Here is a 115,343-nt window from a genome sequence, read left to right as displayed (position 1 = left end):
ATAGACTTTTATAGTTCCTTTGGTAACTAATATGGTGTTTTTGATATATTGACCCGTACGCATAATTACCTCTCCTGCGGAGAATTGTTTGATCACTTCGTTTGTTTTTATATCTTGAATCAATTCATTTGAAAAGGAAGGAAAATTTATTTTTAATGGATCAAGCATTTTGATTTCTTTTTTTAATTTTTAGTTTGTTGGCAATACTGTAAAAGTAGTAAAAAAGTAAAAGTAATTTTTAAATGAATGTGTTGTAAAATTTAACAAATTGTGAAAAAAATAAAAGAAAGGGACAATTAACTCTTTATTTTAAACAATAAATAAAAGATATTGATATTCATTGAATATTGATTTTCACGAAAACGTTTTCTTTATTTTATTGATTAATTCACAAAAAAGAGGTGATTTGTTTGAGGAAAAACTCGTATTTTTACATAAAAATATATATTATGAAATCGCCATGGGCTTTAAACTAAAAGTATAGAGATTATCATAGCGAAACCCTATTTCCAAAAATTAAATACTAATTAGATATGAATTTAACACAAGAAGATTGGATTTCACAATTTGAAGCCGATGATAGAGCAGTAATGCTAGATGTGAGAACAGAAGACGAATGTGATCAAGGTATAATAGAAGGTTCTGTAAATATTGATTTTCATAAAGGTCAAGAGTTTGTTGATGCGATAGCTGCATTGGATAAAAACAAAAATTATTATGTTTACTGTCGTTCAGGCGTTCGAAGTGCAAAAGCATGTGAAATGATGAACGAGTTAGGGGTTGAAAACACCTATAATTTACTCGGTGGTATAATAGAATGGAATGGTGATATAGTTTAACATTTCAAAAAAAGAGGCTAAAACCACTTTTTAAATTTAAAGAAAATCTAAAAAAAATAACCTAAGAATGAATACAATACCTCAAGAATTTCAGATTACTACACCACTTATTCAAGATACTTACTTGGTAAATGGTGAATTAAAAAAATGGACAGGAAAAACAACACCAGTATATTCAACAATTTCTTCTACCGAAAAGTATGAACCTACATTATTGGGATCCATACCATTTATGGGAGAAGCCGAAGCACTTGAAGTAGCCGAGTCTGCAAAAGCTGCTTTTAATAACGGGCAAGGATTATGGCCAACCATGAAAGTGGTAGATCGTATTCATTGTATGGAGAAGTTCGTTGCCCAAATGAAAGAGACTCGTACCGAAGTTGTAAAACTTTTGATGTGGGAGATAGGAAAAACGCTTGGTGATTCCGAAAAAGAATTTGATAGAACAGTAGAGTATATTAATGATACTATCGAAAGTTATAAAGAATTAAACAGTCGTTCGGCACATTTTTCTAAAGTGCAAGGAATTAATGCTATGGTTCGTAGAGGGCCTATTGGAGTTGTTTTGTGCCTTGGGCCATACAATTACCCATTGAACGAAACTTTTACTTTGCTAATTCCCGCTTTGATTATGGGAAATCCAGTAATTTTTAAACCAGCGAAACATGGTGTTTTATTAATTTCTCCTTTATTGGAAGCTTTTAGAAGTAGTTTTCCAAAAGGAGTAATTAGTATTGTTTATGGAAGAGGGCGTGAAATCGCTTCGCCAATAATGAAATCTGGAAAAGTTGATATTTTGGCTTTGATTGGTAATAGTAAATCGGCTATTGCTTTGCAAGACCAACACCCAAACAAAAACAGATTGCGTTTGGTGCTAGGATTGGAAGCTAAAAACCCAGCGATTATTTTACCAGATGCCGATTTGGATTTAACAATTCAAGAATGTATTGCAGGAACTTTATCTTTTAATGGTCAAAGATGTACTGCGTTAAAAATTATATATGTACACGAAAATATAGCTGCTGAATTCAACAAGCGTTTTGCAGAAAAAGTGGATGCACTTGCGTTTGGGAATCCTTGGGAAAAAGGAGTTGCTTTGACACCGCTTCCAGAGGCTGAAAAACCTGCTTATATTCAAGAATTAATTGATGATGCTACAAGTAAAGGTGCTAAAGTTATAAATGCTAAAGGAGGAGAACATTCTGATAATTTTATATTTCCAGCTATTTTGTTTCCTATAAATAAAGAGATGAGAGTATATCATGAAGAGCAATTTGGTCCAGTAGTTCCAGTTTTGACTTTTAAAGATATTCAAGAGCCATTGAATGATATGGCCGAATCAAATTACGGACAACAGGTAAGTTTATTTGGTAAAAATATCAAAACTATTGCCCCACTTATTGATACTTTGGTGAATTTAGTATGTAGAGTAAATTTGAATAGCTCTTGTCAAAGAGGACCGGATGTTTTTCCATTTACAGGAAGAAAAGATTCTGCTTTCGGGACATTGAGTATACATGATGCTTTGCGTTCGTTTTCTATTAGAACTTTTGTTGCTTCAAAAGACAATGCCTACAACAATGAAATATTACAGGAATTGTTAAACAGTAAAGAATCTAATTTTATAAATACCGATTATATTTTATAATCATTTTTTAAAACTATTTTAAAAGCCGTCTCATTTTTCTGGAATGAGACGGCTTTTGTTTTAACTCATAAATAATAGATATGTAATTTGTATAATTGACTGTTTTTGAGTTTAATGGTGATAAGTTCTTTCAAAATGTTTATATTTGTAAGTAGTCATTTTCTTGTTTGCCGATACAGGTTATTAAGAACAAGTTATTCTAAAATGATATAATTGATTTGAAAATTTATTAAGCGAATAAACATCAAAAAGAAAATTAAAATAGTTGCTAAGAGTTTTCATGAGCGTTTGCATCGTGAGCCCTATTATGTACATCCAAAATTAAAATTTATTCCCAACATAGTTATTAATCTCATCACCTTGTGTGTTGCATTAGCTTTGATCACTACCCTTTTATATTTATTGATTCGCTTTCTTATAAAAGCATTTTATCATTTGTAATTAAGAACTAATTTTTTTTGCAAAGAGAATTAATACTAAACATAAAAATCATCTTTTTTATTGGATACAGACAAAATTTGTAATTAAATTTCTAAGTAAGTTATTCTTTTAAGAGTATAAGGATTTTAGTTCGGAGTGGTTTATTTCTTTTTATTACTTTCAGGAGTTTCTTTGTGCATTTTGAAGATAATTTAAATTTTCTAATTGCCAGATTTATTTGATGATAGGTATTGAAAAGAGATTTAAATTGAATAACCAATATTGCTGTTAAAAATGTAGGAGGTTTTGAGATTCCTTCCAATGTAGTTATGATTTACTATGATGATTCTAAAGTGACTTTTTTTTTAAATTCAAGTGTTTTTGAAGCTATTCGGAAAAATAACGTAATTTCTTTAAAAATAATTAAAAAAATAAAATGGATAAAGTTTAAAAATGATATCTATATGGAAGTGTATTTATTAAATAATTTACATAAAAATCAATATATTGGCAAATAATTTAATATTTATTAAAATATTGTCAATTTACTGATTTTTATCTAAAAGTATATAAAATTATGATAAATATCAGCTTTAATACTATAACGTTTTCTTAAATTTGTGATATAATTTAATAACTAAGCCATGAAAGTAAAATTTAGATTTTTAATAGTACTAACATTATTAATTGTTGCAGGAAGTAAAAGCGTAGCTCAGGAAATAAGTTGGATTGCGCCAGAATATTCTAATTCTTTAAAAAATCCTTTTGTAGGAAATCAGAAAGCGACTAATGAAGGGAAAGAGATTTATAATCAAATGTGTGTGTTGTGTCATGGTTTAAAAGGTCAAGGAAATGGAGAAGCTGGTTTAACACTTCAGCCCAATCCAGCAAATTTTTTAGCTTTAAATGTAAAATCTCAAATGGATGGTGCGATTTTTTGGAAAATAACCAACGGTAAAGCACCAATGGCAACTTATTTTGAACTTTTAACTGATGACCAGCGTTGGAAATTAGTAAACTATATTCGAGAACTTGAGAAAAAATAGGATTTAAAATATAAATTTTAAAAATTTAAAAACCGTTACTGCTCTTAAATGGGTAGTAACGGTTTTTGGTTATAAATTTGAGTGATTATAGAATGTTATTGTATTTTTATTAAAAATAATGAAAAAAACATTTTTTTGATTTCAATATATTAAAAGCAATGTGTATCAGTATCCCCTTTTTTGAAAAGTACAACTATGGTTGCTTCAAAAATATGTTCTATTTTTGTAACTATATGCTAAGTTTATGAGAAATTTTATTTCTATTGCGATTGCTTTTGTTTTGTTAGCGTGTCAGAATGGTTCTGAAACACTTACTAAACTGTATAGTTTGCCCAAAAAATTAAAAGAGGTTTCTGGAATTGTCTATACACAAAAGGACAATTTATTCTGGACTTTGGAAGACAGTGGCAATGCCAATAAAATCTATGGATTGAATGTTGAGAATGGAGTAATTGAGAAAACGATAACCATAGAAAATACCCCAAATGTTGATTGGGAAGAAATCACAAAAGATTTAGAAGGGAATTTATATATTGGTGATTTTGGTAACAACAAAAATGTTCGAAAAGATTTATGTATTTATAAAATTGATAAAAAATCATTAAATCTGGAAAATGCCATTCCGGCTTATAAAATTTCATTTTCGTATCCCGAACAAAAAATGTTTCCGCCCAAAAAGACTGCCTTGTTCTTTGATGTCGAAGGTTTTTTTGAATATAAAAATAATTTTTATCTCTTCACCAAGAATCGAAGTAAAGGATTTGACGGCACCGTTTTGGTATATAAAATTCCAAATAAAGCAGGTTTCCATCAAGCTGTTTTAATGGGGACATTAAAAACCTGTGATAACTATAATCATTGTGCAGTTACGAGTGCTGCAATCAGCCCAGATGCTTCAAAAGTGGTTCTTTTGACCCATGATAAAATTGTACTCCTGGCAAATTTTAAAGAAGATAATTTTCTAAAAGGAAAACAGTCACTATTGAAATTAAATCATTTTTCGCAAAAAGAAGCGATCTGTTTTAAGAACAATGAAACATTGATTATTGCTGATGAAAAGACGAAAAAAGTAGGAGGAAATGTATATGAGGTGAGTCTTTCAACACTAAAATCCATACCCTAAACCAAAAGTGACTCTAGCACGATCATCAGTACTTTTGAAGTAGGTAATTCTTCCTGTTATTACATTGAGTCCATTAATCCATATTCCGCCTCCAACAGATTGATGCCATTTATTAGACTCTTCGCCATCGAGCCAAACTCTTCCATAATCAAAACCACCTAGAATTCCATAGGACATTGGTATGATACTTTTTTTGATTTTACCAATATTCCAGCGTAAATCTGTGCTTTGGTAGAAAGAGGCTTTTCCTAAGAATCGTTCATTTCTAAAACCTCTTAAATCATAGTCACCTCCTAATGTTGCACCTTGATAAAACTCGAAATTATTGTTGAATAGTACTTTTGATTTTAGAATAGTAGCCAAAACAAACTGACCACTAGCATCAATTTTATGATTGAAATTGATCTTTGCGTCTAAAGTTGGAAAATTTGTTTTTGCCTCTTTGATATTCATTTTCCAACTTCCTATCACTGAAAACCCAAATCCCATAGTGGGAAGAGAAGGAAGATCGTAATTTTCAAAACTATATTTGATTGCAGCTCCGACATACTGTTGATTATTAAATACATTTGGGTTTACAGCACCCGGAATATTGATGTACCGATCGGTAGTTTCTTCGACTTTTATTTTTTCGAAATGAGCTGCAATATTTATTTCACTTCCATAGCGTCCTACTTTTTTAATGGACGGAGATGCTTTTAACGTTCTCAAACGGACCCGATTGTAATCCATTCCATTAAGCTCATCATTATTTATGGTTTCATTTCCATAACCAAAATAATTAATGGTAAAGTTAGGACTCGTAAATTTTGATTCTAAATCGAAATCCCATTTGCCTAAAGTTTTTGGAAAATAGCCATTGTATATAAACTCATAACCACTGGTTGCAAATAAATAATTAGCTTTTAAAATGTGTTTTTGTGTGTATGGATATTGATTGAACTTGTTAACGGTGTAATTTGCAATAATTCCTAATTTTATACCATCATCTGGATTATACCCTCCAAAAGGGAATCCTGAAAAAGCATTGTATTTTACCTTTTCATAGTTGTAAAAATTAGGCTCGTAATCATCCGTCAAATAGGTTTTGGTTTTAGTGTCTAAAGTATAAGTGTTCGGCTTTGATTTAAAATCATAGATCTTTATTCTTTCTCCATTTTCAACAAAATAGGAATCCTTATTTTGTCCACCAATTAATCTAATTTTTATACCAGATTTTGAATCTCCTTTTACTTCAAATACGTCATCATCGTCTAAACCATAAACCCATATGTTTTTAGTTTTATCCGAAGTGAATTTTTTGGTATAAAGCAATTCATCACTTTCTTTTTTGAGTCTGTAAATTGCTATTTCGGTATTGTTTTTTGAGGTATGGGTAATTACAAATTTATCTTTTTTATCTGTTCCGACAATCAAAACCGTTTTTTGTAAAACTCGGTAATATTCTTTGGCATAATTTTGAAGTTTGGTTTTTCGTATTTTTAATTTACGTTTAATATCTTCAATGGTTTCATCTTGAACTTCTTTAGGTAAAGTTATAAAAGCGCCATCAATGTCAGCATCCGAAAGATGTTCTTGAATGTATTTGGCCTGTGTAATCCATTCTTTTTCATCAGCAGTTTTTAAAAAAGCAATATCCTGCGGATAGGGTTCACGGTTTAGCCATTTTACATTGCGGATATCTTTCTTAAAGCTTTGCATATGACGCAATGCTGGCATGTTCATTAAAAGCGATAACAATGCCCCATCATATTTGGTAAAGGCTTGATCTCTGTCTCTTGGAATAGGTTTGTAGACTATTTTCCCATCCTCTTTGTATTCACCCCAGCGCCATTGATCACTATGTCTGTCCCAATCGCCAATAAGCATATCAAATAATCGGGCTTTGATATAGGCAGGTTCATCGATGGTATATTTCTCATCTTTGCGTATGTTTTTCATTAGGTCATCCGTGCTGATAATGTCTAGTGGTTTACCCAAACTTTTGGCGTTTTTTTGATTGTCAGTCAGGTGTTCTTCCACTAGGTAGAGTTCGTCTCCAAAATTATAATTAAAGCCTTTTAAAACAGGTTGTTTTGGAATATAATACAAAAGCGGATTTGTATGTGCTACGCCAATTTTGTCGGCCAGATTTCCTACAGCCAGTGGGGTATAAGGATGCGAGGTTGTATAAAAATCAAATAAAAAGCCTTCGGCATAAGTGTCATCAAACTGATTTAAAACAAACTGATCTTTAAATACAACAGATTGTAGAAAACGAGAGGTACTTTTTTTGAGGGCACGCATTACGTATTCTTTCCCATTGGCATCTATCAACCGTAATGAGGTTGATTGGTGTCCACCACCTTGTCTTGTGGGTTTGACTCCTCCAAAAAGAGTGTCTAAAGTAGCTGTTTTTGCTTCAATTGGTAGGCTATAATATTTTCGATAATGCTGTCCAAAAAGGAATTTATGAAAAATACTTTTTTGGGTCATTTCAGTAGAATAAATGGATGTTCTAGTGGTTGCCGAAAACTTGGTTTGCAAATTGGTTGGAGCTACAGTATCTCGAACTTTTATAATGGTTTGTTCCAAAAGTAGTTTTTCTTGTTGGTCTTCATTGCCATAAAAGGCTACTTTAGTTTCACCATTTTTATAAAGCGTTAAGCTAACATATCCATTTCCTCCGTATGAAAAATCATTTGGGTTTATTGCTTTAGCGGCTTCTGATTTTGAACCAGCTCCACTAATAATTTGTCTAATATTGTTTTTGTACAGGTATTGTAAATTATGATCGTGACCGGAAACCACAATAACATTTCTTTGATTTTGCAAAAGTGTTTTCACCCGTTTTGTAAAATTGTTATATACTTTATTTTGTATATCCTGCGGATTGATACCAGATGTTTTTCGCACTAAATTGATAGCAGAACCAATAAAGGGAAGCGGAATCTTTTGTTCTAATGGGAAAAGTTCTTTTTCAAGTGCATATTGACCACCATGGGAGCCATTGGTCATTAAAGGGTGGTGCAAAGCAAGGATTACTGTTTTGTCTTGATTTTTATTTAATACACTTGCTAGTTCATCAAAAAAATGCTCTCGGGTTTTAATGTCGCAATTGTCATTTATAGTGGGATATTTGTCCCAATCCTCTAAAAACCATTGGCTGTCAATTGTAATTAATGTAATGTTTTTGTCTATTTTTAATTCTTCCAAGCCACAATTATTTTGAGGTAAAAAAGCTTTTTTATCATTGAGATAATTGGTTATAAATTTTGCCTGACGTTCTAAGCCCGAAATCCCGCTGTACCAATCATGATTTCCGGGGATAAAAATGGTTTTTCCTTTGAAATTTTTGGATAATTCAAGTTGATTTGTAAGTTTGGTTTCTGCCAAAGCTTGTTCAATTGGAAATTCATTTTGAGGAAATCCTTTGGGATAAATGTTATCACCTAGAAATAAAAGGGTACTTTTTTTATTAGAATTCTCTACTCTTTTTTGGAGTAAAGAAAATGTTTGCATTACTTTTTCTTTGTCAGCATTTCCAGCATCGCCAATTAAGAAAAAGGTATGGGCTATTTTTGATGAATCTGTCTCGTTTTGGATGTCATGATTTTCTATTTTTTTGCCATACTGTACATGATGCGTAGCACATGAATGAAGAGCCAATCCCAAAAGAATGGAGGTAAAATTGATTACTAAATATTTTTTTGGAAACAATTTCATGTTTGTACTTTAAATTAGTTGGTTTTGAGATTGCTTATTGGTCAAAGAAAAGCCTTCTCAGGCTAGTTCTATTTTATGTAAATCCAATAGTCATGCCTTTGTTTGATTGTACCCATTAACAACAGTTCGAAGGTTTAATTGTTCTAAATTTAGCGAAATATAGAGTTTCGTAATAATTCTTCAACGATATTAAGTAAAAGTAATTAAAGGTAATTGATTAATCAATCTTGCTTTTAAATAAAAAACCTTTAAAAGGGAAAAAAACAAAAATTATGCAAAGTTTTATTTATTCTAAAGTATAAAATGAATTTCAAAAAACAATTTCATAATTTAGACGTATAAAAATTAATGTATGACTCTTGTAAATCAGGTTCAGGATTTTGTTACCGATTTAATCAAAGGCAAACTATCCAGTGTATATACTTATCATAATTTGAATCACACAATTGGGGTAGTGAATGCCGTTACTGTTTTGTGTGATGAAGAAAAAGTGTCTCCTAAAGAAAAAGATATTTTACTCAATGCTGCTTGGTTTCACGATACAGGATATACAAAGAGTTGCGAAAATCATGAAGAATTTAGTGCCGAAATTGCAACCGATTTTTTAAAGGTAAATAATAAATCAGACGAGTACATCTCAAATGTTTCCAGTTTAATTAAAGCTACTAGTAAGGAATATATACCCCAAACACTTTTAGAAAAAATAATAAAGGATGCTGACTTTTATCATATCTTGAATGCGGATTATATTTTTGAATGTGAATGCTTGAGGCAAGAATGGGAGAAAGTTGGTAATAAAGTATTTAGTGATATGGAATGGGCCTTAGAAAATGAGTTTTTTTTATCAAAGGTTCATCAATTTTATACACCTTATGCGATAGAACATTGGCAACCATTAAAAGAAAAAAATATAAAACGACTTCGTAAAAAAATAAAAAAAATGAATGAAGAACTAGGTAAAGGCAATAAAAGAAAAGAGAAGGAAGATAAACCAGATCGCGGTATCGACACATTGTTTCGGGTTACTTTAGGGAATCATACCCGTTTAAGTGGCATTGCCGACAGTAAGGCAAATATTTTACTCTCCGTAAACGCTATTATTATTTCGATAGCGCTCTCTACCTTGATTCCTAAATTAGACAGTCCCAAAAATGTGCATTTGGTTGTTCCTACATTTATTATGTTGATGTCCAGTGTAATCACTATTATTTTTGCCATTCTTTCAACAAGACCAAAAGTAACCAAAGGGGTTTTTACAAAAAAAGATATTGAAGATAAAAAAGTGAATCTTCTTTTCTTTGGAAATTTTTACAAAATGCCTTTGACAGACTATCAATGGGCTATGAACGAGATGATGAAAGACAGGGAATATTTGTATAATTCTATGATAAAGGATTTGTATTATTTGGGAATAGTTTTGGAGAAAAAATACCGATTATTACGAATTGCCTATACTATTTTTATGATTGGAATCGTATTATCTGTAATTGCTTTTGTATTCGCTTTTAAAACAGTTGGTGCTTAATTTTGTTCATTTAATAAATCTTGATAGGTGTTGTTATGAGCAATACTTTCCAGATTGTTATTAATTACTTTTACCCTAAAGGCCCTTAAACCAGATACGCCTTGTAAATCTTCAATTTCAAATTGTTCAATGTTTGGTTCTAATAAGTTTTTGTATTGTAGGTATTTGATGTATTTCAAATATTCATTTTCTTCAGCATTGTGAGAATAAACAATCGTGATTTTTTCTTTTTGAGTAATTCGCTCTTTGGTGCCTTTTATATTGGCTTTGTCAATACGTTTTTTAACCACTTCATATCGGGCATTGTAGGTTCCATCAACATCAAATCGTTTTTCATCCATTCTAAATCGGATAGAAATAGGGGAACTAAACACCAGAATTAAAGAAGTCACATCCAATTGATATGGCAAAGTAGCTTTGAGTTGGTGATGTTCTATCTCCATTTCGCATAAAGTTTGTAGTTGCCACAATCTTAAATTATGCAAATAAAGGTTGTCAAATGGTTTTGTTGGGGCAATTGACGCTCCAATATATAAATTGTGTTCTACACCATCAGTTTTAAAGCGTTCGTAATAATGCGGATAGATAAGTTGAGCTTCAATTTGTTTTTTATCCAATATTGCAGCCAGCTTTTTGTTGATTATCGACATTGTATGATCAAATTTTTTCCTTGCATGATAGAACATTCCCGTTTTTTCGTCCAAACTTTCAAAATAGTTTTGTCTAACTATTTCACTCTCTATATCCATTTTAGTATTTCTTAGGATAGGATGAATTTCAGATTCAATATAATTCTGAATTTGTTGTTCTGTATCTGCTTTTAATGGTGATTCTAGTTCTTTATCAAAAGTTTGTAATTCGAATATACGTTGTTCTAGCAAAACGAAACTATCATTTGTTTTTTGACCTTCAAAAAGTTTTATTAAGGTAGTTAATTGGTTTTTTAAATCTTCTTTTACAGTTTGATTTCGATGTTCCGAGGAACCTTTAATGTCAATTTGTCCATAAAGAGGGTAGACATCTTTGAATATGATTTCTTTAAAAATATAATCTTTATTTGGGTTACTGGTTTGATAATATTTGAGTGCTTCTCGCCTAAATTTCCAGTATACACTTGAGTGTATGGCGGTATATTCTCTTTGAATAATGGCTTCGATATGATGTTGCATATCAGTTTTATAACGTTCAAGGGTGTCGATTAAATAAGGTAAAATCAAATCTAGATTTGTGGCATTTATAGTATTGAGCTCCTTTGGTTTTGCAGAAACCAATTCAATAATTCCGAGAATAGTATTGTTTTTTATTACAGGTGCAAAAATACAACTCTGAATATTTTGTAGTGCTAAATGCTGCGTAAGTCTTTCATTTCCGGGTATTTTAGAAAATTGTTGAACATCAGAGATTATTATTGGTTTTTTCTCTTCTAAAATAGTTTCTAATGAACAGCCATAAATAGTATTTTTACAATCCATTTCTTCGAGATTATTTAAGATAAAACTTTTCATCTCTTTCTCTTCATGTGGTGGATTTGTAAATTTTTCTTCTTCTTCGTTGTAAATGATAAATCCAATTCTTAAATCGGGAATTTTAAAAATAGATCTAAATATAGATTCAAAGCTGATACTCAATTTATTATGTGATTTCTCAGATTTTAAAAGATTACTTTTTAAGTTGGATATAGCATTTTCTCTTGTTACATCTATAAGGCTTACTATACCAAAACCTTTTAAAATCCAACTTTCATTCGGGAATAGCTCTTTCCATAAAGCGATATTATCATGGTTATTCATCAATAGATCAATATCGTCTTGGGAAAGTTCAGGTGCATTTTGGGTAGGTATAACTTCTATAAAATCAGCATTATACAAAATTTTATAATGCTCTATAATACCATGTGCGTTTGGAATATCATAAAATAAAGGAGTATAAAAGTCAAAATGCTGGCCATAATAAGCATTCAGAATTAATATGCAATTAAAGATATAAAATTGATCCTTGTCAAAATCACGTATCTCCATGTTGAATGTAATTCCTGCATGCTGAAGAATTTTTTTAAATCTTTCCGTAAAATTAAATGTTACATTCTGAAATGGAATGCTAATTGCTTTAATCTCATTGTGTGTTAATGCAGTCGGGAATAAGTCGGCAAGTAAATTGTGAATTAACTTTTCCTGTTGCTTAATCAAGTTTAAATCTTCAATTCCATCTCTAAACTCGGAGAAAGGTTCTATTTCTTTTAATAATGCTTTGGCATAATTAGAGCGGTAATCTACATCGGTTTGCGCAATTTCCTCTAAACTATCAATCAATTTATGAAATGAAATTAGGGTTTTGAACGGGCTCTCTGTAAATGTTTTATTACTCATAATCAATCATTAAATAGGATAGTAAAATTACAAATAAAGTGATTGTATTTTTCTTTTTTTTATTGTAATGATCTAGGGGTGATTTTTATTTCAAAATAAAGAGATCAAGAAAAGTGTTCTCAGTTTAAACAAGTAGTTTAAAAATAAAATTGGAAAAGAAACTTTTGTTTTTAGATTTCTAATTCAAATTATTTTAATCTAAATATTTTTCTCGCTTTATTGAAATCTAGTTCGATGGAATCCTTGTAAACTTTTTTTACCGTAATGCCTTCTGACTGCTCATTAAGTTTTAGTTTATACAGTTTTTTATCTATGTTTACTAATATTAATAATTCATCTTTCCGATCTTTAGAATTGATATAGCCATGGTAAGAAATAAGTGGCCAATTTAAAATTTCTACATGTTTAATTATTTCTGGTTTTAATTTCTTTTTTATAATAATGCTTTTAAAATGTGTATTTTGAACTAACGAAGCATTAATTATTCTACTTTCTTTGTTTAAAAAAGGATCCCTATTAATATGATTGATAGTAAAGGTGTCTTTATTTATCTGATTTATTTTTAAATTTGAATTGTAATTTTTTGTATGTTTTATTTTTTTATCTAAAAAAAAATATTGTTTTAGAGTTTTTGATGCCACTAAACCCCATACTGTCAAAACAATTAATATTAAAGCGACATTAATTTTCTTTTTCATTAGGATTATTGAGAATTATTTATTTTACTATAAATTTAAAAGGGGTACTATAGATGCTTATGTTTCCAGCCAAATCGGTTGCTTTAATTCTCCAATAATAACTTCCTAATGCTGTGAAAGCTTTATCAAAAGATGCTGTTGAAACGTCATTTTTTTGAACTATAGTTGTAAAATTAATATCGTTTGCGAATTCTATAGTGTACGTAATAGGTGATTGAATAGCACCTACATCGGCTAGGATTGACCAACTAAAATTAATTGTTTGGTTTGTTGTAAATGTTGCATTTTGTATGGGAAGAGTATTGCTAGGTTGATTGGGATTAGTTCTGTCAACCGAAAATGTACTTGTACTAAAAGGTGTTTCAGATGTTCCATTTACTCCTTTTATTTTCCATTTATATTTAGCTTCTGCACTTAAATTGGTGCTATTTATTATAAATGTTGGGTTCGTAATATTTGTTTCTTGAAAAACAATAGTTTCTCCATTGGTCACATTTAATAATTCAAAATCGTAATAATCTGCAATTGTAAGTGCTGCCCAATTACAGGTTAGAGTGCTACTTTTCGTACAATAATTATCTACTGGGTTTTTTAAAATTATTTGTTGCTTACTTAAATCGGTTGATTCGATGACAGAAAAATCACCTTGATGGGAATAGGAAGATTGATATGCGAAATTTTCTCCCCTTACTCTCCATTGGTATTCCCCAAGTGGGAGAGGATATGTTAAATTCGTTTTGGTTATTAATGAATCTAATACTTTTGTTTTATCAGTTTTAAAAATTTGTATTCGATATTTATCTGAGTCGGAAAGGTTATTCCATTTAAAAGTAACAACATTACTTTCAATCTCTTCATAATCTTTAGGGGATATAAGTTCTATCATATCATTTGTTATGTCTTTTTCCAATACATCATCACAAGAAAACAAAATTAATGCAATTGCTATTATTGAAACTCTATTTATTTTTTTCATAATTTTGAAATATAATTTTAAAATGTAAAAGATCTGTTTTGTTATTTTTTTTTGAGACATAGAAATGCATATTTACAATTCTTGAATCACTAAAATTTTTCTCAAAATCGTATCCTAATTGTAATAATTGATTTGTATTACCGGTAACATCCAGTTGATTTGTGATAATGGTATGGTTTTCATCTCGAAAAAGGTGTATCGGCTCTAATATATTAATTGACACTTTAGGATGTCTTTTTGCTGTAAAATTTACAATTTCTTGTTGTATTACCTCTTTTGACACTCCCTCTTTACCTATTAGCCTGTCTAAATAAGCCACCTCTTTAGCTAAATTGCTTGAATTATTCGCTTTTTTATTTACATCTTCAATTTTTTCTGATAAAGCATTATGCTCTTTTATTACTTGAATTAGTGTACTAAATGACCTTTTGTATGCCGTTATCGCAATTATAAAAGTCAAAAGGAGTAACGCTAGAAATTTTTTCTTAAAGGAATATTTTTCAAACATTTTTTATTGTGATTTTTATTTCAAATTGAGATTTATTTTTTTTATCTTTTTTCAAACTGATAATTTCAAAATTTGCTAACCAATTCATTTTTTTTAAACTTTCCATCCAAGTGTTTAATGAAGATTCACTAAAAGTTTCTCCTTTTACATTTATTGTGTTTGACTCAAAAATTAATTTTTGGTTTGATTTTGATTCCTTGGTTAGAGGAGTTATTTCTAAAACGGTTAATGAGACATCTTGCGGAACTATTTTAATGATTTCATAAGAATAGAAGGAAAGGAATTTTGAAGATGAGAACCCTGATTCTAACAGTATTTTCTCTTTATTTTCTTTTTGTTTTTCTAAATTTAATGTTTGCTGATAGTTTTTATCGGTATATATATTTTGAATATTCAGAGCTGTGTTTTTGGATGTATAATACTGAATTAAAAAGAAACTTATCAAAAGCGAAATTAAGAAACCAACTAGAATTGAGATTCCAAAATATTTAAAAGCTTTCTTGTATGTAATTTCGTCTGTATTTAAAGTCTCAATTTTTGTTTTTGAAATTTCTTTAGATTTTATAAAAAAATCGATTACTGTAGCATATAGAGGCAAGTATGTATTGGTGATTGTCTCGGTTCCAATGATGTAATTTTCTTTTTTTGTAGAATCAACTTGTTTTGCAAAGTTATATAGTTTTTCATTTTTGAATTCTAATAATAAATCATTAGAAACGATAGCTTCTTTTTTTATAGAATTAATCAATATTGCTGATATAAATGAACCCAAATAAATATCAATTATTTGAAAATTGTTCTTTTCAAATTTTGATATAGTGTCATTTATAATATTTTTTCTGCTAAAGCTGATAAAATCAATATTTAAACCTTTTAAGCTAGTGTGGTATATTGAGTTTAAATCAATGTTTTTATACCAACTTACATCTGCTTCATTATTGAAATCAATGGCTTTATTCAATACTCCCTTCCCATCAACCAACAAAAGCAACGGCAAATTTTGATCTACGTTTTTTTTAAGGTCCTCAAATTCTGTAAATGAAGCCATAGAAACAATCGTTACTTTATTTCCCTTTTTTTTAACTGTTAAGACATGATAAAACTCTTCATTTTCGTTTTTAATGAGTCCTATAACATGCAGTTCGTTAATTTTTATTATTTTGGATAAAATCGTAATCATTAATATACTACAGTTGGTTTGATAAATAAATGTAATTTTGATGTGCTTTTCCCCTTTTGTCGACTACTGAAAAACCATTTAATGATTGGTATTCTTGAAATTACAGGTGTTCCAGTTCCAGAATTTTCTTTTTTTAATTCATCTAGTCCTCCTAATAAAATCATTTCGTTATTTTTCACCCTAACAAGAGATTCAAATTTTTGCGTTGCTTTTCCTGGAGGAGCATCTTCACCAGCTCGAGCTAAAAAAGAACTTTTTTCGACAACAATAGTTAGAGTTACATTTTCATCTGTTGAGACAAAAGGCTTTATTGATAAACTTAGATTGGCGTCGGTCGATTTCCAAACACCAGAATTTAATACATCATTACCAATACTATTGTTTATAAGTCGATTAGTTTGTTCGAAATAATAACTGGTTTCGCCAATTGATAGTTTTGCCTCATGACCGCTTATAGTCGCAATTTTTGGTGTTGATTCTACATTAATAATAGAATTATTTTCGAGTAATTTCAAATTGGCATAAAATGACTCTGCAACTTTACCTAATTTAAAAATACCAAAACCATTAAAGGCGTCAATTAGACTATTTATGGATGATGAATTTACGACTACATCAGTGGTAGGGAATATTGTTCCGCTAGTAACTACTTTATTCAATTTGTCTATTCCAGCCTTCATACCAGTTTGAATAGAATACGATTTATTGTACTGGACAATAATAACCTCAATTTGAACCATAGGCACAACTTTATCTATCTGTTTTATGTATAATTTTAATTCATCAACGGTATTTTTTGATCCAGAAACTATTAATCCGTTCAATTCTGTAAATTCTTTTATTTCTAATTTATCGGAAAATACTTTTGGTAATGAACCGAGAACTAGTTCTATGGATCTATTTTCCATTTGTATTAGTTCCGTTACTCTTAAACCTTCAGTAATTTGTTCTCCAATTAAATAAAACGCTCCTTGTTTTTTGAATGTGTATTTTTTTCCTTCAAGAATTTGTTCTAAAAGATCATCAAATGTTATATTTTCTACAGAAAGCGTAATTTTTTCATTTTCTGGTTTGTTATAAAAAAAATAATTAATTTTTAGTTTCTCTGCAGATTCAGTTATTAAATCTGCTACGTCTGCTGCATATGCTTTAACAGTCAATAATCCATTTTTATTTATTAAAACATCATAATACCCTGGAAGTCCTACAGCAGCTTTTGGTTGCTTGGCTTTTAAATTTGAATTGTTACTAGTTGAATTTATGGATGATTCTACATTGTTTTTTTCGATATAATAAATTCCATCATCATCTTTTGTTACTATTAAATCATTTGATTTTGCAATCATTTGTATTACTTGGTCAAAAGGGCGATTTAGTATATAAGAGGAAACGGTTATGTTTCTGATCGTTGGAGCCAAAATCAAATTTTTACTTGTTTTGTCTATAATTGTTTTAATAACGGACGATAAAGTGTCATTTTCTAATTTAACAGATAAGAAATCATTTAGTGGATTGTAAGTAACATCAATTATTTTTGCTGATTTTTTTTGGACAATAACTTTTTCAATTCTTTTGTTGAAAATAATAATGTTATTTCTAAAAGTTACTTCGAGATCGTATTTTTGAACTAAATGTATAAAAACATCTTTAACTTTTACATCAAAAAAATTATTAGATACCATTTGAGTTAGACTCTGATCCACATCAACATTTAATTGATGATCTTCTGCGATAGTAGAAATAAAGTCATGGAGTGTAAGGCCATTTATATCTATTTTTATTGATTCGTCAAGCCCTTTATTCTGCGCTGACATTGCATCAAAATTTTTAACTAATTCATTTATATCTTGTTGCGCAATAATAGTATTTGTAAAAAATAAACCAATTAGAACGTAAATTATTTGTTTGAACATTTATATGTTTATTAAAATAGAATAAATTTCTTCTAGTGCTGTTTCTCCTTTTGATAAGATATCAAATGCCTTTTCAGACAATGATTTGTAATTATCGCTAGTGTTATATTGTTTTGATATTGTATTGTTTTTTATGGCTTCAACGATAGTATTTTCAATTGGTAAAACTTCATAAATAGCTGTTCGGCCTTTATAACCTGTATGATAGCATTTATTGCAACCTACAGCTTTATAGTAACTAGTAACTTCATAAGGAAATTGGAAATTACTTGGGAAATCACTTTTGTTGCACTTAACTTCTTTCTTGCAATCATTGCATAGCTTTCTTATCAATCGTTGTGCTACCGACAGGTTTAAAGTCTCTGCTATCAAATAAGATGGAACTCCCATGTCTATTAGTCTTGATATAGTTCCAATTGCTGAATTCGTATGAATGGTCGATAATACTAAATGTCCCGTTAAAGATGCTCTAATTGCCATCAATGCTGTTTCTGAATCTCGAATTTCTCCAAGCATAATGACATCTGGATCTTGTCGCAAAAACGATTTTAAAGCAGTTGAAAAAGTAAGTCCGATATCTTCTTTTAATTGAACCTGATTGATTCCTTTTAATGTATATTCAATTGGATCTTCTACTGTAACAATGTTTCTCTTGCTTTCATTGAGCAATCTAAGAGTAGCGTACAGGGTAGTTGTTTTTCCAGATCCAGTTGGGCCACTTATTAAAATAATTCCGTTCGGTTTTTTTACGGCTTCTAAATAGTTTTGTAATTCTTCTTGTTGAAGTCCAAGAGTATTCAAATCAATATTCGAAGCATCTTGTCCTAACAAACGCATAACTATTTTTTCGCCAAATAAAGTGGGTAAAATGGAGACCCTAATGTCAAATGAGTCATTAGTGATTCTTCCATCTTGTGGCAAACGTTTTTCGGTAATGTTAAGCTTAGCTTTTATCTTTACTTTGTTGACTAATTCCAGATAATTGTCTTTTTCAACTTTATATCGCTCGATTAACTGGCCATCAATTCTAAACCGAATTCTGGATGAATCTTCATAAATTTCAAAATGAATATCACTGCATTTTAGAGATTTTGCTTCTCCCAATAAATTTTCAAGGAAATCACCTTTGTCTACATTAATGGATTTACTTGAACTAGTAAGCCGTTCTTTGCGATAATAAATGGATAATGCTTTTTCAATTTCTGATGAATCAAATGAGATTAAGGATATGTTTTTTCCAATAAAAAGTTCTAATTCTTCTTTGGTATCCAGATTGTTATTCGATTCATCTATATAAAGTTCTAAACAAGAATCAGATACAGTTTTTGGCAATACTCTATACTGATTTGCTATGTCATTGGACAAAATATGCTGATTTTCCGGATGAACTATTATAGTCTGCATTATATTAAAGAGATTTTCGGGATGCTTAATAAACCATCCATTGCAAGAATTATGAATAAAAATAATGCCGAAAATCCTGCTAAAGGTACCGTATTGTGTTTCATTTTTTTTCTCAATGTAAATTGTAAACAAATGGCAAAAATCATTGAAAGTATAAAAAAGAGAACGTAGTTTTTAAGATTGAATAAAGGAGCAATGCTGATGTAAAATAACAAATCACCTAAACCAAAATAGTTCTCAAAAGGATTTAAAAAGCATTTGTTTTTTAAACTCATATAAAGGGTTAATATGCTTAGAGTTATTAGAAAAAAGCATAAGTTTAGAATCATGATTTTATTTGAAAGTTTATTTTCTTGTTTTATTATAAAATAGGATGACAAGAAAATCAGTATAGGCAAAACCACATGAATTGCTCTGTATTTCCAATCTTGAAAAAACAGAACAAGTAGACAAAGTAATAAACCTATAAAAATTATATCCAATTTATTCTTTTGTTACTTCTGTTAACATTTTTTTACTATCAATTTCCCAAGTGTTTAAAGCTCCATCTCCATCCAAATCTGAGGTTGCTGTTGCTCGAGCCAAAAAGGAATCATTTGAAGCTTCTACTATTTCAATTTTATATACCGCTTGACCGCCTTCGTCAACGGTAAGTTCTGGTTCGAAACCAAGCTCTTCTAGGTTACTTGAATATTTTGAATGTCTATAAAAATGGCTTTTTTCTAGGCCATAAACTTGATTTAACATCGCTTGAGCCTCAATCGCTTTTGCTTGACCAATAACTGAGGTTTGATTGGGTAATACCATTAAGAGTAGTATACCAATGATACATAAAACAATCAAAATTTCAGTTAAAGAGTAGGCTTTAACCATTGTTGTTTTGGTGTTTTGAAAGTATTTTTTAATATTATTCAACATCTTTATGTTATTTTATTCGTTAAAAATTGTTAATTCCAAAAGTGGCAAAAATACAAATAGTAATGAAATTATTGTTATTTATTTATTATTTTACTTAAATCAAACATTGGGGCATACATAGAGACCATTATTACTCCAACAATCACTCCAATTACTATAATGATCATAGGTTCCAAAATAACACCTATCATCTTTGTTTGATGGCTAATTTCCTCATTATATTGTTCTGTTAACCTTTCAAACATAGTTTCAAGTTGATTCACTTGTTCAGCTACTTCAACCATAGAAACCATTTTATTCTCGAATACATTGTGTTTTTTTAAACTTTCATGTAAGGAAGCTCCTCTTGTTATATCTTCTTTTATTTCTACAATAGCAACTTCAATAGGATAGAAGCCTATCATTTTTGCGGTTAATGTCAAAGAATTTATTAATGTTGTTTTAGATGTAATTAATAAATTCATAGCTTGGCAAAAGCGGGATATATAAATTTTTCGAATTAAATTTCCAAAATAGGGTGTTCTCAAAATTATTTTTGTTGTAAATGCTCGGTAATTTTGATCTTTTTTAAGTAAAGTATGTGTAGCGATTAGCCCAATTATAATGGCTAATACGACCGTAAAAATTGCTCCTGAATGATTTGATAATTTTATAATGATTTGAGTGCTTTTTGGTAATTCACTTCCAAATTGTCTGAAAACAGAACTGAACATTGGCACTACTTTATTGAGCATAAAATAAAGCACCAAAAAGGTAACCAGCATTACAATCGCAGGATAGGTCAACACAGAGATAATTTGCCTTTTCATTTGGATTTTTCTGTTGAAATATTTTTGTAATTCGGCTAAAACTTCTTCTAGTTTACGGGTTTCTTCTCCTATTTGAATGCTGTAATATTCGTAAGGTGAAAATTGATTTGTTTCTTTTATTGATTCATAAATGCTTCTTCCTTCTACAACCTTGTTCTTTAATTCAATGATTATTTCTTTTTCAAATTTATTGGAAGACTGGTTGCCTAATATTTCTAATGCTTTTTTAAAATCGACTCCCGATTTTAAAAGCATACTCAACTCTCTGTAAAATACTTCTTTTTGTTTATCTGAAAGTGATTTTGAAAACTGAAGATTAATACTTTCAATTTTAATTGGTTTTTTTTCAGATTTTGCAGTTTTATATGTGCTTAAATCAAGACTCATTTTTCGTTGTTTTCTTTTAATAATAATTCATTTGCATAAATGCGCTTATAGAATTTCAAGTCCATTTTGTTTTCATTTATTTCTATATTGAATTTCAATTTTTGAAAAACAAATTGTTCCGATTTACTTTTTACAGTATCAATATGTATTTGATTAAGCTTAATTTTAAATGTATCTATGAATATTTCATTATTTCTCAAAGTATAGTCTTCAAGAAAACTATATTTTATGTTTTCTCCAGAATAACCTTTAAATGTAATTTCATTGTCAATGACAGTCATTTTTTCGTTTTCAAAAATATCTTTGTTGACACTATAAGTCAATCTATTTAAATCACAGATTGATTCATTTTGATTTTTGTAATCCATCATTCTTTCCGTTACAATAGAAAAAACCACAAATATTATGCTCATAATGATAGCGGTTATAGCCATGCCGACAATAGCCTCTACTATAGAAAAAGCAGACATCATTTTTCTGTTACTCATGATTATTTTGAATATAAAAACTTTTTTCAAACTCAAACTGTGTGCTGTCTTTAAAGCGGATGGTTGTTTTTTTTAGGTTTTCGTTAATGTATTCCTCTTCAACTGATAAATTTTCATTTTCGTTTTCATTTAGTAAGGAGTCATTTTTTATTTGTGATAAAAAGAATAATTCATTTACTTTATTTTGGGTATTATAGAATTTTGCAGATGTTCTTGGTGTAAAAACTGTTGCAAAAATCAGTATTGTGAAATAAAAACATATTGAAATAATAGTCAAAGCAATGACTGATTCCAATATAGAATTTGCTCTTAAACTATAATACTTTTTTAATGATGCCATGAGATACATTTTTTGAATCAAATATTGGAATTGAAATAAAATAGTTTGGTCTTTTTTTAGCATTAATTTCTATATCCGAAATAGTATTGTCATAGGATGCAGATTCCGTTTTGTAAAATAAACGATTGGTATAAACAGAACCGTAAACTTTACTTTTTAAAAATAATTTTCCCGTGCAATAAATGTCGCCAAATAGCAATCCTTCTTCATCTATCTCTATACTATTTTTGTCTATCATTTCATTTGTGTTGCCAAATAGAACAACAGCACCAGTTATTTTGCAATCTTTTTTTATTTTTATTTTGCTGTCATCCCCAGTTTCGTTGTAAATGCATAGTACAGAAGGGTAGTTTAAAATAACATTTTGTTCCAATTCTATTCTTTCAGATGCAAAAGCTTGAACGGTTCCCTTAAATCCAGCTTCAAATGTTATTTTTGGTGCAATCAATATTACATCTTCTAAAACGGTATTTTTTTTAATATGTAAAGAATCTTTGGAGCGTATAATAAAATTGCCTTTAAAAATTACATTCGAAACAATGGAGTTTAGATAAATTTCTTTAGTTGTATTAAAAAAAGAGTTGAAGTATAAAGAATCTTTTGGTTTTTCAACATCAGATAAATTTGTTTTTATAGCTCGTATTCCATAGAATATTTTCTTAAAATCAGGATTGATCTCTGGAAGTTGATTTTCAGAAATAGTATTTTTTCCATCGATTATAAGTTGATTGGGTCTATTGTTAATATAAGCAGTTTCGATATAGGTTGATGGGAGTGAATTGTCTCCAATCAATCTTACGGTACCGGTATATGTAAGTGATTTAGAGAAATTGGTTAAAAACAATGCTGATTTGTCTTTGGTGTAAAGTCCGATAAAATGTGCAGACTGAACGGTGTCTTTATTTGTTTCTGATTTCACCAACAAAAGATTTAACAGACCATAAGGTTTTGTTGCGTAGCTTCCTATAATACCTGATTTTTCATCTTGAATGGGTTCTTGTAATGTCTCTTTATTCTCTAAGGCAAGATTTACAATAGATTGATTATTGATGTATAATTCTTCCTGAAGATTATAGTATAGATTGAGTTGTCCGTATAAATTTGTAAAAAACAATAAGGCACCGCATATTATTGAGACAATAAGGCAAATATAAATAGCATATAGTAAACTGTGAGCCTTGACCATTTCTTTTTATTTGCTAGTTTTCTTTTTAAATAATTTATTATAATAGCGGTTAAATAAATTTTCTTTTTTAGGTGTAGCACCAGAGTTTATATTGGCTTCATTGTTTGCTTTATCTAATGCTTTTTTGTTTTTTTTACCTTCTTTTAAGGCTTTTTTAGTAGCTTTTGCTGTTAATTTTGTTGCTTTTTCGGCCTCATCAGCTTCTTTTTTACGCATCTTAGCACTTGCTTTTTCTTTTTCTAATTCTAATTCTTTTGCTTTTATATATTCTTTCTCAGCAGTTTTTGCTTGCTTTATTTTTGTTTTTTCAGATTCGATAGCTGTTTTTTTATTTTGCTCGTCTTTTAACTCTTGAAGTTTTAGTGTTAACTTGTCTAATTTTGATATTTTTTGTTTTTTCAACGCTGGCACACCATTGTTATAATTAACAGTGTCCTTTTTTACAAAATCATACCATTTCCCTTGTTTTTTGTCGTTTTTATAACAACCGGTTTCTGCAACAAGTCCATTTTTATCATATTTATAGTACATGCCTGTTCGTAGTCCCTTAGTCCATTTTTGAGTGCTTTCTATTGAGCCATTGGGATGCCATGTTTTCCAAATTCCTACTTTTAGACCATTTTTAAAGTTTCCTTTTTCGGCGATTTGATTACTATGGTACGTTTTTAAAAAAACCTCATTTAGTAAGTCACCTCCAAAATCACCTTGCGCGCTATGAATTGAACCGCCTTTAAACCAATAATATACTTTATTGACTTTTGGTGTTATAGTTTTGTTAGTAACATAGAATTCATATCTAAAATCTTGATCACTGATTCGTTTTATTGAATAAGGGTCTGAAAACGATACTAATAAAAAAGTAATAAAAAAGTAAAGTAGAGATAAAGACAGTTTTGTTTTCAAAGCAGATTAAGTTTAATAATGGGCACAAGATAGTATTTTATAAATTGTTTTTCAAAAATTATTGTAGTCTAAATATTATTTTAGTTTCAATTATTTTTGTGTTTTTTCAGCATTTTTAGGTTAATAGCATTGGAGTCCCAATTAGTATTCAATTATCAATTTTTTTACGGTTTTTTTATCTCCATCAGTTAATTCCAATATATAAATACCACTTTGAATTTTACTCAAGTCAATGTTTTTGTTAAAATTCGATTCGTTTTTATAATTTTTATAGAAAATTTGTCTTCCCAATAAATCGTAAATGGAAAGTTTTATATCATTTGTACTAGTGCTCGTAAACTGGATATTAAAATTTCCTTTATTTGGATTTGGGTATAAATTAAAATTGTCGATTTCAAAATTTGTAGCCACTAAAGAATTTGATTTTGTGCAGATTTTTAATGATGCAGATTCTAATACTCCATAATCTCCTGCAAATGCATCTCTTACTCTTAATGTCCATTTACCCTCTGGATTGATGTTATTAAAAGCACTTAACGGTTGAGTGGGAGTAACTGTTTGTAAAGTTGAATTAGTGCAAGAAAGAGGAATTCCAGAATCATCAAAATTTAGAAATAGCTTATTATTTGAAGCGCCACAAAAACTATCAAACAATTTAACAACTACTCCCTGAGGATTAACCAATTCTATTTGAACATCTGGTAAATAAGGGTGGTTAAGTTTTATTTCTACATTTATATCAGCCACATTCTCTGTAGATGTGGGTACGTCAACTGATAATGAACTATAAGCTTCAGACTCTGGTATTGCAAAAGGAGTCGTAAATAAGTATGAATTACAAGAAGATACAATTGAATTTTTAATTAAAAAAGTTTGACTATTAACAGCATAATAGATATTTGCTGTAGGTTCTATTAAAATTCTACAATCTGTTGCATTAACTTCGGGTACTATGATTTGTTCAGAACCATCATTTGGTGTATTGGAAACTAAAATTATTGGAAAAGTCAAACCACCATCGGTTGAAAGTTTGATATTTACATTGGTAGAACCAGATAAAGTATTAGTATTGTTTACAGTCCAGTTTATAGTTTCTATAGTGCCTGATGTCCAATTGGTGCCTGGATTGTTTTGTGAGGTAATTGTAAAAGGACCTGTATTAGCGATTACTGTTACTACCATTGCATCGGTATTGGTTTGTGCTAAACCCAAAGGCGCATTATCTCTTCCTGTTAAAGTGAAGTTTAATGTTCTGTCTATTGAAGAAACTGACTCCCAGGTTGTAGTCAATTGGCCAAGCAGGACTTTGTCTAAAGCTGGCATATGTCGATTAGCCGAACTACTTGGTGCGGTAGATCTAAAAAGTGGGCCATTGGTTTTTGCAGCATAGGCAATGCTATTTGAACCTGTTTGATTGGTGGCAGAATCATATTGTTCCCAACAATAAGACAAGGTATTTCCATTTGGATCTGATCCTGTTCCTTTTAAAACGAAAGGTGTATTTGCTGGAATGGTGTAATCCATGCCTGCATTAATGATTGGTGTTTGATTGACTAATATAGTAGTTGCTGGACAGGACTTAGTCGCTAAATTCTCTTGGATTTGCAATATGCTAGCATATCCAAAATAATCATCAGAATGATTTTGAACATCATAATCAGTGATTCCTGCATACCCCATAATAGTAGACCCACTACCAGGTTCGACACTTACACCAGTGCCTTCCACATCATATGAAAAGGTATGGTTTGCGCCTAGTTGATGTCCCATTTCGTGAGCAACATAGTCTATGTCAAATGTACTTCCTTCAGGTTTGGAATTGGCAGGTGAGGTATAGGCACTTCCTTTTCCTTTGGTATAAGCAGGTGTTGAAATTGTCTTGGTAGTTGGACTGCAAACACAACCAATACAACCGGCATCTCCTCCTCCTCCAGAGGCAGCAAATAAATGACCGATGTCATAGTTTCCTTCTCCAATTATGCTTGTAATTGTACTTTGCACTTCATTGTTCCAAGTTCCTGGACAGTCTCCTGTACAACCAGAAATCGTATTTAATCCTTCCGCTTCATTAGAATAGGGATCTGTATTGGCATTGGTGTATATAATCAAATTTGTATTAGCAATTAGTTCTAATTTTAATGCTAAATCTTTATTGAAAACTGCATTTACTCTTGTCATAGTAGCATTCATTCCAGCTAAAGCTCCCGTTACTGTTCCTCCAAAATAGTTTGCATACTCTCCAGTACAGGACAATGCCAAACGCATGGTTTTAAAAACACCATTATTTGATTTTAATTTATAGGCTTTTTTTATAAAACCTTTATTCAACCCAAGATCCGAAGTTCTACACCATAAAGATAAATTCCCTTTGCTTGTATTTTTTGAAGTCGAAAGGACATAAATTGATTTGTCTTTGGTCAAAGGTTCAATAAATTCTGAACCACTTTCTCCCCTCATAACAATAGTTTGTATTCCTAATGGAGAAATGCTAAAACTTATAGAAGCATTTGGATCTGTAATTCCATTTCCAGAGTAAGCTCGAATGTCAGGGTATAGCGCTTGTAATTCGGGAGCAAAATTGGACGACTCTTTTACAGCAAACTCTTCTATTGTTCCATTACTGTTTGGTATTGATATTTTTATTATTTCGTTTATATTCGATTTGCTTTGAGGACGAAACATTCTTTGCTTAAAGTCTGTTTCATTTAGGGTATAAAGTGAATTTTTGTCTACTTCAGCTTTTTTTAATATTTTTTGATTGGAAGAATTGGTTGTATTATTTACTATTTCCCAAAGAGGCTTCTCTTGTGAATAACCAATATTGTATGTTGTAAGGATTACAAAAAAAAGTAGAAATTTATTCATTTATTTAAAAATTGAACGGCTAAATTAATTTATTTTATTTGGAAAGCAAGAATAGTTTTTGACATTAAAAATTTAAAAGAGTTTTTCAATAGTATTCTTTTAAATTTTGCAACTGTTATTTTTATAAAATACTGATTGTTTAAAAATGAAAATAAAATAGTGTTATTTTTTTAAAATTACGTTGAAGTTGTTTTCTATAACATGAATATTACTTGTTAATTTAATTTGTCGTTAAATATTTTTTTTAACATACCTTTTTTTGCTAAAAATGTGTTTATTGGTTTGTTTTATGTTTATTTTCGTATTTATTCTAAAATTTTATTTTTTTTTGGTTGTAAATTCTTAAATAATTCTATTTTTGCAATTCAAAAATTAACAAGTTATTTGTGCTTAAATATAAACCTACCCCTCAGTTTGTGGTTAACACCCTATTAATAAGTGTGTTAGCTATTTTCTTGCTTTTTTATTTTTTCAAATCGAATAAAGAAATCGTCTATGTTGATACTGTGAAATTGTTTGACGGTTTTGTAATGACAAAAGAGATGAAAAGAGTAGGAGAAAAAGAATTTAATTCAAGAAAATTAGTTTTGGATAATTTGTATTCCAATTTACAGTCTCCTACAATTTCTGCTTCCGAAAAAAAAGAACTGATGCAACAATTCATTCAAGGAAAAGAAGAATTGGAACAGTTCAATCAAACTTTTGCTGCTGAGCAAACGACTAAAATTTGGTCAAGAATTAAAAGCTACACTGCTGAATTTTCCAAAGATAAAAACTATCAATTAGTAGTTGGATCTGATAACAAACAAGCGGTATTGTTTGCAGATGAAAAAATTGATATTACCAATGATCTTCTTATCTATTTAAACAAAAAGTATGAGGGTCTTTAATACGTTAGTTTTTATTTTTTTTATTTTTCTTCTTATTTCTTGTAAAAAAGAACCAAAAAACAATCAACAAGATTCTGAAATTAGGGATCGTTATTTCAACCTTGAAAAAATCGGTTGGAAATCCCGATCCTATACGCAAGTGGTGGATGATATCGGTTTTACTGCAACTGAAGTTCCTATTCAATATTATTTATTAAAAGATTTAGGGAGTGAAAATCTCAAGCAGGTCGATTCTCTTTATGAAGAAAATAAAAGAGAGCGTGTAATAGAGTTTGTTTTTCAACAAGATGAGGAGAAAGATTTATTAGGCAAAGATTTTACAGGGATGGATTATACTGCATCTGTAAAGTATATGTCCTTTGGTCTTGATAAAGATTTCTATGTGGTAACTTCCAAAAAAGATACAATCCGCTGTTCCGGTGTAAATTTTGAACGCAATTATAAAATTGCACCCTTTCAAAAAGTACTATTATTCTTTTCTGGAATAGATCCCAATGACAAAATACAATTGATTTACAATGATTACCTTTTTAGAAAGGGAACATTAAAATTTAAATTCAAAGATCCTTTTACCCCTATAGCCTTATGATCCAAAAAGTAAAAAAAAGTAAGTTTAGAAAAATAGTCGCTATTTATTTAGCCATGATGATTCTTTTAGAAACATTCCAGCCTATGCAAATCTATGCATTGACTGGTGGACCTTCACAGCCAGAGTTCCAGTCCTTCACACCTATAGGAACTTCGGATATGGTTGATTTGGCAAGTGGTGATTTGAATTACAATATTCCCATTATGGATGTAGGCGGATATCCATTGAACCTTGCTTATAGTTCTGGAGTATCTATGGATCAAGAAGCTTCTTGGGTTGGATTGGGCTGGGATCTTAATGTAGGACAAATATCAAGACAGCTTAGAGGTCTCCCTGATGATTTTAACGGGGATGAAATGATTTATGAGAATAACATGAAACCCAATGTTACTATTGGTTCTAGTGCTAATGTGTTCCTTACTGCTTTTGGTGTTAAGGAGGCTAAAGCTAGTGTTGGTATAGGTATTAAGTATAACAATTATGATGGACTTGGCGTAGCGGTAAATGGTGGGTTGACTTATCAGATAAATGATAATCTTAAGGTTGGAATGGATCTTGAATCATCTGCTTCAGAGGGTGTTTCTGTTTCTCCAAGTGTTTCGTTTTCTTCAAAATTAGCTGGTATTAATGGTGCTGGGATGACTGCTAGTGCGGGAGTGAGTTATAATAGTAGAAAGGGATTAGAAAGTTCAACTATGTCTTTCGCATTATCTAAAAATATAGAACATGAAAAGAGGGTAAAAAGCGGTGTTCAAATAGATAACGTTAGTCCTGGTATATCCGGTTCTATATCTTATATAGATGCATCTTTTACGCCAACCAAACGTGTGGGTATGGTGTCTTCTAATTTTATGTTTAGCGCAAATATTGAAGGCGAAATTTGGGGTGTTGAACCAGGTTTTAAATTTTCAGGGTATAGAACGTCTCAAGGTATCAAAGACTCTGAGAAATATAAAGTCGAAAAAGCCTATGGTTTTGAAAATACGTATTACGCAGGGAAGTCTGCTGTTTTGGATTTTAACAGGGAAAAAGACAGAACATTCAATAAAAATTCCACATCGTTACCAATTACAAACAATACCTATGATATTTATAGCATTCAAGGGCAAGGAGTTTCAGGGATGTATCGTCCTTACAAGTCACAAGTAGGCTATGTATATGACAATGAAACTAATGATGATAGTGTAGGTGGTGCTTTGGGATTAGAGTTTGGTGGAGGTGGAGGTGTTCACTTAGGGATTGATGCAACTGCTACATTAGGAAATAGTTACAGTAAGTTATGGGAAAATTCTAACCCTGCTTTAGGGAGATTTAAAGAAAAGAGAAAGGGGAATAGGCCGGATTATGAAAAAGTTTTTTTTAAAAATATTGGAGGTTTTCATACCGATAAAGAATTAAGTTTATTCAATACGGAACTAGGAAATTACAATCCAATCAAGCTTGGCATAGTTGGAAGTGGATTTGATACCAAAACAAATTCAAATTATTCCACTAATAAAGGAGTTATTGCAAATAATAAACAGGTTGTTAGGAAGGAAAGATTGTCCAGAAACCAATCTATTGAAAAATTAACTAAAGCAGAGGCTAAAAAATTTGGGTTCAAAACACAGTTTAGTGATTTTGCCAAAGACAATCATACTGCCGAAATAAAAATCACAAAAGAAGGTGGTGAACGCTATATTTATGGCAGAGCCGCTTATAATTCGATTAAAAAAGAAACAACATTTGATGTGGGAAGCACTCCAGAAGTTGATTCTAAAAAAGGATTGGTAAAATATCTTCCAGGGAAAGATAATTCAGCTAAAAACAATAAAGAGGGGGATCAATATTTTAACAGAGTAACTACTCCCGCTTATGCGCATACTTATTTATTGACATCTGTTTTATCCTCAGATTATCAGGATTTAAATGGGGATGGGCCATCAGATGATGATTTGGGGACCTATACCAAATTCGAATATGATAATAAAACAAAAGATCATATTTATAAATGGAGAGTTCCTTTCGTTAAAGATTCTGCTAATTATGACGAAGGATTGCGGTCTAGTAAAAAAGACAATAAAGGAAATTATTTGTATGGTGAAAAAGAGCTGTTATACATTAAAAAAATAGTGACCAAAACCCATATTGCTATTTTTCATCTTTCAGAAAGAAATGACGGGTATGGTGTGTACGATGAGAATGGTGGCAGAGGTGATGATTCTAAAATGTATAAACTGGACAGCATCTCATTGTATTCAAAACCAGAGTATTTGTCTAAAGGAGATAAAGCTACTCCAATAAAAGTAGCTCATTTTGAATATAATTATAGTCTTTGCCAAGGGATTGATAATAATAGTAAAAGCTTAAGTAAAGATGTTAATGATCTTGGACAGAAAGGAAAGTTAACCCTTAGCAAAATTTATTTTACCTATAAAAATTCGAATATGGGGAAATTCACGCCTTATGTTTTTAATTACGGATTCAATCCTGATTATGATATGAAGGCTTACGATGTATGGGGAAATTACAAACCAGTTGATAAAAATGTTAGTCTTGCCACTACTGCTCCACTATCCAATGCCGAATATCCTTTTGTTGACCAAAAAAATAAACAGACTGCAGATCAATATACTTCAGCTTGGTTGTTAAAATCGATTCATTTACCATCTGGCGGGCAAATGGAATTGAATTATGAATCGGATGATTATGGTAAGGTACAGAATAAGGATGCCATGCAAATGTTTAAAGTTGTAGGTAGTGGGGATAAAGAGGGACTTACCGCAGCAAATATTAGTGGTACTGAAAAAATATTGAAAAATTTAGGTGAATATATTTATGTCGAGTTAGACCATAAAATTGTAGATAAAGTATCCAATAGTAATCGTTCTATCTCAGAAATTTTTTACGATCAATATTTAAAATCAATTGGAGACGAAGGTAATCCTCTATATTTTCGATTTATGCTTAATATGGTGAATCCTAATCCTTTGCCTGGGATTAATGGGACGGATAAATACGATTATGTGACAGGTTACATGAAGATTAATAAAAAAAGGGACGATTATGTTTTTAGTGTAATTAATGGAAAACAATATGTGGGCATACCTCTTGAAAAAGTAGGACAAAGTGATGGTTTTAAAAAGGGAAATGACACAAATCCAATCCAAAAAGCCGGTTGGAATTTTGGAAGGCATAATTTGAATAGGCTGGTGTATAGTATGCATAATGAAGAGGATACTAAAAACCTAAAAGGGGTGGTTATGGAACTTGTTGGTTGGTTTCCTACATTACTTGATATTTTTAAAAGTCCTAATGGCAAACTAAGGCAAACAGGAATTGCCAGTAAATTTGTTACGGGTAAATCGTGGATACGTTTAATGCAACCTGATGCCAGGAAACTGGGTGGTGGCAGTAGAGTAAAAGAGATCAGTATTCATGACCAATGGGATGTAATGACTGGACATAAAGATAATGAGGTTTATAAACAACATTATGGACAAAAATATGCTTATAATACAGTCGATAAAAATGGGAATCCTACAGAAAATTCTTCAGGAGTAGCTACCTATGAGCCACTTGGATGTAAGGAAAATCCATTTGTAAAGCCTTTTTATGATGTTAATAAACCAGATTTATTACTAGGACCTGATTCTGATAATTATGTGGAAGAACCGTTTGGGGAATCTTTTTTTCCTGCTCCAAAAATCACATACAGTAGAGTAACCGTTAGTAATTTGACCAGAGTTCCCAACGACGAAGGGGGAGTAGGTATGACTGTAAAAAAACACGCAACGGGTACAGTTGTTACGGAGTTTTATACGGCTAATGAATTTCCTACTATAGTGGATAGAACTGTTTTGTCTGGAGGGCATAAATCATCAACTGCTCTTGCCAGTATTCTTAGTTTAAATGTAAGGGACTATTTAACATTGTCTCAAGGATACTCCATTCACACCAATGATATGGATGGTAAAATGAAAAACCAGCGAGTGTATGGTGAAGGACAAAAAGAAGCAATATCAGGAGTAGACTATAATTATAATACCGTTGTAAAAAACGGAAATATAAATCAGGGGTTGTTAAACAATACCATACAAACAGTAGATTCCAAAGGTGTTATTTCTGAGAGGTTAGTTGGTGTAGACTATGATGTAATTAATGATTTTAGAGAAAGTAATACCAAAAGCACTACTGCTGGTATACATGTAAATGTTGCAATTTTACCCTTTACATTTATTGTAGTAGTAGTTCCAACACCAATTCCTACTTATTCAAAACACGAGAGCCAGATACGTACAGCAGTAACCACCAAGGTTATTCACACTTCAGCAATCCTTGCAGAGAAAGTGGCTTATGATTTAGGATCAAAAGTCTCAACAAAAAATCTGGCTTGGGATGCCGAAACTGGAGATGTATTGCTTACCGAAACGGTGAATGAATACAATGATAAATACTTTAATTTTAATTTCCCGGCGTATTGGAGTTACGACGGAATGAGTCAGGCAGCCAAGAATATTGGTTTGGAATGGAACGTTGCCAAAACGGGAAACAATCAGTATCAGTTTACTGGAGCCAACGCCTCCGATTATTTAATTGATGGTGACGAATTGTATTTAAGCGGTATTGGAACTGATGGTAGAACCAAAAACGCACTTAAAGCTTGGGTAGTAAAAGTAAATGCATCTACTTTCCAGTTGTTGGATAAAGATGGATTATTGGTTAAAGGTAATATTGTAAATACTGGAACCATAAAAGTAATTCGTTCCGGTCATCGCAACCTGCAAATGGCTTCGATGGCAAGTGTTACTTCTATGCGTAATCCGTTGTATGATTATGATGCCAATAATAAAATTACTACTGTCAAAGAAAATATCGGAGGGAATCCTTTCTTCTCTACCTCTGCGAGTGATCGAATTGTAAATGCTTCTGCGATTGAGTACAATGACATGTGGCCTTCGCAATGCGAGTGTAATTTGCCTAGAATGTTTTTTTCAAACGGTAAACTGCAATTTGAATACGAAAAAGACAATAGTCTGGATGAACAAGAGGATATTATTGCTCGTTCCTATAACCCGTATCTCTATAACATACTAGGAAACTGGAGAGCCAATAGATCCTATGCCTACCTAACAGGAAGAAACTACACTGTTGATCCAACACCTCGTAAAACAGGATATTTTGCAGATTTCGCACCATTTTATATACTTACAGGTGGCAAATGGGGGATTACGGTCGATAATTATAAACGATGGACGTTTGCCTCTCAGGTTACCCAATACAATCCTTTTGGACAAGAGGTAGAGAATAAAGATGCTTTAAATCGTTATTCTGCCGCTTTGTATGGGTACAACAATCGTTTTCCGGTTGCTGTTGCTTCGAACACTAAATACAGTGAGCTGGCCTCGGATGGTTTTGAGGATTATGATACTATTGCCTGCGCCAAACAATCTCATTTTGACTTCAAAGCACAACTAAAAGTTAATGAAGTAAGTGTATCTAGCAAACAATCCCACACCGGAAGAAAAAGTTTGAAAGTAGAACCGAGTAAAAAAGCTGTATTAAAAAAACAAGTTGTTAGCTGCAGCACAGCAGGAGTAACTACCACAAAAAAGTAAGACCAAGATGAAATTAAAATATACATTAGTTTTTAGCATTATAAGTTTTTTTATTACCACTGCTGGATTTACTCAGGAACTTAGCGATAAGGAGATTGGATTTGATGTGGCTAGAACTACTATTATGCTTAAGGAGCATGGGGTGAAAGATGAAAATTTTGCCCTTGAGATGGCTTCTATTCGTGGTGGGCTTAGTCGTCAGTTGGAGCAAACTATGATAGTCAAGGATGAAACTGCAAAAAAAAGCTCAAAGAATATTGTTGCAAAAATTAACGGAGATATCCCTTCTTCAGAAAAAGCAGCTTTAAAAGAATTGTATGATTTAACGAATGGCTTAAATTGGTATAATAAAACTGGTTGGGATTTTGATACTCCAGTAACTTCATATTCTTATGATTTATCTACAAACACTGCTACAGGTTGGAATGGAATTGTGGTTAATGACGGACATATAGTGTCTATTGATTTGCATCAAAATAATTTAAATAATTTTGCTTTGCCATTTGTAAATCTTGTTGCTTTAACATTTTTAGAATCACTTAATCTTAATAGCAATAATTTACAAGGAAATCTTGATAACTTTCAATATTTAACCTCGCTTAAAAAGCTTGATTTAGGTTTTAATCGATTCAATGGAACACTTTTACCAATAACTAATTTAATTAATTTAGAGGATTTTGTTATAAATTATAATAGTATAACAGGAGAGATTCCTCAAAATATAAGTAATCTTAATAAATTAAAGCGTTTAGTTGTATCAGGTAATAATTTAATTGGTGGGATTAAATGGCTTACTACTCTGACTAACTTAGAGTATTTATATATCTACGAAAATAGACAACTTGGAGCATATGAATATTACATACCGGATAATATTGGTGATTTAGTCAAACTAAAACATCTTTATATTAGTAGTTGTCGTTTAACAGGGAAAATACCGCCATCTTTTGCTAAATTAATTGATTTAAGGGTTTTAAGTTTTGCTGATAATAGTTTAGAAGGTTCCTTATCTGTTTTAGCCAATTTAAATAATTTGACAGAATTATCTATAGATTCAAATGTTTTTCGTTTCGTAGATATTGAACCAATGTATAATAATTATTTAAACACTAAATTTTATTTCAGATATTCTCCACAAGCACAGATATATAGTGGAGGAGGGACAGTTGATGGTATAATTGGAGGTACTGCAACTATTAACCTTTTTGACAATACTGATAACCCAAAACGATACTCTGATAATGATACTTATCAATGGTATAAAAAAGGAACTCCCACAAACATCTTAATCCCTGGGGCTACAAACAGAATTTTAACTCTTACAGATTTAAAGAGTAGTGATGATGGAAGTTATTATTGTTTATCTAAGCATCCACTGATTACAAATACAGATGCAGTTTATCATAATCTTATCTTAGAGGGGTTCTCCAAAAAATTAAATATATGTAAGCTTGTATCTGGTGATGTTTTAGTTAATTCTGATAGTTTTAAAATAAAAAGTAAAGTTTCTTTTGAATTTAAGGCAACTGATGGTATACCATTAGATAATAATATAAATTACCGTTATCAATGGGATATCATCGACAATACTGGTAATACTATTGTAAGTACAATAGATCGTTCTATTTTAGAATATTATTTTAATAAACCAGGTTCTTATACCGCTAAATTATTTATCAGTGAAATTAGAAATAATACAATAGCTTGTTCAACTATTTTTACAAAAGCATTTGAGATAATAAATGATTGTACAGCCCTTAATCGATCAGGAGTTATATACAATGCAACTAATTACCAAAAAAATGTTATTTTGGTTAATTCAGAAACAAGTTTTGAGTTCTATCCTTATTCTTTTTATGCTACGATAGACAATTTTAATTTTAATTGGGATTTAATTGATAGTAATAATATAGTAATTTTTTCTGGCAATAGCATTAATTTCCCTATTACTCCTACTATTATTGGAGATTATAAAGTAAGATTAAGATTAAATGATAAAGAAAATAATTGTGAATTTGAGTATTTACTTGATATAAAAGTTGGTGATGTATGTGCTGTAGCTGGACAAGATCGTAGGGTAGATATTCAATCATCAGATCATTACATTTATGAAGAATTCGCTGATTTTATTAATATTAATGAGCCTGGTGAAATGTATTGCAATGGTTTTGATGAGCAGGATTCAAGATTTTCTTATGAGTGGAAGTTATATGATCCCAATCTTGCGTTAATTCGCACGAGCAATGAAAAAAGATTTCCATTTACACTTACAACTGGAGGATTTCATAAACTTGTTTTAGCAATTACAGATAATGATAATGGATGTGTAACAGAACGTACAAGAATGATAGGCTGTAAAATTGGTAACAGTTGTACAGAGCTAAATCCAAAATCATTAGTTATCAAAGATTTATATTTTAATTTATTGCAAAACCTGTTGACAAGATCTGATGCAGGTGAGACTGATGTCCAAATTAATGCTAGTGATGCTACTCCCGAGTTTGTAGCCTTAAAGCCTTATATTACTAATGGAATAAAGGATAAAATATACAATTACACATCCACTAGAAATGAAGATGGAGAACTTACCAAAATTGAATTTTCTTTTGCTCCAAATAGAGAATATGATGTTCATCTTTCTTTTCCGTTTGGAAGTCGTTATGATCGTTACAATTTTGACTTTTATTTTAATTTAGATCAATACGTTACTTCAGAGGATTATTTAGTTTCCTGTGCTTTTGTGAATGAAAGTAAAAATGCAAATAACCCTAGGGTTATATTGAAGCCTGAAAATTGTACATTAGAATCCGAAGTTCGCTATATTGATTTCTGCCCGAAGGACTGCGAACCTATAGCTGGAGTTCTTAAAGCATCATCGGTAAGTCCAATCGTAAATACAAGTACAAAATTCTCTTTTGAAACTGTTGCAACCAATTTAAGTTATAATTGGACGGTTACAAATTCAGCTAATGTTATTGTAGATGCTATTACAAATACAACAGGATTTTATAGTTTTATTCCAAATATTCAAGGAGACTATACCATTAGTTTAAAAGTAATCAATGAAGGAAAATGCGAAACAGAGTTTTTAAAAACAATTACCGCTATAGCTCCATTGCCTATTGTGGATTGCGAGACTCATTTTAATTTTAATTTTAAGGTTCCAGCAGCTGTCAAAGGAGGAATATTAAATAATACAGAAAGAGAGCATATTGCAGATGGTATAATAAGTTTTGTTAATAAAAATATTAATGAAAAGTTATATTTAACAACCTATGACGATCACAGTTCAGGAGTCCGAGCCGTTGCGTTGCAAAACAAATACACAGCAGTTTTTCCAGATGCTACAACAAATACATCAAATGAAACTCAAGGTGGTTTTTTTAGAATTCAAGATGACTTTTATAATGACACTTTCAAAAATATTATATCTTTAGGTGTTATAGCCAATACAGCAATTACTAAAAAAATTGATGTTTCATTTTTTGTAATCAGTGAAGATAATTATGCTGATATAGCAGCATCAAAAGCCGCTTATGCTGATTTATTAAATTCAACAAAAAGCAATAAAATATTTTTTATATTTCTGGATGAAGGAAGATTTAGAAACAGAACATTAAACACCTATATTTCACCAATTGATTTTGCCAGTCAGGTAAAAGGCAGTACAGCCATTAATTATTCGGCAACCGGAAATATTACAACGTCTGATTTTATATCCTTTTCAAAGGCTCAAATTGCTGATTTAGGTTTTAAAAATGTTTTAAGTGCATTTTTAGACAAATCATATACTCAAGTTAAATCAAAGAAATGTTTAACAGCCAGTTGTGTAACGACCAATCCAAATGCACAGGTTGTGAAAGGGTTGTTTGTGAATTTAGTTAATAAATTACAAAGCCTTCCTGCAGGGACGGTAACGAATGGTTATAGTTGTGCGGAATTAATTGCTTTAACTCCTTTTATTACATTTCCAAATCCAGCAATTTACAATTACAATCAGGGATCATTTTCTTTCAGTAATCTTGTAAATAACAATGATGTGTTTATAGGAGCGAATGCTCAAATTACTGAAGCTAATTTGGAAAGTTATGTTGATTCCGAAACAGAGACAAATTTTATTGCAAAATTTGGATCTATAGAAAAAGGTTGCAGTGTAAAACATATTAATTTTTGCCCAGAGAAATTATGTACTCCAATTGAAGGAACCTTAAAATTTGCTCCACAAGTTCTAAACGCAAATGTAAATGCTAGTTTCTCTCTAGAAACAGTTGCTGCAAATTTAACTTACGACTGGACTTTTTATAATTTAGACAATACTACTGAATTAGCTAAAGCTACAACTGCTCTTGCAACACAATCTTTCAATGGTGCAGGAACATATCGCGTGGTCTTAAATGTTAAGGATGATAAGGGTTGTGAGACTCCTTTTGAAACTTTTGCAACAGTGCTTCCAGCTTGTAGGCCTATAACAGGAGTTATTAAAATAGGGTCAGGATCTGCGCCAACCCCAACCCCAACGCCTACTCCAGCACCAACACAATCGTATTGGTATCAAGCAGTACACCCGCTTAATCATTCGGGCACTGATTATGTAGTTTATATTGATGGTAATGGGGTAAAACAAACCTATACATTAACTAGAACAGAATCTGGAGATAATGCTCCGTGTGCCGAAATTATTGCTTCGAGCATAGTCAATCATACAGGCGCAATACCTTGTGTTTTGAGTTGCAATGAGTATGAAATTGTTGGCGGTACCAATGGCAGAACAGTATCTTTTACAAACTGCGATGGTATGAGCCAAACGGTTATTGTACCAGCAGGAGATTCATTACCTGTGTGCTCAAGAATGATTATTGGCGGAGCAACTTTAATAGGTCCTTGTGATGCGGGTTCTGTAACAACACCAACGCCAACGCCAACACCAACGCCAACTCCAGCACCAACTGCGCTAATTGGCTTCTCAAATGTAGGTGTGTCAGAAAGTTTTCCGGGTAATTTATACCCTAATGGTGGAAATTTCTTGTATGCTATAGGACACGCAGATATCCAATTGGATGGTTTAGGAATTGTAAAAGGGGATTCAGTTACAATAGAATTTCAATATTATTCCAGTTTTACACCAACTCATTATTATAATATAAGTTATCCAGGGATAAATAGCTCTTTTATTCCATTACCGCTTTATACACCTTCAAGGATTACTATTGTTTATGATGGTATTGATAAAACTATTGGAATTAATCTTTTATCTCCATTTTCGCAATTCTTACTATCCAATACATCAGGAACGGCGTCGCTTAGTATTGTTTCTGTAAATGGTGCATCTATGAAAATTGATACAAATAATAATTCTTTACAATTAATATCTCCTGCAACAGCGGGTATTGGTGTTACTTTTAAAAAATAAACTGGACAAAATACGATTCTATTAAAATAATACACCCATAAAAATGGTAAACGATATTAAAATAAAGAAATACTGGATCCTTACTTTTTGTATGGTACTGTGCTCATTGGCAACTTTTGCACAGGATTTAAGCGATCAGCAAATAGGTTTTGATGTAGCAAAAATAACAAGCGCACTCAAAGAACACGGTGTTTCTGATAAAGAAATTTCTCGTGAGATAATATTGATGCGCGGTTTATATAAAGCACAGTATTTTAAAATGAAAAAAAGTGAAGATGATTTTTTGCAACAATTCAAATCTAAAAAAAATTCAAAAAGCTCATCAAAACTGATAGATATTCCATCATCTGAAAGGAATGCACTTATAGCTTTATATAAAAGTACAGGTGGAGATAACTGGAAAAATAAAACAGGATGGGATATTAATGATCCACAGTCAGATGTTTCTAAATGGTTTGGGATAACTGTAAGCAATGGTAATGTGGTTTCAATATCACTATACAGTAATGGGTTAATTGGAAGTATTTCTGATTTATCAGCTTTAACTGCTCTAAAGTCTTTACATCTAGGCGATAATAATTTTGCCAATACAGCAATTCCGTCTTTTTTGAGTAATATGACTAGTTTAGAATATTTGTATCTTTATAGCTGTCATTTTACAGGAAATATTCCAGATTTGTCACAATTAGCAAATCTTAAAATTTTGTACTTAGGCAACAATGATTCACTTTATAGTGCTAGTATTCCTTCTTGGTTAGGTAATTTAGTTAATTTAGAGGGTATTGTACTTTTTAATTGTAATATCATTGGTGAATTACCTGATTTATCTAGATTAAATAAATTATCTTCTATATTATTGCCTTCAAATAAAATTTCCGGTAAATTGCCTTTGTGGTTGTTTAATTTACCCAATTTGAATACGTTATGGTTACACGGAAATAATATAACCGGATCTATTCCTGAAGAAATAGGAAATTCGTTAAATCTTTCGCAATTATTGTTAAATGGTAATCAATTAGAAGGTAATATCCCAGTGACAATAAGTAATTTAAAAAAACTCCAGAATATATGGTTAAGTGGAAATAAATTAGAAGGGGATATTCCAGATTTGACTAAAGCAACTTTATTAAGTCAATTACTTTTAGATAATAATAAATTTCGTTTTGTAGATTTCGCAGAAGAATATTCTTTATATAAAACACAAATTACTAATTCTCTTGTTTATTCTCCTCAAGGAAAAACGGATACAGAACAAACTGTGTCAGGAGGTTCAGGAGGTTCTGTAACATTATCAATGTGTGAGGATAATAGATATATTCCTAATGTTGATACTTTTCAATGGTATAAGAACGGACAAATAATTGATGGTGCAACAGCCAGACAATACACTATTTCTAATTTATCTGCTGCAAATGCTGGAGATTATTATTGTGTTTCTAATAATCCGCAAATTACAGATCTTGTTTTGCAAAGAAACCCAATCCATTTGACAGTAGTCAATTGCACCCCAAAAACAGGAGAACTAAAAGTTTTGTCCGAAAAACTGATTGTAAATGAGACTGTAAATTTTTCGTTTCTGGAAACCGTGCCAGCAGTTGCTAATAAAACAAAAAGTAAAATAGCCGGTAAAGACAGTTTACCTGCCATAAATTATACTTGGACCATAACAGATGAAACAGGTAATGAGGTAAACAAACAGGTAAGTACAACAGCTGCTTATTCCTATGTTTTCAGTACATCGGGCAAATATCTTGTAAAATTGGATATTATGGATGAGAATGACTGTCCAGCCAGTTTTACTAAGGAAGTAATTATAAAACCTGAGGTACAATGTCTAAATGAAAATATCTCTTTTTCATTCGAGACTGCATCACCAAACTTAAGTTATGTGTGGACAAGTACTAATGCTACGGGTGAAGTTGTAAATTCCTCAACGGCAAGTCCTTCCAGTCTTTATAATGTTTCGTTCTCTGTTCCAGGTGATTATACCATTACCATGTTGGCTACAGACACAGTAACGCAATGTTTTGAAACGTTTTCTAAAAAAGTGACTATTGAATCATGCGCACCTACCAACTGTATTGTTCATTTCAATTTCAATTTTAAAATTCCGGATTTGGCTTTTGGAGGTAAATATTTAAATTTAGATTCCAGAATGAATATTGCCAATGGCGTAGTAGATTTCTTAAAAGCAAATAGGAATAAAAAGTTGTTTGCGACCACATTTGACATGACCAATAAAGGTGTAAATGCAGTTGTAGTCAATAAAGAAATTACTGTTAATCCGGGTGATGTTTACAAAGTGGGAACAGCCAATGAAATTTCTAATAGTACTCCAACGGTAATACGAATTCAAGACAATAGTTACAGTAATACTTTTTCGACTTTGATTAATAGTGGTATTTTGAAGAACACATCATTAAAAAAAGACGATCTTGATGTTTCGTTCTTCATTATTTCCGAGGATAACAATACTTCTACACTCGATGGAGCCAAAAAAGCTTACCAAGATTTATTGGCTTCTGGTAAAGCCAAAAAAATATTTTTTGTTTTGGTGAACGAAGGGAAGTTTAGCTATGTAAAACGAGTAGGGTTAGTCAATAGAAAAGTGATAATTTCACCAGTACAATTTTTGACTGAAATTATGGGTTCAATGCCTATTGATTATTCAGCTTCAAATTCGATTTTAAATTCTGATTTTGTTCAATTTTCGAAAGCAGATATTGCCAATGTTGGGTTTAAAAAAGTGCTTAGCGATTTTTTACAAAAAGGATATGATGAAGTCACTTCTTTGTGTTCAGATGTCGAATCGTGTACTAAGAAAAATGTAAATACACCAGTGCTTAAAAGTTTGTTTTTAAACTTAGCGAATAAGTTAAAAGATATTCCTGCCGGTGCGGATCCTAATACTTATGCAAGCAAAGAATTGGTTGCCTTATCACCATATACGGTTGAATTAAAACCAATAATTTATAATTTCATTAATACAAGCAGTACCATAAGTTTCTCTTTTTCGAGCGCAAGCTCAGAAAATGATGTTCAGTTGCCAAAACCTCTTTCGGGTAACATTTTGGATATCGATTTGAAACAATATACAGATGCGGCTACTATTACACCTGTTAAAACTATTTTTAGTGATGGGAAAGTTGATGAGTTAAATGGATTTGTGAGAAATATTGATTTTTGTGTTGAGAAATTATCTTGTGTGTCTCACGTGGCACTTGTTCTTGACGAATCCGGATCTTTGGATTCAACAGAGATTAACAAAATCAAAAAACAATTAAAAGGATTTGTTTACCAACAAGCTTTGACTAATGAAAAAATAGGGTCTAATATTTATATTTCATTAACAGGAATGTCAGATAGCGATGCTGATACCAGAACGGATTTTATTGAGCCAATTAAAGCTAGTACTGACCCATCTGTTTTAAATAAATTTTACACTTGGATCGATGATCTTGGCAAGCGAGCTGGACAAACAGGAATTAGCGCAGGTTCGGATTATTGGAACAGCGGACTGAATAGAGCCTTAAGTTATGAATTGAAACCAAATGCAGTCATTATGATTACTGATGGTTGTCAAACGGCAAATGCTACCCTTCTTCAGACAACTATGAAGAATTTTAATAATGCAAAAGGGAGTAGCCCGGACTTACCGCATTTATATGTTATTGGTATCGAAAATGGTTTTTATGTAGATAAGCCATCAACTGGAAAAATTCTGGATCGTAACGAAGATCCAAATTATAATACGGCATTGCAAAAAAGAAGTTTGACTGCAAAAGTGGCAGCCAGATTGACTAAATCGTTGCAATATTTATTAGGATTTGCTGACACTGAGTTTCCGGTATCGAGTATAAGTGACTTTAAAAATGGAACTTATTTCGGTCATGATAATTTTAGTTTATTGGCTTCGGATGAAACCTATATTTCAGATAAAATAGCGGATAGTGATTTGGTCTGCGGTGATTCGGCAATCAAAGATTTTTGCGATGACTGTTTCTCTTTTAAACCAGAACCGGATCATGAATATTTGTTGAGTGCATGGGTTAAAGAGGAATCTTTTGTTCAGGTTAAGTCTTATACGAATGCAGCAATAAATATTGTTTTTTATAGACAAAAAGAGGCATTAGACATTCCAGGGCAAATAATAGCCACAGAAATTGCAGCTCCTTCAGGGGAGATTATTGATGGCTGGCAAAGAATTGTGAAGAAAATTAAAGTTCCATCAAATGCAATAACAATTGGTTTTGTTTTAGAAAACAAAAGTTCTAGTATTCCAGTGTATTTTGATGATATTAGAATTCATCCGCTAAAAGGAAGTGTTAAGTCATTTGTTTATGACTCTGAAACTTTAAAACTAATGTCAGAATTGGATGAGAACAATTATAGTACTTTTTATGAGTATGATAACGAAGGCGGGTTAGTTCGTGTGAAAAAGGAAACTGCCAAAGGGGTTAAAACAATTCAGGAAACACGTTCAGGAAGCGTAATTAATACAAAAGAGTAAAGGTATGTTCTGCAAAAAAATATTCTGTGTTTGGTTGGTGTTTTATTGTTGTTTTGGCCATGCACAAACGGTGAGTGCTGTTTTTAAAAAATTAGGACAGCAATACAGTGTTGCCAAGCCACTTCAGTATCAATCTAAATATGTTCTGTATAAGGATTTTGATTCTAAGAAAATAGAAGAAAGCTACAAAGGAAGTTTTTATAAAAACAGCCAAAATGAAATCTATATGAAAATTGGGGAAACTGAGATACTGAATTCAAAATCAGTAAATCTTAAGATTAGCCATCCGGAAAAAGCTATAGAGATTTCAAATCCGATCCCCACTTATTTTGGTGATTTTGATATGAAACCTTTATTGGAATTGTGTAAAATAGAGAAATTTATTGATTATAAGTCATATTGGGAAATAACAATGACTGCAAAGCCTTTTTCGAGTCTGCCCTATTCGAAAATCATAGTTAGAGTGTCTAAAACTTATCTTTTACAAAAACAAGTTTTTTATTACAATACAGCTACTAATTTTTCGCAGGATTTTAAAAAACCAGATGTGCATTATCCGAGATTAGAGGTGATTTATGCAAATTATAACAGAAATGCAATCAATGCTTCTTTTTTTAAAAACAGCACTTATTTTACAGTTTCAGAAAATGGCGGTATTGTTTTGTCCCCGAGGTTAAAGAAGTACGAGATTGTAGATCAAAGAAATAATTCCAATAATTAAAATAAAAAATAGATATATGTATATCAATAAAAGTATAATAGTATTTGTATTTACATTTTTTTCATTGTTTGTTTTTGGGCAACAAGAAGAATTTTTGGGAGATCGAAAAGAAGGAACTCAACTTAGCAGTTTACCAATTTTACAAATAAGAGATCCTAAATTTTCGGATTTAAACAATCAAAAGATATTCACCTCTGTTAACCCGGCAGTAACGATTCATTTTGGTTTCAATGATGATGATAAAAAAACAGCAGATTATAGTGATGTTTATTCTTGTAAAATAGAATTAAGCATTACTTCTTTTGACAGTAGCGGCAATAGTTTAGGCGCAAAATCAGTATCGCTAACAATCGTTCATAACAATAGTACAAAAAGTCTTGAGTTTAATGACTATGCTGTTTATAAACTTCCAGGAATTCATAAAGCCGATGTTAAAGTAGTATCAATAACATATTCAAAATCTGCACCAGCTTCAACGGCCTATTTAGCATTGAAATTCAATACAGAGCGTTACTATAATTTGCAGTTAAGTGGTTCAAATTCATCAGTATTACCGATTAGTTATAAATTGATTAGATATGATGGGCTTAAAGAGGAGGTTGTTTCAAAAGTTAGCGACAGAGCCGAAGAGTTAGTTATTAATTGGACAAAAGATTCCAAAGCTCCAGCAGTGGAGTATGAGTTGGAATGGACTTGGATTGATAATTATAAAAAAGATGGCGGTAAATTATTGCCCAATGAGATTGCTCTTACGGATCAGGATTTTAGACAAAACAGTACAAGAATTCAGACAAAAGGACTTACATATAGTATTCCTTTAGTTTATTCTAATGGTTATTTGGTTTATAGAATTAGGCCTGTTGGACGTTTCCTTGACGATACATCCAAAAATTATTATGGAGTTTGGTCTTCTGGAATTTCAGATAAATTTTCTTTAGTTAGCCATTGGCCTCATAGTGTCGAGATTGATAAGGCTCATGAGTCAGGAGCAAAAAACTGGCAGTATCAAGCTTCTTTTGCTGAAGACGGTAAGAAAAAAGAAGTGGTGAGTTATTTTGACGGGTCTTTACGCAATCGTCAAACGGTGACCAAAGTAAATTCAAACAATAAAGCAATTGTTGGAGAGGTAATTTATGATAATCAGGGTAGAGCAGCTATAGAAGTGTTGCCAACACCGATTGAGTCTTCCGGAATACGTTTTTATAATGATTTAAATACAAATGAAGCGGGTTCTATATATTCTCACGAAGATTTTGATTGGGATAATGCTAGTGTAAAGGATTGTAACCCAATTCCAGTTCCTAAAATGTCCAATAAAGCTGGAGCGGGCAAATATTATTCTCCAAATAATAATCCACTGAATAATTATCAGGATTTTGTTCCAGATGCTATTGGTTATCCTTTTTCTCAAGTAGTCTACACTCCTGATAATACTGGAAGAATTAAAAGCAAAGGGGGAGTAGGACCTGACCATCAAATAGGATCAGGACATGAAATGCAATATTTTTATGGTCATCCCAAACAGGAAGAATTAAACCGTCTTTTTGGTTATAAAGTTGGGGATTATTCTCATTACAAAAAGAATACGGTTATTGATCCAAATGGACAAGTAAGTGTGAGTTATTTGGATCCGCAGGGAAGAACTGTTGCAACTGCTCTTGCTGGCGATAATAAAGGTAATTTGGTATCACTTGATGATGAGAAGAACCAAACCTTGCATGTTATGACCACAACTGACCTTTTGTCGAATAACAATAAATATGTGTCCGGTGAGAATGGTGTTGTTGAAGATGGAATTAAATTGAGTACTCCAATTACTGTTGTTAAAGAAGGAGATATTAAATTTGAATATTCTTTTGTTAAAACTAAAGGTTCCTATGCGGATTCTTGTTTAAATACTAAGTTTTATCCTTTTGTATATGACTGGTCTATTAGTTTAAAAAATGATTGCGCTTTGGAATTGCTTACCGGTAATAATCCATTAAGTTCAAAAATTGGTTCTTCTAGTTTAAATGGCACTGGTACAGCTGAATTAAGTTTTAAGAATAAAGTCTTTAATGCTAAAGACGGAGCGAATTTTTTAAAGGTTGGTTCCTATCCTTTGAGTAAAGATCTTCGTATAGACCATGATGTTTTAGATGAATATGCTGAGGATTATATCTCAGAATTAAGAAAGAGTACAAAGTGTTTGCCAGATCTCACTTCATTAGAGGCTGAAATTACTGTGACCGATTGTAACATAACTTGCAAAAGTTGTGAAGAGTCGTTAGTGCGTGAAAATTTAACTCCCGAAGATTATACCGCTTTTCAATTGTTACTTTCTAATGAGGAAAATAAACTTGGTAATGTTGCAGCAAGAGAATCTTACATTGTTAAAGCAGAAGCGAAGTATGTTGAAAAAAATATGCTGACAGTTCTTGAACTTGAAAATTCAGAGAAACCAGATTATGAAAAACGTTTCAAAGCGCAATTCAGAAGTTTGCTTACAGGCTGTAGAGATTTATGTGAACAACCCATAAATGTGTGTGACCTTAATTTGGACATGCTGCTAGGAGATGTTAGCCCGCATGGTCAGTATGGATCTGTTGATGGAATTGAAACAGAAGATGAAAATGAAGATACCCCTGAAGCAAAAATTATTGATCCCTTAAGTTTTTTTAATGAGAATAATCAATTATTGTACGGTGGTTATACAACTACTACCTATTTTGATGAGGACACAAAACAAAATGTAACAGAGACTATTTCTAATTATAATTGGAAAAAACCATTTGACGGTAGCTATAAAGAAGAAGATGGTTCTGTCTCAAAAATTAAAGTCAAACTAATAAGCGAAAATGCAGATCATCCTGAATTGAATGTTTACGAACCTGCTTTGGACGGTGTTATTTTAACGGCATCGGATCGTGACCCAGAAAGTGATGATGTTAATGATTACCTGGCTCAGCCAAAATATTTGCGTGATGTGGCTCAATTTATTGCTATTTGGAAAACCAGTTGGGCCAACTCATTGGTGCAGTATCATCCAGAATATCAATATTATGTTTATAATTTAAATTTGTGTAATAAAACGAATGGAGATGGGTTAAATTCCGATGGTTTTGATGAAAAATTACGCAATAAAGAATTTTATGACGATTATACAAAAGTTATTGATAATAGTATATTTGATAAAAATGGAGGGACTATAGCTCAATTGCTAAATATTGACAGCAATACTAACAATAGTGACCCATTTTATAATTCTAAAAACGATAAAGAAACCGTAGATGATTATAATGTTCGAAAAGCTTTAATGAAAGAAGCATTAGAAGTGAATTTTGACGGTATGGCTTTACCATCCGGTAAAAAACTAAATATGTTGCAAGCGGCTTATTATTTTGCTGTTTTCTCTAATGGAATTGCACCACAATCCTCTTATGTTACTTTTTCTAATGCAACCAATGCTCAATTGTTAGATATTATTAACCAACTTGGACAGAATGGAAACAGTGCCGATTTAAATACAAAACAAAGAATATGGTCTAATTTTAGATCCTATTATACCGCTTTAAAGGAAAAAACCCGCACAGTTTTTGCACATATTGACGCTAGTAAGAATAATAACTATAATGATTGTATAGGGAACGCAGAGAGTAAAGATACTTTTGTTACTTTATTCAACAAATATAGTGCAGTAAATTATGGAGAACTATTAAAACTTATTGATTCAATTCCAGAAAATCCAATTGTACCAGCTACAAACCCTGTGAGTACAGGTGTTGAATTAGCTTGTTCTAATGTGACATCAGCGTTGTATATTGATAAGGTAAAACGATTTGTGCCAGCAGATTATGGATATGATTCATCTATTGGAGACATGGAAGCTTTGGCAGCTACAAAAGCCAGTATAGAGTCCAAAATGTATGTTGAAACGGGAAGATGTCCAATCTCTTTCGATTTGGAAAATTTCCTAAAAGGACTGGTAGATACTACTATTCAAGATAAAGGGTTGTTAATTAATGGATTTAATACTTCAAGTATGCCATATTTAACGCAAAGTATATTCAATGCTCAATTAAACCCTGGATTTAATTTGGAGGCATCCGCTAGTATTCCGAAAATTGCAACACGTGAAGTAGGGGGTAAACTGAATATTGTTTTTACTCAGAATGGGAATGATATTTCTAGCCCAATTGAATTAAGTTTTGCCAAGAATTTATCAAATTATCAAAATCCTTGCGGCGTAAATGTTACAGCTCCAAAATGGGAAGATGTTACAGGATTTAAAAACTTCTATGCAGTTCCGGGGTCTTATAACAGTACTTCAAAAACATACAGATTTCGTATTGTAGCTATTATAAATAGAAAAGGAACCGTGTCAAGTTGCACTACTCCTGAAGAAATTCTTATTGATGGAATTACAAAAGCAAATGTTTCAGACTGTTCTTCACTCATAATTGCTCCTTGTGATAAAAAACAAAAATTCAGTAATGCATTCAATCAATTAGTGCTTCACTTACAGGCAAATGCTACTTTGAAAAGTGCAGATTTGAATATTTCAAGTGATGAAACTTTTGTAAATGGATATTTGTATGAATATTTTGGAATCAAACAAGGCGATATCGTAAAATGGCATAACACTGCTGAAGGAGTTGACATTAGCGTAAATGATGTAAAACGTGTTTCAGTCAATCTTGGATCATACAGTTTAGGAAGAGATATAATAAAAAGTGTATTTATTAATGGTTTAGATTCTGGGAATAAAAGTACTTTACTAAGTGTAAGAATTAAAACTAAATTTTTTAGAAATAGCCAAATCACGGGTATAATCAAATCGGGTAGTGGGAACATGCCATTGTATTTTACCTGTTGTTCACCTTGTGGCGAAACTGATTATAATGGAGATGGATATGGAGATTTATGTGGTGAAAGTTGCGGAACTGTTGATACTGACGGTGATGGTATTTTTGATTTGTGTGATACCTGCCCTACAATTCCAAATCCTAATAATGAACCTTGTGAAGCAAATCCATCATACACGCGTATCACTTCCTGTGATGTAGTGGCTAATGAAGAGATTGCTTATGAGGATAGAGTTAAAGATATTTTAAATGATATGTTGGGTAATTTTAATTACAGCATAAATGACGATGGGGATTTTTATAAAGCAGGAAACATCTCAGACTATTCACCAGTTAAAAATTTGGTTGATCAATCTAGATTAGTCTCTCATTTTCAAGCTGAAAGAACTCGTTATAGAGTAAATAATCTGAAGAGTGTTGTAATGGACCGTTATTCTGTTGTTATAGAGAATGGTTTGTTGAGTATTACTTTTGATGAGAATTCAGGAAGTGTAAACAATAAAAACTTCATCAATTTTTATGATGTAAATTTAAAGAACGCTAAAAACATTAATTATATTGATGTAGTAAGCCCGTTGAGTTTTGTTGTTAATTTTACTGATAATCAAGGTAAAATTGTTAATCAGACCGGAAGCGCAATATCTCATTATACCTTTGTAGAAATAACCAAATACGAAGCAAGAGCTATAGCAGTACCTTACTGTCAATTTGCCACGGAAGTTTATCCTCCAAAAGTAACAAGCAAGAATCCTTTGGCAGGATCTGGGGATATTTATGTGGCTATTTCTCAAGATGGTAAAATTGATTATAACAATAATACTTCCCCATCTTCTTTCATGAGCAAAAAATCTGCTTCTGGGAAGTTGCTTACCATGCGTGACGCTATTCCAACTTCAACTCCAACTTCCAGTTGTTCTGATATTTGTATTCCGCCAACAGTAGCTCCTATAGTGTGCGGTGACAAATGGGGGGCTTTCAAGTCAAATATGAAAGCACAGGTTCCTGATTATGAAATTCCGGATAATTTAGCAAAAGACGGAATCTTTTTCTGTGAAGCTAATTATGGATATATCAGCCAGGAGTATAATTATTATTTGAATAAACTCGGGGTATCAAGTGTTAAAAACCCATTGTTTTTAACGATAAGCGAATTCGGTTCTACTAAGTTGCACTATGGAAACAGTAAGACTCAATTAGTAGTTAATTATTATTTTAATTATCTGGAGGCTCAGACCAAAACACCTACTGAAGAATCTTTGACTTGGCCACAATTTGCTGATAAATATGTTTTAGACAATAAAGAATGTGTGCCCGGTACAATGGTTTCAGGTTTTAGCCTGGAAGTTGAAAATCCTAGTGCTTTAACTCCTTGTGAGTTATATGCAGCTTCGGTAAAAGCATCCAATAAACAACAATTGGAAGATTCATTTTATGCAAACAAAAAAGAAGAATTCATTCAAAATTATTTGAAAGAAGCTCTTGAAGGGATAACAGAAACGTTAACAGAAACGGCTTTGGACAAAGAGTATCAATATACGTTGTATTATTATGATCAAGCGGGTAATTTGATACAAACTGTACCGCCGGAAGGAGTTCACAGATTAGCTCCCAACTCCGATGCAGCTATAAATACGGTTCGGGCAAATAATACTGAGAAAGAGGATTTAACTCTAGTTGACGGGGTAGCCGTTGTTCCTGCAAATACTTTGCAAACACAATACCGTTATAATTCGTTGAATCAATTGGTATGGCAAAAAACACCGGATGGCGGAGAAACGCAATTTGCTTATGATGCTTTAGGAAGAATTGTAATCTCTCAAAATGCAAAACAAAAAGGAGGCACTCTATTCAGTTATACCCGTTATGATGAATTAGGCCGAATTACCGAAGCAGGTCAAATAAAAGCGACTACAGCCGTAAGCATTAATGATAACGGAAGATTAGTATATGGCAATGTTGTGCCAATTCCAGTTGATGCCAAAGAAGTTCCTGTTGATGCTATTGCAGATAAATTTCCATACAATATTGGAGCAAATACACAACAAATAACCAAAACGCAATATGATACGCCATTGGCCAATACCACGAGCTGGTTCACCTCTTATGGATCTGATAACAACCAGAAAAGAGTTACGGCAGTGATGTATTTTTCAGCAATGACTAGCAAGACTCTTTTGTCTGCTTATGATAATGCGATTTTATACGATTATGATGTGCATGGGAACGTAAAAGAATTATTGCATCATACCAATAACAGCAAGGACTTAAACACAATAAACCAACAACTGAAAAAAGTGGTTTATGATTATGATTTAATAAGCGGAAACGTAAATAAAGTCGCCTATCAGCCAGCAAAAGCAGATCAATTTATTCACCGTTATGAGTATGATGCCGATAATAGAATTAATCAGGTTTATACCAGTAAAGACAATATAATCTGGGAAAAAGAAGCCAATTATTTGTATTATGACCATGGGCCATTAGCGCGTGTGGAAATTGGAGACAAGAAAGTACAAGGACTCGATTATATTTATACTTTACAAGGTTGGCTCAAAGGGGTCAATTCAGAGCAATTGAATACCAATTATGATGCGGGTAAAGATGGATTGAATGTGGGTAAAGATGCCTTTGGTTTTGCTCTAAACTATTATACAGGAGATTACAAATCCAGAATTACAGCTTTGAATACTGCAAATGTATTCAGTCTGAGCAAAGAAGGAAAAAACGAAGGTAATGCTAACTTATACAATGGAAACATCAAAGAGATGGTTACGTCATTGTTAGATGTTACTCAAATGCCAGTTCCTACACAGTTTAATCGTTATTCTTACGATCAGTTGAACCGTATTAAAGGAATGTCAAGTTTAAGTTTTAATTCTGCAAGCGGAATTTCTGCTGGTAAGGATTCGTATGGGTCGAGTTATTCTTATGACAGAAACGGAAACTTGGTAAATCTGACTCGATCCGGTTTAAATGACAAGCTTGCTATTTCAGCAATGGATGATTTGAAATACACTTATACTAAAGATGCAAAAGGACAAATAACTAATAATAAACTGGTTAGCGTTAATGATGTGTTGACTAATTCTGGGGATTTTGCAAATGATCTTGAAGGACTCAATAAATATACTTATGATGCGATAGGACAGCTAACACAAGACAGTAAAGAAGGTTTAGTTATTGATTGGAGAGTGGACGGTAAAGTAAATAAAGTTACCAAAAAGGATGTGACTATCAGCTTTGAATATGATGGTTTAGGAAACAGAACAGCTAAAAAAGCAGTAACTCCTACCAATACCAAAATCACCTATTATGAGCGTGATGCTCAAGGTAATGTTTTAAGTACCTACGAGATGGAAACGCCATTGGGACAACCTTCTGTCTATTATCTTGTTGAACAAGAGATATACGGCAGCAGTCGTTTGGGTATCGAACAAGGCCGTAAAGTAATCACGAAAGACACCTTTGCCGCATTTGCTAAAAATGCAGAGGAATTAAATGCTTCAACTGCACGCAGTATTTCAAGTAAAGAAACTGTTGCATCAACTGAAATTTCAGGTTTGAAGTTTGCTTCGGATACTGATAATGCTTCATGGAATCCAGATTCAAAGAACATTTTAAATTTGTTTGATAATAAAACAGCAAAAACGGAGTCTATTACATTAAACGCTCATTTTAAGATAGATCCTAGTGCTACTGATAATTTGGTAGCTGCATTGCATGGCGCTTCAGTTGAAGGCTCGTTTCCAGGCGACCGTTCTGTTTCGTATAGAAGTTCCGTTTTGTTAACAGTAAAAAAAGTTGGTAATGCTTATGTACCAATAATATCTTTAGTAAAATACCTTCGTAATCATAATAGTTATAAAAATAATTCTGGAAATAGACGCTATTCTTTTAGAAGTAATCAAGTTGAGACAAAGTATATAATTGCCCCTCAAACTATTGTAATACCAGAAAATGAATGGGATTTTAAGGCTGAAATTAAATTAAATTCGAACCGATCAAACTATGTCGTTGCGGTTACTTTAAATGGTAACGTTTATTCTACAAAATCTGAATTTAAAGTTGTTTTAAATGGTGAGGAAAATAAAGGAATGAGAAGTGGTTCAGAAGATTTAAAAATTAAAACACCTCCTAACACATTAGGTTCTGCCGAAATTGAGTATAGACCAGGCGTAAAAATTAAACATGCAGCATTAAAGAATGAAATGTGTGATTTCTCATATACTGTTGATAATGGAGAAGACCCAGAAGATATCAAAGTGAATAGTTTCTTGTTTGACGAAGGATCAGGTACAAAAGCTAAAGCCACTACGGGCCTCGAGATGGCATTGGGTACAGTGCAGTTTGCACAAACCTTTTGTGGTTCTGCTGCAGGTGATAAAGATTTGGATGGATTTAAAGATTCAGTCGATAATTGTCCAACTACGTATAATCCTGATCAAAAGGATACAGATGGAGATGGTGTTGGCGATGTATGTGACAACTGTAAATATCCTAATCCATTACAGGTTGATGCAGATCATGATGGTATGGGTGATGGTGATAAAGCTGGTGATTTAAGTTGTGATAATTGCAAACTAAATGCTAACTTTGATCAAAGTGATGTTGATAATGATGGGATAGGAGATGTATGTGACAATTGCAGTACAATTTCAAATGCAGATCAGACCGATGCTAACAAAAATGGTATTGGTGATGTTTGTGAAGGCTTGGATCAGGGTGCAGGAACAGTAGCGCTAGTTGGGACATTCAAAGAGTATTATCGTTATGTGGGAGACAAACGTTATGAGTTGTCGAACCATTTAGGAAACGTACTTTCTGTAATTTCAGATCGTTCTCTTGCTGATGGAAATGGAGGTCTTAATCCTGATGTTTTCAGTTACTCAGATTACTATCCTTTTGGAATGCTAGTGCCGAACCCTGACAGAACCGCTAGCAAGTATCGTTATGGGTTTAATGGGAAGGAAAATGATAACGAAGTAATGGGAGAAGGTAACTTTGAAGATTATGGAATGAGAATGTATAATACCCGTTTAGGAAGATTTTTCAATGTCGACCCTTTAGCAAAATCATATCCAGAACTAACTCCTTATCAATTTGCTAGCGATAGTCCAATTCAAAATATTGATTTAGATGGTCTAGAGGGTAGCTGGGCAGGTTATCTAAATGGTGTTCCCCGTGAACAGCATGATAATGTTATAAAAGGGATACGTGAAGGACATAAAAAAGGTGCAATATTTTTTGTTACAACTGGGGCTATAATATTGGATGCCGTTTATACTAGAGGCTTTTTTATGAAAACCTTAGCTGGAGCAGGATTACTTGAATCTATAAATGAAACTGAACGAGGGCATGAAGCACAAGCTGCGGGTAATTATGGAGAAGCTCATAGGAGGTATGTAAATGCTGGAGAGGCTAGTAAATTAGCTATTTTTGAGGGCGTTGGCTTTGTAGCAGCGACCGGAGTGGGAAAACTTGTTGAAATTGCTACTAAATTAAAAAGAGGTGGTTCTAAATTAGTGTCGTCTGCAATGTTGGAAAAATATCCATCTTCACCTACATTTGGTAATCCAAATGAAACATTTATGTCCTCTGCTAAGGATATTGATGCCCTTTTAGCCAAAGGATTATCGAGAGAAAAAATAGCAGTTGAGTTAGGAATTGAAGACCCTTTATTTCTTAAAGGTGACTTAATTAGGATAGATATAGATATTAAGCTTTCTAAACAATTAAACATTAGAAATCCAACAGGTAATGAAGTTGGAGCTAATTCAAAATTCATACCTGGAGCGGGAAAAACCCCAGGAGGCCAATCAGAACAAGTGGTTGACGGAATACCAAAAAATAATACTAGGGTGTCCGTAAAAAAAATTAAAGAACCAAAACCTTAAATAATGAGTGAAATTGGGAGTAAATATTTATTTCAGTGTAAGAAAAATTATCTTGACAACATCAGACCGTCAAGTAAAGATAGATTTGATAAATTAGGTTATCAAATCTTAGTAGAGATTGCAAAAGATTATTTTCAAAAAGGAGAAATAGAAAAATTTTCAAGTTTTTTTCAAGAATCTCAATATACAGTTAATTTATGGACAGCTCATTTGATTCTGGAATATGGCAATTCAAGCGAGATAATAAAACAAGAAGCTATTGAAATTATAGAACGATATTCCACAACTCCATTAAATGTTAGTTTGGCCAATGAAGAAAAAGAATGGCTAATAAAAGAAGGCTATTAGTTGTGTCCCCTCTCTTAACACAATTATTGTAAAAAAAGAGTTCCATTTAAGAAATTGCTTTGAAAATGAGAGTTATTTTATTGAAATAAAAAAGTAGTGATACAAATAAAACCTAATACTGAATTTCTGGTATTAGGTTTTTTGTTTTTATGCACTCTTTATAAAGCTTTCGGAAACATAACAGGCATCTGGATTCTGCTTATCATAGATTTTTAGTACCTTATCCAGCATCGTATCGTTTTTGCCAAATTCAATGACTGCATGAACATAAACACAGATGGAGAGGATATAGAGTCACAATGATATGTAACATCGTGTATCTTCAAAATAAAAACCCGAAACTTAAAAAAAGTTGTAGTTTTTCTATTATGAAAACTTCCATTTCACAACTAAAATTGTATTTTTGAGAAAAACCATTTCATGAAAAAGACGAGTCTTATAATTCCTTTGTTCAAGCAGTTTATAAAAGAAACCGAAACGGGGAAACGGCTCAAAAAAAACGGTGAAAAGATAAAACCAGGCTCCATACAGAACTACTATTATGTAATGAATAATCTGATTCAGTTTTCTAGCGATGCTAAATTTGAATTGCGCATTTGTGATGCTTCCAAACTTGACAAACGCGAACTGCAGTCTGAAAAAAGTTATTGGAAAAAATTCTACCAAAAATTTACGGAATTCCTATATAAAAAAGGATGCCATGACAATTATGTAGGAGCAAATATCAAAGTGATACGAGTTTTTTTTAACTATTTAAAAAATGACAAAGATCTCTTTACAGGTGATTTTCAGCGATTGTTTTATGTTCGCAAAGAAGAAATTGAGATTTTCGTGCTTTCCCCTGAACAGCTCAAGTTCTTAATTCATGATAAAGAGTTTGAAGCTTCACTAATACCCAGCCATAGACGCATAAAGGATATTTTTGTTTTTGGCTGTACCACTGGTTTACGTTATTCCGATATTTTTTTGCTGACCAATAAAAATTTTGAGCAAATGGAAGGCGAATGGTACTTAAAACTTAAATCCAAGAAAACAAAGACATTTAGTTTTATCAAGCTCTCCGCTTATGCAGTTGCCATTTTCCTTCGGTATCAATCTCAGAGTAATAAGGCGACTCTCTTTGGAAATACCAGTTTATTTAATTTTAATAAAAGTTTAAAACAAATAGGTGAACAGGCGGGTTACACGACTCCAATTGAGGTTTCTCGAGAGAAACAGGGAAAAACGCAACGCATTACCAAAAAAACGGATACCTCCAAAAACCGATTTTGTGATAAAATGAGTTCACACATGATGCGTAGAACTGCCATAACGACTTTGTTAATTTTAGGAATGCCAGAACACCTAGTTCGTAAAATAAGCGGACACAGCAGTGCCAGCACATCATTTAACAGGTATATACATTATGCTCAAGCTTACATGGATAAGGAGATTGAAAAAGTACACAGCAAATTGGAGAGTTACTAAATTGAAAACTACAACCAGAAAATAAATACCAGTTGCAGTTTTTTATAATTGCAAATACCCGGCTTCTTTTCACGAGCGGGGCTAAAAATCCATGATAAGCAGAATCCAAAAGCCTGTTATGTGGCTGAAAGCTTTATAAAGAGTGCATAAAAAAAGAAAAAACCTAATACCAGAATCAAATCCAGTATTAGGTTTTATTTATATTACTGCTTTATTTCAATAGAATAATTCTCTCCTCTTTAAAACAATTCTATAAATGGAACGCTTTTTATAAAAAAATTGTGTTAAGAGCAAGACATTTACACAACAGCTATGCTTTCCGTAGTCGTGGAGTCACTGCTGTTTTTTTAGCTCTTTTCTTAATGAAAATAATAAAATCATAAGGGACACCCCAGATATCACTAAAAAATTACTTGGAATATGTTTAGGTTTACCCATTACCCCTAAAAAATAGATAATACCATTTAAAAATGATAAAAAGGCATAAAATTTTTCATTTATTTTTACCAAATAAAAGCACAAAACTATACAAATCAATGAAAAAGGCCAAACAAACACTATCAAACGTAAACCATCAGCATTAAATGTATAATTGAGCTGACTCAAATATTCTACAAGAAATTTTATGCCAATAATAATATTTAAAATAACAAGGGCTTTCAAAACAATTATTTTCTTCATAGCATTACTTAATTGTTGGTATCTTTCCATTATCTATATCTTTCTTTAAAATCTCAGGAAATATGTCGTCAAAAGAATGTGCCCCCATACCATCAGTAGTAGTTATTACATCGCCTGAGTTAGGCTCAGTTCTTTTTACTTGAAAATATTTATTTACATCTAATTTTATATTCTTTGTTTTGGGATTTTTAAATGTTCTTTCAAAATTAGCATCACCATCAACATTTCCAAATATATTTGCTCCTGTTTCTTGCACAAAATCTAAACTATTATATAAATGTATATGACTATTAATCATACTACTCCATTTTTCTGGGTTCTCATAAGAATTCTTCGCATTATCAGCGGGCGTTGAAACAGTTATGAGGTTTATCTTTACATTTTGCCATCCCTTTGCATCCAAAGCAGCTCTTAAGATAGGAATTGCTTGAATAGCAACATTTCCACCATGACTATGTCCTATCATAGTAATAGCTTCTTCTCCATTTGCGGAAATCATAATATGGTCTACTAAATCCTGTGCCGCCTTATGTCGGTCTGTACTATTATTAAATAATCCATTACCTATACCCAACTTTCCTCCCCATTCAAAAGAGGCATCAAATGACTTGTTAGGTGTTAATCTCAACAATTGATTTGTATTTTCCCTACTTTGATGATTGTCATTATTATTTATCCATCTACTGTTATCACTCGCTGTACCATGAATAAAGTATGCTTCTTTACCTTCCAATTCTACGGCATCAATAACACGATTTTCACTAAATGCATACGGACTATTCCATGTATAAGACTTCTCAAGCGGGTCAGTTGCAAAAAACCTTCCCACCCTCGGGTCGTGCATTCTAAAGGTATAATTCAACGAATTTCCTTCACCTTTCAGCTCATCATCTTCTTCCTGCCCTTGGAATCCGTAACGGTAATCATTAGGAGTAACCACTTTTCCAGGGTTCGGCACTAGCATTCCAAAAGGATAGTAATCCAGTCGTTAGTTGGGTCAATGAATACAGGGGGTGATCTATGTAAGAACGTATGTCAAAAATGCGGTTTAAGGCAATTTTCGTCTTTCAAAATTACAAAAAAAGAGCGGGGTATTTGTGTATAAGAATCAATTTTGTCACATTAACCTGCAATTTACGAGACGCTTTTATTACAAAGCTTTGCTTACAAGAAATAGATTTTGTAAATGAAGCAGTTACATAGCATCTATCCTTGCTGTTTACAAAATAAGTGAAACGTTTTAAATCGATAAACCTGCAAATAGTTAAGTAGTATTCACATTTTCTATTCCGCCAACAGTTGCAAAATAAATCGTTTTTTTTTGTTGGTACTTTTCAAATGTATTTTGCATCCTTATGATTTAACGATGGTTTAGGAGAGTGGTAAAAACAAAAAAGCCTGTAATCCTAAGATTTACAGGCTTTTAGTTCTAATTGAATTTAGATTTGTGGAATCGCCGGTTCTTGAACTTTCTATGTTTTATTTTGTTGTTAATTAATATTTAGCCCTACAAAGCCCTTGTAAACAAAGGAATGTTTATATTTGTTATCACAAAGCAATTATAACGAATTATAACAAAAACGGCAACGAAAACGGCAACTGGCTATTTTTTGCACCAAAAACGGCAACGAAAACGGCAACGATTTTTTACCTAAAAAAACACCTCAAAATGAAATACACTTTTAAACTCAAAGAACCCAATTCAGAGAAAGAATCGTTAATCCTGTTTACTTGTAGTTTTAAGGAGGAGAATAAAAAATTCGTTTACTCAACTGGAGAAACTATACTTCCAAAGCATTGGGATAAGGGAAGTAAGTTTCCGTTTGTTTCTGGCACTAAAAAAGCAAAAACAGCCGAAACAATCAAACAGCAATTAAACCGATATTCTGATTTGCTTATTGAAACTGACAGTCTTTACAAAAGAATTGACGAAGTGCTAACCTCAACAACTTTGAAAAAAGTATTCGATGAGGAATTTAAAAAAACCGTTTCCGGCAAGAATGTTTTTTTTGATGCTTTTGACGAATTTATGACAGAAAGGAAAAAAGGACAAGTATGGGCAAAGGCTACTATTATGAGGTATGACAATATAAAGAACATACTAGAAAACTTTGAGAAAGCTAAAAAGTACAAACTTACATACAGCAGGATTAATAAAACGTTTCATAATGAGTTTACGTCTTATTGTATGGGGGATTTAAAGCACATTAATAACACCTATGCAAGAAACTTGACTTTATTCAAATCCTTTATGTATTGGTCGGTTGAAAAGAAATATACGTTCAATACTGCTTTTATCGGATTCAAGAAAGTACCTAAAGTAATTACTAATCAAATAGCATTAACAATTGAAGATCTTAACAAGTTGATGCAACACAAATTCAAAACAGAAAGTTTGGAGCGGGTGAGAGATGTTTTCGTGTTCGCTTGTGTTACTGGTATGCGTTTTGGGGAATTGTCTTTGATAACAAGAAGCAACGTTTCAGATAAATACATTACACTAAAAGAAGACAAAGACGAAACCAAAGAAGCAAGGGAAATTCCATTGACAAGCTTATCGAGATATATTCTTTTGAAATACGATTATAAATTACCTCTTATAGCAAACCAAAAGCAAAACAAGTATATCAAAGATTGTTTTCAAGAAATGGAATACACACATAAGGTGCAAAAAGTTACTACTAAAGGTAAAGAAAACATCAAAGAAGACATCTTTTTTTATGACAGGATTTCGACCCATACAGCCCGCAGGACATTTATTACAATGATGAAAAGGCAGGGTAAAAGCGATAAGCTTATTGCTTCTATTACTGGACATAACGATATGAAAACCTTGAATCAATATTATCAGGTTAATGATGATGAGAAAAAAGAAGCAATGGACGAAGTATTTGATATTGAAATTCCATTAAAGAAAATAGTTTAATACGACAACTAAGACGAAGCCTTCGAAATCACAACGATTTTAAAGTAAAACAATTCCAAAAACAGTCGATTTTAGCAACGATAACAAAAGTTTTGAGTATGAATAAGCAAGAGGAAAAACTAAGAGCCTTACAAATGACTTTAGAAAAACTAGACAATATTAAAAAAGAAACTAAATATAAAGAAGAAACAAAAATCAAGTTAGAAAACGGGCTTTTTTTAGACATTAAAAAAATTAATGATAGAAGATGGATAGAGGAATTTAATTCAAAATATGTAACAGGTTTAGCAGAATTCAAAGCACTAAACCCAAACAAAACAACTCAAGAATATATTAACAATGAAATAGAGAAAATCAACAATATAGAAGCCGAAAATAAAAAAATATTCAACTTATCGGATGATAAATTTTGCTATTGGTTAAGAAATAAATACCCAGTTAAATTTGAGAATTCCGATATAAAAAATAATGATCTAAAAGAACACCCTTTTTTTATTGATCAAAAAAAATATTTTGAACCAAGTGAATTTGAAGATTATAGAATAACACTTTATAAACAAAAGCTGAATGAATTGCCAAAAACCGAAAAGCTAAAAGAAAAAAGGCTTGGCGACAAATGGTATGCATTATTATATTGGATGGAATTAAATTCTAATGGAAAACGTCCGCCAATAGATGCAGAAGGATCTTTTAATAAGGATAAATTAATGATTGAAGGAAACAAAAGAACTGGTAAATCAGGGCAAGTGTTTTATACTTCTTTTAAGGAAATTGATATAAATAATTCAAAAGCAATCGAAAGAAGTTTTGGTAAAGAATGGAAAGAAGCGATAATAAAGCTTTCTAACAATGATAATAAAATTATTGATTATTTAAAGGAAAAATACAAATCATAAATTACAAGGTACCTTAAGATATATATCTTAAAACTATCCCTTAAACAATCTTGCTAGGTTTGTTGAAATTTAAAACAACAGCCATGCAAAACATTCACAACTTAGTACTTACCCCTATTTCAGTTGAACAATTCACTGAAAAAATCGCTTTGAGAACAATAGAATTATTGGATCAAAGAAATGAAAAACAATCTGAAAAAATATATTCTGTAAAAGAACTTGCTGAATATGCGGGAGTTTCAGAACTATCTATTCGAAACTGGATCCTAGAAGGCAAAATAAAAGCCGACAAAATAGGACGTAAAATCTTAATCAAACAATCACAGTTTGAAAAAGGACTTGAAGAAGTAAAATCCCTTAAATACAAGCGTTAAGTAAAACTTTTAATCAATTATTTATGATTAGAAGTGTATTTGTTATGCAGTCACTTTTTATGCTCTTAAATCAATTGAAAACCGACCCGAAAAATTTTATAAAAAATAACCAAAGGCAAAAAACAACAATGATCGACTTTGTAAAAATAATCATTAAGGATTTGCCAAAGTCTATTTTGGAAGCAAATACGCTTTTGGACTTTTACGACAACATAAATATTGCAACCGGAGAAATTAAGACCAAAAACAAAGCAGGAAACAAAATTTCACCATTCAAGAAAGCAGAATATAAAAGCCTTGAATTTAAAATTTATGATAGTGGATTAATAACCATTTCGGGAAGTTTACACAAGTACTGGAATGAAGGAAAACACAACTTCAATGATTTTAATTTAGAAGCTGTTTTACTCGTTTTACAGGACTTAAATACAAAGTTTGATATTCATCCAAGCAAATGTGTTTTGAAGTGTTTAGAGGTCGGAATCAACATTGAACCGCCTATACCGACAAATGAAATTTTGGATAATTGCTTTATGCATAAAACAAAACCATTTGAATATAAATACAATAATGACGAGGGCAAATTTAAGCAAGTACAACACTCTAGGTACATTATTAAATTATACAATAAAGGACTTCAATACAAGCCTAAAGGATTTGAAATAAGTAACGAAATAATGAGGTTTGAAATAAAGTATATAAAAATGCAACACCTTAACGAAAAGGGCATTTTTACTATTCAAGATTTAATCAATTACGGCCTTAAAAATTTCAAGATTGAATTAATAAATGAATGGGAAAATGTATTGTTTTTTGAAAATCCTATCCGTTTGTACCCTTTAGTAAAAAAAACAGATATCAAAGCGGTTTTAAACTATAAAAATCCTTGCTTTTGGACAATGTTAATATCAAACAATCAAATTAAAAACTACACGTACCACAAGCGAAGATTAAAAGATATGACAACTAAATATTCAGAAATGAATCAATCTAAAGTAAGTGAAAAAATTAGTGAAAAAATTGAAATACTAAATCCTATCCGTTTGTACCCTTTACTTAATATGTCCAAACGGATAGTATTTCCAATTAAAACCCAAGAAGAAAACACCCCCAAAAAAGACAAGGTTAATAGTTCGATTTGTAGGGTTACAGGATTGAGCCTAAAAGGGCAAAAAACAGGCTCTCACTTTCTATCACACACTGGACTGAAATTGCTTTATGAAAATGACAAAATGAAGTTTGATTTTGTTTTACAGAAGCACCTTCCAAAGCAGTATAAAAATTCAGATTTAGAAACAAAAATCATACAGACAGCAAAGAGCATCCGAACAAAGGATTGCATAGCGCATATTAAACAAAACAAGATATTACAAAGCAACCAAAGCCAAATGATGTTTGGTTAAACATAAACTCAAGAAAAGTTCTTGAGAAGCAACCCGCAGAGATGCACAATACACAAACAATGACAAAAGAAGAATTAAGAGTTCAGTACCCTAAAATCTATCAGGAAATTTTAGCCGAAGGAATGGCCAAAGAAAGACAAAATCCATCCACATCAAAACAACAATCTGAACTAGATCACACTATTGAAGTAAAAAAAGCTTTTGACTTCAACATTCAATTAAACTAACTCTCAACACTAAACAAAAGGAATTATGAAAACAGAAAAATTTTTAATAGCAAATGATGTTCCAGGAGCTGAACGACTACTTAAAGAATTAGAATTGATTATCCCAACCCTAAACGAATTAATACCACTTTATGGAGACTTGGACTTAGGAGAACTTGACGAAAAAACAGCCTTATCAATGCTTATAGATAGGGGAGAAACAGCAACGGAACAATTTTTATCGGTTATTGCTTCAAACTGTTTGGCGATTGGAGCCAATAAACATTTTGTTTCACAACAAGTAGCATTGCAAGCCGACTTTGTGGCCGAGTTCAAAGCAAACATAAATGAGATTGTTTCCAAAAAGCCAATTGAATTGAGTTCGTCATATTTCAGTTACAGCCCCGCAGACCATTCTTACTTCGTTTCAGAAAATACAAAAATTGAAATTGCTGAAAATTTCAAAACATACTTAACAGACCCGAAGCAAATTGCAATGTATAATGCATTTGATAAAACAAAAAATGCATTATTAGAGCTGAAGAAATCATTTAAAGAATTTGCTGGTTATGAATATCAGGGCGATTTAATTAGTTTAATTCAAAGAAAAAATTTTAATAATGAAATTGTGATTGAAATTAATAATCAACAGATAGTGCAATTCTTAAATAACAGATCACCAAAAAATTAGAATTTGTTTTGTCCAACCCCTTGTGATTTTTGTTTGGTTGCAAGGGGTTTTTATTAATCCTAAATAATTCCCAATGACACGCAAAGAATCCGCAAGAAACGCAAATATAGCAAGCTGGAGCGACCCAATCGCCAAAAAGAAAAGTTTGACCGATGGCAGAAAAAGAGCCTATAAGGAAAATAGAGATAATTTTGGCGCAAGTTTCAAGCCCGAAACAATTAAAGCAATTGCAGAAGCAAAGTATAAAAAGGCAGGAAATCACCTTGCAATATATCTAATTGACCTAGGCATTAACCCCACACCCTACAAAGGATTTATGAAACGCTTACAAACCCCTTTTCAATACGGATCACATGGAAGGCTATACAATGCAATAGATAGATTTATCACATTGATTGACCGAGCAGAAAACAAAACACTAAACAGTCAAACAGTAAGGCAGTTAGTAGAGAGAGCAACGGCCGAGAAGCCCGCCCCCGCATATCTTAAAGAATTGAGAGAAACAGCAAGACTAAACAAAGAGTTCAATGCATTAACTAATCAGGAGAAGCAAGAAGCATTGAACAGAATTGAGAGTAAAGCAGAGAGCAAAAGAGGTTGTTAATAACAAATAACATTGAAGCATTTTAAGACGTTTTGAGGCTTAGTTTGTTTGAATGGTATCACTTTATTAAAAACTAATTATCACTCAATACAATGCAGACAGCAATACCACAAGGCAAACAAAAAAGGTACTGTGAAAGAACGTGTACAATGCTCGCAATACGGTTGCACACCGTTTTGTAATCTGATAAACCATATTTTCAGAATGTAACAAAATACCCCTTTTTAGAATTATCTAGAAAGGGGTATTTACTTTGTTAAAACCAATAAACAAAAGGATTTAGATCAAATATATAAAATAAATTGATTTGAAATAAATTGATTTACGACTTCATTTTTTAATTATAGAGTAAATTTGTTACATTGCTTAGACTTCATAAAATAATCTATTATTAAGCCTTGTTATTTATTTTCACAATCCTAGTAATTTAAAGGGTTTAGTTAACTATCTACACAGGCACAAGACAAAAAAAAGAAGATTAAAGTAAAACAGGCTTTATTGCAAAAAAGGAATAAAGTATTTTTTGTTGGAGCAAGAACCCGCTGGAGAATTTTAAGATTTGAAAAACTACAAATAGGAACAATGTTTAAATGCGGGAAATCCTGTTTTTAAGATATTCAAAGAATTGATTTAGGCAAAATATTAATTACTTCAAATTATTTCAGGAAGAAAAAACAAAAACCAATACTGTAAAAATCGCATTGGGTTTGAAGTATTGAAAAGTTATTAACAGTCTTATTAAAAGTTAAAACGGCAACGAAAACGGCAACCGTAAATAAAAAACCCTGTATATCAAGTGATTACAGGGTTTTTTGTGGAATCGCCGGGAATCGAACCCGGGTCCAAACAAGCAACTAAAGAGCTTTCTACACGCTTATTCTCTGAATGAATTTTCGTCTCGGAGTTAGGTCAGAAACAACCACTCTTTGCTTATCTTCTTTAGTTTCGAAATCCACCCGAAGCTCATGGAAATCTAGGTTTAAATTTACGATTCATCTTTATCGACCGCTATAAACCAAAGCTTTCGAGATGAATCCTGCTTTCCTACCTGGTAGGACGAGGCTAATCTTACTATGATTCAGATTATGCAGCAAGAGCGTAGTTTCCTTCGCCGTGTAAAATGTTTGAGACCTTTTATTTACGAGAATTGTCCCAGTTCTCGACGTGCTTACTTTTCAATTCGACTTGCTGTCAAAACCAGTCGACCCCATTTTTTAAAGTATTCTTTATGGTTCAGAAATGTAAAAATCTGTAAAAAAACTTTTTGCAAAGGTACTGGTTATATTACTGAAATAAAAACAAAATGTAAAATCCTTTTGTGAATTTAATACTAAAATAAAAATGTCGTTTCCTTGAGTAGACTTTGTCATTCCGACGAAGGAGGAATCACACTTTGGGCTCACTTAATGTGATTTCTCCCGTTGGTAAAAATGACAAACTGGGCGGATTTGGAAGTTTGAAATTCTTATGGAAACGACATGGACTAAAGTAAAATAAATAAAGTATCCTGTTTTCTATAAATTAACTCATGTCTTTTTGGTTTTGATTTTTTTAGGTGGCTTATTGGTTTATATTGTTTTAAAATTACCTAAAAATTAGTTAAATAATTGATTAAATAGGCTATAAATAAAAAATGATATAAAAAATCAATTGTTATTTTATTATTAAAAAAATGTTAATTCTAGTTATAATGTATTTAGAAATGTATTTCATCGGTATTTTTTATATTTATAATAAAAATATTTAATTTGACTGTAAAATTAATATAAAAAAATCATATTCGTTTTTTATTTATTAATATTGTAAAAATAATTTAACTAAAACCACAATACTATGAAAAAAAAATATTTTGCTCAAAAAGATTTTTGTCGGGCTTTTTTTGTTTTTTGTTTAGGATTAAGTGTTCAAGCACAAACATACACCAGCTGGAAAGTAGGTAGCACTACCGATAAAGTGACAACAACAACTGGAGGAGTTCTTCTGGATGGAGGAAAAGAATCAAATGATAATGCTTTTCGTTGGTTCTTAGGTAAAGCTGGGGGTGGAGATGTAGTTGTTCTTCGGGCTTCAGGTACAAATGGTCATAATGATTATTTTTATACACAATTGGGGGTTACACTTAACTCAGTAGAAACCATATTAATTGATACAAGAGCAAAAGCAAGTATTGCTGAAATTGCTACAAAAATTAGAAATGCAGAAGCGTTATTTATTGCTGGAGGAAATCAATTTGATTACATTTCATATTGGAAAGATACTCCTGTAGAAGATGCAATTAATTATTTAATCAACACCAAGAAAGTTCCAGTAGGTGGATCAAGCGCTGGATGTGCAGTCCAAGGAAAATATTACTATACCGCTGCTACAACCAGTGTTCTTTCTGCAGATGCTCTTGCGAATCCTTATAATTCTGGTGTTACAATTGGGGTTAATGATTTTATAAGTCATCCTATTTTGACAAATGTTATTACTGATACCCATTATGACAATCCAGATCGAAGAGGGCGGCAAACTTCTTTTTTGGCTAGAATGTGGAAAGATCTAGGAGCTGGATTAAACGCGAAAGGGATTGGAATATATGAAAATGCAGCAGTTTGTATTGATCAAAATGGTATTGCCAAAGTATTCGCTATTGCAACTACTCACTTTGCTTATTTTTATCAAATGGAATCCAGTTCAACTCCTGAAACGGTAACTTCTGGTTCGCCTTTGACTTGGAATAATAGCGGAAAAGGAGTTAAGATTGTTAAGATTGCAGGTGATCCAACTGGTACAACTTCATTCGATTTAAATAATTGGATAACAACTTCAGGCTCCAATGCTAGCTGGGGAAATATCAAAGTAGTTAATGGAACTTTGACAGAAACTCTGGGAGGAACTCCGCCTAGTGGGTCTTCTTGTGCAACTCCTTCTGGAATAACTAAAAGCGCAATTACAAATACAGGTGCAACAATTTCTTGGACAGCAACAACTGCCACAAACTATACTGTTCGTTACAAAACGGCTGCTGCAACAACTTGGACAACATTGGCCAATACAACTGCAACTTCGGTAGCGCTTTCAGGACTTACATTAGGAACTATTTATAATGTTGAAATTGTTGGAAATTGTACTTCTGGCGCTTCTGCTGCTGGGACTACTACATTTAGTACAACTGGAGGTACTGCGGTAAGTTATTGCGCATCCAAAGGAAATAGTTCATCTAGTGAATGGATTTCGAAAGTAGTCTTTGGTACTATAAATAATTTTAGCAGTGCAAATGGTGGATATGCCGATTTTACTTCTCAATCAACTGCAATTAACAAAGGTGTTGCCAAGACTTTGACTTTAACTCCTGGTTATAGTGCTACTAGAAGTCTGTACTGGAAAGTATATATTGATTATAATAACAATGGACTGTTTACAGATTCTGGTGAGGAAGTGTATTCTATATTCAGCAGCGCGACTTTAAATCCAAGTATTACAGTACCATCTACTGCAGCTACAGGATCTGTTAGAATGCGAGTTATTGTGAGTTATAATTCTATTACTTCTCCTTGTGGAACCTATAATTATGGAGAAACAGAAGATTACACTTTGAATATTTCAGCAACTGCAAAAATGGCCTCACAATCGAGTAAAATTATTGCCGATTCAAATGATGAAGTTAAAACACTTCCAGCTAAAATCGGAATTTATCCAAATCCAGCTAGAGAAGATTTTAATATCTCGTTTAGTAGTGATATAAATGAAAAAGTAACTGTAAAAGTATACGACCTTCAAGGTAGAGAAGAGAAATCTTTTGTAATTTATGCTACTGCCGGTGAAAATCGAATCAGAAACAATACTGCTGGATTAAGAAGTGGACAATACATTGTAAAAGTGATAAAAGCCAATGAAGTTTCAACGACTAAATTAATAATTGCCAATTAATTGATCTTTGACTTAGTAAGATTCTACAAAAGAAACCCTCCAAAATATATTTTTTGGAGGGTTTTGTATTTTATGTGAATTTTAAATCTCAAGCCGTTGGGTGAAATTCAAATAAAGTAAAAATTTAACCACATAGAATCATAGATTATTGCCAAATAGGCAAAGAATAAATAGAAATAGGACTATTTCACACATAGAATTGTTACGTGAATAGTAAAACGTCTATTTCAATCTTTTAAAAACTAAAAATTCTATGTTTCTAAGTTAATGTCGTTTCCTTAAGAGTGGGTTTTGTCATTCCGACGAAGGAGGAATCACATTATGTGTTCATGTAATGTGATTTCTCCCGCTGGTCGAAATGACAAACTAAACGAGTTTGCTCTGAGAGTTCCTTAAAGAAACCACATTGGTTTCTATGTGGTAAAAATAATTTTACCCAACGGGTTAAATCTCATTATTGAATAAAAAGGTTCTACCACGAATTGTGTGGGTTTTTAAATTTAAAACTCTAAACCATTAAGGAAGTAAGATTTATTAAGCAATTGTAACCTTAAATAATCTTAATTCCTTAATGGTTTATTATTTATCAAAATTTTATTTTGATAAAAGTCTCTATTTGATAAAATCCACACAGTTGAGGGCAGAACCAATAAAAAAACAATCTTAAATTAATAATTTCATTCTATTCATCTTCAATTTTAAAAGGATAATCCCCAAATAAAACGGATAGTTTTCGAACCGCATAAGTACTTCTTGTAAATTTATTGGACAAAGCAATTATAGTTACATTCTCATCTTTCAACGGAATATACGAAGAAGTAAATCCATGCCACCAACCATTGTGAAAATAGAAGTTTTTTCCATTATCCCAATTGATCATGCGTATTCCCAAACCATAATTTTTGGTTCCTTTTCGTTCGTTGCTATATCCTGTGTACACTTGGGCTAACAATTCGGGTTCTAAAAAAGAAGGCGAGTTTCTTGCTCTATCAAATTTTAATAAATCTCTAGGTGTCGAGTAGATGTTTTTGTCACCATAAATTTTATCGAGATAATCGATACCTATTTCTACTCGGTTTGCTTTGTATGATGGCGCTACATTATGTTTGTCTTTATCAAAATCCAACACAAAAGTATTAGACATTCCCAATGGTTTGAAAATGATTTGACTCATGGCTTCACGGTAAGAAAGTTTGGTTACTTTTTCGATAATCAAAGCCAACATGGCATAATTGGTATTGCAATAGGCAAAACGAGTACCTGTTTTTTGCTCCAAACCAATATTTTTTGTCCCCATTATGGTTAAAATATCTTGATTGGTCAATGTATTGTGCCTGTCCCAAACATTTTTATCACGATCGGTAAAATAAGCATAACTGCGCATTCCACTTCTATGACTCAATAGCATTCTGATTGTTACTTCAGGATACGGAAATTCGGGTAAAAAATCGGTTACTTTTTGATCCAAATCGATTCTTTTGGCATTTACCAATTTCAAAACTGCAGTTGCAGTAAGTACTTTGCTAACAGAGGCAATATGGATAGGGGTAGTGCTAGTAATAGGAGTTTTATCTCTTAGGTTGGCATAACCTTCATATTTTTCATAGATAATTTGACCGTTTTTAGCAACCAAAAAGCCACCATTCATACTGTTATTAGGCCAGTTTTTATTATAAAAAGAATCTATTTCCCTTTTCTTTTCTGCAACATAAGAGGCAGTAAGTTTTGGAGTTTCGTTTACCAAAGGCTTCATTTTGGGTAATATGCCCTTTGGAAGATCAGCATCTTTTATTTCTGGTTTTGTCGTTTCTTTTGATTCATTTTTACACGAACCAACCATTACCATTACTAGAAGTAAATGTAGTATATTTGCCTTTTTTATAAAAATCATTTTCGAGGTACTTAAAAAGCAAATATATAGATTCCCGCGGTTTTGTTTTTGTTTTTTTTTAATATTAACAACTGTTTTGTTCTGTAGCTAAAAAAGTATTTTTTTATACTTCTTTAATCATCACTATTTTAAGATTTTCGACGTTTCAATTTTTATATAAAATGGAAGGTATTTGGTTTATTATGTTATATTTGTAACAAATATGTCGAATATAGTTATAATAATATATTTAAATTCAAAATATGAAGTTCGGAATTATAAAAGAAAGAAAGAACCCGCCAGATAGAAGAGTTGTTTTCTCACCAGGTGAATTGGCCAAAGTGAAGCAGTTGTATCATGGTGCAACAGTTAAGGTTGAAAGCTCTGATATTAGGGTGTTTACTGATAGCCAATATCACAATATGGGTATTGAGGTAACCAATGACGTGAGTGATTGCGATGTTCTTTTTGGAGTAAAAGAAGTTCCAGTCGAAAATTTGATTCCCAATAAAGCCTATTTCTTTTTTTCGCATACCATAAAGAAACAACCTTATAATAGAAAGTTGTTACAAGCCATTCTCGAAAAAAATATTGAATTGTACGATCATGAAACCATTGTTGACTCCCATAACCGAAGATTAATTGGTTTTGGTCGCTATGCTGGAATTGTAGGTGCTTACAATGCTTTTAGAGCCTTTGGAATAAAATTCGAGTTGTTTAAAATGCTCAAAGCCGAAACCCTTTCTGGAAAAGATGCCTTGATTATGCATTTGAAACGATTGATTTTACCTCCTTTAAAAATTGTAGTAACGGGGACTGGAAAAGTAGGTAATGGGGCCAAAGAAATTTTGGATGCTATGAAAATCAAAGAAGTTTCAGTAGAAAACTATTTGACCAAAAACTATACACAGCCTGTTTATACACAGATCGACGTATTAGATTATAATAAAAGAAAGGACGGTCAAGTTTTAGATTTTACTGATTTTCATCAGAATCCAACAGAATATATTTCCGATTTTGAACGTTTTACAAAAGTGTCTGATATCTATATTGCAGGACATTTTTATGCAAATGATGCGCCTACAATTTTGACGCGCGAAATGCTTCAAGCCCATGATTGTAATATAAAAGTAGTCGCAGATGTTTCTTGCGATGTAAATGGTCCAATAGCATGTACTTTAAGAGCTTCTACAATTGCCGAGCCTTTGTATGGCTATTTACCAAGTGAAAATAAAGAAGTAGATGTTTTTCATCCTGCAGCAATTGTGGTTATGGCGGTAGACAATTTGCCCTGTGAATTGCCAAAAGATGCGAGTGAAGGTTTTGGCGAAATGTTTTCAGAATATGTGCTTCCTGCTTTTTTCAATGGGGACAAAGATGGAATCCTCCATAGAGCAAAAATGACCGAAAATGGAAAACTTACCGAGCGTTTCAGCTATTTACAAGATTATGTTGACGGTAAATAAAAAAAGTAAATTTTAAAAAATTGAATTATAAAACAGAAACCTGTAAACGTATAGATTTACAGGTTTTTTAGTATATAGCTGTTTTCAAAATCATTTAGTTCTTTGGTTCACTAAAGCTCGTTTGGGCGTGCCACCATTAAGGAAAAGAGCCAACTTATAGGATCGCTTATTCGGCTCTTTCCCTTAATGCTGTCGTGTTATCCGCGCTACTTCGGTAGCTAGCTGCTACCACTCACGCGTACGCAAGAGCTTCCAGGAAAACGAGTGAACTGTAATTACGCAATAGCTTTGTGATCTTCCAAAAGTTCTATTTCCTCTTCTCTATTTTCTATTTTCTGTATTCTACATTCTAAAATCTACAATCTAAAATCTAAACCATACCCTCTGGTTTAACCCATGCATCAAATTCTTCGGGCGTTACATAACCCAATCGAACGGCTTCTTCTTTAAGTGTTGTTCCATTTTTATGTGCGGTTTGAGCTATTTCGGCCGACTTATAATATCCGATTTTGGTATTTAATGCAGTAACAAGCATTAAAGAATTAGTGACCAATTCCTTAATTCGTTTGTAGTTGGGTTCAATTCCTTGTGCGCAATGCAAATCAAAAGACAGACAGGCATCTCCTAATAATTGAGCCGATTGCAGGAAGTTGGCCGCCATCATGGGTTTAAAGACATTCAATTCATAATGCCCTTGCATGCCTCCAATGGTTATGGCAACATCATTTCCCATTACTTGAGCACAAACCATAGTAAGCGCTTCGCATTGAGTTGGATTAACTTTTCCTGGCATAATAGAGGAGCCAGGTTCATTTTCTGGAATTAAAAGTTCTCCGATTCCAGATCTTGGACCAGAGGCGAGCATTCGGATATCATTGGCTATTTTGTTCAAAGAAATTGCCAATTGTTTCAATGCGCCATGTGTTTCTACTATAGCATCATGAGCTGCCAAAGCTTCAAATTTATTGGGTGCTGTTACAAAAGGGTGTCCAGTAAACGCAGCTATATATTCGGCAACTTTTGTGTCATATCCTTTTGGCGCATTCAATCCGGTTCCTACAGCGGTTCCGCCCAAAGCAATTTGGGATAAATGTTCCAATGTGTTTTTTATTGCTTTCAGGCCATAATTTAATTGTGCAACATAACCCGAAATCTCTTGACCCAAAGTAAGCGGAGTCGCGTCCATTAAATGAGTACGGCCTATTTTGACTACAGATTGAAATGCTATTGCTTTTTCTTGAAGTGTGTCTCTTAATTTTTCAACATTTGGAAGGGTATTTTCAACCACAATTTTATAAGCCGCAATATGCATGGCTGTTGGAAAAGTATCATTGGACGATTGCGATTTATTGACATCATCGTTGGCTTTGATAAAAGGCTCATCTTCAGTAATGTTTAATCTTTTCAGTACTTGAGCACGATTAGCAATGACTTCATTGACATTCATGTTGCTTTGTGTACCTGAACCAGTTTGCCAAATTACAAGTGGAAATTCGTCAGGAAGTTGTCCCGAAAGAATTTCATCGCATACCAAGGCAATGTAATCTCGTTTTTCAACAGACAAAAAACCCAATTCACAATTGGTATAGGCAGCCGCTTTTTTGAGATAGGCAAAACCTTCAATAATTGCTTTTGGCATGGATGCAGGTGTACCAATTTTAAAATTATTTCTGGAGCGTTCCGTTTGTGCACCCCAATATTTATCAATTGGAACTTGGACTTCTCCCATAGTGTCTTTTTCGATTCTATATTTCATTTCAATGTTTTATCATATTGGAATTGAATATCCTTACTATCCCTTGTGTTCAACAAAGCTAATCCTTTTTCAATGATAGAATTTTTTTACTTTTGCTACAATCTGATTCGTGGTTAAGTTACTTTCTGCATTTTCAACCAATTTTAGTTTGCTTGAATCGAATGATTTATCGGTGTTTATTTTTTGTTCTAATTTTATTTTGGTTTCAGCAGGCCCAAAAATATATAGCTCATCAACTAATTTTATATTCGAAAGAATATTTTTAAGAAATTGATTTGTTTCATTTTTTCGTTTTTTATCAAATTTATTTTCGTCACTGCCATGATGACTTCCATTGAAGGTTCCTTTACTTCCCTCTTTTTCATGGTATATTTTGTTTTCTAAATTAGATTCGATTTCAGATATTTTTTGTTTTTCACCATCAAGAGTAACGATTATAGCTTTTGATGAGTCAATCCATATTCCAGTTTGTTTTTTCATGACTTTATTTTTTTAAAATTAAAATGTACTCAAGATTCTGCTTATTTAGTTTTTTAAAGCTCTTGTAATCATTGTATTGCTATGACAATAATTTTTGGCAATAAAAATTAGTATTATAAATTTACAAAATAAGAATGAATTTTAATCTCATAAGGATGTTTGTTTTGGTGTTAATAAATTAATTATCAGATTATTAAGAAAAGTAATAGTAAATAGCAATTGTTCTTTTTTCATATCATGTAATAACTTAGACAAATGTTTTTTTAGTCTGTTTTTTTATAAAACAAAACAAAAAAAGGTACTGATTTCTCAATACCTTTTAACAATTTTGAACTTTATTTAATTATTCAAAACTGTGATTTATAGTAGTAACTTAGAATGTTAGTTTCTTAGCAACTTAAAAAAAACTATTTTTTTACAAAATCACCTGCATTTACAATTACTAATTTTTTAGGATCAAAATATTTAACCAAAGCTGCATTTACTTTTTGAACATCTAAGCTTTTTACTTTGTTTTCAAAATCTTCGTAGTCTTTAAAAGTTTTACCTAAATCCATATTTTCTCTTAATTCACGAACCAAAAAATCATCTGTTCCAAGCATTGTTTGTCTGCCTTGCAACCATGATTTTAGGGAATTGTCAAATTCTTCTTTGGTAAATCCTTTGGCAATTGCTTTTTGTATTTCTTCATTCAAAGCAGCAATCAACTTTTCTTTCATTGTAGGGTTATAAAAAGCATACAATCCCCATTCTGTTGTAGGATCAATAGCATTTGCTTGAATATAAGATCCAGCACCATAACTTAAACCTTCAGTTTCGCGCAAGCGTTGCGGAATTCTAGACGACAAGAAAGCTCCTCCACCCAGTAATTCGTTAGCCATTTCTACTGCAGGATAATCTGGATTTTTTTCTCCAATATTCAAATTGATTTTACCAAATAAAACGGCATTGGTTTTGTCATTAATCTGAATAGTTTTGTCTCCCGATTTGGTATCAAAATATTGAGTAGAAATTCTTTTGTACCCTGTTTTAGGTTTCCAATTTTCAAATGTACTGTTTAAGAACTTTAAAATAACCGGTTTGTCTATTCCGCCAACAAATGATGAAATACTGTTGGATCCACCATAAAAAGCAGCATAATAATTTTTTACATCTTCAAGTGTAATCTTGTTTAAAGTAGCCAAACTCTCCACGGTAGTTTCCGAGTAATACGGATGCGTTTTTGGATATAACGTAGTAATTTTTGTTAATTCTTCACTAGCAACTGCTTGAGGATCGTTTTGATTGGCTTCTAGTCCGCTTTTGGTTTCTAGTTTTAATTTTTCAAATTCAGTTGCATCAAACGAAGGATTTCTTAAAATGTCCTGCACCAAGTTTAAAGCATTGCTTAAATTGGCTTTGTCCGTGCTCACTCTCACAAATAAACCGTCTACTGATCCACCTAGGCTTAGATTGATTTTGTATTGGTCTAGTTGATCATTGATGTCTTTTTTGCTTCTGGTTTTAGTTCCTAATTTTAACATGCCAGCTGTTAAATTGGCAATCATTGATTTTTGGCTTAATGACTTTTCATCTCCCATTCTCAAAATCATTCTTGCTTCAATTTTATCGCCTTTAGAAGGTTTTTCCAATAAAGCATATTTACCACCAGAGGCTAACTTCCCTTCTTCAGTTGATTTTACAATATTGGCAACCGAAGTTTCAAAAGTTGCAGTGTTGGCTTCCATTGCTTTTCCTTTGTAACCCGAAACAAGTGCTGCAATATCTTTAGTGTCGCTTACTTTTGTTCTTTCGCTCGTAGTTTCAGGGATAAAACGGCCCCAAGTTCTATTGCTTTGTAAATAGTATTTTTTGGCTGCGTTTTGAATGTCAGCAACCGTTAATTTTTCAATATTGTCTCTGTCTAAAAAAAACAAACGCCAGTCTCCAGCTCCAATACATTCTGTTATAACAATTGATAAGTTGATAGTTTTGTTGTACGTATTTTCGAATTGTTTTAATAATTCATTTTTGGCACGTTTCAAATCGTCTTCTGTAAAAGTCATTTGAGTAACTGCATTCATAGCATCCAAAAATGGTTTTTGAACGGTATTGATGTCTTTGTCTTTGGCAATTTCACAAGCAAAATAACTTATCCCTGGATCTTTTAAAGTTCCAGTATAGCCATAAACGCTAGTTGCTAGTTTGGTTTCAACTAATGTTTTGTATAATACTCCAGATGGATTATTGGTCAAAATTGAAATTAAAGCATTATTGGCTGCATATTCTTTGTCCGAAAAGCTAGGGGAGTGGTAAGCCATAGCAACATATTGAATATCCCCATTTCTTTTTAATTCTACAAAGCGTTCTCCATCTTGTGGAGGCTCAACGGTGTAGGTTTGCTCAATTTCAGTTTTTGATTTTGGAATTGAAGCAAAGTAATCTTTGATCCAAGTAAGTGTTTTTTTCTCATCAAATTTACCTCCAATTACAAGTGTTGAATTATTGGGTTGGTAATATTTTTGATAAAATAATTTTAAACGACTAGCAGGAACCCTTTCGATATCTTCTTTACTTCCAATGGTCGATTTACCATAATTATGCCATAAATAAGCAGTAGAAAGTATACGTTCATTCAGAACACCAGAAGGGTAATTTTCGCCAATTTCAAACTCATTTCGAACCACACTGAATTCTGTGTCTAAATCGGATTGAAGTATAGCAGAAGTCATCATTCTGTCAGCTTCCATTTCCAACGCCCATTTTAGATTTTCATCTGTTGCTGGTAAAATTTCATAATAATTGGTACGGTCATAATAAGTGGTACCATTGGCTTGAGCACCTTTATCGGCTATCGTTTTTTTGATATCGGTAAATTTTGAAGAACGTTTGAACAACATGTGTTCCAGTAAATGTGCCATACCTGATTCTCCATAACCTTCATGGCGAGAACCAACTCCGTAAACAATATTCACAACAACATTCGATTGTGATGCATCAGGAATCAATAAAATTTTCATCCCATTGGCCAAGCTATACTCTTTTATCCCTTCGACGGAAGTGACAAATGTAGCTTCTTGGGCATAAATATTAGTTGCTAAAGTAGTAACTAATGAAAAGGCAAGAAGTAGTTTTTTCATTTTATTTATTTGTTTGTTGTAAGTTTATATTGTAAAAATATATTTTTTTTTGAAAGAATAATCATTTATTTTGAAAACTTTAAGAACTGTTTTGGGGCAATTTCGCTTATTGTGTAATTATTTTTTAATTTTATAAAATGTTTCTCACGATAATTGTTGATTTGAGAAGTATTTGTTTGGAAATCAAAGTTTAATATTTTTATTATGGAAGATAAAAAGCGAGCAATTGCATGGGCTAAAAATTATTTGAGGGGAGAAGATATTTCAAATGCAATTGATTTTGATTATTTATACCAAAACCTGATTCAGTACGAGCAATATGGATATGCTACAGAAATTTTATTAAAAAAGATAGAGGATAATGAAGATCAAGGCGTTGAAATTAAATTATCAAAATATCAGGATTTAGCCGATAATATATACAAAGACAGCACTTTATCTTCCTATTTTAAATTTGATAAAGCCATCAATGTACTCAAATCTTTTTGTGACTTAGAGCAGACAAAAAATTCCAGAACTCTCGGAATTGCGGGTGCTATTTATAAGAGTAAATGGAAGTTTGATCATCAGTTTCACAATTTATTGCAATCGAGAGCTTACTATAAAAAAGGGTACTTGATATGGAAAAATAAAACCCATAAAACCATTCAAACCGAGTCAGATTGTATTAATACAGCGGTGCATTATGCTCATTTGAATGAATTAATTGTAATTGAAAATCTTGAAGGACTCTCCGATTCTTCTGAAATAACTTCAGAGACTCTCGATCGTTTTGAAACCGCTCAGGCGACTAGAAGAGAGATTATTCAAGGATATTTAATGGATTCCGAAGAAGTAATTTTTAAGGATGGAATTGAAGCCAAGGAGAAACTTTATGTGGCTTTGGCTGAAGCTTTTTTTGGTTTGCGAATGTATAAAAAAGCACTTCATTTCATTAAACTTTATACTCAAGACAAAACTGAAAATTGGCAAATAAAATCCTTTAGCAAACAGCTTTATAATTTGGCCAATTATCAAACTTTAGAAAAAAATCAAAAATCAACCAACAAAGATCCTTTTTACAAGCATGAAATTGACGACATTTTAATTAAGGAATGCTTAATTGCTCTAAATGTTCAATTGGAAGATAAAGAGACTGCAATTAGTGAAAAACCAAAGCAACAAAATAAGTTGGGAATAGGACTTTCTGGAGGTGGTTTTAGAGCCGCTTTGTTTCATATTGGCGTATTGGCAGCTTTGGCCGAAAAAAATAAATTAAAAGATATTGAAGTTATTTCTTGTGTGTCAGGTGGTTCTATTATTGGTGCTTTTTATTATTTAAAAATAAAACATTTGTATGAAAGTAAAGCCGATGAAGCTATTGTTCAAGAAGATTATATCCAAATTGTAAAAGAAATTGAATCTGAATTTTTGACAGCAGTTCAAGAAAACTTGAGAATGCGATTGTTAACTAGTTTCTCCGACAATATCAAAATGTGGAAGGGAGAATCGTATTCGCGTTCCCATCGATTGGGAGAATTGTACGAAGAGTATTTTTATAAACCACTTTTTTATAAAAATTCAAATTCAAAGGAGGAAAAACCAATATATATGAGTGATTTGTTTATTACTCCTTTTGGTGATCTAAAATTTAAATTAAACGAAGATAATTGGAAAAGATCGAATAAAGTTCCTCAACTCATTTTAAATTCTACGGCAGTAAATACAGGGCATAACTGGCAGTTTACCGCTTCTTGGATGGGGGAACCACCCACTTATATTTCAGATGATTTTGACGTAAAACCCCGTTTGAGAAGAATGTATTATGAAAATGCTCCAGAACCATATCAAAAATTCCGATTGGGGTATGCAGTTGCAGCATCATCTTGTGTTCCTATTTTATTTCAGCCATTAGTTTTAAAAGGGTTGTATAAAAATTTAGATTTAGAATTAATAGACGGAGGAGTTCATGACAATCAAGGTATTGCTTCGATATTGGAACAAGAATGCAACGAAATTATTGTAAGCGATGCCAGTGCCCAAATGCCTGACAATGCCGTACATACAGCAAATGCAATGTCTTTGTTTTTTAGAGTCGACACTATATTACAGGAACGGTTACGTGAAATTCAATTGTTGGATTTAAAATCCCGAAAATACACTTCAATTGTCAATAAACTTTCTATTGTTCATTTAAAAAACGGGTTGGCACAATTGCCTGTGAGTTGGATAAACTGTACCGATGTGAATCGAAGTATTAGTTATGACAAAGAAATTGAGGACGAAAATGCTTTGTTGAAATTTGGATTGATGAAGAAAATTCAGAAAGGCTTAAGCGAAGTTCGAACTGATCTGGATTCTTTTAATGATCTTGAAGCATATGCTTTAATGTATAGTGGTTACAAACAAATGATGCATGAGAGTAACTCTTTTAATGTAAAGAATGAGAATTGGGATTTCTTAAAAGTGGCTGAGTTTTGTTCTATTCCTGCAAAAGAAAAACAATTGGTAAATCAATTAAAAGTAAGTTGTTTTGTGCCATTTAAGATAGTAAGAATGTCAAAGTGGTTGCGATTCTCTGTATTATTCATTGGGGGATTGCTCTTGATTTTCTTACTTAGTTATTTAATATTGAATTGGAATAATGCAAAACCTTGGGGCCAAATAGATATTACCTACAATTTTATTGGATTCACATTGATTGTTTTTTTAATTGGATTTTTATCTAAGTTTTTGGCAAATGTCATCAATATTGAAACGGTAGTGAAGAAAAAAATAGGCTTCTTTTTATTAATCACTGTTGGTTGGGCCATCTCAAATTTATACCTAGTATTTATTAATCCATGGTACAATAAAATGGGTGAAATGAAGTAATGTTATAGAGTAGCAAAAAACACATTCTATTTGTAATAAAGGGCTTTTATATTCAAATAGTTTTAGTCCCTTTTTTTATTTGTAAAATTTACTGTTTTACGTTGTATATCATAGTTTTAATCCCTAAAAATGCTTAAATTTGAGTGTGAAATGTTTGTTTTTTTTTAAATAAAATTTGCATCTAAATTATTGTAAAATGGCATTTATAGATTATTATAAAGTATTAGAAATTGATAAAAGCGCTTCTGAAACGGATGTAAAAAAAGCGTATCGAAGATTAGCACGCAAATACCATCCCGATTTAAATCCCAACGATAAAGAAGCGGAGAAAAAATTCAAAGAACTCAATGAAGCCAATGCCGTTTTGAGCAATCCTGAGAATCGTAAAAAATACGATCAGTATGGCGAAAATTGGGAACATGGTGAGGAATATGAAAAAGCCAGACAGCAACAACAACGATATCAAAGTGAAGGAGGTCAACAAACTGGTTTTGGTGGTGGTGGCGACTATTCTGATTTTTTTGAATCGATGTTTGGAGGAGGAGCTTCAAGAGGCAGAGGTCGAACAACCGCTTTTAAAGGTCAGGATTTTAATGCCGAATTGCATTTGGACTTGAAAGATGTTTATACTACTCACAAACGCACGCTTACTATCAACGGAAAAAACATACGCTTAACCATTCCAGCGGGTGTTGAAAATGGTCAGGTTATAAAGATCCCAGGACAAGGTGGAGAAGGAGCCAGTGGAGGACCAAAAGGGGATTTGTACCTAACTTTCAATATCGAAAATCATACCAATTTCAAATTGGATCAACATAATTTATATTCAACGGTAGATTTGGATGTGTACACTGCCATTTTGGGAGGCGAAATAACAGCCAATACCTTTGATGGGAAAGTGAAATTAACTGTAAAACCTGGTACGCAAAACGGCACTAAAGTAAAATTGAAAGGCAAAGGTTTTCCCATATATAAAAGGGAAGGGGAGTATGGGGATTTATATATTTCTTACCAAATTTTGGTACCGACAAACCTTATACAGAAAGAAAAAGAGTTATTTGAAGAACTAGCGAAGCTTAGAACATTATGAAAACCGATGACAAAATCCTTTTGCAAAAAGTTAGCGCTCACTATCAAGTAGAGCTATCATTTTTTAACCATCTTCATGATTTGGGCCTGATAGAAATTGAGATCATGGAACAGTCACCTTATATACATGAAAATCAAATGCATAATTTAGAGCGAATGATTCGGTTGCACAACGAATTGGAAGTAAATCCAGAAGGTATTGATGTGATTTTTAATCTTTTGCAAAAAATAGATCATTTGCAAAAAGAATTAATTGCAACTCATAACCGACTTCGATTATTTGAGAATTAAAAAGAAAAATATATTTCAATGGATATGGAGTACGGCATTGAAAATTAATGGATATAAGTAAAGTTGAATAGCATTCTCAATAGAAATTAATCACAAAATAGAATGAATACTATTTCTAGAATCATTGAAGCATTCAAAAGTTTTCTCCTTGAAATTGGTGAACTTTCGGATTTTGCTGGTCGTTTTTTCAAAGAAGTTTTCAAGCCGCCATTAGAATTTAAAGAATTCCTCCGACAATGTTATAATATGGGAAACCGTTCTTTGTTATTAGTTGGCGTAACGGGTTTTATTATTGGATTGGTTTTTACTTTGCAATCTCGTCCTACTTTGCAACAATTTGGTGCCGTTTCTTGGATTCCAGCGATGGTAAGCGTTTCTATTCTTAGAGAAATTGGACCTATTATCACTGCTTTGATTTGTGCGGGACGAATTGGCTCAGGAATCGGAGCCGAATTGGGCTCTATGCGTGTGACGGAACAAATAGACGCAATGGAAGTTTCGGGAACCAATCCCTTTAAATATTTAGTGGTTACCAGGATTTTAGCAACCACTTTGATGTTGCCAATTTTAGTATTTATTGGAGATGGTGTGGCGCTTTTGGGTTCCTTTTTGGTCGAAAATTTAAAAGGAGATGTCTCGCTTTTGTTATATTTTACTCAGGTTTTCAATCATCTGGAATTTTTTGATGTCATCCCTTCTACCATAAAAACTTTCTTTTTTGGTTTTGCAATAGGATTAGTTGGTTGTTTTAAAGGGTATTATTGCAAAAAAGGAACGGCAGGAGTTGGGTTAGCAGCTAATTCTGCTGTTGTTTTTTCATCGATGTTACTTTTTATAATTGATTTTATTGCTGTTTTTGTATCTAATATTTTTTATGATGTCTAGTCCAATGGAATCAAATAGTAAAAACACAAAAGCCATAGTTGTCATCAAAGATTTGAAAAAAAGCTTTGGTACCAATTGTGTTTTGGATGGATTCAATCTAGAATTATTTCAAGGAGAAAATTTAGTGGTCATGGGAAAATCGGGTTCAGGAAAATCGGTGATGATTAAATGCCTCATAGGATTGGAAGAAGCAGATGCGGGAAGTATTGAAGTAATGGGAAAAGATATCAAACAACTTTCTAGAGAGACACTTGATGAACTCAGGACAGAAGTAGGCTTCCTTTTTCAAGGGAGCGCTTTATATGATTCCATGTCGGTACGGGAAAATTTGGAATTTCCTTTGCGGCGACACACCAAAAAATTTGGATTCATAAATGATACGACACCCTTGGTAATGGAAGCTTTAGAAAGTGTAGGATTGGTAAATACAATGAATTTGATGCCCAATGAACTTTCAGGTGGGATGAAGCGCAGAATTGCTTTGGCCAGAACCTTAATTTTGAAACCAAAAATTATTTTATACGATGAACCTACAACAGGATTGGATCCAATTACCTCAAAAGAAATTTTAATGCTAATGGTATCCGTTCAAAAAAAATACAATACATCATCCATAATTATAACACATGATGTCGATTGTGCTAGAATGATATCCAATCGAATGATTTTATTAATTGACGGAATTAATTATGCCGAAGGAACTTATGAAGCATTATTAAGCTCCAAAGATCCAAAAGTACAAGCATTCTTTAAATGAGAGGCTAAGCGCCTAAGCTATTAAGCTGCAAAAATGCAAGTAATTTAATCTTAGTAACTTATAATCTTAGTGATTTAGAAACTAATATAAATAAAATGGAAAAAACTGCTTCAGAGAAAATTAAATTGGGCTTTTTTGTTATTTCAGGATTAATGCTTTTTGTTCTAGTAGTTTATTTTATTGGCAACAAGCAAAAAATGTTTGGGAGTACAGATCATATTACAGCCATTTTTAGTAATGTTAATGGATTACAATTAGGCAACAATGTTCGCTATTCAGGAGTTAATATTGGAACCGTTCGAGCGATCGAAATGGTAAATGATACGACTATCAATGTAGATATGATTATTGATAAATCTATTTTTCCACATATTAAAAAAAATGCTTTGGCAAGCATAGGTTCAGATGGTTTGGTTGGGAGTATGGTAATTAATATAATGCCAGGGAAGGGGGATCAACAACAAATTCAACCCGGTGATGTCATACAATCCTCAGATCGTGTTCGTACGGAGGAATTATTAAACACATTGAGTGTAACCAATAAAAATGCGGCTTTACTCACCGCAGATTTGCTAAAAATCACTAAAGAGATAACGCAAGGAAAAGGAACATTGGGAACATTGGTCAATGATACTCTTATGGCATCCGATTTGAAACAAACCATGAATTATCTTAAAATGACAAGTAAAGGAACAAGTGATGTTGTAGAGAATCTTAATAAAACAGTTATGGCTTTGGGAAATAAAAACAGTGTGATAGGGGTTTTAAATGATCCTGCTGTAGCCCAAAAAATAAAAACAATCGTAGTCAATTTGGACCAATCAAGTCAAGAGATAAACAAAGTGGTAACCAATTTAAATACCACGGTTTTGAATATCAAAAACGGAGATGGCGCAATCAATTATTTGTCTAATGATCCTCATTTGGTCAAAAAAATAGATTCCACTATGACAAACCTTAATAAAGCGACTATTCTGCTAAATGAAGATTTAGAAGCTATGAAACACAGTTTTTTATTGAGAGGCTATTTCAAAAAACAAGAAAAGGAAAAAAAGAAATTCGAATAGTTATTATTGATTACTATTCGAATTTCTTTTTAAATTTGATATATCTGTAAAAAAAGAGCTAAAAAACCTATTTACAAATTCCGTCGATCCATTGAAACAATTCTTCCAAATCGTAATCGCCACTATGCGGTTTTTGCCAAGGTAATGCTAAGTCTACTTGAAGATTATTGTTTTCTAATAAAGTAGCTAACATCACCGAAATACCAAGTCCTGTATCTTTGTCATTAGACCCGTGTCGAATGCGCCAATGCTTAGAAGTCGCCACTCCCGAAACACCAATGTAGTGCATCGGGTTCATCATTTTTACCAATTGATCATCAGCAGTGGTTGCTGTAACGGTTGAATGTGTTTTACTAAATGGCGTAAAATGTTGGTTATCGATTGTTGTGGTTCCAAAAAGTTGCGTTTCTGGACTTGAAAGGTCTAAAGCATCAAAAGCGGGCGGTGTTTTTTGTCGGCCTATAAAGATTAAATACGCTTCGTAATCTAGTCCCACTACTTTTGATTGGGCTACCTTTACAAATGGAAATTCAGATAAATCAACACCCGAATCTAGTGCTTTTTGGGCAGATGCCATCACATACGATTGAACTAAGGTTTTAAACGTACCATTCCCGTTTTTGTCCAATGACAGTAGGTTGCCCTTTTTATCTTTTAGCTGTAAACTATTTAAATAGTCAAGGAATAACTCCTTTAATTCGTTGGATACTTTTATTTGATCAGCTGTCAATTCTTGTGGTTGCGCATTGTTTTTGGCAAATGGCCCTCCTTTTTTATAGGTATTTATTCCGTTGAATTGCCATTCGTACGTCATATCAGCTTGTTCTAGATTGGTGATCGGACAGTAAGCGGATACTGCAAAAATAGCGTCACTCGCCTTTGCCGCACCAATAGCATTCAAATAAGGCTCATAATCTAAGGCCTCTCCGGTAGCTCCTAACAAGGTAGACATGGCGCCACCCGCACTCGTTCCGTTTGAAATTATTTTGTTGGCATCGCCAGGCATTACAGCATCATTAAATTTTAAATAGCGAACCGCAGCTTTCAAATCTACAATTCCCGCAGGTGCTTTACCTGTGAAATTCCCGTTTTGATCTTTTAAAGTTCTTCCCCTCACTCCCGGCGAAGCTACTACATATCCTCTGGCTAATGCAGCAACAACAGTCAACGGTTTTGATGGCATTCTTTCTCTCATCGGAGGTAATCCTTCTGGCGGTCTGTTGCCCATAGTAGGCATTTCGCCGTTCATGGGTGGACGCATTCCCATCGGGTTATCTTTGGTCGTGGCTGGTTTGGCGGGCATGTATCCTCCAACTTTATTTGGAAAGAAAATAGGGGCAGTTTGAGCGGTATAGCCATTTACCGTTTGATTGTTAAAGTAGGCTTCAGGGATATAAATATTCATTTTTTGATACGCCGTATCTACTGGATTGCTTACATAAATCCTATTTTCAAAGGCTCTTACTTTGATCGTTTTTCCTTCGATTGTTAATTCTTGTGATTGAAATGTACTGGTGTCCAATTTCAAACTAACCGCTTGGGATTGTGCTTTTGCAGTAGCAATACTGCCTATACTTATTGCACACAAAATGATTGTTTTTTTCATATTTTTAAATTTAAGTTTAAAGAAACTATTTATTTCCGAGTGTATATTCTGCAGCACATTGATGCACTGCTCTTTTTATTGTTGATGCAACATTTCAACCATTTAGCAGAAACGCTACCCTTTTAACCAATCTTTAAAATCTTTGCAGTTATCTTTGCTAATCAGTATTTCTTCGTGTTTTATGGTGGCCAAAATTTTTAGTTTGCCTCCAAAATAGTTTTCAATTTCTTTTATGTACTTTCTTTGAATAATGAATTGTCTGTTGGCTCTATAAAAATGATGTCGCGGTAATAGGTCTTCGATCTGGTTTAAACTCTCATTTAACAACCATTTATGATTTTCTGTATGCGCAAAAACGGACTGATGACTCAAACTAAAGTACACCACGTCTTCTGTTTTTACGGGAATAATCTTGTCTCTAGCATAAGAAATTAAAGTGGGAAACTTATTTTCTTTGTTTTTCAAAAGTTCTCGAAATAGCTCTTCAGAAAATTGTAATGAAGGAGAGGGAGCTTTTTTTAAGCTTTTGAATTTTTCGATAGCCGAACTCAATTCTTTATTCGAAAAAGGCTTCAAAAGATATTCAATTCCATAATTTTTAAAAGCTTTTAGCAAATATTCATCATAAGCAGTGGTAAAAATAATTGGCGTTGTGATCGAAAATCGCTCGAATATTTCAAATGAAATCCCGTCTAACAACTGTATGTCGGATAAAATGAAATCCAAAGGTTTATTTTCATTGGCCGCAAACCACTCCATGCCTTCTTTTACACTTTTAATTTCCGTCACAATTTCGAAGGAATCTTCGAGTTCGTTGAGCATTCTTTTGATGCGAGTAACGGCTAACTTTTCGTCCTCAATGATGATGATTTTAAAATTCATTTTCCTTGATTTTTAATGGAATTTTCACTTCAAATAAGCTATCTGTTTCTTGAATTAGGATCGATTTTTGGAGCAACAACTGACATCTTTTTTCAATATTGGCCAATCCAATTCCTAAACTATCGACTTCGATACTGTTTTTTTTGTTTAATGAATTAGCGATTACAAAATAGGACTTATCGCTTGATAACGAAATAGTTATTTTCATATGCTCCACATTATTGTGTTTGACGATATTTTCTAAAACCACTAAAGTACACAATGAAGGAATCGAAAAAGCACTGGCATCGGTTAGTGTTTGAGTCACCGTTATGGTAGTATCGAATCGAATTTTTAAAAGAAATAAATAGGAAGAAACAAAGTTAATTTCTTCTTCTAAGTCAATAATTGCTCTTTCTTGATTGGTTAAAACATACCGAAAAATATTGGATAAATGCTGAATGTACTGATCGCTTTTTTGAACATCGATATGAATTAATTCGGCCAAAACATTCAAACTATTAAAAAAGAAATGCGGTTGTAACTGAGCCGTTAAATTTTTTAATTGCAACTGCAAGGTTTGGTTTTCTAAGTCTCGCACTTTGATTTTATACGTGGACTCGGCTGCCATTTTTCTTAAAAAAGAAACCACCCAAAAAGTAACTAGCACAATAATCGCATGACGTACTAGATCTATTCCAGCAATGACTGCAAAGGGTGGTTTGTTTAAAAAAATCTTGTTCCAAAATGGAATTCTAATCATTATATTAATCCCAAATAAAATAAAATTTAGCACTGCAGTAAGCCAAACCCTTCTCCAAACCGTAACCTCCTTAGATTGTAACCAATTTTGGAAAAATAAATTACAAAAAGTGATAAAAAAAGCTGTAGCAAACAAGATCACTTTATCCAAAATCTCATAATTGCTGTGATGTGCAATTAAAATTAGCATAGGTGATAACGACAATAGAATGGCTATAGCCAGGGCAAGGAAAAAGAATGTTTTTGTAGGGAATTTATACATAGCATAAAAATCTGCAAGACGTAACATCTTGCAGATAAATTTAGGGTTATTTTAGTTTAGAATCAAAAAATGAAATGGCTTTGTTTAGATTGGCATCGGTACTAAATAAAGCACCACCGTGACCAGCTCCTTCAATCAATTCATAGCCTACTTTGCTCTCTCCCAAAACGGCCTTCAAATCATTGTAGAAATTGAAACTTTGAGTGTATGGAATTAAAGGATCTACACTTCCGGCTTGAATCCAAAAGGGAGGATCATTTGCATCAATATATTTACCAGGATTGGCTTTGTTTACCAGTGCAATATTCTCTGGATTATTTGCATCAGCAATTCCTAGATATTGAGATTCATTGGCAACATTGTAGGTTGTAGGGAAACCTAAAGCTAAGGCTTCTGGTACCATACTTGCAAAATTAATAGGACCAAACCAATCGATAGTTGCCTGCACCGTTGAAGAAGTCGTTAAATAAGTTCCTTGAGTACCTTCTAAAAACGTATCTCCGCCAGAGGTTCCAATGATTGCCGAAAGATTTCCCCCAGCTGATGACCCCCAAGATCCAATTTTATTTGGATTGATTTTGTAAGTGGTTGCATTGGCTCTAACAAATCGAATCGCCGCCTTACAATCATGAACTGCTGCTGGGAAAACCGCTTCGCCACTCAATCTATAATTAACGGATATTGCAACGTACCCATTTGATACTAATTTCGCAGCGTTTGCAGATTCCATTCCTTTATCTCCTGCTTTAAAAGCGCCACCATGTATTAGCACTACTGCGGGAAATGGCCCCACACCTGCAGGTACATAAATATCTATCTTTTGTGCACTTGATGTGGTTGCGTAAGCTACATCTTTAAAGGTTTGCGCATCGGTAGTTGCAGGAGGAGTTGTTGTAGTGGTATCGGTATTGGTACTTTTATCCTCATTTGAACATGAGAATAATGAAAAACCAGCTAATACTACCAAAAACATAAATTTTGCTTTCTTGATCATCATTTTAAAATTTTGTTGTTACTAATGACGCAAAAGTAAAAGCTATTTGAAGTGGCTTTTGATCTATCTTTATGAAGCCGAATTATAGCCATTAAAGCAGAAATAGTTGCTTTTTAAATGCTTTTTAATCCTTCAATCAATAAATCAATATCTTCTTTGGTGTTAAAATGGCTTAATGAAATTCGTAAACTTGGTTTTTTCAGATCTTCTTGGGTGAGCATTTCAGCCAAAACATGTGAAGGTCTAATACTTCCAGATTGACAGGCACTGCCTCTTGAAACGGCAATTCCTTTCATATCTAAACTGAATACTATCATCGAAGTTTTATCGGCTGTAAAGGGTAACGTCACATTGACAATGTTATAAAAAGTGTTTTCACCATTAAATTTTGAATCTGGGAAATCAGTTTTTAAGCGTTCCTTTAAGTATGTTTTTAAATCGGATATATAATTTCTGTCTTGATCTAAATTGGTATAGGAAAGCGCTAATGCTTTTGCCATTCCTGCAATTTGATGTAGGGCTTCGGTTCCTGGTCGTTGTCCTTTTTCTTGCTCACCACCAAAAAACAAAGGTTGCAATCCTGAATTTTTTCGAACAAAAGCAAAACCAACTCCCTTTGGACCATGAAATTTATGTGCACTCGCCACTATAAAATCTATAGGTGTTTGTTGCAAATTAATTTCTGTTTTTCCAATAGATTGTACTGTGTCTGAATGAAATAACACATCATGTTCTTTGCAAATCTGGCTCACTCTGCCCAAATCCAAAATAGTTCCTGTCTCATTGTTAACATGCATTAAGGAAACCAAAGTCTTTTTTTCTTCCGATAATAATTCAACCAAATGTGTTAAATCTACTTCACCATCGGATTTTATATTTACAAAATCAACTTGAATTCCGTATTCATTTTGTAATGCCATAGCAGTATGTAAAACCGCGTGATGTTCTATTTTACTGGTAATGATTCTAGTTACTTTCAAATCTTTTACAGCAGATCGAAGAATCCAATTGTTGGCTTCAGTACCACAAGAGGTGAAAATGATTTCAGCAGCTGTTGCGTTTAATTGCTTGGCAATTGATTTTCTGGAAAGTTCTAAGATACTTTTGGCATTGCGACCTAAACTGTGAGTAGAGGAAGGATTTCCATAATCTTCGGTCAATATTTTGGTCATTTCTACGATTACTTCTGGATAAAGTGGAGTAGTAGATGCATTATCGAGATATACTTTTTTCATTTTATTTAAATAGATTTTGAACCCTCAACAATTATATTAGGTTTATTGTTTTGGCTAAAAATTATTTTTTTGTTAAAAACAATAATGGAGACCAAAATTAAGGAATAAGAAACTATTTGTACTAAAGTTACTTGCTCTTTAAAATAAAAAACAGCCAATCCAAAATTGATGATAGGATTAATATACATTAGAATCCCCACTGTTGATGAGTTGAGTCCTTTTAAAGCATACAAATTAAGAAAAAGAGGTATTATAGTAAAAAAGAGTACGATACAAAATAGGCATAGATAAAACAAAGGTTCTATTGGAATTGTGCCACTGTATTTTGGGTAAAAAGGTACTATTAAGAAAGCTATAAATAGTAGTTGTATGTTCAAAACCAAAAACTTATCAATCTCACTGTTTTTGCGTTGACTGACTAAATACAAAGCATAAGTAGAAGCCACAACCAAGCTATAGAAAATATCCTGAAAATGATTAAGTGACAAGAAAATACAAGCAACTACACTTATAGAAACCGCTAGCCATTGCCAATTACTTAATTTTTCATTTAGTAATAAGAATGCAAAAACAGTTGTTAAAATAGGACATATCAAGTAAGCCAAAGAACCTGCTTTTACACTGATATGATTGACCACATAGATGAAAATAAACCAATTAGAAGCTAATATAATACTTCCGACCAAAGTTAACACAATAATACTACGCTTTCTTTTGGTAGTCATGGAACAAAAATCATCCCAGTTTTTGCGAATTTTGGCTTTTCTAAAAGTAAGGTTTATTGCAGTCATTGTTAGTGCACTGAAAAATACTCTATAAAACAAGATGTCCAATGAAGGGTAATTTGAAATCGGTTTTAGTGCCAAACTAAAAAAGCCCCAGATGAAAAAGGCTGAAAAAGCAGCAAGATAATAGTAATATTTTTTCATGTAATAATTTTATTCGATGCAAAGATAATGATTTCTATAGTGAATCAGTTTCCAAAATGAAGTGGTTCAGATTCCAATTTAAAAGCGTTTTAAGACTCAGAATTTATCATAGTAAAAAAGACATAATCCGGATTTTGCATCAAACTTCTTAATGAATCTGGATTATTCTATACTTGGTATTGAATACAAATTTAGGTATAGTAGATTTCTAATGCGGAATCTGGGTTAAATGTTTCCTTTTTTTGTTTGTAAAGTTTAGGAAACAAATTAAAAATTCTATTTTTGTTGAAAATATAAAAGAATGAAACGATTTTTAGGGATTTGGTTTTGTGTAATTGCTTTGTCGGGCTGCGATGATGGAGATTTAAATGTAGATACAATTGATTTTACAGCAGTAACCGCCAAAAGCTGTACGGACAATAATCTTATATTTAAGCTCAAAGAAAGCGAAGCTTTGATTCTGAATTTACCCACTACTGTTTTTACCACTACACCGACACCTGTTGGAAGTCCATTGGAACTAAAAATTAATTCGGAGAATAAAGTAGTCTATAATTTTTATAATGGAAATGTTGCAGAAGGTAATGTATGTGATTTGATACCTCCAGCCAGTCCCAGTGTGAATAAGCAATTAACAGCCTCAGAGGGAACCATTCAAATTACAACTACGACTATTAAAACAGTTGACGAAAAAAACAATAGTACTCGAATTTCAGGTTATAATCACAATATAATTTTCAAGAATATAAAATTTATAAAATCAGATGGCACATTTCAGTTGTATGAGACGCTTGCTTTTGGAGATTATTATAAAGCATTAGATCCAAAAATACCGTTCAATTTTATAAGTACAGGATTAAAAATATGTTCAGATAAAAATAACGTTTACAAATTCAATGAGAGCGAATCATTAGTATTAGCGATTGATCCAACCTTAATAGTCAATGAAGTAACTCCTATTGGTTCTCCTAGAATTGGAACAATTGGACTTGTCAATAATAAGTTGACCTATAGTTTATTTAATGGACTTGTACCAACTGAATATTTTTGTGCAACAACAACGCCATCATTGCCAACCATTAACCAAACATGGCTCGGAAAAGCTGGAGGAACAATTGAAGTTACTACTACAACTAATGGACCAAAAAGTTTTGTACATACTATTGTTTTCAAAAATGTAACACTCGAAAAAGCGGGTAGTAATTTTCAACTGGGAGACAGTTACTCGTTTGGTGAGTTGCAAACACTTGTGCCGTAAAAGAGTTTTAATTTTATAAAAAAAAAACGTCAATGCTTGATTTATGCATTGACGTTTTTTATATAAAATCGGGTAAAAAATTATACAAATGGAATTGATAGTACTTATTTATTCTGTTTGAAATAAACTTCAGTTGCACCAGCACCATATTTTTGATAATTCGCATCCTGAAAAATGATGTTGTCATATCGGCCAAAAAGAAAATCCAATTCTGCTTTCAATATCCCTTCACCAACTCCATGAATGAAAACAATTTTTGGAATTCTGTTACGGATTGCAAATTCAATGTGGCGTTTGGCAGTGTCAGATTGCAAAGTCAAGATGTCATAATTTGACATGCCGCGTTTATTAGGAACCAATTTTTCGATATGTAAATCAAATTCTGGAACTGGTAATTCGTTTTTGTCTTTCTTCTCTTTTACAAAACTTCGTGGTTTCGGAATCTCTTTTTCTTTTTTGATTTCGTTGATGTTGATGCCTTTTATACCATCCATCAAATTTCCGGAATCAGCTATTTTGATAAGTTCGTTGGCTGCAAAATTCATCACAAAACCATCAACGGTTTCAATAGTTATAACATTGTCTTTGATCTTTAAAACAACCCCATCTACCGCTTCATCCAGCACCGAAACTTTATCTCCTTTATTGAACATCGTTTTCTTCTTTATCTTCGTTTTTACTCGGTGTTTTGCTACTCAATCGCATCATTCCCATCATGAATACAACAATGGCAATCACCATTACATAAATATTTTTTTCGGCACTTGCCTGCTCATAAAATGCCAAACCTATTGCCAAAAACAGTATTAGAATTACAATTTTTTTCATTATTTTCTTTTCAGATTTCAAAAATACTAAACTTTTTGGCTTTTTACGGTATTATTGGCTTTAACAAAAAGGCTGAATCGTAAAATAATAATTATCGGATTGATAGTAAAGTAAATAGTGAAATCTGATTATAAAAAGTATAGGTTGTTTTTTTATTGAAATATAACTCTTTTTTAACTTTTAGTAATTTATTTGGCATAGTTATTGTTCATTATTTTTGAATAAAAAAAGAATATTCTGAATAATCAGATAGGTATAAATTAAAAGATAGTTAAAATGAATTTTTTAGTAGAGTTAGGTATTGTGTTAGTGGTTTTAATACTAGTTTTATTTGTTTCTTTTTCTATTAGAAGAAATGAAGAGTTGGAATAATAAAATCGTTAGAAGTTTAAAAACCTCATTAAGTATTTTACTCTTATGAGGTTTTTTTATGACCAAAAATTAAATTCTTTTTTATATTGGGTGTAGTTTTTTTATCAATTACATGAAAAAGCGGTCAATCTTTAGTTATCGACTTATTTACTTAATAAACAGTTAAGGGTTAAATGTTAATGTGCGCAAATTCCCCTCTCGAGAGGGATAGGAGGTGTGTTTTTGTTTTAAAATCAAATATTTCATTTTCTTCTCGCTATGTTAAAGCATTTAGAGTTTTAAAAAAGTACGATAAAGCTTTAGTGGACTAGTTTTTATGTTTTTGTTTGTGTAAGAAACTCGATTTATTTATTCCAATCAATTTTACGGTACAAATACATGACAGCTGCAAGAATATCAAATAAACCTACGCTTCCCACCATTAAAGCATAGTTTTCTAATTGAATTTTTATAAAGATGAATGCGTATAATTATGTTAAAAAAATCAGGGATAAACTCCGGTAGTTTTCGCCTTTTAATATAGAAACTGGATAGAGCGAAATCAAAATCATAATTGCCAATGCTGCAATAAAGTAGGCTTTCATAAAACTAATGTGTTCTGTAATCTAAATTTTAATTTACATTAGTTTTTTACTTTTGTAAAGTACTTTGAAATTTAAAGTTAAAAACTAAAAAATAGATTATCCTTTATGAATTAATCTTTCAAGTGCAGCACTATGATCTTGAAAGGCTTTGCGACCATCTTTGGTTACTCTGTAACTTGTATTCGGTTTTTTTTCAATGAATTTTTTTTCAATTGTAATGTAATTTTCTAATTCTAAAGATTTGGTGTGACTGGCTAGATTGCCATCAGTTACCCCTAACAATTCTTTCAAAGTACTAAAATCTGCCGATTCATGGACCATCAAAACCGACATGATTCCAAGTCGTATGCGGTGGTCAAATGCTTTGTTTAAATTTTGAATAATAGTTTTCAAATCTTAGTAATTATGAATTATGGTGGTTACTGTTTTTGCATTTTCTAGGTTAAAAGGAGAAACAACACTCTCGTTTATCGGTATATTTTTTCCATACCTTTCAGCTAATAGAATTTGAACTTTTGGATCTTTTAAATTAAAATCTTTTAATTTTTGAAGCGGGCACAATTCGATTCCAGCTCCGTATTTGTATATTTTCCAAACCAATTCGGAGCAATATATTTTATCATCTGACCATTCAAAATAGGTATCGTAGTCTTTGTTTTTTAATTTATTTCCAAATGCTTTCATATTTTGAATCGTTTTTGAATTCAAAAGGGTTGTTGCATTTTTTAATCGAGTCACCACAAAATGGTTTTCTTTTCCGTGGGCAATCCATGTTTCAATCGGTGTAAATTTTACAGGTTGTACTGCTTCAAAAACATATTTATGACCATTCTCCATAAATATAATTCCACAATGTGAATATTTAGAATTAGTAGCTATTTGAATTGCCTCACATTGTTTGGATTGTGACGTTTGAAAAATCATATCGCCTTCTTGTATTTTATCCAATATGTTAACGGCACGTGGGCCAAAGAGAATATTTCCAAACATCGAATTGGCAATAAATAAAGCACATCCAAAGCTCATTAGAAAGGTAGTAATAGCAAAAATGTATTTTGTTTTTTTCATATGTAGATAATATTTGTTCTTTATAGGAATAGGGTATCACTAGATCTTCATTGGTGTTTTTATTTCATCGGTTACTATTTTGTTTTGGTATTTGATGATTTTCACTTGCGACAGCTTCTATTTTGGTGATTTCCTGCTTTGTTCCTTTTAAATTCTGATTTTTTTGTTTAAATATATCAACAGTAATCTTATTTGGGTTGTTTTTAAAATACAGCATACTACCATAAAGGATAGGATAAACTCCAAATCTCATTGTCCAAAACGCTAAGGCATATCCCGATAATTTGGTAACTATAAGATCTAAAATTATAATCGTTATGTCATTATTTTAGCTATGCCAAACAAAGATATAAAATGTAAAAAATTGTTTATCAAGTTCTTAATGGAGCTGATACCTTGCAAATGTATATTTTGTATAGCAAAAGTACTTTGATTGTCAAAGTAAATATTAATTTTTTAATTGTCACTATTTTTTTATTATTTTTATATAAAGTCTATCCTGATTAATTTTTTTTGACAAATAAACTGAAGTAAAACAATATACTAAATGAAGCTAACGGACGAATACATTCATCGCCAACCCGAAAAATATAAAGTAATGTTATTGCATTTAATTAGTGTTTTTGAACGAGTAGTGCCCAATTTGGAGTTGTTATTCAAGTGGGGAATTCCATATTTTTATTATAAAAAAAAGAGGTTTTGTTATCTGGCCCCTAACCACAAAAAGGGTTTTGTTGATGCCGGTTTTGCACGTGGTTTTCAATTAAAAAGAAATCAGGATTTCCTTGTGGATGAAAATAGAAATACAGTGAAGTCTCTTCGATATTTTAGTTTACTGGACATCGACAATGCTATTCTGATTGATGTGATAAAGGAATCTGCAACATTATATGATTAAATGTTTTTTTGAGCCTTAGCCTTTCTGTTTTTTGCTTCTCTGTGCCTTTGCACGATATTTGGCTCGCAAAGCTGCAGAGGCACAAAGCATACTTTTCAATATTAATATTTTTGGTATTAGTAACTATAGTCATAAATAAAAAAAAATCTCCCGAAGGAGATTTTTAATTGATTGTCGTCGTGTTATTGTTACAGTCTATAAATACCACCAAAAGCAACAATAGTTTCTGCAAAGAAAAAGTGTTGCGAAGCAGAATCTGCAGCACTTTCTGTAGTTCGAATGTCAGACATGTTAATGTAACCTCCTTTTAAATCACCTTCAATAGTAAAGTACTTGAAAAGTACAAAATTAATTCCTGCTTTTACCGAAGTACCAAATCCAGAAATGTGAAATTTATCATGTCTAGCTTGTCCCATCAAAGTCGTATTAGTTTTTGGATATAACAGACCAATTCCTATTCCTTCATTGATATTAACTTGAAATTTATCGGTGTTTTTAATACCTAATAAATGCGAAAGATCATCTTGTCTCGCAAATTCAGTGTGTACATAATTTAACCCATCCGTATGCTCAAACATTAAGAAATTCTCAGACATCACTGTAGGAGTGTTGTTGTAAATTCCATTAAACTGTGAACTAGGATGAGAGGCTGGGTAATCAATTTCTCCAGAGAGATTTGCTGTTTGGTTTTGAGTCATTACATATTTCATATGGTCTTCTCCTATCGAAATACTATAATGGTCGGTAATAAAATAGCCCAATTTAAAGTTGGTTTGAGGTATTGTCATTTGACCAGGTGTGATATAGTCAATATGCCATCCTTTTGGTTTGTCATGAGCTTCAGCATCCTGAACCATGAATAAATAATTATCTCCTTTGAAAGTAATATCCGATTTGGTATATTTTTCTCTATTTCCACCCCAAGAAACCGTAAATTTTCCTTTGTTGTGAGCAGTATATCTTTCTGGCATTTTGATATCATCTTGCGCAAAGGCACTAATTGATAAAAAAAGAACAAAAAAAGCAGAATGTAAAATATTTGTTTTCAATGTATTTATTTTAAAATTGATTTATGGTTTGTCTGATGGCTACTAACTTGGTCATTAATGGTTCAAAATAATCCAAGTGCAACATATTGGCACCATCACTTTTAGCATTTGCTGGGTCAAAATGAGTTTCTATAAAAATTCCATCTACACTAACTGCTATTCCCGCTTTGGCAACTGTTTCTATCATATCAGGTCTTCCTCCAGTTACACCAGCCGTTTGGTTGGGTTGTTGTAAAGAATGGGTAACATCAAGAACGGTTGTTGCATATTGTTGCATCGTAGGAATACCTCGGTAATCCACAATCATGTCTTGATAGCCAAACATGGTACCACGATCTGTCACCATCACATTTTGGTTGTTACAGTCCAAAACTTTTTGAACAGCATGTTTCATACTTTCCGGACTCATAAATTGTCCTTTTTTTAAGTTAACCACTTTTCCAGTATTGGCAGCAGCTACCACTAAATCAGTTTGACGAACAAGGAATGCAGGAATTTGTAACACATCCACATAAGCAGCAGCCATTGCCGCATCTTCATTGGTATGGATATCAGTCACTGTGGGTACACCAAAAGTTTTTGAAACTTTTTCTAGAATTTTAAGTGCTTTTTCATCTCCAATACCAGAGAAACTGTCTATTCTAGAGCGATTTGCTTTCTTAAAGGATCCCTTGAATACAAAAGGAATTTGTAGTTTATCTGTGATGCCAACTAGCTTTTCGGCAATTCGCATTGCCATTTCTTCACCTTCAATAGCACACGGACCAGCTAGTAAAAAAAAGTTACCGCTCTCAGTATGTTTGATTTGTGGAATATTTTGTATGTTCATCTTTTGTTTTTTTTTGAAAGTGCAAAGGTAGTCTGATTTTGTAATTTCCAAATTAGATTTTACAATTATTTTTTGAATGATTAACAGCTACAATAAGGAGCTATTTCCTGCCATTCGTTGCAACCTTTTTTATCCTACACTTTTTTTCTAAGAATCTATAGGAGCTTCCTTTGGTCGCTCTATATATTCAAGAAAAAATAGTGTTTAATAAAAAAGGGTTTTCACTTCTGTCAGGGCTAGGGCTGTACGTTTTTTAATTAATTTTCTTCAAACTAAGACCTACGGGCACCATTAGTTGGCCTCTTTCATAGATGTTCAAATACAATAAGATGGGTTTTTTCAAACCTTCCCATTTCAATTCATATACATCCAAAAAACCGGCACCCATATCACTTGATTTGGTTGGGAACGGACAACAGTTTTCTAATTTGGTGTATGTTATTTTTTCGCCTTTTGGCCCAGCTAAAGCATTCAGGAAATATTTTTGATTAATAGTATCATTACTGGTGCCTCTATAATAAATATTGATAGGATAATCTTTATCATAACCGTATTTTTTGTCTTTACTGTATTCCGTAATTATGAAGGCATTATTTTTTCCTACAACGGGTATTGGTGCATTGTTATCAACGTTTTTTAAAGAAGATTTTATACTCCCACATGAAATTATTAAAAGCAGTAACGGTATAAAAAAAGCTGTTTTTCTCATTTTGAAAGTTTAAGATTTGAAAGTGATGTAATATGTAGAACAAATATAAAAATAACTTTACTTTATTATCATTGTTCGATCGAAATCATTGTGGTTTTTTACCAAAAAGCTAAAGGTTTTAGGAAATATCCAAAATCATTTTATATTTGTAGCCTAAACAAATTTATATGAGTATTATTTTTCAAACATGGCCTTGGTATGTTTCGGGTTTTTTAATTGGAGCGGTGATGCTTTTTCTGATTTATTTTGGAAAAAATTTCGGCATGTCAACGAATCTTCAATCGCTGTGTTCGATGACGGGATTAGGAAAACGTTTTGAGTATTTTGACTTTGATTGGAAAGCCAATCGATGGAATTTTTTGGTGGTATTGGGAGCCATGGCAGGTGGTTTTGTAGCGGTGCATTTTATGAGTGACCCTTCAAATGTTTCTATTAATCCCAAAACGATAATGCAACTTGCGCAAATGGGAATCGAAGCTCCTAATGGAAAATTAATGCCCAGTACAATTTTTGGAGATCAAATTTGGCATTCGCCCAAAAGTATTCTTATTCTACTTATAGGAGGGATTTTGATTGGTTTTGGTACTCGTTATGCAGGAGGATGTACTTCTGGACACGCAATTTCTGGTTTAAGTAATTTGCAATTACCTTCTTTGAAAGCAGTTATCGGTTTCTTTATTGGAGGACTGATTATGGCTCATTTTTTATTACCTCTAATTTTTTAATCTATGAATGTATTAAAATATTTTCTAGTTGGGTTCCTTTTCGGAATCGTACTTACCAAATCTGAAGCGGTGTCTTGGTACCGTATTTATGAAATGTTTCAGTTTCAATCGTTTCATATGTATGGAATTATTGGTGTTGCAGTAGCAACCGGAATCATTGGAATTCAAATTATAAAAAGAAAAAAAATCAAGGATATTAATGGTTTTCCTATTGAAATTCAAGAAAAAGAAAAAGGTTTTCTTCGGTATTTGATAGGAGGAATTTCTTTTGGATTGGGTTGGGCTTTAGTTGGTTCTTGTCCTGGACCCATTTTTATTTTGATAGGAGCAGGGTTTATGCCTGTAGTTATTGTATTAATTGGTGCGCTTATCGGGACGGTTATTTATGGTGTCTTGAAAAGTAAATTGCCTCATTAATCAGCAAATAATTTCTATAAAAAAAGGGTTCTACCACGAATTGTGTGGGTAAAATTTTTTGCCACGAATTACACGAAATAGCACAAATTCTATCAACTTAAAATTTGAATTACACGAATTTTAAGGTTCCACTTAGATTTGTGAAATTAAAACGCACTATTCTTCGTGTACATTAGTGTAATTCATGGCTAACTTTTTTTTAAAAATAATTACAAAACCCACTCAATTCGTGGTAGTACCAAAAAAAGCATTTTCTAAATCGGAAAATGCTTTTTTTTTGGATGAATATGTTGTATTGCGTGAGGGATAGAAATAAGCTACCGAAGTAGCATGTAGAGCCCGACAGCATTACGGTAAGAGGCCTAATAAGCGGTGTCTAAAGTAGGCCTCTTTCTGTAATGGTGGCACGCCCTAAATGTTATTATTGTTCAATTTTAAAATCCCTTTCACAATTAAGTATTGCGCCAGACAATAGGTTGCCATAATGTAAAATGAAGCGTGTGCTATTGGTGCGTAAAATTTGTTGAAAGCCAAAATACTATCCGAACTTACAAATACTATTGCCCCTATTAAAATGTAATTGTTTGCAGGAATCGCCCATTTTAAATTGCCTTTGAATGCAAAGAAGAGCATAGTGGTAATCACAATGGCATAAACTAAAACTGGGATTTTTAGTGGGCCTAGTTTAGGAAATAAAGTGTTAATCATGAACACAAAATAGGTTAATATGGCTAGAACACCAATCCAAAATATGATTTTATTATCAATGGTTCTCGTGTTTTGTTGTTTGCTGAAAAGCACGATATACACCAAGTGAGATAACAGGAAAGCTACTAAACCAAAGATGAAATAGAGTTCGCCTTTGTCGGCAAATAATAAAATGATATCGCCTATCCAAGAAAAAGTTAAAGCGGTCAATAAGAATTTCTTTGTGGGGAAATTGCTAGAAACTGCGACTGTTGCCATTAATATAGGAAGTAATAAAGGTTTCATATACCAATCGAATCCTTCTAAATCGAAATATAGAATAATTAAATACAGTAGTGTGAAAATAATATAGGTTTTGAGTAGGTTTTGGTTTTTCATTTTTGGGTTATAATTTTTTTATAGAATTTCATATCGCTAGATCTTTTTGGTGTTATCGACAATTGAAATTATGGCGATTTAATTAAATTTTATGCTATTGATGTGTTTTTGTTTCTTTCAAAATTGGTGTTTACAAAATAAATTGTCACTAATAAAGATAAAATGAGATAACCAATAATAATATAAGAGGCAAAGGGGAATACTAAGTTCAGATGGAACCAATCGCCTAAGTAAGCAATTATACCTATTCCAAATAGAAATCGTATTGCCTCCCAGAAGAGCGAAGTTTTTCGGGTATCCATCAATTCGGTGTAACTATAAACTGTTAAGAATATAAAAGCTCCATAAATAAATACGTTTGGTAACCCAATGATAGCTATTGAGTTATACATATAGGTAATGAACAATAAAGTGATTATGGCTTGAAATATAGACCAATACATTAATTGGTTTGAATGTTGTGTTCCGTACTTTTCAAAGGCATATACATCCGTGATTTTGTTAACGGGATATTTCTCTTCAAAATCTTTTGGTCTCCATCCAGTCGGTTTAAACCAAATGGTGAGTTTGTCATTCCATTTATCTGTACGCCAAGCATCGGTGATCATTAACCAAAGATGTTGAAAATTAATTCGTATGGGGTTCCAGGTTAGTGCTGGTCTTGTTATTCCAAAAACTGGTGGAACACTTTCTAATTCTTCTTGAAAAGTGCCAAAAAGTTTGTCCCAAATTATAAATATTTGAGAGTGATTTTTGTCCATATAAATTGGGTTTATGGCATGATGAACCCTGTGATGCGAGGGGGTTACAAGGATTTTTTCTAAAATGCCCATTTTTTTGATATGTTTAGTATGATACCAAAATTGTAAAAATAAATGGATGGGAAGTATTATGGCAATCACTTTTGGTGGCACACCTAAAAGCGCTGCAGGAATCAATAAAAAAGTGAATAGATTGACAAAACTTGAAACGGGTTGTCGTAAAGCGCAAGCCAGATTAAATTCTTCGCTACTGTGGTGAATTGCATGTTTGTTCCATAAAAAATTGATTTGATGAGACAAACGATGGCTCCAATATCCATAAAAATCAATTACAATAAATCCGATTATATATGCCCAAACATTCGCTTCCAAATGAATAATGGCAAGTTTAGTTTCAATCCAATCATAAGTAATTAAGGTAATGCTTAAGCCTAAAACATCTTTTACGGAATTAATCATTCCAGAGCTAATGCTTGAAACTGAATCCATATTGGGAGAAGTATCTTCTCCTTTATAAAAACCATACATTTTTTCAATTACTATTAGTATCAAAAAAACAGGCATCACAAAAACTAAAATTTTACCGTATTCTTCCATTTTAAGGGTATTTTTTTTCAAATATAGAATAAATGTCGGTAATTATGTTTTATTGGTATTAAATTATGAAATATTTTGTGTATTTATTATTAGTTGTTTTTTGGTTGTCAGAATACTTCTAAAACAGATGGTCGTATTTTTGTATTCTTTATTGAGGTTTTTAAAGCATAAAAAAACCTATTCGAGGTTGTACTTACTCAAATAGGTTTACGGAAAACACATTTTTGGAAATGGTATTGTAACTTAGATTAATTCGGCATTTAAACCTGCTTCTAATAATCTAGTGCATTGAATTTTTAATTTATCAAATTCACCTGTTTTAACGGTGCATTTTCCATTGTAATGTATGATCAATGAGCATTGCTCTGCCTGAATTGGAGTATGATCGCAAACTCTGATTAAGGTGTCAATAACATGATCAAAAGTATTTACATCATCATTGTATACTATAATTTCATTGTTTATAGTATTAACTTCCTTTTCTTTAACTCTTTCTTTTACTTTCTCTATGGTACTCATGCTTTTAGGTTTTTGTACTTTATTGATTTTAAAAAACTAACACTAATTTACGTATTTTAATGATACCCAGTTGTTTCTGTTAAATTTTTTAACATATTTTAACCCTTTTTCTGTGCACGAAGCATCTATAAATGGGATGTCTTCTTCATAAAAACCGCTAAATAAGATGGTTCCGCCAGTATTTAAACTGTCTACATAACTTTGCATATCATTTAACAGAATGTTTCTATTGATATTAGCTATTATTAAATCGTATTTCTTGCCATTTAATAATGCTGCATCTCCTTCATAAACAGTTATATGTTTGCAATTATTGCGTTCGGCATTTTCAATAGAATTCAAATAACACCAATTGTCAATATCAATGGCATCGATAGGTTGTGCTCCTTTCATTTCGGCAAGAATAGCAAGAATAGCTGTTCCGCAACCCATATCTAAGGTTTTTAAACCGGTAACATCAATTTCTAATAAGTGTTGAATCATCATGTGAGTAGTTTCATGATGTCCAGTACCAAAACTCATTTTCGGCTCAATCACAATATCAAATTCTGCATTTGTTTTTGGGTGAAATGGAGCACGTACATGACAGTTTCCTTCTACATCAATGGGTTCAAAATTCTTTTCCCATTCTTCATTCCAGTTCACTTGTTCGATTTCTTCAAAAGTATAGTTGATTTTGAATTCTTCGGAGTGTAATATCTGAATATCTTCTAGTATAGATTCGTCCCAAAGATCTTTTTGTACAAATGCAGAGATACCTGTTTCCGTTTCAGTAAAACTTTCAAAGGCTTTTTCTCCCAATTCAGCTATTAATATTTCTGATCCAAGCTCTTTTGGTTCAATGTTAAAATGATATCCGATGTAAATGTTTGACATGTTTAATTTTTTTGCAAAGGTAACAATAGCATGTAATCCTTTTTTAAATTTTATATTTTTTTTGACGTTTTGTTTTTAACACTGAATTTTTTCTATTTTTTAACTTTTTAAAAAAAGTAGCAAAAGGAGTTTTTTGTCTAAATATAGATATCACTATTTTTTTTATTATATCATTTTATAAATTCAATGTGTTAATTAACCTATTGGAAATGAATAGCTAGTATTTTTTTGGGTATAAAAAATAGTTTTTTTTAAAATTTTTATTCTTTTTTTTATGCTGTAGTTATACCTTTTTCAAGGATATAAAAAATGATTTTTATCATGTTTTTAAAAATATAACTATCTGAATTATAGATAATTAATTGATAAAACTTGCTGTTTTTATTTTATAATATTTATATTTGTAAAGTTGTATAATTTTACATTGCTACAACTATATTTTAATATTCTAAATTAATAAATCTACCATGAAAAAAGTTTTAATTTATACCGTCGCAACACTGTTTTCTGTTTTTTTGGGGCAAGCGCAGGATATAAAACAAGCAAAAATTGCTATCGATGCCGAACAATATGAAAAAGCAAAAAATATTTTAGAAACCCTTACAACAGCCAAGCCAACAGATGGATATGCTAAATTTCTTTTGGGAAATGTTTGCTTGTTAAAAGGGGAATATAGCGAAGCCAAAAAACATTTTGATGTTGGGGTTGCCTGTTCTTCCAAAGGAAATTTTAATTACATCGGTTTGGGATATATTGCTCTTGATAAAGGAGATATTGCCGAAGCAGAGAAAAATTTTGCATTAGCAACTCAAAATATTGGTAAAAAAGATCTTGAGGAATCGGTCTTTATTGGTAAGGCTTATACATATTCAGAGCATCCTAATTACAAAAAAGCAGTGGAGATTTTGAGTGCATCAAGGCTTATTGATCCAGCAAATACAACTGTTTTATTAGCATTAGGAGATGCTTATAAATTCAATAAAAAACAAAATGATGCATACGATTGCTACAGAGAAGCATTTCGTTTGGATAGTTCGTTGTTAAGAGCTAAAATGGGATTGGGTACATTGATCAAAAATGCTCATAATTTTCCAGTGGCTGTAACTTCCTTTGATGAAGTGATAGCATTAAATCCTAACTATGGTCCTGTATATAGAGAACTTGCAGAAACCCAATATTTATGGGCTATGAATGATGCTAGAAAATACGATGAACACATTTCTAAAGGTATAGCCTTTTATGAAAAGTATATGAGCTTAACCGATTATTCATTGGAATCTCGTATGCGTCATGCCGATTTTTTAATCTTAGCCAAAGATTACAAAGCACTTGAAGTTGAAGCTAATGAAATGAGTAAGTTGGATAAAGTAAATCCTAGAATTTACCGTTATTTAGGATATTCAGCATATTACAACAACAATTTTGATACCACAATATCTTCATTGAATTCTTTTGTTTCAAATCCTGCCAATAGAACCATTGCAAGAGATTATTACTATTTAGGTGCAGCAAAATTGAGTAAAGCATTAGCAGCTACTCCAATTGATAACGTTGCAATAGATGATGCCATTTTAGATTTTAAAAAATCATTTGAAATGAGTAATGGAATTGCTGGAGAACTTCCGGAACTGGCTAAAAAAGTTTTTGATAAAAAATTATACGCACAAGCTGCCGCGATATATGAAATAGCAATAGGTAATCCAGAAACAAAATCCTATTTGATGGACAATTTCTATTTTGCTTCATCCGTATATTGGTCTTGTAATGGTATCGAAAATTTAAGTCCACAACAATTAGAACTATTAAAAAAGGCTGATTTAGCTTTGGATGTGGTTATAGCGGCTTCACCATCAACTCAAGACGCTTATCTTTTTAAAGCTAGAATTCAAGTTTTGCTTAAAAACGATATTTTAGTAACTAAAAATTACGAAGATTTTGTTACTGCTGCCAATAAAAAAGAGGCAACAGAGTTAGCTACCAAAGGTATGAAATCAAAATTAATGGAAGCTTATAATAACTTAGGTGTTATTTATTCGGCTACTGATAAAGTAAAAGCAAAAGACAATTTTACAAAAACTCTAGCGATAGATCCAGCTAATCAATATGCTTTGGACCAATTGAAATTATTGAAATAAATTTTGTTAAGAATTGATTATTAAAAAACCAATAGTATTTTTTACTATTGGTTTTTTTGTTTTATACGAGATTATAGTTTTTGAAATGCTTTGATAAGGTTGTGAATGGGTTTCAAAGAAATCTCTGTGCCACTTTCACCGTTTTCAGCATAATCAAATGGGTTATCAAGGTCTTTGATTAACAAAAACATATACGAAATTAAAAAGGTTACGAGCAAAGTAAAAAACAAAGCCACATAAAAAGGCTCGATTTTGATTATGATAAGGGACATAGCAATTAATGTTCCCATGGCTTCAAGTATCGCATAAGCAGAACCAATAAAATTAGTTTCTCTAATGGTGTCAATTCTCATGATCATTTTACGGATATTGTTTTGCTCGTTTTTTATTTTAATGAGATAACCTGGTTGAATTCCTTCATTGTCTAATTCGATAATAAAATCATTCATTTGGCTTATTTTTTCCAGAATGGACTCCGTGGTTTCTCTTTTGTAAAACCATTCCATCAAAGAAGTGGTAAATGTTTTTTGAAAGGATATGTACTGCAAAGCATTTTGAGATTTTTTGCCTTTGTAAATAGTATAGCAGTCATCGTAAATTGATCTTATGGAAGCCGAAAGTTCACTTGGCAGTTTTTCACTTTCTTTATAATCAGAGAGGACTCCACTAATAAGAAAACCAATCAAGAAGATGGTTCCAGCAATTAAACTGGTGAAAAGGGCATTAAGTTCAAGAACTTCTAACTCAAAATGATGGGATAAAAATTTTAGTAATGCCACAAAAAGAATTACAGGGATAATACGGAATGCGATAGACCATTTTTGCCAAATTTTATTAGACTTTTTTTTAATTGTTTTAGGGATTTCCATTCTGTTTCTTGTGATTATTAAAATGATTTAAGGATCGCAAATTTCGTAGATTTATCTCGAAATTTCAAACATATTGTTTTCCATGTTTAGGAATTTATTTAAGATAACCCGTTGGGTGCAATTATTTAAACACATAGAACATAGATTTTCTAAGCTCAAAAAAGAGGCGTTCCACTTATTTTAAACATACATAGTGTTCTATGTGAAAGAAATATATTTCTTTTTGATATTCTTTTTTAAAATAAAGTCTATGTATGTGTTTTATTAAAATTTTATGAATTACACCCAACGAGTTTAATATATATAAAATAAAAAGTAAAAAATGATGATAAAAAAAACCTGTTCCATTTAGAACAGGTTTTATGATTTAAAAAAAAAGTATGTCAACAACAAGCATGTTGAAGTTCACTTATTTTATTTTAGATAGCTGTTACAATTGTAATGAAATCTTTTGCATTTAGAGCTGCACCACCAATAAGACCACCATCTACATCTGGTTTAGAGAAGATTTCTTTTGCATTGTCTGGTTTTACACTTCCTCCGTAAAGGATTGAAACATCTTCGGCTACATCGCTTCCGAATGCTTTGCGAACTGTTTCTCTAATAAATTCATGCATATCTTGTGCTTGTTCCGGGGAAGCAGTTTCTCCAGTTCCAATAGCCCAAACTGGCTCATAAGCCAATACCACTTTTTCCCAATCTTTTGCTTCAATGTGGAATAAACCATCTTTCAATTGATTCTCTACAATATTAAAATGATTACCAGATTGACGGTCTTTTAATTCTTCTCCAAAACAGAAAATAACAGTCATATCATGTTTTAAAGCAGTATTTACTTTGCTTGCAATGATTGCATCCGTTTCATGAAAAATAGCTCTGCGCTCTGAGTGACCTAAAATCACTGTATTTACGCCAACACTTTTAATCATATCTGCTGATATTTCGCCAGTAAAAGCACCACTTTCTGCTTGGTGTAAATTCTGTGCAGCAACTGCTATGTTTGAGTGAGTCAAATTATCTACTGCAGATGCCAAGTTTACAAAAGTTGGAGCCACAATTACTTGTGCTTTAGTTTCAGCAGGAATTTGAGTTAATAATTCATTTAATAATTCTTTAGTTTGTGCTGCATTTTTATGCATTTTCCAGTTTCCTGCAACAATCTTCTTTCTCATTTTTGTAGTATTTATATTTGTATAAAAGTTATGTTTTTAAAATTCAATAACCAATTTCAGATTAGATTGATATTGAAATTATTTGTTATTTCAATTGTTTTAGTGTAGCGCTAATTTGATCGAAGTCGGTTTCAATAGCGCGATAAAGTATGATTTTTCCAGTTTTGTCTATGATAATATATCTTGGAATCCAATCTAAATCAATGGCTTTTCCAAATACGCCTTTCATGCCATCGTTAGCCATAAAATGTACCCCATTGAGTTGGTGTTTTTCAATACCTTCTTTCCATTTATCCGCTGTTTTATCCATAGATATAAATACATAAGATACTTCAGGATTATTGGCTTGTAGTTCTTTTAGTTTTGGCATTGCTTTGACACAATCGCCACACCATGAAGCCCAAACCTCGATTACAGTTGTTTTACCTTGTTGATTTTTGATAATATCTCCAAATTTTATCTGACTTCCATCTATAGTTAAAAGTGTTTCAGAAAGTGCATTTTTAGAGAATTCTGTTTTTTGAGCTTGTGAACATGAAAATGTTGCAAAAGCAATTAGTAATAAAGCTAAATTTTTCATTAAAAATAAGTTTTCACAAAGTTAGTTAAAGAAAAGCAAATAGATAAATAGATTTTTAGAATATTATTGTGAAAATTATCAAATTTTATTACAATATCGTTATAGTTAATAATATGTTTCAAAAAAAACTACACACAATACTTTAGAATAAAAACCAATTCAGATTAATAAAAATTAAAAAGCCTTGCAATTATTAATATTGCAAGGCTTTTTATGTAATTGTTGAAAAAATTAGAAAATCAAATCTTCTGTATCGTTGTAATGTACTTTTTGTTTTACTGTCCCTTTTTCAAGTATCACAAAGCTTGGATTGGCTCTTTCAATCGTTTTTAAAGGAATAGCATCACAGAAATAGAAATCAAAATTGATGCCATATTGTTTTCTGATAGCTGCAATTTCATCCGGGGTAGATGCCGTCATTCCAATAACTTTATACCCTTTTGCGGAAGCTTTTTTGTTGATTTGTTCCATTTTGGCTAGTCCTTTTTCATTGGCTTCAGCCAAATTATAGGCAACAATCATCAATAATTTTGGTTCTTGTAAAAGTTCGTCTTTATAATCGGATCCATCTTTTTCCATAACAAAGTCATGAATAGGGGGGACATATCCTTCTGTGATAACTTTATCTTTACGGTCAACAAAAGTGGCTCCTTCAGGTATATTAGCTAAGTCTTTTTCAGTAAATTCTTTATCTACGCCATTTACTTTGTAGATAAAAATCATTTCCACAACTGATTTTGGTGCATCTTCTGGGATTTCCATTCCTTTTTGAATATTATTACCCACTTTGTATGCTCGAAAATCTTTTAGAGGCAAATGATTGACTACCCAATATCCCATAAAACAACAGAGAAATAAAGATGTTAATGCTAAGCTATTTTGGATTTTGTTACTAAATAATGGATGAATTAACTTCATGTTAATAAACAGGATCATTATAAAGAAAAACAAAACGATATCTTTTGTAAACGATTGCCAAGGAGTAAGGTGTAAAGCATCTCCAAAACAGCCACAATCTTTTACCACGTCAAAATAAGCAGAATAGAAGGTTAAGAACGAGAACATAATAATGATGAGCAATAAAAACCAAATGGTCCATTTTGATTTAAAACCAATGAGTAACATGACGCCCAAAATTACTTCTAGAATTACTACAATTAATGCAATTGCTAATGAAAAAGGGATGAAAAAAGGCATGTTTAAAACAGGCTCACTAAAATATTCGGCTAGTTTATAGGAGAATCCTACTGGATCATTCAGTTTAATTAATCCGGAGATTATAAATAGAATTCCAACAAAGATTCTAGAGAATTGGGTGATAATATTTTTCATTTTTTAGGTTTTTAAGCAAAGATAAAAGGGGTTGTATAGATTTTATTAATAAGTTGTTACTTCTTGAAGTTCATTAGGATAAGTGCAAAAACGGAATAGTTAATCATGTCTTGATAATTGGCATCAATTCCTTCTGAAACTATCGTTTTTCCTTTATTGTCTTCAATTTGTTTGACACGAAGTAATTTTTGTAAAATTAAATCCGTTAATGAGCTTACCCGCATTTCGCGCCAGGCTTCTCCGTAATCATGATTTTTGTTTTCCATTAATTGTTTGGTCAACGCTACTTTAGCATCATATAATTGAATTGCTTTTTCTGTATCCAAATCGGGTTGGTCGACTACTCCTAATTCCAATTGGATCAAAGCCATAATAGAATAATTGATGATACCAATGAATTCTCCAGTTTCATCTTCATCTATTTTTCGGATTTCGTTTTCCTGTAAACTTCTGATTCTTTGTGCTTTTATGAAAATTTGATCGGTTAAAGAGGGAAGTCTCAATATGCGCCAAGCGCTACCGTAATCTTTCATTTTGTTGATGAACAGTGAGCGGCAATAAGCGATCACGTTATCATATTCTTGCGAAGTAGTATTCATTATTGGTGTATATTTGTCTAAAATTGCATCAAAAATAAGAATAAAATTTAAAAGGTTTAAAGTTTAAAGTTTAAAGTTGTTTAGGCAATTGAGCTTTTGAACAACTTTAAACAAAATAAACTTTAAACAAAAAGTAAAATGAACTGTAAAGGACAACTCGTAGACTTGTCGACGCCTAAAGTAATGGGGATTTTGAATGTAACTCCCAATTCTTTTTTTGACGGAGGAAAATATACAAATGAAAAGGAACTTCTGGATCGAGCCGAAAAAATTTTGAGCGAAGGTGCTGATTTTATTGATTTGGGGGCGTATTCGAGTAAACCCAGTGCTGAGTTTGTTTCGAAAGAAGAAGAGATTTTGAGAATAGTTCCTGTTGTGAAATTATTGGTAAAATATTTTCCGAATTGCATTTTGTCAATTGATACGTTTCGAGCAGAAGTTGCTCGTGTTTGCATCGAAAATGGTGCGGCTATCATCAATGATATTTCAGCAGGAAAGCTAGACGATAAAATGTTGGAAACCATCGCAAAATATAATGTTCCTTACATTATGATGCACATGAGAGGAACACCTCAAACCATGCAAACACATACTCAATATGAGGATATAATTAAGGAAATGTTGTTTTATTTTTCGGAACGAATTGCCGCAGCTAGGGCTTTTGGAATTAATGATTTAATTGTTGATCCTGGTTTTGGTTTTGCAAAAACGTTAGATCAAAATTATGAAGTTTTACGAAAACTAGAATTGTTTGAAATGCTAGATTTACCTTTATTAGCAGGAGTTTCAAGGAAATCAATGATTTATAAAACGTTGAATTCGAATGCTGAAATGGCGTTGAATGGCACTACAGTTTTGAATACGATCGCTTTGACCAAAGGGGCAAAAATCCTTCGGGTTCACGATGTGGAAGAAGCGGTGGAGTGTGTTACTTTATTTAACAAACTAAATTAAAATGATAAAATATATTTTTGGATTTGTGTTGTTGCTTTTTATTTCTTGTGGAAATAAAGAAGATATTCTGTTGCCAAAAGCAGATTGTTCGATTGTAAAAGAAGTAGTTGATCTTTCGCCTATTTATATTTTTTTTAGAGTAAAAGGAAAAGATACTTTGGCTGAAGTGAATAGAAAAAACAGCATTATTACCACCAATTGGATATTTAATATTGACAAGCGCTTGCCATTGCGTTTGGTTATTCCAGAAGTAATGAAATTGCAACAAAAAAAGCGCGAGGAAAAAGAGCATCGAAACGAATTGGCGCTCAATTATTATTCTTATGCGGATAGTATTGGTAAAAACTTAGCTTTTATTCCTTTTACAAATGTGTATTATAAGTTGAAGAAACCCATTGGAACTGTGATTTTTTTTAATAAAAAAAATCAAATTTTATTGGAGAATCAACTTATTACAAAAGAAAAATTACGAGAGTTAATAGATAATCTTCCAGAAAATAAAGCGAATAATTTTCTGTTTAGATTTGATAAAAACTTAGATTTTGGTAGTTATATCCAAAGTAAAATATTTATTCAAACTTTAGAAAAAAAAATGAATAGCAATGAAGAATTTATTTATTAAGTACTTCAATCTGAAAACTGAAACTGAATACTTTTCACATCTTAATAACTGAACACTGCGACTGCAAACTGAACACTTGTTACTGGTGGTGATACGGTTCGTTTCTCAAAATTGTAAAACCACGATACAATTGTTCTATAAAAAATAACCGCACCATTTGATGCGAAAAAGTCATTAAAGAAAGGGAAATTTTTCCATTTGCCTTGGCATAAACAGTATCCGAGAAGCCGTAAGGACCGCCTATGACAAATACTAAAGTTTTTACACCTGAATTCATTTTTTTTTGCAATTCGGCAGAAAAGGCTACGCTCGAAAAAGTTTTTCCATTTTCGTCTAATAAAATAAGTTGATCAGTAGGTGTTATTTTAGCCAAAATAAGCTCGCCTTCTTTCTCTTTTTGTTGACTTTCGGATAAGTTTTTTACGTTTTTGATGTCTGGAATAATCTCTAAATCAAATTTAATATAGAAAGACAAACGCTTAGTATAATCTTCAATTAAGGTTTGTAATGCTTTATTGTCGGTTTTACCGATGGCGATCAGTTTGATGTTCATTTTTACTAGTTTAAAAGGCGCAAAGTTACAAAAGGACTTTGTTTTTCATTATTTTAAATAAAATTTATGTTATGAGATTTAGAAAACATCATTTGTATAAATTAAAAGAATCTTTATTTCTTGATAAATCATTTGGATATCTTAATGTTTTATCTATTTTTGTCAAAAAAATAGAATATCTATGGATTTAGTGGGATTAATTGTTGCAGGATTAGTAGTTGGTTTTATTGTTGGGATGACAGGTGTAGGTGGTGGTTCTTTAATGACACCGATTTTATTATGGTTTGGGATACCGCCCTCAACAGCGGTTGGAACCGATTTGTTATATGCAGCTATTACAAAATCTGGAGGTGTATATGTACACAACAAGAAAAAAAATATTAACTGGACCATAACAGGTTGGCTAACATTGGGTAGCGTACCCGCTGCTTTGTTGACCTTGTGGATTCTTCATAATTTGAAAACAGACCTGGAGGTTCTGAATAAAGTTATAAAATTTAGCTTGGGATGGGCATTGTTGTTTACATCGGTTGCTATTATTTTTAAAAAGAAGTTATTGGTGTTTTCGCAAAAACATGCAGGTGATAAATTTCATAGTGAGAGTAAAACTCAGAATTTATTAACCGTTGCTATAGGTGTAATGTTAGGGGCAACAGTAACGCTGACTTCAATTGGTGCAGGTGCCTTAGGAACAGTAACTTTATTTTTTCTATATCCTCTATTACCCACTCCAAAATTAGTGGGGACAGAAATTGCACATGCAGTACCTTTAACGCTAGTAGCCGGATTGGGACATGCATCAATGGGAAATTTGGATTTAAATATACTAGGTCATTTATTATTGGGTTCATTGCCAGGAATTTACTTGGGTAGTATGTTGAGCGGAAAACTGCCTGATTTATTGCTTAGAAATGCAATTGCTGTAATGCTGTTTTATGTTGGTTTTAAGTTGGTAGCCTAATATTTTTAAGGATTCATTAACTGCATAGTTACGATTAATTTCATTTTAGCATTTAAAATTTTACCGCAGATTCTCAGGTTTTTAAAAATCTGCGAATCTGCGGTTTTTTGTTTTGTATAAAATACTAGGAAATTATCGAGCTTAATTTTCTGGAGAAGAAATAATTTCTTGGCTTATTCTAATGATCTTAGAACCGCAAGAGGGATAGAAACTAGCTACCGAAGTAGCGTGAATAGCCCGACCGTATTATGGAAAGGAGCCGAATGAGCGTCTGCTATATTTGGCTCCTTTTTATAATGGGGTCTTGCCCAAGTGATTCTGAAAATGTCAGTTTGTCATATTATTTTATGCCAATTGTAATGAATACTGACAATTTACTCGGTTTTTTATATTGGCATAATCATTGCCTTAGAGTCATCGAGCCGTTAAAATAAGTATACAATAAAATTAAATATATTAAAAATGGGTAAAATAATCGGAATTGATTTAGGTACAACAAACTCTTGTGTTTCTGTAATGGAAGGTAATGAAGCAGTAGTAATCCCTAATGCTGAAGGAAAAAGAACAACACCATCTATCATTGCTTTTGTTGAAGGTGGAGAAATTAAAGTAGGTGATCCTGCAAAAAGACAAGCAGTAACTAATCCAACTAAGACTATTGCTTCTATCAAACGTTTTATGGGTCATTCTTTTGCTGAAATTACAAATGAAGCAAAAAGAGTATCTTATTCAGTTGTAAAAGGGGACAACAATACACCACGTGTGGATATTGATGGTCGTTTGTACTCTGCTCAAGAATTGTCAGCTATGACACTTCAAAAAATGAAAAAAACAGCTGAAGACTATTTAGGTCAAACAGTTACAGAAGCAGTTATTACTGTTCCTGCTTACTTTAATGATGCACAACGTCAAGCTACAAAAGAAGCTGGTGAAATTGCAGGTCTTAAAGTAATGCGTATTATCAACGAACCAACTGCTGCAGCTTTGGCTTACGGTTTGGACAAAAAAGGTAAAGATCAAAAAATCGCTGTTTACGATTTAGGTGGAGGTACATTTGATATCTCTGTTCTTGAATTAGGAGACGGAGTTTTTGAAGTATTATCTACAAATGGTGATACTCACCTTGGAGGAGATGATTTTGACCACGAAATTATTGACTGGTTGGCTAACGAATTTTTAACTGAAGAAGGTATTGATTTACGTTTAGATCCAATGTCTTTGCAACGTTTGAAAGAAGCAGCTGAGAAAGCAAAAATTGAATTGTCATCTTCTGCTGAAACTGAAATCAACTTGCCATATGTAACTGCTACAGCTTCAGGACCAAAACACTTAGTTAAAAAATTAACTAGAGCTAAATTTGAGCAATTAACAGATTCATTAGTAAAACGTTCTATGGCACCAGTTGCAAAAGCGTTGAAAGATGCAGGTTTATCTGTTTCGGATATTGACGAAGTTATCTTGGTTGGAGGATCTACTCGTATGCCAAGAATTGCTGACG

The 115,343-nt window shown here is 32.2% G+C and carries 84 protein-coding genes and 1 other RNA gene (2 of these 85 cut by a window edge); 38 read left to right on the top strand and 47 right to left on the bottom strand.

All coding sequences use genetic code 11. From position 1 onward, the window contains the following. Window positions 1-168, bottom strand: partial view of a Crp/Fnr family transcriptional regulator gene (locus OZP06_RS00660; RefSeq protein ID WP_269223209.1) — the 5' end (the start) only. Its footprint begins 459 nt before the window's first position; the window shows 168 of its 627 coding nt (coding positions 1-168); it begins with the start codon at window positions 166-168; the stop codon falls past the left edge of the window. 365 nt (window positions 169-533) lie between these two features. Between OZP06_RS00660 and OZP06_RS00655 the strand changes: the two genes are divergently transcribed. The 4 genes from OZP06_RS00655 (at window position 534) to OZP06_RS00640 (ending at window position 5,076) form a co-directional block, all read left to right on the top strand. After that, entirely contained in the window at window positions 534-839 is a 306-nt protein-coding gene (locus OZP06_RS00655) for a rhodanese-like domain-containing protein (protein ID WP_269223208.1), read from the top strand. A 67-nt stretch (window positions 840-906) separates the two neighbouring features. Continuing rightward, window positions 907-2,487, top strand: a complete 1,581-nt coding sequence (locus OZP06_RS00650; RefSeq protein WP_269223207.1) for an NADP-dependent glyceraldehyde-3-phosphate dehydrogenase — start codon at window positions 907-909, stop codon at window positions 2,485-2,487. A 1,064-nt stretch (window positions 2,488-3,551) separates the two neighbouring features. Next, window positions 3,552-3,953 carry a c-type cytochrome gene (locus OZP06_RS00645; RefSeq protein ID WP_269223206.1) on the top strand — a complete coding sequence of 134 codons (402 nt, stop codon included), beginning with the start codon at window positions 3,552-3,554 and terminating at the stop codon, window positions 3,951-3,953. 244 nt (window positions 3,954-4,197) lie between these two features. Beyond that, on the top strand, window positions 4,198-5,076 hold the full coding sequence (locus OZP06_RS00640) for a hypothetical protein (protein ID WP_269223205.1): 879 nt from the start codon (window positions 4,198-4,200) through the stop codon (window positions 5,074-5,076). On the opposite strand, the gene OZP06_RS00635 is transcribed toward OZP06_RS00640, so the two are convergent. After that, on the bottom strand, window positions 5,059-8,781 hold the full coding sequence (locus tag OZP06_RS00635; RefSeq protein WP_281324092.1) for a metallophosphoesterase: 3,723 nt from the start codon (window positions 8,779-8,781) through the stop codon (window positions 5,059-5,061). The genes OZP06_RS00640 and OZP06_RS00635 overlap by 18 nt on opposite strands. Window positions 8,782-9,133: 352 nt before the next feature. Between OZP06_RS00635 and OZP06_RS00630 the strand changes: the two genes are divergently transcribed. Further along, on the top strand, window positions 9,134-10,306 hold the full coding sequence (locus OZP06_RS00630) for a Pycsar system effector family protein (protein ID WP_281324091.1): 1,173 nt from the start codon (window positions 9,134-9,136) through the stop codon (window positions 10,304-10,306). On the opposite strand, the gene OZP06_RS00625 is transcribed toward OZP06_RS00630, so the two are convergent. The 15 genes from OZP06_RS00625 to OZP06_RS00555 all read right to left on the bottom strand — a co-directional run bounded on the left by OZP06_RS00625 (window position 10,303) and on the right by OZP06_RS00555 (window position 27,247). Beyond that, window positions 10,303-12,672 (bottom strand): GAF domain-containing protein, encoded by a 2,370-nt coding sequence (locus OZP06_RS00625; RefSeq protein WP_269223203.1) that lies wholly within the window; start codon window positions 12,670-12,672, stop codon window positions 10,303-10,305. The two genes, OZP06_RS00630 and OZP06_RS00625, sit on opposite strands and share 4 nt — an antisense overlap. A gap of 188 nt (window positions 12,673-12,860) precedes the next feature. Then, complete coding sequence (locus tag OZP06_RS00620) at window positions 12,861-13,370, bottom strand: hypothetical protein (protein ID WP_281239370.1); 510 nt, start codon at window positions 13,368-13,370, stop codon at window positions 12,861-12,863. A 19-nt stretch (window positions 13,371-13,389) separates the two neighbouring features. Next, a complete protein-coding gene (locus tag OZP06_RS00615) occupies window positions 13,390-14,346 on the bottom strand; it encodes a hypothetical protein (protein ID WP_269223201.1) in 957 nt (318 codons plus the stop codon). Continuing rightward, window positions 14,330-14,854 (bottom strand): hypothetical protein, encoded by a 525-nt coding sequence (locus OZP06_RS00610; protein WP_281324090.1) that lies wholly within the window; start codon window positions 14,852-14,854, stop codon window positions 14,330-14,332. Before OZP06_RS00610 ends, OZP06_RS00615 begins: the two co-directional genes overlap by 17 nt. Beyond that, window positions 14,847-16,034, bottom strand: coding sequence for a PilN domain-containing protein (locus tag OZP06_RS00605; protein WP_281324089.1), 1,188 nt, complete (start codon window positions 16,032-16,034; stop codon window positions 14,847-14,849). The genes OZP06_RS00610 and OZP06_RS00605 overlap by 8 nt, the downstream gene beginning before the upstream one ends. Then, a complete protein-coding gene (locus OZP06_RS00600) occupies window positions 16,034-17,947 on the bottom strand; it encodes a type II and III secretion system protein (protein WP_281239374.1) in 1,914 nt (637 codons plus the stop codon). Before OZP06_RS00600 ends, OZP06_RS00605 begins: the two co-directional genes overlap by 1 nt. Continuing rightward, window positions 17,948-19,351, bottom strand: a complete 1,404-nt coding sequence (locus tag OZP06_RS00595) for a GspE/PulE family protein (RefSeq protein WP_269223195.1) — start codon at window positions 19,349-19,351, stop codon at window positions 17,948-17,950. It abuts the gene before it with no gap. After that, complete coding sequence (locus tag OZP06_RS00590) at window positions 19,351-19,755, bottom strand: hypothetical protein (protein WP_281324503.1); 405 nt, start codon at window positions 19,753-19,755, stop codon at window positions 19,351-19,353. Before OZP06_RS00590 ends, OZP06_RS00595 begins: the two co-directional genes overlap by 1 nt. Before the next feature lie 79 nt (window positions 19,756-19,834). Continuing rightward, the gene (locus OZP06_RS00585; protein ID WP_264566840.1) at window positions 19,835-20,269 is read right to left on the bottom strand and encodes a type II secretion system protein; all 435 of its coding nucleotides are present in this window, start codon (window positions 20,267-20,269) and stop codon (window positions 19,835-19,837) included. Between the two features lie 74 nt (window positions 20,270-20,343). Beyond that, complete coding sequence (locus tag OZP06_RS00580) at window positions 20,344-21,465, bottom strand: type II secretion system F family protein (RefSeq protein ID WP_269223194.1); 1,122 nt, start codon at window positions 21,463-21,465, stop codon at window positions 20,344-20,346. After that, window positions 21,462-21,953 carry a hypothetical protein gene (locus tag OZP06_RS00575; protein WP_269223193.1) on the bottom strand — a complete coding sequence of 164 codons (492 nt, stop codon included), beginning with the start codon at window positions 21,951-21,953 and terminating at the stop codon, window positions 21,462-21,464. The genes OZP06_RS00580 and OZP06_RS00575 overlap by 4 nt, the downstream gene beginning before the upstream one ends. Then, entirely contained in the window at window positions 21,946-22,293 is a 348-nt protein-coding gene (locus OZP06_RS00570; RefSeq protein WP_269223192.1) for a hypothetical protein, read from the bottom strand. Before OZP06_RS00570 ends, OZP06_RS00575 begins: the two co-directional genes overlap by 8 nt. Continuing rightward, complete coding sequence (locus OZP06_RS00565) at window positions 22,268-23,479, bottom strand: hypothetical protein (protein WP_269223191.1); 1,212 nt, start codon at window positions 23,477-23,479, stop codon at window positions 22,268-22,270. The genes OZP06_RS00570 and OZP06_RS00565 overlap by 26 nt, the downstream gene beginning before the upstream one ends. 6 nt (window positions 23,480-23,485) lie before the next feature. After that, entirely contained in the window at window positions 23,486-24,382 is an 897-nt protein-coding gene (locus tag OZP06_RS00560; protein ID WP_281324088.1) for a hypothetical protein, read from the bottom strand. 141 nt (window positions 24,383-24,523) lie between these two features. Beyond that, window positions 24,524-27,247: a reprolysin-like metallopeptidase gene (locus OZP06_RS00555; protein ID WP_281324087.1), complete on the bottom strand. Its 2,724-nt coding sequence runs from the start codon at window positions 27,245-27,247 to the stop codon at window positions 24,524-24,526. Between the two features lie 386 nt (window positions 27,248-27,633). Between OZP06_RS00555 and OZP06_RS00550 the strand changes: the two genes are divergently transcribed. The 9 genes from OZP06_RS00550 to OZP06_RS00510 all read left to right on the top strand — a co-directional run bounded on the left by OZP06_RS00550 (window position 27,634) and on the right by OZP06_RS00510 (window position 57,517). Beyond that, window positions 27,634-28,137 carry an OmpH family outer membrane protein gene (locus tag OZP06_RS00550; RefSeq protein ID WP_281324086.1) on the top strand — a complete coding sequence of 168 codons (504 nt, stop codon included), beginning with the start codon at window positions 27,634-27,636 and terminating at the stop codon, window positions 28,135-28,137. Then, on the top strand, window positions 28,124-28,726 hold the full coding sequence (locus OZP06_RS00545; RefSeq protein ID WP_281324085.1) for a hypothetical protein: 603 nt from the start codon (window positions 28,124-28,126) through the stop codon (window positions 28,724-28,726). The genes OZP06_RS00550 and OZP06_RS00545 overlap by 14 nt, the downstream gene beginning before the upstream one ends. Continuing rightward, complete coding sequence (locus OZP06_RS00540; protein ID WP_281324084.1) at window positions 28,723-34,323, top strand: hypothetical protein; 5,601 nt, start codon at window positions 28,723-28,725, stop codon at window positions 34,321-34,323. The genes OZP06_RS00545 and OZP06_RS00540 overlap by 4 nt, the downstream gene beginning before the upstream one ends. A 7-nt stretch (window positions 34,324-34,330) precedes the next feature. Continuing rightward, window positions 34,331-39,733: a hypothetical protein gene (locus OZP06_RS00535; RefSeq protein WP_281324083.1), complete on the top strand. Its 5,403-nt coding sequence runs from the start codon at window positions 34,331-34,333 to the stop codon at window positions 39,731-39,733. Window positions 39,734-39,776: 43 nt separating this feature from the next. Next, window positions 39,777-44,243, top strand: a complete 4,467-nt coding sequence (locus OZP06_RS00530) for an immunoglobulin domain-containing protein (RefSeq protein WP_281324082.1) — start codon at window positions 39,777-39,779, stop codon at window positions 44,241-44,243. 4 nt (window positions 44,244-44,247) lie between these two features. Beyond that, a complete protein-coding gene (locus OZP06_RS00525) occupies window positions 44,248-44,964 on the top strand; it encodes a hypothetical protein (RefSeq protein ID WP_269223174.1) in 717 nt (238 codons plus the stop codon). A gap of 16 nt (window positions 44,965-44,980) precedes the next feature. Beyond that, window positions 44,981-55,702, top strand: a complete 10,722-nt coding sequence (locus OZP06_RS00520; RefSeq protein ID WP_281324081.1) for a thrombospondin type 3 repeat-containing protein — start codon at window positions 44,981-44,983, stop codon at window positions 55,700-55,702. A 3-nt stretch (window positions 55,703-55,705) separates the two neighbouring features. Beyond that, window positions 55,706-56,050 (top strand): hypothetical protein, encoded by a 345-nt coding sequence (locus OZP06_RS00515; RefSeq protein WP_269223170.1) that lies wholly within the window; start codon window positions 55,706-55,708, stop codon window positions 56,048-56,050. A gap of 420 nt (window positions 56,051-56,470) precedes the next feature. Further along, window positions 56,471-57,517, top strand: a complete 1,047-nt coding sequence (locus tag OZP06_RS00510) for a tyrosine-type recombinase/integrase (RefSeq protein WP_269223169.1) — start codon at window positions 56,471-56,473, stop codon at window positions 57,515-57,517. Window positions 57,518-57,850: 333 nt separating this feature from the next. Here OZP06_RS00510 and OZP06_RS00505 read toward each other — a convergent pair whose 3' ends face one another. Further along, complete coding sequence (locus OZP06_RS00505) at window positions 57,851-58,228, bottom strand: hypothetical protein (protein ID WP_269223168.1); 378 nt, start codon at window positions 58,226-58,228, stop codon at window positions 57,851-57,853. Next, window positions 58,203-59,162, bottom strand: coding sequence for an RHS repeat-associated core domain-containing protein (locus OZP06_RS00500; protein WP_281324080.1), 960 nt, complete (start codon window positions 59,160-59,162; stop codon window positions 58,203-58,205). Before OZP06_RS00500 ends, OZP06_RS00505 begins: the two co-directional genes overlap by 26 nt. Before the next feature lie 705 nt (window positions 59,163-59,867). Here OZP06_RS00500 and OZP06_RS00495 point away from each other — a divergent pair. The 7 genes from OZP06_RS00495 to OZP06_RS00465 all read left to right on the top strand — a co-directional run bounded on the left by OZP06_RS00495 (window position 59,868) and on the right by OZP06_RS00465 (window position 65,298). After that, the gene (locus OZP06_RS00495) at window positions 59,868-61,124 is read left to right on the top strand and encodes a tyrosine-type recombinase/integrase (RefSeq protein ID WP_269223165.1); all 1,257 of its coding nucleotides are present in this window, start codon (window positions 59,868-59,870) and stop codon (window positions 61,122-61,124) included. A 98-nt stretch (window positions 61,125-61,222) separates the two neighbouring features. Further along, on the top strand, window positions 61,223-62,020 hold the full coding sequence (locus tag OZP06_RS00490; protein WP_269223164.1) for a hypothetical protein: 798 nt from the start codon (window positions 61,223-61,225) through the stop codon (window positions 62,018-62,020). Window positions 62,021-62,103: 83 nt separating this feature from the next. Continuing rightward, a complete protein-coding gene (locus tag OZP06_RS00485; RefSeq protein WP_269223163.1) occupies window positions 62,104-62,394 on the top strand; it encodes a helix-turn-helix domain-containing protein in 291 nt (96 codons plus the stop codon). Between the two features lie 128 nt (window positions 62,395-62,522). Continuing rightward, window positions 62,523-63,797 (top strand): hypothetical protein, encoded by a 1,275-nt coding sequence (locus tag OZP06_RS00480; RefSeq protein ID WP_269223162.1) that lies wholly within the window; start codon window positions 62,523-62,525, stop codon window positions 63,795-63,797. Window positions 63,798-63,856: 59 nt separating this feature from the next. Beyond that, on the top strand, window positions 63,857-64,024 hold the full coding sequence (locus OZP06_RS00475; protein WP_269223161.1) for a hypothetical protein: 168 nt from the start codon (window positions 63,857-63,859) through the stop codon (window positions 64,022-64,024). Between the two features lie 25 nt (window positions 64,025-64,049). Continuing rightward, window positions 64,050-64,694, top strand: coding sequence for a hypothetical protein (locus OZP06_RS00470; protein ID WP_269223160.1), 645 nt, complete (start codon window positions 64,050-64,052; stop codon window positions 64,692-64,694). Window positions 64,695-64,767: 73 nt separating this feature from the next. Continuing rightward, window positions 64,768-65,298: a hypothetical protein gene (locus OZP06_RS00465; RefSeq protein WP_269223159.1), complete on the top strand. Its 531-nt coding sequence runs from the start codon at window positions 64,768-64,770 to the stop codon at window positions 65,296-65,298. 812 nt (window positions 65,299-66,110) lie between these two features. Here OZP06_RS00465 and ssrA read toward each other — a convergent pair. Then, window positions 66,111-66,507, bottom strand: a transfer-messenger RNA (tmRNA) gene (gene ssrA / locus OZP06_RS00460). A gap of 624 nt (window positions 66,508-67,131) precedes the next feature. On the opposite strand from ssrA, the gene OZP06_RS00455 reads away from it, so the two are divergent. Then, window positions 67,132-69,210: a GEVED domain-containing protein gene (locus OZP06_RS00455; RefSeq protein ID WP_281324079.1), complete on the top strand. Its 2,079-nt coding sequence runs from the start codon at window positions 67,132-67,134 to the stop codon at window positions 69,208-69,210. Between the two features lie 682 nt (window positions 69,211-69,892). Here OZP06_RS00455 and OZP06_RS00450 read toward each other — a convergent pair. After that, on the bottom strand, window positions 69,893-71,101 hold the full coding sequence (locus OZP06_RS00450) for a serine hydrolase domain-containing protein (RefSeq protein ID WP_269223156.1): 1,209 nt from the start codon (window positions 71,099-71,101) through the stop codon (window positions 69,893-69,895). Between the two features lie 242 nt (window positions 71,102-71,343). On the opposite strand from OZP06_RS00450, the gene OZP06_RS00445 reads away from it, so the two are divergent. Beyond that, window positions 71,344-72,546: an NAD(P)-dependent oxidoreductase gene (locus OZP06_RS00445; RefSeq protein WP_269223155.1), complete on the top strand. Its 1,203-nt coding sequence runs from the start codon at window positions 71,344-71,346 to the stop codon at window positions 72,544-72,546. Between the two features lie 370 nt (window positions 72,547-72,916). Here the strand turns inward: OZP06_RS00445 and fumC are convergent, their stop codons facing one another. From fumC to OZP06_RS00430, 3 genes are all read right to left on the bottom strand, one after another. After that, window positions 72,917-74,302 (bottom strand): class II fumarate hydratase, encoded by a 1,386-nt coding sequence (fumC, locus tag OZP06_RS00440; protein ID WP_269223154.1) that lies wholly within the window; start codon window positions 74,300-74,302, stop codon window positions 72,917-72,919. A 69-nt stretch (window positions 74,303-74,371) separates the two neighbouring features. Beyond that, window positions 74,372-74,782, bottom strand: coding sequence for a hypothetical protein (locus OZP06_RS00435; RefSeq protein WP_269223153.1), 411 nt, complete (start codon window positions 74,780-74,782; stop codon window positions 74,372-74,374). A gap of 407 nt (window positions 74,783-75,189) precedes the next feature. After that, window positions 75,190-77,901, bottom strand: coding sequence for a pitrilysin family protein (locus OZP06_RS00430; RefSeq protein WP_281324078.1), 2,712 nt, complete (start codon window positions 77,899-77,901; stop codon window positions 75,190-75,192). Window positions 77,902-78,105: 204 nt separating this feature from the next. Between OZP06_RS00430 and OZP06_RS00425 the strand changes: the two genes are divergently transcribed. The 6 genes from OZP06_RS00425 (at window position 78,106) to OZP06_RS00400 (ending at window position 84,843) form a co-directional block, all read left to right on the top strand. Next, on the top strand, window positions 78,106-80,754 hold the full coding sequence (locus OZP06_RS00425) for a patatin-like phospholipase family protein (protein WP_269223150.1): 2,649 nt from the start codon (window positions 78,106-78,108) through the stop codon (window positions 80,752-80,754). A gap of 196 nt (window positions 80,755-80,950) precedes the next feature. Continuing rightward, window positions 80,951-81,844: a J domain-containing protein gene (locus OZP06_RS00420; protein ID WP_269223149.1), complete on the top strand. Its 894-nt coding sequence runs from the start codon at window positions 80,951-80,953 to the stop codon at window positions 81,842-81,844. Next, entirely contained in the window at window positions 81,841-82,134 is a 294-nt protein-coding gene (locus OZP06_RS00415; protein WP_269223148.1) for a chaperone modulator CbpM, read from the top strand. The genes OZP06_RS00420 and OZP06_RS00415 overlap by 4 nt, the downstream gene beginning before the upstream one ends. Before the next feature lie 102 nt (window positions 82,135-82,236). After that, complete coding sequence (locus OZP06_RS00410; RefSeq protein WP_269223147.1) at window positions 82,237-83,019, top strand: ABC transporter permease; 783 nt, start codon at window positions 82,237-82,239, stop codon at window positions 83,017-83,019. A gap of 4 nt (window positions 83,020-83,023) precedes the next feature. Next, on the top strand, window positions 83,024-83,776 hold the full coding sequence (locus OZP06_RS00405; RefSeq protein WP_281239401.1) for an ATP-binding cassette domain-containing protein: 753 nt from the start codon (window positions 83,024-83,026) through the stop codon (window positions 83,774-83,776). A 95-nt stretch (window positions 83,777-83,871) separates the two neighbouring features. After that, window positions 83,872-84,843 carry an MlaD family protein gene (locus OZP06_RS00400; RefSeq protein WP_281239402.1) on the top strand — a complete coding sequence of 324 codons (972 nt, stop codon included), beginning with the start codon at window positions 83,872-83,874 and terminating at the stop codon, window positions 84,841-84,843. Window positions 84,844-84,910: 67 nt separating this feature from the next. Here the strand turns inward: OZP06_RS00400 and OZP06_RS00395 are convergent, their stop codons facing one another. The 6 genes from OZP06_RS00395 to OZP06_RS00370 form a co-directional block, all read right to left on the bottom strand. Then, a complete protein-coding gene (locus OZP06_RS00395) occupies window positions 84,911-86,449 on the bottom strand; it encodes a subtype B tannase (protein ID WP_269223145.1) in 1,539 nt (512 codons plus the stop codon). Window positions 86,450-86,563: 114 nt separating this feature from the next. After that, a complete protein-coding gene (locus OZP06_RS00390) occupies window positions 86,564-87,331 on the bottom strand; it encodes a LytTR family DNA-binding domain-containing protein (protein ID WP_269223144.1) in 768 nt (255 codons plus the stop codon). Next, complete coding sequence (locus OZP06_RS00385) at window positions 87,321-88,361, bottom strand: sensor histidine kinase (RefSeq protein ID WP_281324077.1); 1,041 nt, start codon at window positions 88,359-88,361, stop codon at window positions 87,321-87,323. The genes OZP06_RS00390 and OZP06_RS00385 overlap by 11 nt, the downstream gene beginning before the upstream one ends. A gap of 19 nt (window positions 88,362-88,380) precedes the next feature. Next, window positions 88,381-89,331: an alpha/beta hydrolase gene (locus tag OZP06_RS00380; protein ID WP_269223142.1), complete on the bottom strand. Its 951-nt coding sequence runs from the start codon at window positions 89,329-89,331 to the stop codon at window positions 88,381-88,383. A 110-nt stretch (window positions 89,332-89,441) separates the two neighbouring features. After that, window positions 89,442-90,563, bottom strand: a complete 1,122-nt coding sequence (locus tag OZP06_RS00375; RefSeq protein ID WP_281324076.1) for a cysteine desulfurase family protein — start codon at window positions 90,561-90,563, stop codon at window positions 89,442-89,444. A gap of 5 nt (window positions 90,564-90,568) precedes the next feature. Continuing rightward, window positions 90,569-91,492 (bottom strand): EamA family transporter, encoded by a 924-nt coding sequence (locus OZP06_RS00370; RefSeq protein ID WP_269223141.1) that lies wholly within the window; start codon window positions 91,490-91,492, stop codon window positions 90,569-90,571. A 301-nt stretch (window positions 91,493-91,793) separates the two neighbouring features. On the opposite strand from OZP06_RS00370, the gene OZP06_RS00365 reads away from it, so the two are divergent. After that, the gene (locus OZP06_RS00365) at window positions 91,794-92,750 is read left to right on the top strand and encodes a hypothetical protein (RefSeq protein ID WP_269223140.1); all 957 of its coding nucleotides are present in this window, start codon (window positions 91,794-91,796) and stop codon (window positions 92,748-92,750) included. 104 nt (window positions 92,751-92,854) lie between these two features. On the opposite strand, the gene OZP06_RS00360 is transcribed toward OZP06_RS00365, so the two are convergent. From OZP06_RS00360 to OZP06_RS00345, 4 genes are all read right to left on the bottom strand, one after another. Then, entirely contained in the window at window positions 92,855-93,403 is a 549-nt protein-coding gene (locus OZP06_RS00360) for a Smr/MutS family protein (RefSeq protein ID WP_269223139.1), read from the bottom strand. Beyond that, entirely contained in the window at window positions 93,393-93,578 is a 186-nt protein-coding gene (locus OZP06_RS00355) for a hypothetical protein (protein WP_269223138.1), read from the bottom strand. The genes OZP06_RS00360 and OZP06_RS00355 overlap by 11 nt, the downstream gene beginning before the upstream one ends. A gap of 1,052 nt (window positions 93,579-94,630) precedes the next feature. After that, on the bottom strand, window positions 94,631-94,927 hold the full coding sequence (locus tag OZP06_RS00350) for a transcriptional regulator (RefSeq protein WP_269223137.1): 297 nt from the start codon (window positions 94,925-94,927) through the stop codon (window positions 94,631-94,633). Window positions 94,928-94,930: 3 nt separating this feature from the next. Then, a complete protein-coding gene (locus tag OZP06_RS00345; protein ID WP_269223136.1) occupies window positions 94,931-95,602 on the bottom strand; it encodes a YiiX family permuted papain-like enzyme in 672 nt (223 codons plus the stop codon). Window positions 95,603-96,149: 547 nt separating this feature from the next. Between OZP06_RS00345 and OZP06_RS00340 the strand changes: the two genes are divergently transcribed. Next, complete coding sequence (locus OZP06_RS00340) at window positions 96,150-96,500, top strand: DUF1801 domain-containing protein (protein ID WP_281324075.1); 351 nt, start codon at window positions 96,150-96,152, stop codon at window positions 96,498-96,500. Window positions 96,501-96,688: 188 nt separating this feature from the next. On the opposite strand, the gene OZP06_RS00335 is transcribed toward OZP06_RS00340, so the two are convergent. The 3 genes from OZP06_RS00335 to OZP06_RS00325 form a co-directional block, all read right to left on the bottom strand. Then, entirely contained in the window at window positions 96,689-97,549 is an 861-nt protein-coding gene (locus OZP06_RS00335) for a hypothetical protein (protein WP_269223134.1), read from the bottom strand. 10 nt (window positions 97,550-97,559) lie between these two features. Further along, a complete protein-coding gene (gene kdsA, locus OZP06_RS00330; protein WP_281324074.1) occupies window positions 97,560-98,378 on the bottom strand; it encodes a 3-deoxy-8-phosphooctulonate synthase in 819 nt (272 codons plus the stop codon). A 253-nt stretch (window positions 98,379-98,631) separates the two neighbouring features. Further along, window positions 98,632-99,087: a 2-dehydro-3-deoxyphosphooctonate aldolase gene (locus tag OZP06_RS00325; protein WP_281239416.1), complete on the bottom strand. Its 456-nt coding sequence runs from the start codon at window positions 99,085-99,087 to the stop codon at window positions 98,632-98,634. A gap of 167 nt (window positions 99,088-99,254) precedes the next feature. On the opposite strand from OZP06_RS00325, the gene OZP06_RS00320 reads away from it, so the two are divergent. Together OZP06_RS00320 and OZP06_RS00315 are read left to right on the top strand one after the other, a co-directional pair. Continuing rightward, window positions 99,255-99,812 (top strand): YeeE/YedE thiosulfate transporter family protein, encoded by a 558-nt coding sequence (locus OZP06_RS00320; RefSeq protein ID WP_281324073.1) that lies wholly within the window; start codon window positions 99,255-99,257, stop codon window positions 99,810-99,812. A 3-nt stretch (window positions 99,813-99,815) separates the two neighbouring features. Further along, the gene (locus tag OZP06_RS00315) at window positions 99,816-100,229 is read left to right on the top strand and encodes a DUF6691 family protein (protein ID WP_281324072.1); all 414 of its coding nucleotides are present in this window, start codon (window positions 99,816-99,818) and stop codon (window positions 100,227-100,229) included. 411 nt (window positions 100,230-100,640) lie between these two features. On the opposite strand, the gene OZP06_RS00310 is transcribed toward OZP06_RS00315, so the two are convergent. From OZP06_RS00310 to prmA, 4 genes are all read right to left on the bottom strand, one after another. Continuing rightward, entirely contained in the window at window positions 100,641-101,315 is a 675-nt protein-coding gene (locus tag OZP06_RS00310) for a lysoplasmalogenase (protein WP_269223133.1), read from the bottom strand. A gap of 89 nt (window positions 101,316-101,404) precedes the next feature. Next, window positions 101,405-102,673, bottom strand: a complete 1,269-nt coding sequence (locus OZP06_RS00305; protein ID WP_281324071.1) for a sterol desaturase family protein — start codon at window positions 102,671-102,673, stop codon at window positions 101,405-101,407. Window positions 102,674-102,916: 243 nt separating this feature from the next. Continuing rightward, window positions 102,917-103,192, bottom strand: a complete 276-nt coding sequence (locus tag OZP06_RS00300) for an ATP-dependent Clp protease adaptor ClpS (protein WP_269223132.1) — start codon at window positions 103,190-103,192, stop codon at window positions 102,917-102,919. Between the two features lie 42 nt (window positions 103,193-103,234). Beyond that, entirely contained in the window at window positions 103,235-104,068 is an 834-nt protein-coding gene (prmA, locus tag OZP06_RS00295) for a 50S ribosomal protein L11 methyltransferase (RefSeq protein ID WP_269223131.1), read from the bottom strand. Between the two features lie 467 nt (window positions 104,069-104,535). Here prmA and OZP06_RS00290 point away from each other — a divergent pair, with 467 nt between their 5' ends. Further along, window positions 104,536-106,203: a tetratricopeptide repeat protein gene (locus OZP06_RS00290; protein WP_269223130.1), complete on the top strand. Its 1,668-nt coding sequence runs from the start codon at window positions 104,536-104,538 to the stop codon at window positions 106,201-106,203. A 71-nt stretch (window positions 106,204-106,274) separates the two neighbouring features. Here OZP06_RS00290 and OZP06_RS00285 read toward each other — a convergent pair whose 3' ends face one another. From OZP06_RS00285 to OZP06_RS00265, 5 genes are all read right to left on the bottom strand, one after another. Next, entirely contained in the window at window positions 106,275-107,072 is a 798-nt protein-coding gene (locus tag OZP06_RS00285) for a hypothetical protein (RefSeq protein ID WP_281239423.1), read from the bottom strand. A gap of 419 nt (window positions 107,073-107,491) precedes the next feature. Continuing rightward, window positions 107,492-108,244, bottom strand: a complete 753-nt coding sequence (gene tpiA, locus OZP06_RS00280; protein WP_269223128.1) for a triose-phosphate isomerase — start codon at window positions 108,242-108,244, stop codon at window positions 107,492-107,494. 85 nt (window positions 108,245-108,329) lie between these two features. Next, the gene (locus tag OZP06_RS00275; protein WP_269223127.1) at window positions 108,330-108,824 is read right to left on the bottom strand and encodes a TlpA disulfide reductase family protein; all 495 of its coding nucleotides are present in this window, start codon (window positions 108,822-108,824) and stop codon (window positions 108,330-108,332) included. A gap of 231 nt (window positions 108,825-109,055) precedes the next feature. Next, window positions 109,056-110,156, bottom strand: a complete 1,101-nt coding sequence (locus tag OZP06_RS00270) for a BT_3928 family protein (RefSeq protein WP_269223126.1) — start codon at window positions 110,154-110,156, stop codon at window positions 109,056-109,058. Window positions 110,157-110,212: 56 nt separating this feature from the next. Beyond that, the gene (locus OZP06_RS00265) at window positions 110,213-110,755 is read right to left on the bottom strand and encodes a DUF1599 domain-containing protein (protein WP_269223125.1); all 543 of its coding nucleotides are present in this window, start codon (window positions 110,753-110,755) and stop codon (window positions 110,213-110,215) included. A 138-nt stretch (window positions 110,756-110,893) separates the two neighbouring features. Between OZP06_RS00265 and folP the strand changes: the two genes are divergently transcribed. Continuing rightward, window positions 110,894-111,709, top strand: a complete 816-nt coding sequence (folP, locus tag OZP06_RS00260; RefSeq protein ID WP_269223124.1) for a dihydropteroate synthase — start codon at window positions 110,894-110,896, stop codon at window positions 111,707-111,709. Between the two features lies 1 nt (window position 111,710). Continuing rightward, entirely contained in the window at window positions 111,711-112,331 is a 621-nt protein-coding gene (locus tag OZP06_RS00255) for a hypothetical protein (RefSeq protein WP_281324070.1), read from the top strand. Between the two features lie 79 nt (window positions 112,332-112,410). On the opposite strand, the gene rlmH is transcribed toward OZP06_RS00255, so the two are convergent. Continuing rightward, on the bottom strand, window positions 112,411-112,884 hold the full coding sequence (gene rlmH, locus OZP06_RS00250; protein WP_281324069.1) for a 23S rRNA (pseudouridine(1915)-N(3))-methyltransferase RlmH: 474 nt from the start codon (window positions 112,882-112,884) through the stop codon (window positions 112,411-112,413). Window positions 112,885-113,065: 181 nt separating this feature from the next. On the opposite strand from rlmH, the gene OZP06_RS00245 reads away from it, so the two are divergent. Both OZP06_RS00245 and dnaK read left to right on the top strand, forming a co-directional pair. Beyond that, the gene (locus tag OZP06_RS00245; protein WP_281324068.1) at window positions 113,066-113,845 is read left to right on the top strand and encodes a sulfite exporter TauE/SafE family protein; all 780 of its coding nucleotides are present in this window, start codon (window positions 113,066-113,068) and stop codon (window positions 113,843-113,845) included. Between the two features lie 462 nt (window positions 113,846-114,307). After that, window positions 114,308-115,343 carry the 5' portion of a molecular chaperone DnaK gene (gene dnaK / locus OZP06_RS00240; RefSeq protein ID WP_269223119.1) on the top strand. The gene runs 848 nt beyond the window's last position, so 1,036 of the gene's 1,884 nt are visible here — the first part of the coding sequence; the start codon lies at window positions 114,308-114,310; its stop codon lies beyond the right edge, outside the window.

The organism is Flavobacterium sp. IMCC34518 (genome assembly GCF_027111095.2).
Classification (GTDB): domain Bacteria; phylum Bacteroidota; class Bacteroidia; order Flavobacteriales; family Flavobacteriaceae; genus Flavobacterium; species Flavobacterium praedii.
This window is presented reverse-complemented; position numbering and strand designations above follow the sequence as displayed.

Coding starts and splice junctions, on each gene's coding strand:
- OZP06_RS00655 (WP_269223208.1), top strand. CDS start 534: ATGAATTTAACACAAGAAGATTGGATTTCACAATTTGAAGCCGATGAT.
- OZP06_RS00650 (WP_269223207.1), top strand. CDS start 907: ATGAATACAATACCTCAAGAATTTCAGATTACTACACCACTTATTCAA.
- OZP06_RS00645 (WP_269223206.1), top strand. CDS start 3,552: ATGAAAGTAAAATTTAGATTTTTAATAGTACTAACATTATTAATTGTT.
- OZP06_RS00640 (WP_269223205.1), top strand. CDS start 4,198: ATGAGAAATTTTATTTCTATTGCGATTGCTTTTGTTTTGTTAGCGTGT.
- OZP06_RS00635 (WP_281324092.1), bottom strand. CDS start 8,781: ATGAAATTGTTTCCAAAAAAATATTTAGTAATCAATTTTACCTCCATT.
- OZP06_RS00630 (WP_281324091.1), top strand. CDS start 9,134: ATGACTCTTGTAAATCAGGTTCAGGATTTTGTTACCGATTTAATCAAA.
- OZP06_RS00625 (WP_269223203.1), bottom strand. CDS start 12,672: ATGAGTAATAAAACATTTACAGAGAGCCCGTTCAAAACCCTAATTTCA.
- OZP06_RS00620 (WP_281239370.1), bottom strand. CDS start 13,370: ATGAAAAAGAAAATTAATGTCGCTTTAATATTAATTGTTTTGACAGTA.
- OZP06_RS00615 (WP_269223201.1), bottom strand. CDS start 14,346: ATGAAAAAAATAAATAGAGTTTCAATAATAGCAATTGCATTAATTTTG.
- OZP06_RS00610 (WP_281324090.1), bottom strand. CDS start 14,854: ATGTTTGAAAAATATTCCTTTAAGAAAAAATTTCTAGCGTTACTCCTT.
- OZP06_RS00605 (WP_281324089.1), bottom strand. CDS start 16,034: ATGATTACGATTTTATCCAAAATAATAAAAATTAACGAACTGCATGTT.
- OZP06_RS00600 (WP_281239374.1), bottom strand. CDS start 17,947: ATGTTCAAACAAATAATTTACGTTCTAATTGGTTTATTTTTTACAAAT.
- OZP06_RS00595 (WP_269223195.1), bottom strand. CDS start 19,351: ATGCAGACTATAATAGTTCATCCGGAAAATCAGCATATTTTGTCCAAT.
- OZP06_RS00585 (WP_264566840.1), bottom strand. CDS start 20,269: ATGTTGAATAATATTAAAAAATACTTTCAAAACACCAAAACAACAATG.
- OZP06_RS00580 (WP_269223194.1), bottom strand. CDS start 21,465: ATGAGTCTTGATTTAAGCACATATAAAACTGCAAAATCTGAAAAAAAA.
- OZP06_RS00575 (WP_269223193.1), bottom strand. CDS start 21,953: ATGAGTAACAGAAAAATGATGTCTGCTTTTTCTATAGTAGAGGCTATT.
- OZP06_RS00570 (WP_269223192.1), bottom strand. CDS start 22,293: ATGGCATCATTAAAAAAGTATTATAGTTTAAGAGCAAATTCTATATTG.
- OZP06_RS00565 (WP_269223191.1), bottom strand. CDS start 23,479: ATGGTCAAGGCTCACAGTTTACTATATGCTATTTATATTTGCCTTATT.
- OZP06_RS00555 (WP_281324087.1), bottom strand. CDS start 27,247: ATGAATAAATTTCTACTTTTTTTTGTAATCCTTACAACATACAATATT.
- OZP06_RS00545 (WP_281324085.1), top strand. CDS start 28,124: ATGAGGGTCTTTAATACGTTAGTTTTTATTTTTTTTATTTTTCTTCTT.
- OZP06_RS00540 (WP_281324084.1), top strand. CDS start 28,723: ATGATCCAAAAAGTAAAAAAAAGTAAGTTTAGAAAAATAGTCGCTATT.
- OZP06_RS00535 (WP_281324083.1), top strand. CDS start 34,331: ATGAAATTAAAATATACATTAGTTTTTAGCATTATAAGTTTTTTTATT.
- OZP06_RS00530 (WP_281324082.1), top strand. CDS start 39,777: ATGGTAAACGATATTAAAATAAAGAAATACTGGATCCTTACTTTTTGT.
- OZP06_RS00525 (WP_269223174.1), top strand. CDS start 44,248: ATGTTCTGCAAAAAAATATTCTGTGTTTGGTTGGTGTTTTATTGTTGT.
- OZP06_RS00520 (WP_281324081.1), top strand. CDS start 44,981: ATGTATATCAATAAAAGTATAATAGTATTTGTATTTACATTTTTTTCA.
- OZP06_RS00515 (WP_269223170.1), top strand. CDS start 55,706: ATGAGTGAAATTGGGAGTAAATATTTATTTCAGTGTAAGAAAAATTAT.
- OZP06_RS00510 (WP_269223169.1), top strand. CDS start 56,471: ATGAAAAAGACGAGTCTTATAATTCCTTTGTTCAAGCAGTTTATAAAA.
- OZP06_RS00505 (WP_269223168.1), bottom strand. CDS start 58,228: ATGGAAAGATACCAACAATTAAGTAATGCTATGAAGAAAATAATTGTT.
- OZP06_RS00500 (WP_281324080.1), bottom strand. CDS start 59,162: ATGCTAGTGCCGAACCCTGGAAAAGTGGTTACTCCTAATGATTACCGT.
- OZP06_RS00495 (WP_269223165.1), top strand. CDS start 59,868: ATGAAATACACTTTTAAACTCAAAGAACCCAATTCAGAGAAAGAATCG.
- OZP06_RS00490 (WP_269223164.1), top strand. CDS start 61,223: ATGAATAAGCAAGAGGAAAAACTAAGAGCCTTACAAATGACTTTAGAA.
- OZP06_RS00485 (WP_269223163.1), top strand. CDS start 62,104: ATGCAAAACATTCACAACTTAGTACTTACCCCTATTTCAGTTGAACAA.
- OZP06_RS00480 (WP_269223162.1), top strand. CDS start 62,523: ATGATCGACTTTGTAAAAATAATCATTAAGGATTTGCCAAAGTCTATT.
- OZP06_RS00475 (WP_269223161.1), top strand. CDS start 63,857: ATGACAAAAGAAGAATTAAGAGTTCAGTACCCTAAAATCTATCAGGAA.
- OZP06_RS00470 (WP_269223160.1), top strand. CDS start 64,050: ATGAAAACAGAAAAATTTTTAATAGCAAATGATGTTCCAGGAGCTGAA.
- OZP06_RS00465 (WP_269223159.1), top strand. CDS start 64,768: ATGACACGCAAAGAATCCGCAAGAAACGCAAATATAGCAAGCTGGAGC.
- OZP06_RS00455 (WP_281324079.1), top strand. CDS start 67,132: ATGAAAAAAAAATATTTTGCTCAAAAAGATTTTTGTCGGGCTTTTTTT.
- OZP06_RS00450 (WP_269223156.1), bottom strand. CDS start 71,101: ATGATTTTTATAAAAAAGGCAAATATACTACATTTACTTCTAGTAATG.
- OZP06_RS00445 (WP_269223155.1), top strand. CDS start 71,344: ATGAAGTTCGGAATTATAAAAGAAAGAAAGAACCCGCCAGATAGAAGA.
- fumC (WP_269223154.1), bottom strand. CDS start 74,302: ATGAAATATAGAATCGAAAAAGACACTATGGGAGAAGTCCAAGTTCCA.
- OZP06_RS00435 (WP_269223153.1), bottom strand. CDS start 74,782: ATGAAAAAACAAACTGGAATATGGATTGACTCATCAAAAGCTATAATC.
- OZP06_RS00430 (WP_281324078.1), bottom strand. CDS start 77,901: ATGAAAAAACTACTTCTTGCCTTTTCATTAGTTACTACTTTAGCAACT.
- OZP06_RS00425 (WP_269223150.1), top strand. CDS start 78,106: ATGGAAGATAAAAAGCGAGCAATTGCATGGGCTAAAAATTATTTGAGG.
- OZP06_RS00420 (WP_269223149.1), top strand. CDS start 80,951: ATGGCATTTATAGATTATTATAAAGTATTAGAAATTGATAAAAGCGCT.
- OZP06_RS00415 (WP_269223148.1), top strand. CDS start 81,841: ATGAAAACCGATGACAAAATCCTTTTGCAAAAAGTTAGCGCTCACTAT.
- OZP06_RS00410 (WP_269223147.1), top strand. CDS start 82,237: ATGAATACTATTTCTAGAATCATTGAAGCATTCAAAAGTTTTCTCCTT.
- OZP06_RS00405 (WP_281239401.1), top strand. CDS start 83,024: ATGGAATCAAATAGTAAAAACACAAAAGCCATAGTTGTCATCAAAGAT.
- OZP06_RS00400 (WP_281239402.1), top strand. CDS start 83,872: ATGGAAAAAACTGCTTCAGAGAAAATTAAATTGGGCTTTTTTGTTATT.
- OZP06_RS00395 (WP_269223145.1), bottom strand. CDS start 86,449: ATGAAAAAAACAATCATTTTGTGTGCAATAAGTATAGGCAGTATTGCT.
- OZP06_RS00390 (WP_269223144.1), bottom strand. CDS start 87,331: ATGAATTTTAAAATCATCATCATTGAGGACGAAAAGTTAGCCGTTACT.
- OZP06_RS00385 (WP_281324077.1), bottom strand. CDS start 88,361: ATGTTACGTCTTGCAGATTTTTATGCTATGTATAAATTCCCTACAAAA.
- OZP06_RS00380 (WP_269223142.1), bottom strand. CDS start 89,331: ATGATGATCAAGAAAGCAAAATTTATGTTTTTGGTAGTATTAGCTGGT.
- OZP06_RS00375 (WP_281324076.1), bottom strand. CDS start 90,563: ATGAAAAAAGTATATCTCGATAATGCATCTACTACTCCACTTTATCCA.
- OZP06_RS00370 (WP_269223141.1), bottom strand. CDS start 91,492: ATGAAAAAATATTACTATTATCTTGCTGCTTTTTCAGCCTTTTTCATC.
- OZP06_RS00365 (WP_269223140.1), top strand. CDS start 91,794: ATGAAACGATTTTTAGGGATTTGGTTTTGTGTAATTGCTTTGTCGGGC.
- OZP06_RS00360 (WP_269223139.1), bottom strand. CDS start 93,403: ATGTTCAATAAAGGAGATAAAGTTTCGGTGCTGGATGAAGCGGTAGAT.
- OZP06_RS00355 (WP_269223138.1), bottom strand. CDS start 93,578: ATGAAAAAAATTGTAATTCTAATACTGTTTTTGGCAATAGGTTTGGCA.
- OZP06_RS00345 (WP_269223136.1), bottom strand. CDS start 95,602: ATGAAAAAAACAAAATACATTTTTGCTATTACTACCTTTCTAATGAGC.
- OZP06_RS00340 (WP_281324075.1), top strand. CDS start 96,150: ATGAAGCTAACGGACGAATACATTCATCGCCAACCCGAAAAATATAAA.
- kdsA (WP_281324074.1), bottom strand. CDS start 98,378: ATGAACATACAAAATATTCCACAAATCAAACATACTGAGAGCGGTAAC.
- OZP06_RS00325 (WP_281239416.1), bottom strand. CDS start 99,087: ATGAGAAAAACAGCTTTTTTTATACCGTTACTGCTTTTAATAATTTCA.
- OZP06_RS00320 (WP_281324073.1), top strand. CDS start 99,255: ATGAGTATTATTTTTCAAACATGGCCTTGGTATGTTTCGGGTTTTTTA.
- OZP06_RS00315 (WP_281324072.1), top strand. CDS start 99,816: ATGAATGTATTAAAATATTTTCTAGTTGGGTTCCTTTTCGGAATCGTA.
- OZP06_RS00310 (WP_269223133.1), bottom strand. CDS start 101,315: ATGAAAAACCAAAACCTACTCAAAACCTATATTATTTTCACACTACTG.
- OZP06_RS00305 (WP_281324071.1), bottom strand. CDS start 102,673: ATGGAAGAATACGGTAAAATTTTAGTTTTTGTGATGCCTGTTTTTTTG.
- OZP06_RS00300 (WP_269223132.1), bottom strand. CDS start 103,192: ATGAGTACCATAGAGAAAGTAAAAGAAAGAGTTAAAGAAAAGGAAGTT.
- prmA (WP_269223131.1), bottom strand. CDS start 104,068: ATGTCAAACATTTACATCGGATATCATTTTAACATTGAACCAAAAGAG.
- OZP06_RS00290 (WP_269223130.1), top strand. CDS start 104,536: ATGAAAAAAGTTTTAATTTATACCGTCGCAACACTGTTTTCTGTTTTT.
- OZP06_RS00285 (WP_281239423.1), bottom strand. CDS start 107,072: ATGGAAATCCCTAAAACAATTAAAAAAAAGTCTAATAAAATTTGGCAA.
- tpiA (WP_269223128.1), bottom strand. CDS start 108,244: ATGAGAAAGAAGATTGTTGCAGGAAACTGGAAAATGCATAAAAATGCA.
- OZP06_RS00275 (WP_269223127.1), bottom strand. CDS start 108,824: ATGAAAAATTTAGCTTTATTACTAATTGCTTTTGCAACATTTTCATGT.
- OZP06_RS00270 (WP_269223126.1), bottom strand. CDS start 110,156: ATGAAAAATATTATCACCCAATTCTCTAGAATCTTTGTTGGAATTCTA.
- OZP06_RS00265 (WP_269223125.1), bottom strand. CDS start 110,755: ATGAATACTACTTCGCAAGAATATGATAACGTGATCGCTTATTGCCGC.
- folP (WP_269223124.1), top strand. CDS start 110,894: ATGAACTGTAAAGGACAACTCGTAGACTTGTCGACGCCTAAAGTAATG.
- OZP06_RS00255 (WP_281324070.1), top strand. CDS start 111,711: ATGATAAAATATATTTTTGGATTTGTGTTGTTGCTTTTTATTTCTTGT.
- rlmH (WP_281324069.1), bottom strand. CDS start 112,884: ATGAACATCAAACTGATCGCCATCGGTAAAACCGACAATAAAGCATTA.
- OZP06_RS00245 (WP_281324068.1), top strand. CDS start 113,066: ATGGATTTAGTGGGATTAATTGTTGCAGGATTAGTAGTTGGTTTTATT.